The following is an 89,826-nucleotide window of genomic DNA, read 5'->3' as shown; positions in this document are numbered from 1 at the left end:
CAAGGCCCGAAGGTCCCCTGCTTTCTCCCGTAGGACGTATGCGGTATTAGCGTTCCTTTCGAAACGTTGTCCCCCACTAATAGGCAGATTCCTAGGCATTACTCACCCGTCCGCCGCTGAATCAGAGAGCAAGCTCTCTTCATCCGCTCGACTTGCATGTGTTAGGCCTGCCGCCAGCGTTCAATCTGAGCCATGATCAAACTCTTCAGTTCAATACTGCATGGGTTTTGAGAAAACCCTAAACTTGGCTCAGCAATCGCAATCTCTTCTAAAAGAATCACTTCTTAAGAAGAGCACTCAATGATTTCTCGTTGAGCACATTGTGATGCTGATAATCTTACTGACCATCAGTCTTACATTCACAAGCACCCACACGAATTGCTTGATTCAGTTGTTAAAGAGCGTTTCGATCAAGTCTTTCGTCTCAACCGAGGCCGCGCATTCTACAGCAGCCTTGTTACCTGTCAAGCTGTTTTTGAAGAAGTTTTTCTTTCTTCTCAACCGCTTGCGCTTCAGATCAACCTGCGTCTCTCATCAGCGGGAGGCGAATCATACAGCGTTCAACACCGCTGTCAACCACCTCTTTCAACCGCTTCCGATCAACCCGACCGAAGCCGCCAACAGGACTCAACCACCACCCTGTCAGCCCGGCGCATTCTACTCGAATTCGCCATCCGTGCAACCCTTTTATTTAGCTAACCTTTTGATTTACAAGAGGTTTTGCTTGAGGACTGCGCCGGAAGTGGTGCGCATTATAGGGGCCTGAAAACTAACGTCAACCGTTTATTTCAGTTTTATCTGACTTCAGCGAAACGCGCGCAAACGACTTCTTACCCGCCTGGCAAACATGGGTGGCGCCAAGTTTGAACATGAAGGTGCGATCCACCACCTCCCCGTCAACGCGCACACCTCCAGCCCCCAACAGATCGCGGGCCATAGCGGCATTCCTAACGAGAGCAGCCTTATTAAGCACCGAAGAAATCGGCATATCCTGATCGGACACCAACTCAACTTCAGGCAGATCTTCGGGGAGCTCACCATCCCTCATTCTATTACCCGCGGAGCGGTGCGCGGCGGCTGCCGCCTCCTCCCCATGAAAACGCGCGACGATCTCCTCTGCCAATTTGATCTTGATATCACGCGGATTAGCACCTCGGCCGACGTCGGCGCGAAGCTCGCCAATTTCCTCCTCCGACCGGAAGCTAAGAAGCTCGAAATAGCGCCACATAAGAGCATCAGGAATCGATACTAGCTTGCTGTACATTACGCCCGGCAGCTCCTGGATGCCGACATAATTGCCGAGCGACTTGGACATCTTCTTGACGCCATCGAGCCCTTCCAGCAACGGCATAGTCACTACACACTGCGACGCCTGTCCATAAGCGCGCTGCAGCTCTCGCCCCATTAGAAGATTGAATTTCTGATCGGTCCCACCTAGCTCGATGTCGGCGTTCAGTGCCACCGAGTCATAACCCTGGACCAGCGGATAGAGAAACTCATGAATGGCGATTGGCTGATTAGTGGAGTAACGCTTGCTGAAGTCGTCGCGCTCGAGCATGCGCGCCACCGTGTACTGTGAGGCTAGCCGGATGAAGTCGGCAGGCGTCAGCTTGTCCATCCATGACGAATTGAATGCGACCTCAGTTTTGGCCGGATCCAATATCTTGAAAACCTGAGTCTTGTAGGTTTCAGCGTTCTCAAGGACCTGCTCCCGCGTTAGCGGCGGCCGTGTTGCGCTTTTGCCACTTGGGTCACCAATCATTCCAGTGAAATCCCCTATAAGGAAGATCACGTGATGCCCCAGCTCCTGCAGTTGACGCATCTTATTAATGAGCACCGTGTGGCCGAGATGAAGATCGGGAGCGGTAGGGTCGAATCCGGCCTTGACTCGCAAGGGCTCGCCTCGCTCAAGCTTGGCTACAAGCTCCGACTCGACGAGCACCTCATCAGCGCCCCGCTTTATCACCGACAACTGCTCTTCAACCGACTTCATGGCAAGCCTCGTACCATTATCAAAGGGCGACAACCTTACAAGATCGCAAGCCGATTACAAGCCACCTACTTGCACCGGCTGGCAGACTAGCAGTCACAAGGGTTGCCTCCTAAGGCCTTTGCTTATATTTTAGACAGTTATTTCCCGTGCAAAAACATGCCAGAAGCCTAATGATGCCATCCAAATCAAAAGCTCCGAACTACCCCAAGAGCCATCTTCTGGCTGCCAGTGGTGTAGCTGCGCTGCTGAGCCTGGCTCTGCTCGTATTTCCATCACGCGAAGTAGAAGCCAAGAAGACTTTTATTGACCTGAAGCTCGAGTCGTCCTCCGGACAGATATTTAGCGAACCCGACGGCAGCACCCAAAGCTCGGCGGACTCTCCTTTTGTGCACCTCCCAGCGCACGACGCATCCGCGGAGGCCGAGAACCAGGCCCTTCCCGACGAAGCCCACGCCGAGCTGTCAGGTGCCGAAACCGACGCATTGGCAAAGTCGGTCGTAGTCGCCAATGGCGATACCCTATCGACTATTTTCGCGAATGTCGGCCTGCCCTCTTCCGTCATGCATGCGGTGCTGTCGAGCAGCCAGGACGCTAAGCAATTTTCTCGCTTGAAGATCGGTCAAACACTCGACTTTCAGCTAACCGAGAATGGTGAGCTTGCAAGCCTGCGCAGCAAACTCAACAGCCTGGAAACACTGGCACTGGAAAGGACTGACGATGGCTTTGTTTTCAAAAAGGAACAAATCAAGCCGGAGGTCAGCTCCGTTTATGCTCGCGGCGAGATTGATAGCAGTCTGTTCCTGGCGGCCAAACGTGCTGGACTGAGTCACAACCTGACGATGGATCTGGCTAATGTATTTGGTTACGACATCGACTTCGCGCTCGACATTCGCAAGGGCGATAGCTTTGAAGTTATCTATGAAGAGAAGACCGTAGACGGCAAGCCAGTCGGCACTGGCAATATTCTCGCAGCGCGCTTCACTAACCGAGGTAAAACGTATTCTGCGGTTCGCTACACCAGTAAAGATGGGGTTACCAGCTACTACAACGCCGATGGCACCAGCATGCGTAAAGCGTTTATCCGTACGCCAGTCGATTTCGCGAGGATCAGCTCCCGATTTTCAAATGGTCGCAAGCATCCGATTCTGAATAAGATCCGCGCTCATAAAGGAGTTGATTACGCAGCTCCGCACGGCACCCCGATCAAAAGCGCCGGTGACGGCAAGGTGCTGCTCGCAGGCCGCAAAGGAGGCTACGGCAACACAGTAGTCATCCAGCATGGTCAGCGCTACCGCACTCTTTATGCCCACATGCAGGGCTTCGCCAAAGGCGTGCGAAACGGCGCCACCGTCAAGCAGGGCCAGATCATTGGCTATATCGGCACCACCGGCTTATCCACCGGGCCGCATCTGCATTACGAGTTCCAGGTTGATGGTGTCCACGTTGACCCACTAGGACTGAAACTGCCAATGGCCGATCCGATTGCGCAGAACGAAAAGTCGCGCTTCATGCAGCTCAGTCAGCCACTGATGGCTCGCATGGACGATGAGAAAGCCACCATGTTGGCCCTCAATCAGCAATAGCCATGCCGCTCTACTTAGGAGTGATGTCGGGCACCAGTCTAGATGGTCTCGACGTCGCTCTTGTCGAACAAGATTCAAGCACGCGCCTGATTGCCACAAGCTTCCAGGCAATGCCTGCCCAGCTTCGGCACGAACTGCTGATGCTGTGCTCGTCTGGAGATGATGAGCTGGCACGCGCTGCTATCGCAGAGCACCAGTGGGCGACGTTGGCCGCCGATACGATCAATCAGCTCCTTGGCAAGCTGCAGCTATCCCCTCAATCAATACGCGCCATCGGCAGCCACGGGCAAACGGTACGACATGAACCTCAGCTCGGCTTTACCATTCAAATTGGCAACCCTGCGCTACTGGCAGAGCTAACCGGCATTACAGTCGTCAGTGACTTCCGTCGCCGTGATGTTGCTGCCGGCGGGCAGGGCGCGCCACTCGTGCCGGCCTTCCACGAGTCCGTCTTCGCTAAGAGCCAGCGGACTCGAGCAGTTCTCAATGTAGGTGGTTTCAGCAATCTCAGCATCCTATCCGCCGATAACCCTACCCATGGTTTCGACTGCGGCCCCGGCAACGTACTGATGGATGCTTGGATTCAACGCCACAAGAGCCAGGCGTTCGACCGCAATGGAAGCTGGGCTGCCAGCGGCTCCGTGGATGAGCATTTGCTTGCTGCATTGTTCAGTGAAGACTTTTTCGCGACCCAGGGGCCGAAGAGCACCGGACGCGAACTCTTCAATCTAGGCTGGCTAGATATGCACCTTGCCGAACGCCAACACCTGCGCCCGGAGAATGTACAGGCAACCCTGCTCGAACTGACCGCGAGGAGCATTGCCAATTCGCTGATAGCCACCCAACCTCAGACACAAGACCTGCTTGTATGCGGGGGAGGTGCACACAACGCCACCTTGATGCAGCGCCTGCAAGTACTACTTCCCTGCTGCAGCGTCAGCACCACGGACTGCGAGGGGGTGCCGCCAGACTGGGTGGAGGCAATGGCGTTCGCCTGGCTGGCTCACTGCTGTCTGGAGCGCATACCGGCAAACCGTCCGGCGGTGACCGGAGCACGCGGCAGTCGAGTCCTGGGCGCTATCTATCCTGCCTGAGACTTCAAACGAAAACGCCGTGCATTGCACGGCGCTCAAGCTGAGGAAACGTCAGATAGAAAACGACTGACCACAACCGCAAGTGGTAGTGGCATTCGGATTTTTGATCACGAAACGAGAGCCCTCCAATCCCTCTTGATAGTCGACTTCCGCGCCAGCCAAATACTGATAGCTCATCGGGTCGACCACGAGGCTCACACCTTCCCGCTCGATAATCGTATCGTCGTCGGCTACATCCTCATCGAATGTGAAGCCGTACTGGAAACCTGAGCACCCGCCGCCCGTGACGAACACCCGCAACTTCAGGCGCGGATTACCCTCCTCATCGACGAGGCTCTTCACCTTGCTCGCAGCCCCCTGACTGAACTGGATGGCGGTGGGCGTGAAGGATTCGACACTCATTGGGATCTCCTGGCGTGAAACGCCCTACTGCATTGACGGCGCATTATCGGCTTTCCTGACAAAACCGGTCAACTATTCGACCGGTAGCGGTGTACTAGATCGAAACGCCGCTGTTACGGCAACAGCGCGACATTGCCAAGCCCCAATCGCTCGTCGAGGCCAAACAGGATATTCATATTCTGGATCGCCTGCCCAGATGCGCCTTTCACCAGATTGTCGATCACCGACAGCACAACAACCAGGCTTCCACCCTGTGGGCGGTGCACCGCGATGCGACACACATTTGCACCACGTACGCTGCGCGTCTCCGGGTGGCTACCAACCGGCATTACGTCGACAAAGGGCTCATCAGCATAACGCTGCTCATAGAGGCGCTGTAGATCAACTGAAGTGTCAGCGACAGTAGCGTACAACGTGGCATGGATGCCGCGAATCATCGGAGTTAGGTGCGGGACGAAGGTCAGCCCGATGTCACCTTGGGCAGCTCGGCGCAGCCCTTGACTAATTTCCGGCAGATGACGATGCCCCTTGACCGCGTAGGCCATCATGCTTTCGCCGGCCTCAGTGAACAGGGAACCGATCTTCGCCGCGCGCCCGGCGCCGCTGACCCCCGACTTGCAGTCCGCAATCAAGCGTGAGGAATCGGCGAGGCCGTTTTCGAGCAATGGGAGGAAGCCCAGCTGGGTGGCGGTCGGATAGCAGCCTGGAACAGCTATCAAACGAGCCGTCCTGATCTGTTCGCGATTGACCTCCGGTAACCCATAGACCGCCTCCGGAAGCAAATCGGGCGCGCCATGAGCCTGGCCGTACCATTTTGCCCATTCCTCAGCATCCTGCAGGCGGAAATCTGCGGACAGATCAATCACCCGTGTTCCAGCCACCAACAGCTCACCGGCCAGCGCATGGGCTACGCCATGGGGCGTCGCAAAGAACACCACGTCGCAAGCGCCCAGGGTCGCTGCATCCGGAACGCTGAAGGCAAGGTTGTCGTAGTGACCTCGCAGGTTGGGATACATGTCGGTGACCTTCACCCCATCTTCAGAGCGGGAGGTGATCACTGCGACCTCGGCCTGTGGATGCTGAGCAAGCAGGCGCAACAACTCGACGCCCGTATAGCCTGTGCCACCAACGATACCGACCTTGATCATGACGTACCCTCAACTAAAAACTTAAAGCGCGATGATAAGGCTGCTTTGGCCCCGGGCCAACCGGCGGGATGACGGAGCCGACCCCAGCCACTACTATCGACGTATTCGCCCTGCAAGGATTCAAACGATGCTCTACCTCTGGCTCAAAGCACTACACATCATCGCGGTCGTCTGCTGGTTTGCTGGCCTCTTCTATCTCCCCCGCCTGTTCGTCTACCACGCGATGAGTGAAGACCAGCCTAGTCGTGAGCGCTTCAAAGTCATGGAGCGCAAGCTATACCGGGGCATCATGCTCCCATCGATGATTGCAACGCTGGTGTTCGGGCTATGGATGCTCATGCTCAACCCCGGATTGTTCGGCATGGGCGGCTGGCTCCACGCCAAGCTGGCGCTAGTGCTTTTGCTGGTCGGTTACCATCACGTATGTGGCGCGCAGATGAAACGCTTTGCCCGAGACGAAAACACCCGTGGGCACGTATTCTATCGCTGGTTCAATGAGATCCCAGTTATCTTTCTAATAGCCATCGTAATTCTCGTGGTGGTCAAGCCATTCTGAGACCACTGACGCTTACCAGCAGGACCAAGCAGCAATGTGTTATCTAGCTCGGAGTCTTGGGTAAACCTTGTTGTTTCGGCCAAGCAGGCCCTCTAATCTGCAGCCACCATTCAGTCGTGACATGGACGCCACATGCTAGAAGCCCAATTCAAGATCGTCTTCAATGGCGAACTGATGCCCGAAGTGCCACTTGAGGTTGCCAAGTCGAACCTGGCAACGCTGTTCAAGACAGATCTGAACAAGGTCGAGCGCCTGTTCAGCGGCCAGGTGACCACCATCAAGAGCAACCTGAGCAGTGATCAGGCTGATAAATACCTTGGGGCATTGCACCGCGCCGGCGCCAAGGCGACCAAAGAGCCGGAGCGCCTCACACCCGCATTGAGCCTAATGCAGACTGAAGAAGAGCTGGCAGCGAACACTGCTCAATCTACAGCCGCATCCATGGCCTGCCCAAAATGCGGACATACCCAGACCCAATCCAGTGAATGTGCGGCTTGCGGCATCATTATCGAGAAGTACCTGGCTCGTCAGGCACAGGTGCGCGACGGTATCTCGCAAAGCAAAAGCGTCGCGGCCTCGCCGTATGCGCCGCCGTCAGCAAACGTCGGCGAGGCCATGCCACTGTACGGCGAGCTCAAGCCGTTCTCGGTCACAGGCCGAATCGGCCGACTGCGCTATCTCGCCTGGTCGCTGGTCATAATGGTTGCAGCAGCAGGGCTCTTCGGTGTTGCTGCGGTCATCATGGCAGTATCCAGCACTGCGGGCTTGCTCTGCATGGGCCTGATCGGCATCGGCATGCTGGTAGTCAGCGTGCAGATTGGCATCCAACGGCTACATGACTTCGGCTGGTCCGGCTGGCTGATCTTGTTGAATCTGGTCCCATTCCTGGGCAGCCTATTCCCGTTCGTCATGCTACTGATGCCCGGGAGCCGCGAGGTCAACCGCTACGGTTCGCCACCGCCCCCCAACAGCCGTTCAGTAAAAGTGCTTGCTGCACTGTGGTTGGTGCTCATCGTTTCCGGCCTGGTAGCGGCGTTGACCGTCCCAGCACTCGTAGGGCTGGGCAACGGAAACAGCCTTTAATCGCAGCGGGCCGCAGCTCAGTCGGCCTGCACCGTACGACCCTGGGCCCACTCCCGCAGCGCGGCCAGCCGCTCAGCCATGACGACCGACAAAGGCGATGTTGCACGGATGCAGTCGAGCAACATCTGCTGATCGACCTGCCGTTGCCGAGCCTGACCGGCATAGACGGCACTCACCACGACCTGCTCGATCTCGGCACCGGAGAAACCGTCGCAGGCCTCAGCGAGCGCGATCAGACCCAAACTATCAGGCCGCAGCTCGCGGCGAGCGAGATGGATTCGGAAGATATCCGCTCGGGTCGCCAGATCCGGCAGATCAACGAAGAACAGCTCATCGAAGCGCCCCTTTCGCAATAGTTCCGGCGGCAGCCGATCGACCGCATTCGCAGTGGCAACCATGAATACCGGGGCGGTACGCTCCGCCATCCAGGTCAATAGCGTCCCCAGCACTCGCTGACTGACGCCGCCATCCATATCACCCGTCGCCAGACCTTTTTCGATCTCATCCATCCACAGCACGCAGGGAGCCATCTGCTCGGCCAACGTCAGCGCATCACGCAGATTACGCTCTGTCTCGCCAAAGTACTTGTTGTACAAGCAGGCAAAATCCAGCCGCAACAATGGCAAACCCCACAACCCTGCCACCGCCTTGGCAGCGAGGCTCTTGCCTCCCCCTTGAACGCCGACCAGCATCACGCCCCGCGGCAAATCATCACCCTGCCCACTTAGGAAGGCGCCCTGCCGCTCCCCTAGCCAGCGTTTGAAATTAGCCAACCCTCCCACTTCCGCGAAGCGGGCAGTTTCGTATTCGAAACCCAGTACGCCGTCGAGGCCAAGAAGTTGAAACTTGCTGCGATTGAGTTCGGGAAGGTCTTCCTGAGTAATGGCGCCGTCATCACAAATGACATTGCGCGCCAGCGCCCGCGCCTCAGCATGGCTCAGGCCGCGCAGATTTTTCACCACTTGCTGAAGGGTTCGATTATCGGTACGCACCCGTGCACCGCGATTACGTTCGCTCCAGCGGGCTGCCTCCTCACGAACGATGGCAAGCAGCTCCTCCTCAGCCGGAAGCGAAAGGCTGAACCGCGCGGCGTAGCGTTGAACCTCGGGTGGGAGTTTGAGCGCATGCGACACCAGCACGAGGGTTGGTGCTTCAGGCGCCTCGCTCATTGCAATATCCTTGAGCAGCCGCACCAACTTTGGCTCCTCAAGAAACGAGTGAAGATCACAGAAGACATACAAATTTGCACGGGGATCGTGCTTCACCAGCTTCAGCGCCGACTCCGGCATGCAGCTTTCTTCACCGCCCTGCAGGTCACCACCAAAAGACAAATGACGCAGCCCCTCGGTGACGGACCAAACGTAGAAGCCAAGCCCCTGCCGAACGGCAAGGCCGGTCAGCGTCTCGAGCACCCTGCGCTCATCCCATGACTCGACCAGCACCAGCTTGACCCGCGACTCCAGAACCAAACCCAGATCATGTATATCGTTCTTCACATCACCTCCCTGTACAACTCACCCTGGCATAAATGCCCTGATACACTGTGTGGCCGACTCTCTTCTGGAGAACCGTCATGGACTGTCTATTTTGCAAGATCGTGGACGGGGAAATTCCCGCGCGCAAGCTATACGAAGATGATCAGCTTATTGCCTTCCACGACATTGCTGCCCAAGCTCCGGTGCACTTTTTAGTCATTCCAAAAGCACACATAGCCACATTGCATGATCTGAATGACGAGCAGGACAAGGCACTGGCCGGCCACATCCTTCTCACTGCGCAGCGTCTGGCGAAAGAGCAAGGCTGTCAGGACGGTTTCCGCGTGGTGATGAACTGCAACGACCTTGGTGGGCAGACGGTCTATCACATCCATATGCACGTACTCGGTCAGCGCCAAATGCATTGGCCGCCAGGCTGATAGCGAGCGTACCCGACAATGCAGCACATCGCCTTGCCAGCGGTCTCATCTTGTACCGGAGGACACATGCCCAGCCAACGCCACTACTCCCCAGCTGACCGCTTGCTGATGCAAGCCGATGCAGCATTACGGACACTGCTGCCCTTCAGTGGCCAACCGGGTCGGCCGTCGCCGGCACTGCTTAAGAGCGAAACTGAGCTCAGCGAGAGTGACACCCGGCATGTAGCAGGCTTGATGCGCATAAACCACACTGGAGAAGTCTGCGCGCAGGCACTGTATCAAGGGCAAGCGCTGACAGCTCGGCTACCTCAGGTCCGCCAGGCGATGGAGCAGGCAGCAGACGAGGAAATCGATCATCTGGCTTGGTGCGAACAACGCATTCGCCAACTCGGTAGCCATACCAGTGTGCTCAATCCGCTGTTCTATGGGCTGTCATTCGGTATCGGCGCGTCTGCCGGCCTGATCAGCGATCGCATTAGCCTAGGCTTCGTCGCCGCCACAGAGGATCAAGTCTGCAAACATCTTGACGAACATCTGGACCAGATCCCGGCGAGCGATGAAAAGTCGCGCGCCATTCTAGAGCAGATGCGTGAGGATGAAGAGCATCACTCCACCGCCGCCATCGAGGCCGGCGGCCTACGATTCCCTGCGCCGGTGAAGTTCGGCATGAGCCTGGTTTCCAAGGTCATGACCAAGGCAACGTACCGCATCTGATTCTGGCTAAAGGTCAAACAAAAGGGCGCCGGAGCGCCCTCTTTACTTGAAATGGCACCGACTGCTAACCCTAGCGCGGCATGTTTCGGGCATAGAAGATCTCCAGCATCTCGTGACGCAGCCGCTCCTCGACCTGTTTGCGCTGTTCCTGCGATAGATTGCTGGTCGCGTCACCGAACAGGTAGTTCTCCAGCTCGAAATCCTTGAGCAGCATCTTGGTGTGGAACAGGTTCTCCTGATACACGTTCACATCGGTCATCTGATAGGCCGAGCGCGTGTCATCGGACAGGTAATTCTGGATCGAATTGATCTCGTGATCGATAAAGTGTTTCTTTCCTGCGACATCACGCGTGAACCCGCGCACTCGATAATCTACGGTGACGATGTCAGAGTCGAACTGGTGGATTAGATAGTTGAGTGCCTTCAGCGGCGAAATCACACCACAAGTCGAAACATCAATATCAACGCGAAATGTGGCGATGCCATCCACCGGATGAATTTCAGGATAGGTGTGCACCGTGATGTGGCTCTTATCGAGATGCGCAACGATCGTTTCCGGCAATGGGCCCGGTGACTCCTCAATCTGGCTATCGGTAGGGGTCACTGGCTGTTCGGAGATCAGCATCGTCACGCTGGCGCCTTGCGGCTCGTAATCCTGGCGAGCAATGTTCAGAATATTGGCACCAATGATTTCGACAACATCAGTCAGAATCTGCGTCAGCCGCTCAGCATCGTACTCTTCATCAATGTACTGTACGTACGCCTGCTGATCCTCAGAGGTCTCGGCATAACAGATGTCGTAAATGTTGAAGCTCAAGGTCTTGGTCAGGTTATTGAACCCATGGAGCTTGAGTTTGCTTTTCACCATTGGGAAACACTCTTTTGGTGCGGTTTGACCGCGTGATTTGAGCACGCCCGTCACATAGCGAAGCATCTGCGTGGGACGGTAAATCTTTTCGCACCGGCGATTGCGGCTTTGCGTCAAACGAAATAGCCCCGAATAAGTCGGGGCGTATTACGCGGAGTACCCGCGCGTCGACACCAGAAGTGGGGCGACTTCCCGCGGGGACAAAACAGCCCGGAGTGGCGCGCAGTCAGTCGAGCTGCACGATTTCGTATGCATGGGTGATCTCGACACCGGCGCGTACAAGCATGATTGAGGCTGAACAGTACTTTTCTGCCGACAACTCAACTGCACGCTTGACCTGAGCTTCCTTCAGCCCACGCCCCTTAACGACGAAACGCAGATGGATCTTGGTGAATACCTTGGGATCTTCGGAGGCCCGCTCGGCCTCAACGAAGGCTTCGCAACTATCCACAGCCTGCCGCGACTTTTTCAAGATACTCACTACATCGAAGTTGCTACAGCCACCCAGGCCCAACAACAGCATCTCCATTGGCCGTACGCCTAGATTTCGACCACCATTTTCGGGCGGCCCGTCCATTACGACGACATGGCCACTGCCGGACTCGCCGAGAAACATGGCACCGTCGACCCATTGAATGCGCGCTTTCATCGCCAACTCCAATACAGACAAGGCGAATAGCTTAACATGGGCCTCCAAATCGTCAGCGACCATGCACGAGACTAAAGGTGCGTTGACCCACACGTTTCGCCTGTCGCAACTTTGCAACTGCTCCGCCTTGGTCTGTTAAGCTCACGAAAGCTGAATGACAGCCACATATAACAATAATCAGTCTTTATTGAATACTTATCCGGGACCCACAGCATGGTAGCTATCTCTCTTACGCCCAAGATAAAGAATATCGACAAGTTGCTCGCCCACTGCCATAGACGGCGATACACGGCGAAGAGCACGATCATTTACGCAGGCGACCGTTGCGAGTCGCTTTTTTTCATCGTCAAAGGCTCGGTCACCATTCTTATCGAGGATGACGACGGTCGCGAGATGATCATCGCCTATTTGAATGCAGGCGACTTTTTCGGAGAGATGGGGCTTTTCGAGAAAGAAGGAGCGGAAAAGGAACGCAGCGCCTGGGTTCGCGCAAAGACCGAATGCGAAGTTGCCGAACTGAGCTATGCGAAGTTTCGCGAGCTGACCCAGCAGGATCCGGACATCCTCTATGCCCTCGGCAGTCAGATGGCCGAGCGTCTGCGCAACACCACACGCAAGGTCGGCGACCTGGCCTTCCTCGACGTTACCGGCCGTGTCGCGCGTACCTTGCTCGACCTGTGCAAGCAGCCCGACGCCATGACTCATCCGGACGGCATGCAGATCAAGATCACCCGCCAGGAAATCGGCCGTATCGTCGGTTGCTCCCGCGAGATGGTCGGTCGAGTGCTCAAGAGCCTGGAAGCCCAGGGTCTCGTCTATGTCAAAGGCAAGACCATGGTGGTATTCGGCACTCGCTGATCCTTCAGACCGCTACCTGCCAGCGCGCAATGCGCAGGCAGGCGGTCACTCTGGGTCGGCAGCGACAGGGGCCACGCGGCCGCGCGAACGATCGGGGTAGAACAGGCGCTGCAGTTCTACGCCAGGCTGTTCGGCACGCATGAATGCCTCGCCCACTAGGAATGCATACACCTGGTTGATCTCCATCAGCTCGACATCGGCACGATTGAAGATCCCGCTCTCGGTCACCACCAGCCGCTCCTTTGGAACCCGCGGCAGCAGATCCAGCGTGGTTTCCAGATTGACCTCGAAGGTATGCAGGTTGCGGTTGTTGATGCCCACCAGCGGCGTTTCCAGACGCAGCGCACGTTCAAGTTCGGCAGCGTCGTGCACCTCTACCAGCACGTCCAGCCCCTGCTGCTTGGCCACCGCGGCCAGCTCGTGCATACGCACATCGTCCAGTGCCGCGACGATCAGCAGAATGCAGTCGGCGCCAAGCGCTCGCGCTTCGACCACCTGATACGGGTCGATCATGAAATCCTTGCGGATAACCGGCAGCGAGCAAGCCGCCCGCGCCTGCTGCAGATATTCATCGGCGCCCTGAAAGAAATCGATGTCGGTCAACACCGACAGGCAAGCAGCGCCCCCGGTCTCGTAGCTGGCGGCAATTTCGGCGGGCAGGAAGGGATCGCGAATGACCCCTTTGCTCGGCGATGCCTTCTTCACCTCAGCGATAACCGCAGGCTCCTTGCTGCGCACCCGGCGCTCAAGCGCGGCAGCGAAGCCACGCACCGGTTCGGCAGCTGCGGCACGCTGCTCCAGCTCACCCAGCCCGACCTGGCGATTGCGCTGCGCAACCTCCTCGAACTTGCGGGCGATGATCTTCTCCAGAACGGTCGGCACGCTCACTTTTGATTCTCCTGCTTGAATACCGCGGTGAAGGAAACCAGCTCCTCCAGCTTGTCACGCGCCAACCCGGTGCTGAGGGCATCATGCGCCATCTCGACACCCTGCTTCAGGCTGCTCGCCAGATCGGCTGCGTAAAGCGCAGCGCCAGCGTTGAGCACGATCATGTCGGCAGCCTTCTGCCCGTTCTCGCTCTGCCGACGCCCCAGCGCATCACGAATCAAGGTCAGAGAGCCCTGTGCGTCCTCCACATTTAGGCCAATCAAACTCTGGCTCTTGATGCCGAAGTCCTCCGGCTGAATGCTGTACTCACGGATTTCCCCATCCTTCAGCTCGGCGACATGCGTTGGCGCAGCCAGGCTGATTTCATCCAGCCCATCCTGTGCATGTACCACCAGCACATGTTTGCTACCCAGGCGCGACAGCACCTCGGCCATCGGCCGGCACAACGCTTTGCTGAACACGCCAACCACCTGATGGCGTACGCCAGCCGGGTTGGCCATGGGGCCCAGGATGTTGAACAGTGTGCGCAAGCCGAGTTCACGGCGCGGGCCGGCTGCGTATTTCATCGCGCCATGATGGGCGGGGGCGAACATAAAGCCGACGCCGACCGTATCGACGCTGCGCGCGACCTGCTCGGGCGTCAGATCGAGGAATACGCCGGCTGCCTCGAGCAGATCGGCACTGCCGCTCTTGCCGGATACCGCGCGGTTACCGTGCTTGGCGACCTTGCCGCCAGCCGCCGCAACGACGAAGGAAGCCGCGGTGGAGACGTTGAAGATATTCATCCCATCGCCACCGGTGCCACAGGTATCGACCAGCTTGTCGGTGTCGAAGCGCACCGGAGCGGCCAGCTCGCGCATGACCTGCACGGCGCCGACGATCTCGTCGATGGTTTCGCTCTTCATGCGCATGCCCATGAGGAACGCACCGACCTGCGCGTCTGTGCACTGACCGGTCATGATCTGGCGCATCACCGCCTGCATCTCTTCGGTGGTCAGGTCGAGCTGACCGACGATGCGGTTGAGGGCTTCCTTGATATCCATCAGCGCACACCTCCGGTCTGCTTCAGAAAATTCGCGAACAGCTCATGGCCCTGTTCGGTGAGGATCGATTCGGGGTGGAACTGCACGCCCTCGATGTTCAGCGTCTTGTGGCGCAAGCCCATGATTTCGTCGACCGAGCCATCGTCCAGCTGGGTCCAGGCGGTGATATCCAGGCACTCGGGCAATGTCTCGCGCTTGACCACCAGCGAGTGGTATCGGGTGACGGTCAGCGGATTATTGAGCCCGGCGAACACACCCTGGTCATGGTGAAACACCGGGCTGGTCTTGCCGTGCATGGCCTGCCGAGCACGTACCACATCGCCACCGAAGGCCTGACCGATGCTCTGGTGGCCGAGGCAAACGCCGAGAATGGGCAACTTGCCGGCGAAATGACGAATCAGCTCCAGCGACACACCCGCCTCGTTCGGCGTGCACGGGCCGGGCGAGACGACGATGCGCTCCGGATTCAGCGCTTCGATCTCGGCCACGCTCAGTTCGTCGTTGCGCACCACCTTGACGTCGGCACCGAGCTCGCCGAGATATTGCACGACGTTGTAGGTAAAGGAATCGTAGTTATCGAGCATCAACAGCATGATCAGTTCTCCTGCTGGTCGCGTTCGGCCAGGGCCACCGCACGGAACATGGCGCGGCGCTTGTTCAGGGTCTCTTCCCATTCGAGTGCCGGCTGCGAGTCGGCGACGATGCCGGCACCGGCCTGCACGTGCAGCTCGCCGTCCTTGATCACCGCGGTACGAATTGCGATGGCGGTATCCATGTTGCCGTTCCAGGCGAGGTAGCCGACCGCGCCGCCGTAAACGCCACGCTTGACTGGCTCGAGTTCGTCGATGATTTCCATGGCGCGAATCTTCGGTGCACCTGAGAGCGTGCCGGCCGGCAGGATCGCGCGCAGCGCGTCCATCGCCGTCAATGGCGCCTTGAGCTGGCCGGTGACGTTGGAAACGATGTGCATGACATTCGAATAGCGCTCGATGACCATCTTCTCGGTAAGCCGCACCGTGCCGGTCTCGGCGACACGACCGACGTCGTTGCGCCCCAGGTCGATCAGCATCAGGTGTTCGGCAAGCTCCTTGGCATCGCTGAGCAGGTCCTGCTCCAACGCCAGATCAGCTTCTTCGTTGGCACCGCGTGGACGCGTGCCGGCGATGGGGCGGACCGTGACCAGGCCTTCCTCGACCCGCACCAGCACTTCTGGCGACGACCCCACCACGTGGAAGTCACCGAAGTTGAAGAAGTACATGTAGGGCGTCGGGTTGAAGCAACGCAGCGCGCGGTACAGATCGATGGGTGCGGCCTTGAACGGGATCGACATGCGCTGGGAAATCACTACCTGCATGCAGTCGCCGGCGAGGATGTAGTCCTTGATGCGGTTGACCGCCTGCTCGTAATCCTCGCGGCTGAAGCTGGAGCGGAAGGTCGGTTCGGCGCCGTTGCTCTTTTCGAAATCCAGGCCCAGGCGCGGCGTGATCGACTGGCGCAGCTTCGCCCGCAGCGCCTGCAAGCGAGCCTGGCCCGCCTCGTAGGCGTCCGGCTGCGACGGGTCGACCAGCACGATGCAGTGCAGCTTGCCGGCGAGGTTGTCGAATACCACCACGGCGTCGGAAACCATCAGCAAGATATCCGGTGTGCCCAGCGGATCCGGGTTGGGGCAATTGCCAAGTTTGCGCTCGACATAGCGCACGCTGTCGTAGCCGAAATAGCCGACCAGCCCGCCGTTGAAGCGCGGCAGGCCTTCGACCGGCGCGACGCGGTAGCGCTGCTGGAAGGATTCGACGAAGGCCAGCGGGTCCTCGACCTCACAGGCCTCGGTCTCGATGCCATCGGTGGTCACGCTGATGCGGTGATCCCGCACGCGCAGCACGGTGCGGCACGGCAGACCGATGATTGAGTAACGCCCCCACTTCTCGCCGCCCTGAACGGATTCAAGCAGATAGGAGTTCGGCGCATCGGCCAGTTTCAGGTATAGCGACAACGGGGTGTCGAAGTCGGCAAGGGTTTCGAACGACAGGGGGATGCGGTTATGGCCTTCGGCGGCCAAACGCAGGAATTCTTCGCGGGTCATGTCAGCCTCGTGGTCTGAGGAGGGTTCGAACGAACAACGGCAAACGCGCCGGCCTGGCCGGCAGGGAAAGTCAGGCGCGCCAGCGCCAACGGGCCAGGGCCTTGATGACTTTCATCCATTGTCTGCGGGTGAGCACCACGAGCTGATCTCTTCGGTGGGTCAAAAAGAGTCCGGCCACACTAGCGCAGCCCCGGAGCCGAAGCAACCAGCTCACGCAGGTCGTCGAGCACCAAAGCCGGATGCTCATCAGCGATGGGCTCGCCGTGGTTGTAGCCGTAGGTAAGCGCGGCACAGCGTACTGTCGCGGCCTTGGCAGCCCGTACGTCGTTGCGCGAGTCACCAACGAACAGCGATTCGCCGGGCGCAACGCCCGCCTTGTCCATCACCCAGAACAGCGCCGCCGGATCGGGTTTCTGCTGCGGCAAGGTATCGCCGCCGACCAGCCAATCGAAGTAACCGGCCAGCCCCTTTTCCTCCAGCAGCGGTTCGATGAACTGCGCCGGCTTGTTGGTGATGATCGCGAGCTTCACCTCACGCTCGCGCAGCCAGTCCAGACATTCACGAACGCCCGGATAGACAGCGGTCAGCTCGTGGCCGCCAGCGTAGGCCTGCATGAACAGCGCCAGCGCCTCGTCGGCCAACTCGTCGCTTACACCGTCATGGTCCAGCTGCCCGGCCAATGCGCGACGCACCAGCACGCGCGAGCCATTGCCGACCCAGTCGCGTACCCGCTCGATGCCGGAGGGCTCGCGACCGAGCAGCATCAGCATCTTGTCCACTGCGGCGGCCAGGTCCGGTACCGAGTCCATCAGGGTGCCATCCAGATCGAACATCACCAGCCGTGGCAGCGTGCCGTCGAACAGTTGCTCCAGGCGAGTCATGGGCGGGCCAGCGCCAGCTCGGCGCGCATCTGGTCGATCACGGCTTTGTAATCCGGCTGATTGAAGATCGCCGAGCCGGCAACGAAGGTATCGGCGCCCGCCGCAGCGATTTCGCGGATATTCTTCGGATTCACACCGCCGTCGATCTCCAGACGAATCTCGCGACCGCTGGCGTCGATCAGCGCACGCGCTTCGCGCAGCTTGTCCAGTGTGTTGGGAATGAACTTCTGCCCGCCGAAACCAGGGTTGACGCTCATCAGCAGGACCATGTCGACCTTGTCCATCACGTACTTGAGCACGTCCAGCGGCGTGGCCGGGTTGAACACCAGACCGGCCTTGGCGCCGCCGTCCTTGATCAGCTGCAGCGAGCGATCGATGTGCTCGGAGGCTTCCGGGTGGAAGGTGATGTAGCTGGCGCCGGCTTCGAGGAAGTCGCCGATCATGCGATCCACCGGCTTGACCATCAGGTGCACGTCGATGGGCGCGGTCACGCCGTGCTTGCGCAGTGCAGAGCAGACCATCGGGCCGATGGTCAGATTGGGCACGTAGTGGTTGTCCATCACATCGAAATGGACGATGTCGGCGCCGGCGGCCAGCACGTTGTCCACTTCCTCGCCCAGACGGGCGAAGTTGGCGGAAAGAATCGAAGGGGCGATGGCGAACGGCTGCATGACGACCTCGGGTAGCACGGCAAGATGCCGCGCATTGTACCCGAGGGTCAGGGTTGCGGCGCGCCTGACATCCATTGCGGATGCCGGCGAGCCGCTAGGGATCAGGTCAGCTCATCGAAGCACTCGCCGATGATCGCCAGACCACGGTCGAGCAGTTTGTCTTCGGCAGTCAGCGGCACCAACACCCTCAGCACGTTGTAGTAGGTGCCACAGGACAGCAAGATCAGCCCCTTGTCCCGCGCACGGGCAACGATCTGCGACGTAAGGGCGGCAGCCGGTCGCGCATGATCACCGTCTTCGAATAGCTCGATGGCGATCATCGCGCCGAGGCCGCGCACCTCGCCGATCTCCTTGTGCTTGGCCTGGATTGCCTTGAGGCCCGTGGTCAGCCTCTCGGCTACCGCCTTGCAGCGGTCGAGCAGATTCTCTTCCTCGAAGACTTCCAATACCGCCAGGGCGGCTGCGCAAGAAAGAGGATTGCCTGCGTAGGTGCCGCCCAGCCCGCCAGGGGCGATGGCATCCATGATCTCGGCTTTGCCACACACGCCGGCAATCGGGAAACCACCGCCAACAGACTTGGCGAAGGTGGTCAGGTCGGCGACCACGCCCATCTGCTCCATGGCGAAGAAGGTGCCGGTGCGCCCGGCACCGGTCTGCACCTCGTCGGCTATCAGCAGGATGCCGTGTTCGTCACACAGTGCGCGCAGGCGAGCCATGAAGTCCTTCGGTGCGACGTTGAAACCGCCCTCGCCCTGCACCGGCTCGATGATGATCGCCGCGATGTCGCGTGGCTCGGCGTCGTTCTTGAAGATGCGCTCGATGCTGGCGATCGAGTCATCGACGCTGACGCCATGAATCGCGCAGGGATACAGCGCACGGAAGATGCCGCCGGGCATCAGGCCCATGCCCGCCGAATAAGGCGCGACCTTGCCGGTCAGGCCAAGCGTCATCATGGTGCGGCCATGATAGGCGCCGGTGAAGGCGATCACGCCGGCACGGCCGGTGGCGGCGCGGGCGATCTTCACCGCGTTTTCCACGGCCTCGGAGCCGGTGGTGACCAGCAGGGTCTTCTTGGCGAAATCACCCGGCACCCGCGCATTGATCTTCTCGCACAGCTCGACATAGGGCTCGTAGGCCAGCACCTGGAAGCAGGTATGGGTGAGCTTGTGCAGCTGCTCTTCCACCGCCTTGACGATCTTCGGGTGCAGGTGGCCGGTATTCAGCACGGCGATGCCACCGGCGAAATCGATGAACTCGCGGCCTTCGACGTCGACTACGCTGCTGTTCTTGGCGTGGTCGGCAAAGATCGGGTGGATCTGGCCGACGCCACGGGGGACGGCGGCGACACGGCGTTGCATCAGGGATTCATTGGTCTTGCTCATAAGCTCCTCGGTAGCCGCTCATCGTCGGCACGGGTCGGAAAGAACGCCAGGAAACGGGCGCGGCAGCATACGATGATCGACTGCCGCGCCATCCAGAGCGTTCGGATTACAGTAAAACTCCGTGCATTATTTTGCACGCCTGATTTGGGCCGCTTGATCAGATGCCGCCCAGGCACAGGTATTTGATTTCCACGTATTCATCCAGGCCGTACTTCGAGCCTTCACGGCCGAGGCCCGATGCCTTCATCCCGCCGAACGGCGCCACCTCGGTGGAAATCACCCCGGTGTTGATGCCGACCATGCCGTACTCCAGCGCCTCGGCGACACGGAACACCCGGCTCAGGTCGCGGGCGTAGAAATAGGCGGCGAGGCCGAACTCGGTGTCGTTGGCCTGGCGGATCACCTCAGCCTCGTCGCTGAAGCGAAACAGCGGCGCCAGCGGCCCGAAGGTTTCCTCGCGCGCCACAGCCATCTCGGACGTGACACCGCCCACCAGCGTCGGCTCGAAGAAGTTGCCGCCCAGCGCATGCGGTTTGCCTCCGGCCAGCAAAGTAGCTCCCCTGCCCAGCGCGTCCTGCAGATGGCGCTGGACCTTGGCTACGGCCGCGGCATCGATCAGCGGACCAGTGGTGACGCCCTCCTCCGCACCGTTGCCAACCTTCAGCCGCGCCACCGCAACGGAAAGCTTGTCGACGAAGGCGTCGTAGATACCGTCCTGCACGTAGATGCGGTTGGCACAGACGCAGGTCTGCCCGGCGTTGCGATACTTGGAAATCATCGCGCCTTCCACCGCCGCATCCAGATCGGCGTCATCGAAGACGATAAAGGGTGCGTTGCCGCCCAGCTCCAGCGAGAGCTTCTTCAGCGTCGGCGCGCACTGCTGCATCAGCTTGATGCCCACCGCCGTCGATCCGGTGAACGAGAGCTTGCGCACCACCGGGTTTTCACAGAGCTCCCCGCCCACTTCGCGGGACATGGCGGCATCGGCGGTGATCACGCTGAACAGCCCCGCCGGGATGCCCGCACGCTCGGCCAGTGCGGCCAGTGCCAGCGCCGAGAACGGTGTCTGCGGTGCCGGCTTGAGCACCATGGCACAGCCCGCGGCGAGGGCCGGGCCGGCCTTGCGGGTGATCATCGCGCTGGGGAAATTCCACGGCGTGATCGCCGCGGTGACGCCGACCGGCTCCTTCTGCACCAGGATGCGCTTGTCGCCCGCGTGGGCCGGGATCACGTCGCCGTACAGGCGCTTGCCTTCCTCGGCGAACCATTCGAGAAAGGATGCGGCGTAGGCCACTTCGCCGCGTGCCTCGGCCAGCGGCTTGCCCTGTTCGGCGGTCATGATCCGCGCCAGGTCTTCCTGATTCTCCAGCATCAGCTCGTACCAGCGCCGCAGGCGCGCGGCACGCTCCTTCGCAGTCAGCGCGCGCCAGGCCGGCTGGGCTGCCTGCGCGGCTTCGATGGCGCGACGGGTTTCACCACGGCCCATGTTCGGCACGGCGCCGATCAGCTCGCCGGTGGCCGGGTTGAAGATCTCGGTGCGCGCGCCACTGTCGGCCTCGCACCATTCACCATTGAGATAGGCCGTTTGGCGCAACAGATCGGGTTGCCCAAGTTGCAGAGTCATGTGCGTATTCCGTCAGGCAGGTTGTTGAGTGCGCAGCTTCTCGGCGCGGCCACGCAGCCACTCCAGGGTCAGCAGCAGAGCGATGGAGAAGCCGATCAGCAGGGTCGCCGCGGCGGCGATGGTCGGGCTGAGGTTTTCGCGGATGCCGCTGAACATCTGCCGCGGCAGGGTGATCTGCTCGGGGCCGGCGAGGAACAGCGTCACCACCACCTCATCGAACGAGGTGGCGAAGGCGAACAGCGCGCCGGAAATCACCCCCGGCGCGATCAGCGGCAGGGTCACCCGGAAGAACGCCGTCAGCGGCGAGGCACCGAGGCTCGCCGCGGCGCGCACCAGGTTGTAGTTGAAGCCCTGCAGCGTCGCCGACACCGTGATGATCACGAAGGGCACGCCGAGCACCGCGTGCACCAGGATCAGCGACAGGTAGCTGTTGCCCATGCCCAGCGGTGCGAAGAACAGGTAGCTGGCCACACCGATGATCACCACCGGCACCACCATCGGCGAGATCAGTATCGTCATCAGCAGCGCCTTGCCGCGAAATTCCGCGCGGGTCAGGCCGACCGCCGCCAGGGTGCCAAGGACCACGGCGAGCAAGGTCGCCGCCGGGGCGATGAGCATGCTGTTCTTCAGCGAGCGCATCCAGTCCGCCGAGGTGAACAGCGCCTCGTACCAGCGCAGCGAGAAGCCCTGCAGCGGATAGACCAGGAACGAGCCGGAGTTGAACGACAGCGGCACGATCACCAGCACCGGCACGATCAGAAACAGCAGCACCAGCGCGCAGAGGATGCGCAGCGCGTAGTACCAGGCCCGTTCGACGGGTGACATGTAGGGGCTCAGCATGAAAGGTTCTCCTGCCCGGCATGAAGACTCTGAAAAGGCGGCCGCGCCGCGACGTGCGTCATCTCAACCCAGCCGCAGGCGGCTGGCACCGACCAGCCAGCTGTAGATGACGTACAGCAGCATGGTGGCGAGCAGCAGCAGGCCGCCCAGCGCCGTGGCCATGCCCCAGTTGATGGTGGTGTTGGTGTAGAAAGCGACGAAGTAGCTGACCATCTGGTCGTTCGGGCTGCCGAGCAGCGCCGGGGTGATGTAGTAGCCGATGGAGATGATGAAGACCAACAGGCTGCCGGCACCGACACCGGCCAGCGTCTGCGGGAAGTACACCCGCCAGAAGCTGGCGAACGGGTGACAGCCTAGTGACACCGCCGCACGCATATAACTCGGCGAGATGTTCTTCATCACGCTGTAGATCGGCAGGATCATGAACGGCAGCAGGATATGCACCATGGCGATGTACACGCCGGTGCGGTTGAACACCAGCTGCAGCGGCTCTTCGATCAGGCCCATCTTGAGCAGCGCACCGTTGATCAACCCGCCAGACTGCAGCAGCACGATCCACGCCGCCACGCGCACCAGAATCGAGGTCCAGAACGGCAGCAGCACCAGGATCATCAGCAGGTTGCTCTGCCGCGCCGGCAGGTTGGCCAAGAGATAGGCCAGCGGATAGGCCAGCAGCAGGCAGATCACCGTGATCACCAGGCCCATCCAGAAGGTACGGGCAAAGATGTCCAGGTACACTGCCTGATCCGGGGAGACCTTGGCCAGTTCGCCCAGCTCGTCGATGCGGTGATCCAGCGCCGCCAGCAGGTAGTAACCGGTCACCGCACTGTCGTTACGCTGGATGATCTGCCAGAACGCCGGATCGCCCCAGCGCTCGTCGAGCGACTCCAGTGCCTCCTGATACGACGCGGGCGTCTCGCGGAACGGCAGCGCCCGCGCGGTCTTGGTCAGCAGGCTGCGGTAGCCGGCCAGCTCCATGTTCAGCCGCTTGGACAGATCGCCCAGGGTTTGCTCGCGGCGCGCCTGATAGAGGTCCTCGGCCAACGCCTGGTAGGCGGGCTCGGCCGGCAGTCCGCGACCATCCCATGCGGCCAGCGCCGCCAGCGTGCGCGGCAGCGTGTTCACCACCTCGGGGTTCTCGACGCTGCGCCAGAGCAGCGAGGCGATGGGTATCAGGAAGGTCAGCAGCACGAACAGCAGCAGCGGCAGGATCAGCGCCTGCGACTTGAGCTTGTTCACCCGTTCGGCCCGTGCCAGTCGCTGTTTCAGATTGGGCTCGGCGATCTCGTTCGCCGGCAGGGATATTGCTGTGGCCATGAAGACTCCGCGATTCGTTCCGATAGCTGGGACCGGCCCCGCCAATGCGGCGGAGCGCTCAGGTCAGCGTGCTGCCCAGGCGTTGAAGCGCTGTTCGAGTTGCTCGCCGTAGTCGGCCCAGAAGGTCACGTCCATCGCCACCTGGTCGGCGATGTTCTCCGGCGCGGTGGGCATCTGCGCCAGGCGCTTTTCATCCAGCAACGACACGGCCTGGGTGTTCGCCGGGCCGTAGGCGATGTTCTCGGAATAAGCCTTCTGCTGCTGCGGCTCGACGGTGAAGGCGATGAACTTGCGTGCCTGCTCCTGGCTCTTCGCGCCCTTGGGAATAGCCCAGGAGTCGAAGTCATAGATGCCGCCACTCCAGACGATCTGCAGGTTGCTCTCGTTCTGCACGGCGGCGATGCGGCCGTTGTAGGCGCTGCTCATCACCACGTCGCCGGAAGCGAGAAACTGCGGCGGCTGCGCGCCGGCTTCCCACCACTGGATGTTCGGCTTGAGCTGATCGAGCTTTCTGAAGGCGCGGTTCTGTCCGTCCTTGGTCGCCAGCACCTTGTAGACGTCCTTGACCGGGACACCGTCGGCCATTAGTGCGAACTCAAGGGTGTACTTGGCGCCCTTGCGCAGGCCGCGCTTGCCGGGGAATTTCTCGGTATCCCAGAAATCAGCCCAGCTGGCCGGTGCGCTTTTCAGCTTGTCGGCGTTGTAGGCCAGCACGGTCGACCAGACGAAGAAGCCCACGCCGCAGGGCTGGATCGCACCTTCGACGAAATCGTCCGGGTTGCCGACGATTCCCCGGTCAAGCTCCTCGAACAGCCCTTCGTCGCAGCCGCGGGACAGTTCCGGCGACTCCACTTCCACCAGGTTCCACGACACGCTGTTGGTGTCGACCATCGCCTTGACCTTGGCCATTTCGCCGTTGTATTCGCCGGCGACGATGCGGCCGTGACCGGCGGCTTCCCAAGGCTGATAGAAGGCCTTGACTTGGGCCTGCTTGTTGGCGCCGCCAAAGCTCACCGCGGTGAGGCTCTCGGCAGCGGCGTGCCCGGCACAGACGAGTCCGAGCGCCAGCGCGGACAGTTTCAGGTAGTTGCTCATACCAGTTCGCTCCTTGATGCAGTTGTGTAGGTTTTTCCAGGCATAGCCTCAGGCCGCCTGCAGCGGGTCGAGCGCACGAACGTGCTCGACATGCCAGCCGATCGGGACCACGTCGCCGACGCGCAGGGCGCTGTCGAACTCGGCGATCGGCTGTTTGACGAAGAAGTCGTTGACCCCGCAGACCTCGAGGCGGATGCGGATGTGGTCGCCCAGGTAGATGAACTCGGCAACGCGCCCGGTGAAGCGGTTCGGGCAGTTGGCACTGGCGCCGTTAAGCAGCACCCGCTCCGGGCGGATCGACAGGCTGACCGGCGACCCCGTCGCGCCGACGTTGACGGCCAGCGCCTCGACGGTTTCGCCGCGGCCGAGCTTGACCGTGCAGCTATCGCCACGACGGTCGAGCAGATGCGCCGGCAGGCGGTTGTTCTCGCCAAGGAAGTTGGCGACGAAGGTGTTCACCGGCTTTTCGTACAGGGTGCGCGGGTCTTCGATCTGCTGGATCTGGCCCTGATGGAACACCGCCACCCGATCGGACATGGTCAGCGCCTCGCCCTGATCGTGGGTGACGTACACCACGGTGACGCCGAGGCGCTCGTGCAGGTGCTTGATCTCCATCTGCATCTGCTCGCGCAACTGCTTATCCAGTGCGCCCAGGGGTTCGTCCATCAGCACCAGCTGCGGTTCGAACACCAGCGCCCGGGCCAGTGCCACGCGCTGTTGCTGGCCGCCGGAGAGCTGCGCCGGATAGCGGTTGCGAAAGCCCTCCAGCTGGACCATCGCCAGGGCGCGCTTGACCCGCTCCTTGATGTCCGGCTTGGCCATGCCGCGCACGCTGAGCGGAAACGCCAGGTTTTCCGACACGGTCATGTGCGGGAACAGCGCGTAGTTCTGGAACACCATGCCCATGTCGCGCTTGTGCGGCGGCACGTTGTTGATCGCCCGGCCATCGAGGAGTATTTCCCCCGCGGTGGGCGTCTCGAAGCCGGCCAGCATCATCAGGCTGGTGGTTTTGCCCGAGCCGGACGGCCCGAGCAGGGTGAGGAATTCACCGCGGCGGATGTCCAGATTCAGATCCCTGACGATCAGCGACTCACCGTCATAGCTCTTCTGGATGCCGCGAAAGCTCACCAGGATATCGTTCGTCGTTGACTCGACCATGCTGCTGCACCTGCGTAACCGTTGAACCGTTGAACCGTGGCCACAGCGTAGAAGCGCAGCGGCGGCGGAAAAATCGGTACAGCGGAGCGATTGCCCTAGGCGTGCAGGAGAGTCGCGTGTAGGGAACGCCCTACAGACAGGTCCGCGGGAGGGAGTTCAGACCAGCTTGTGCTCCATGGCGTAGCGCACCAGATCAGCCACCGAATGCGCGGCCAGCTTCTGCATCAGGCGGGCCTTGTGGGTGCTGATGGTCTTGCTGCTCAGCGCCAGCTTGCCGGCGATGTCGTTTACCGAATCGCCCTGCACCAGCCGTTCGAACACCGAGTATTCGCGTTCGGACAGCAGCGCATGGGGCGGCCGCGAATCGGTCAGGCCAACCTCGAAGACCATGCGGTCGGCCAGCGCCGGATCGATGTAGCGGCCGCCACCGGCCACCTTGCGCAGGGCGGTGAGCAGCAGCGCCGGCTCGCTGTCCTTGGTCGCGTAGCCGGCTGCGCCGATCTTCAGCGCCCGCGCCGCCATCTGTGCTTCGTCGTGCATCGACAGCACCAGCACCGCCGACGGCTGGGTGAGCGCGCGAATCCGCGGAATCGCCTCGAGGCCGTTGACGCCGGGCATGGAGATGTCGAGCAGCACCACATCGCAACTGATCTGCCGCAGTTGGTCGAGCAACTGCTGGCCGTTGGCAGCCTCGCCGACCACCTGCATGTCACGCGCCATGCCGATCAGCTGCTTGATGCCCTCACGGACGATGGTGTGATCCTCGGCGACCATGACCCTGATCATGACGGCAATGCTCCATTGCTTGCGGCTGATGGAAGCGGCAGCGGGTCCAGTGGAACCCGCGCCGTGATGGTGGCGCCCTCGCCGGGCTGGCTGTCGATTATCAGTTGCCCGCCGAGCATCTGCACCCGCTCGCGCATGCCGACCAGGCCGAACGAACTACCGGCGCCGCGCGCGGCGAGCGGAAAACCGCAACCATCGTCGCTGACGCGCAGGCAGAGCATGTTGCCTTCCAGCAGCAACTGCACACTGACCGTCTGCGCCTGAGCGTGTCGCATCACGTTGGTCAGCGACTCCTGAAGAATGCGGAACAGGCCGATGGCCTTGGCGTTGCCCAGCAGTGGGGGGCATTCCGGCACCTCGACCAGACAGGCCACGCCGCTGCGCTCTTCGAAGCGCCGCGCCTGCCATTCCACGGCCGAGGCAATGCCGGCATCGAGAATCGGCGGGCGCAGCGCGGTGGCGACATCGCGCACCCGCTGGAACAGCTGGGCGATCAGCCGCTTCATGCTTTCCAGCCGCTGCGCCAGGGCCGGATCGAGGTCGGCGAAGCCCAGCTCGCACATCGAGGTCTCGAGCTTGAGTACGGTGAGCACCTGCCCCAGCTCGTCGTGCACCTCGCGGGCGATGTGCGCCTTCTCCTCCTCGCGCACCGTCTCCAGGTGCGCGGCCAGCTCGCGCAATTGCGCGCGCGAGGCATCCAGCTCCAGCTCGATGCGCTTGTTGTCGGTGATATCCCAGACGATGCCGTCCCAGACCTGGCGGCCATCCGGCTGGCCGCGCACGGAGGCGCGGATATCGGCCCAGCGCACCTCGCCATCGCGATTGAGAATGCGCCCCTGCCAGCGCCAGTCCTGGCTTTTCTCCAGTGCCAGCTGCTGACTGGCCCAGTAGCCAGCCTCGTCGTCGGCGTGCACCAGGCTGCGGATGCCCTGCCCCGGCTGCAACAGGCGCTCGGCGGAATAGCCCACCAAACGCTGGCTGGCTTCGCTGATATAGGCGACCCGAACCGGCGCCTGCGGCCCGTCGCGCTCCAGGCGGAACACCAGCCCCGGCACGTTGCCGGCCATGGCCTTGAGACGCGCCTCGCTCTCCTGCAGCTGGGCGCTGGCGCGACGCCGCTCGGTGATGTCGGCAAGGAAGACCACCAGATATTCACGACTGCCGAAGCGCAGAAAGCTGTAGGTGACCGCCGCCGGAAAGCGCTGGCCGTCGGCGCGCAGCCATTCGCATTCGTGCACCTGGCGGTCGTCTTCGCCGGTGCGCGCGGCGCGCCAGCGCGCGAGCCAGGCATCCATGCCCAACGCCGGGTCGAAGGTCTCCAGCGGCTGATCGAGCAACCCCCCGGAGGCATGCCCGAGCAGCACCTCGGCGGCCTGGTTGGCGTAGCGCACGCGGCTGTCCCAGTTGAGCCAGAGGATGCCGACGGTGCTGTGATCGAGACAGAACTGGGTCAGTCGCTGTGCTTCCTCGGCCGCCTCGCGCAGCTCGATGTCGCGGCGGGCGGTCTTCAGCCGACTTTCCAGCAGGCCGTGCTGGCGGCGCTGCCAGGCCAGCATCAGCAGGCAGGCCAGGAGCAGGACGCCGAGCAGCAGGCTGAGACTGCGCCAGTAGCTGACCTCACGGCCCAGGTCGATGCTGCGGGTCTTGAGCCACTGCTCCTGCAACTGACTGAATTCCCGCGCCGGAAATTGCCGCAAGGCCGTATCGAGCACGGCAGCGAGTTCGGGGCTGTCACGCCGCGATGCGATTCGCAGAAGCTGCGGGTTGCCCAGATCACCAACCACCGCCAGCGAGTCGTACTCCACCTGCTGCGACAGCCGCGCGAACACCGGCTCGTCGATCACGGCATAGCTGGCCTTGGCCTCCAGCACCTGACGCAGCGCATCGGTCTGACTGGTCGCGGTCAGCACGGTGATATTGGGATAGTTGCTGGCGAGGAACTCGGTGATCGGTCCCGGCCCGACGGCGGAAACCAGTTCGCTCGGGTGCAGGTACTCCAAATCGATGGCGCGCGGACCGCCACGGTCTCCTACCAGCAAGCGCGGAATGCGCAGGAAGGGATCGCTGTAATGCCACAGACGTAGGCCGGCCGGCGTCTGGCGCAGGCCCGGCGCCACATCGATCAGGCCTTCGCGGGCGGCCTTCTCCAGCGCAGCCTCGTCACTGAAGCGGCGCCATTGCAGGCGCACGCCGAGATCGTCCGCCAGATGCTCCATCAGCTGCACATGAAAGCCTGACAGGCGCCGCTGGCGCTGGTCATACTCGGCATAAGGCGCGCCCATCACCACCCCCACACGCCACTCCGGATGCTGCTCCAGCCAGGCGCGGTTGTCGCCGTCGAGCGTCACGGCATTGGCCGCTAAAGGCAGCACCAGTCCAAGGACAAGAAGGAAACGCAGGGTTAAGGCGAGCATATATTCACGCAATTGATGGGCGTGCCGACACGCTGTTGTAATGCATAACCCCTGCCGGCGCCAGCGTGGTGCCGACCCCCATAGCGGAGACAATCCATGCGTCGCTTGCCTGCCCTAGTGCTTTTGTTCGGCGTCGCGCTTGGCGGCGGCGTGCCGTACATGGCGGCGGCGCAGGAACCGGAGGCGGCTCAGGAAGCACCGACGGACGAGCCAGCAGCAACGCCACGACCATCGCCACAAACTCGTAGCGAGGCGCTGGCCGAAGGGCTGCAACGGCAGCTCGAAGCCGCCGCCCAGCTGCAACTGGGCGACGAGGACAGGTTCCTCGCGCTCTGGCAGCCGGCGAACACACCAAAGGCCCGCGGCGTGCTCGTCATCGTACCAAGCGAAGGCGAAACCGCCGATTGGCCACGCGCAATCGGCCCGCTACGGCGCGGCCTCCCCGAACATGGCTGGCATACCCTGAGCCTGACGCCCACCGATCCGGCGTTGAGCCCAGGCCCGCGCCCGCCAGCGGCAGAAACCCCAACTGCAGAAGAAAAGCCCGAATCGGTGGTAGACGCTGAGCCTGACGCCACCGATGCCCAGCCGGCCGCCGCGCAAACGACTTCGGCGGGCTACTTGCCTGAGCAGACGGCAGGCGCCGACAACGACGAATCAACGCCGCCTACGCAAGACGAGCAGGACATGCCGTCGCCAACTGATGCCGAGCGCATGCTGGCGCGCCTGGATGCTGCCATCGAGCATGCGCGCACGCTGCAGGCACCGATGATCGTTATGGTCGGCCATGGCACCGGTGCCTACTGGGCAAGTCAGTACCTGACGCAGCTTCAGCCCAAGGAAGTCGGCCAGTTGATCGTGATTGATCCGCGCGCACCATCACGGCCCGATCAGCCAATAGAGACTTATATCGCAGCGCTGAAGATCGGCGTCGGTGATTTCTATACCAGCACTCGCCGGCCCGCCCAAGAGCAGGCGCTACAACGGCGCAACGCTGCGCGACGCGCAGATCATCCCGACTACCGCCAGGTGGCGCTGCCCGCAGTCGAGAACGACCGCTTCGGCGCGCAGGAACAACTGGTGCGCCGCGTACGTGGCTGGCTGGACCGCAAGCCAGCACGGTAGGTACACATCAGCGAAAACCACGGCGTTCGCGTATCAGTGCGTAGGCGCTTTGCAGTTCGCGGGTCCGCTCAGTGGCATCGCGAACCTGAGCTGCATTTGCGCCTGCCCCCGCCTGCTTGTCCGGATGGTGCTTGCTCAGCAAACGCCGATAAGCACGCTTGATCAACTGCGGGTCGGTATCCTGATGCACGCCAAGCAGCTGCAATGCCTGTTCGTAGGCACCTCCACGCCCGGCGGGCGCCTCCTTGCGCCGAGTAACGCCTGGATCTAGCGCCGCCACCTCGGCTGCATTCCAACCCAACCACTTGCCCCAGAGCAGCACCAGCTCATGTTCGCGAGCGCCGATTTGCCCCTGCGCGCGCGCCATGCGCCAGCAAGCCTGGATCAAACGACGACTCTCTTCGCGCTGGCCTCGCAGGCGCTGCAAGGTGTCGCGCAGGCCGTCACCGCTGGCCTTGCCACGATTGAACGCAGCGATGGCTTGCCGCTGCGCCACGGCATCGAGCCCCTGTCGGCGCATTTCGTCGCGGGCGGCCTGGATATGGGCAGGGGTCACTCGTCCGCCACTCTTGGCCAGACGGCCCAGCAACAAGAAGAGTAATTCGTTGCCTTGCAGAACGGGCGTGCCGGCCAGGCGCTTACGCAGGCTGGCCCACGAATCGAGCCCCAGACGCCGATCCAGCACCTGACCCAGCAGACCGCCGAGCAATGCCCCCGGAATGCTGGCCAGCAACCAGCCGATCAGCAGCCCCAACAGCGTGATGGGCCAGAACATGTCAGCGTCGCGCCTCCAGTAGTTGCTCGACTTCCGCCAGGCGCTCGTGGGTTCCCACGTCGATCCAGGCCCCGCCAAAGCACTCGCCGGACACCTGCCCATCTGCCATGGCGCCGCGCAGCAAAGGCGCCAGTTTGAACGCACCCGGTTGGCAGCCTTCGAACAGCTCAGGATGCAAGACGGAGATGCCACTGTACGTCAGCGCGTCGCCATTGACCGCAGGCTCCGTGACAGCCGATCCGACAAGGCTGAAATCGCCCTGGGGGTGGTGCGACGGATTGTTCACCAGCACCAGATGCGCGAGCCCCTGAAGCGGTCGTCTCAGCTGGGCAAAATCGTAGTCGGTCCAGATATCGCCGTTGACCACCAGGAACGGCTCATCGCCGAGCAGCCCCAACGCCCGGTGAATCCCGCCGCCGGTTTCCAGAGGTTCGCCCTCTGCCGAATAGCGAATGATCACGCCGAAACGGCTGCCGTCGCCCAGATAGTCTTCGATCTGCTGGCCGAGCCAGGCGTGGTTGATCACCAGTTCCTCGAAACCCGCGGCGGCCAGCGCACGAACGTGGTACTCGATCAGCGGCACGCCGGCGGCGCGAACCAAGGGTTTGGGCGTGTGCAGCGTCAGCGGGCGCAGCCGCTCGCCCTTGCCGGCGGCCAGAATCATCGCCTTCATGCTTGCGACTCCCGCGGCAGTTCAGCCAGCAGCTGCTGCAACTCGTCCAGCTCCGGCCTGCGCATGAGCACGGCCTCGATATAAGCGAAGAAGCGCGGCACGTCGGTCAGATAACGTGGCTTGCCGTCGCGATGGCAGATTCGCGCGAAGATGCCGATCACCTTCAGGTGGCGCTGCAGCCCCATCAGGTCACTGGCACGCAGGAACTCTTCGAGTGACTCGGGCAGCGCGACGCCGGCGGCACGCGCCTTGTGCCAGTAGCCTTCCAGCCAGGCTCGCACCTGCGCTTCGGGCCAGCTGAGAAAGGCATCCTTGAACAACGAGGTGATGTCGTAGCTGACCGGGCCTAGCACCGCGTCCTGGAAATCCAGCACGCCAGGGTTGGGCTCACTGATCATCAGATTGCGCGGCATGTAGTCGCGATGTACCAGCACCCGCGGCTGCGCCAGCGCCGAGTCGATCAGCTGCCGACAGATACGCTCCCAGGCAGCCTGCTGCGCTTCAGTGAACGTATGGCCGAGATGGCGCTGCACGTACCAGTCGGGGAACAGCTGCAGTTCACGGCGCAGCAAGGCTTCATCATAGGCCGGCATCGGCTGTGTCACCGGCTGCAGCTGGAATTTCAGCAAGGCCTCCACAGCATCATCGAATAGCTGCTCGGCATTGCTCTGATCGATGACATCCAGATAAGTCTGACGGCCCAGATCAGGCAGCAGCAGGAAGCCGCGTTCTAGATCAGACGCCAGTATCTGCGGTACATGCACGCCGGCGTCATCCAGCATCTGAGCGACCTTGACGAAAGGCCGGCAGTCTTCCTGTGGCGGCGGTGCATCCATCACGATCAGACTGCGCTTCCCCCCTTGCCAGCGAAAATAACGCCGAAAGCTGGCATCGCTGCTGGCAGCCGTGAGCTCGGCGGCTGGCACATCGCCCCAGCCGCAGCGTGCGAAGAGTTCAGGCAGTTGTTGCTCCAGCCAGGCGCTAAGGTCCAGCAGGCGTTGATCTTGATGCGGCATCCAGGGGGTCTCCACGGCGCTAGCCGATAGGCGGGTCATGCTTTATTATCCTGCATCTTTCTCAGCCCATCGAGAGGCGTGCGGCCCAGCCGGCCGATGGCTCGCCGCAAGCACGGACCAAAAAACAAGATGGCAGTCAAATACCCCGCGTTTCGTAAAAAATTCCCTCTACTGGTTACTGGCGGTCTGCTTGCATTGCAACCGGTAGCTGTACCTTTTGTCTTCGCAGCCGAACAATTCGCCTGCCAGCCCGATGCCTCGGGCGGCTGGAATTGCGCGTCCAATGCGGCCAGCCCGACCCTACCGCCGCGCCCAGTGCACAGCGGCAGTGCCGTAAGCACGGCGAGCACCGAGAAATCGACGACCGCCAGGGCCCAGCAGCAGCCGACAGCCAGCACCAAGCTGGTCACCGAGAGCAAGGGCCGCGCCCTAGCTTCGCGTAGCGCTGATTACAGTCACCTCGACTGGGTTCCGCGCGAGCAGCTAACCCCGGCTCAGCTAGCCGAAACCGGTCCCTATTGCGCCGGTACTTATGTCGAGCCCGACCGGCCCGGCAAGTTCGACACGACGCCGATGAGCGAAGCGCCGACTTATGTGTCGGCCAAGGCAACCCGCTACGAGCAGGAACAGGAGATTGCCACCCTGGCTGGTGAGGTTGTTCTGCGCCAGGGCAGCATCCAGGTCGAAGCAGACGAAGCCAACCTGCACCAGCTGGAGAATCGCGGCGAGCTGACCGGCAATGTCCGTTTCCGCGACCGCGATGCGCTGCTGGTCGGTGACCGCGCAGAGATCTTTCTCGACAGTGGTGAAGCCAAGGTCGAGAACGCCGAGTACGTTGTCCACTCCGGCAAGATTCGTGGCAGCGCGCAATACGCCAAGCGCGAAGAGACTGCGATCATCCGCCTCAAGGATGGGACGTACACGAGCTGTGAGCCGGGCGAGAACACTTGGCACCTTCGCGGTAACAACGTCACGCTGAACCCGGCCACCGGCTTCGGCTCGGCGACCAACGTCACACTGCGGGTCAAGGATATTCCGGTGTTCTACACCCCCTATATCCACTTCCCCATTGATGACCGCCGCCAGTCGGGCTTCCTGGCGCCGAGCATTGGTACCTCCAGCGACAACGGCTTCTCCGTGCAGACGCCATACTATTTCAACCTGGCGCCGAACTTCGACGCCACGCTGTACCCGCACCTGATGACCGACCGCGGCCTGCTGATGGAGGGCGAGTTCCGCTACCTGACGCGCAGCAGCGAAGGTCAGTTCGGCGCTGCGTATCTGGACGACAGCAACGATGATCGCAAACTGCAGTCCGAGTACGAAGACCAGCGCTGGATGTATAGCTGGCAGAACCGTACCGGCCTGGATTCGCGTTGGCTCGCCGAGGTCGACTACACCGATATCAGCGACCCGTACTATTTCCAGGATCTGGATACCAATCTGAGCATCGACCGCCCGGATCATCTTGATCAGCGCGGCACGCTTACTTACCGCGGCGACACCTATACCGCACGCCTGAACGTGCACGCCTATGAGCGCGCCACCGTCGCCGACATCACGCCTTATGAGCGCCTGCCACAGCTGACCCTGGACGGACGTCTGCCGTTCCAGCCGGGCGGCCTGAACTTCGCCTACAAGACTGAATTCGTAAGCTTCCAACGCAGCTTGCGTAACGGCAATTTCATTAACGAGGATGGCAACCCGGAGCAGTGGTACGACGATCGCCTACAGGGCCTGACCCGTACCGAGGGCGAGCGCCTGCATCTGGAGCCCGGTGTCAGCCTGCCGCTTAACTGGTCGTGGGGCTTCCTCAATCCCTCGCTGAAGTACGCCTACACCCAGTACGATCTCGATCTGGATGGACGCGGCCAGAGCACCTTGGCCGACTATGAGTCGTTTGATAGCAGCCAGAACCGCAGCGTCCCGATCCTTAGTGTCGACAGCGGCTTGTACTTCGATCGCGACACGCAGTGGTTCGGCAAGGACTACCGGCAGACCCTTGAGCCGCGCATGTTCTATCTCTACGTACCGGAAGAAGATCAGGACGACATTCCGATTTTCGATACGGGCGAAAGCAGCTTCAGCTATTCCTCGCTGTGGCGCGACAACCGTTTCTCCGGCAAGGATCGCATTGGCGACGCCAATCAGGTCTCGCTCGGCGTAACCAGCCGCTGGGTCGAGCCCAACGGCTTCGAGCGCCAGCGCTTCAGCATCGGCCAGGCGTTCTACTTCGAGGACCGCAAGGTGCAGTTGCGTGGTATCGATTACCGCACACGCTCCAATGCGACCTCGGACGTATCGCCGTATGCGCTGGAGTACATGTACCGCTACAACCGCGACTGGCGCTTCACCTCGACCTTTAACTGGGATCCGGACAGCCACAGCACACGCTCAGGCAGTGCCATGTGGCATTACCAACCGGAAGAAAACCCGGGCAAGATCATTAACCTCGGCTATCGCTATCGCAACGACACCATGCGCTTCGACCAAGCGACCGGCGAGTGGACCTACGGCGGCGATTACGGCACGCCGGACTCGCCGGAGTACATCAAGGACTACTACAAGATCAACCAGCATGACTTCTCCGTCATCTGGCCGGTGGTCCCGCAATGGAGCGTCATCGCCCGCTGGCAGCACGACTACAGCCGCAGCCGCACGCTGGAAGCCTTCGGTGGCTTCGAGTACGACAGCTGCTGCTGGAAGCTGCGCCTGATCAATCGCTATTGGGTCGACTACGACGAGACCAGCCTCAACCCCGACCGCAACGACGAGCCGGACCGCGGGATCTTCCTGCAGATCGTGCTCAAGGGACTCGGCGGCGTAGTCGGCAATGCGACCGAAACTTTCCTCGACGAAGGCATCCAAGGCTACCGTGAACGTGAAGATCAAGCTTTCTGAAGTACTGCGCCCGCTCGCGCTCGGCGCTCTGCTGCTGAGCGGTGCGACTCTAGCGCCTGCGGCCCTCGCTCAGGTACAACCTTTGGACCGCGTGGTGGCAATCGTCGATAACGACGTCATCATGCAGAGCCAGCTGCAGCAGCGGATGCGTGAAGTCCAGCAGACCATCGAAAAACGTGGCGCCGACGCGCCGCCGATGGATGTATTGCAGCAGCAGGTTCTGGAACGCCTCATCACCGAGAACCTGCAGCTGCAGATCGGTGAGCGCTCCGGCATTCGCATCGCCGATGAAGAGCTCAATCAGGCCATGGGCACCATTGCCCAGCGCAACAACATGTCGCTCGATCAGTTTCGGGAAACATTGTCGCGTGATGGCCTGAGCCTGGAGAGCGCCCGCGAGCAGATTCGCCGCGAGATGGTTATCAGCCGCGTGCGTCAGCGCCGTGTGGCCGAACGCATTCAGGTGTCCAACCAGGAAGTGCAGAACTTCCTGGCGTCCGACCTCGGCAAGCTGCAGCTGTCCGAGGAATACCACCTGGCCAATATCCTCATCCCTGTTCCAGAAGCGGCTGATTCGGCAACCATCCAGGCTGCCGAACGTACCGCGATGGAGACCTACCAGCAGCTGCAGCAAGGCGCTGACTTCGCACGCCTCGCCGTGTCTCGCTCTGGCAGCGAGAACGCACTGGAAGGTGGCGACATGGGCTGGCGCAAGGCGGCTCAGCTGCCACCTCCGTTCGATACGGAAGTGCGCGAGCTGTCGGTCGGCGAAGTAACTCAGCCGGTACGCACGCCGCCAGGCTTCATCATGCTCAAGCTGCTGGACAAGCGTGGCGGCGAGACGCAGGTACGGGATGAGGTGCATGTCCGCCACATCCTGATCAAGCCGAGTGCGATCCGTAGCGAAGACGAAGCACGCCTACTGGTACAGCGCCTGCGCGACCGCATCAGTGCAGGCGAAGACTTTGCCCAGCTGGCCAAGAGCTTCTCCGAAGATCCGGGTTCGGCGCTCAACGGTGGCGACCTGAACTGGATCGATCCGGCGTCGCTGGTACCCGAGTTCCGCGAAGTGATGGCCAACACGGCGAGTGGCGAGCTCTCTCCGGTGTTCAAGTCGCCCTACGGCTGGCACATCCTCGAGGTGCTCGGCCGCCGTGCCACCGACGCCAGTGAGCAGTTCCGCGAGCAACAGGCGCTGAGCTTGCTGCGCAACCGCAAGTACGATGAAGAGCTGCAGGCGTGGTTACGCCAGATCCGCGACGAAGCCTACGTCGAGATCAAGCTCTAAGCTGCACGCTGCACCGACAAGCAACAGGAACGCGGGGTGATGGCCGAAGGGTCGCCACCCCATTTTCATTTCAGGCGGTTGAACGCCACACGCCATGCAGAGAGAAGCCTGATGACCGCTCCCCGCCCCTTCGTTCTCACCCCCGGTGAACCGGCCGGCATCGGCCCTGACCTCTGCCTGCTGCTGGCTCGCGAGGCCCAGCCTCAGATCCTGGTAGCCATCGCCAGCCGTTCACTGCTGGCAGAACGCGCCTCGCAACTGGGACTGACGATTGAGCTGCGGGACGTCGGGCCTCATGGCTGGCCAAGCCAACCGGCGCCGGCCAACTGTCTGTACGTCTGGGATACTCCGCTGGATGCACCGGTGATCGCGGGTCAGCTAGATGCGCGCAACGGCCACTACGTACTGGAAACGCTGACGCGAGCCGGGACAGGGTGCCTCGACGGCAGCTTCGCCGGCATGATCACCGCGCCCGTACACAAGGGCGTGATCAACGAGGCCGGCATCCCCTTTTCCGGCCATACGGAGTTTCTCGCCGAGCTGACCCGCACCGAGCAGGTGGTGATGATGCTTGCCACACGCGGCCTGCGTGTCGCGCTGGTGACCACTCACCTGCCGCTCAAGGATGTCGCAGCGGCGATCACCCCGGAGCGTCTGGAGCGGGTTGCGCGGATCCTGCACCACGATCTGGTCAGCAAGTTCGGTATTACCCGTCCGCGCATTCTGGTCTGCGGCCTGAACCCGCATGCCGGCGAAGGTGGCCACCTGGGTCGCGAAGAAATCGAGATCATCGAACCCGTGCTGGTCAGGCTCCGTGACGAAGGCCTCGACCTTACCGGTCCGCTGCCGGCGGATACCCTTTTCACGACAAAACATCTCGAGCACTGCGACGCGGTGCTGGCGATGTACCACGACCAGGGCCTGCCGGTGCTCAAGTACAAGGGCTTCGGTGCTGCCGTCAACGTGACCCTGGGCCTGCCGATCGTTCGCACGTCGGTGGATCACGGCACCGCGCTGGATCTCGCCGGCAGCGGCAGGATCGACACCGGCAGCCTGCAAGTCGCGCTGGAAACGGCCTACCAGATGGTCGGCAGCCAGAGCTAGCCGGCACCGCACGCAGCTTGAACGATCTTCTGGCCGCCCTCGCCTGCTAAAATATGTGTCTTATCCGTTTCTCAGCTTTGAGCTTCAGGCTTCAAGCTGCTCCCTGGAGCCCCGATGTCCGATTATCAGCACCGCGCGCGCAAGCGCTTTGGCCAGAACTTCCTGCACGACGCTGGCGTCATTCACCGCATCCTGCGGGCAATTCATGCCAAGTCGGGTGAGCGACTGGTGGAGATCGGTCCCGGGCAGGGGGCACTCACCGAAGGGCTGCTCGACAGCGGTGCGCATCTGGATGTCGTCGAGCTCGACCTCGACCTGATCCCCATCCTGCAGGGCAAATTCGCCGGGCGCGATAACTTCAATCTGCACCAGGGCGACGCACTGAAGTTCGACTTCGGCCGCCTGAGTGAGGAGCCGAACAGCCTGCGCATCGTCGGCAACCTGCCGTACAACATCTCCACCCCGCTGATCTTTCACCTGCTCGACCACGCGCATCTGATCCGCGACATGCACTTCATGCTGCAGAAGGAAGTGGTTGAGCGCCTTGCGGCTACGCCAGGTGGCGGTGACTGGGGCCGTCTTTCGATCATGGTGCAATATCACTGCCGCGTGGAGCACCTGTTCAACGTCGGGCCGGGCGCGTTCAACCCGGCGCCGAAAGTCGATTCGGCGATCGTTCGCCTGGTGCCACATGAGACACTGCCGCATCCGGCACGCGACCACCGCCAGCTCGAGCGCGTAGTGCGCGAGGCGTTCAACCAGCGTCGCAAGACCTTGCGCAACACCCTCAAAGGCCTGCTGGATGCAGAAGCCATCGCTGCCGCAGACGTGGACGGCAGCCTGCGTCCCGAGCAACTGGACCTGGCCGCCTTCGTTCGCCTTTCCGATCAACTGACAGAGCGCAGCTAGGGCTTCACCCTATCCTGCCTTTCACCAGCGAGCAGACTCATGTCCGACGATAACCGCTACCGCATCGACGTCAGCGTCACGCCTCGCTATCTGGCCGCGCAATCCGAGCCGGAACAAAACCGCTATGCCTTTGCCTACACCGTAACCTTAGAAAACAAAGGCGAGGTTGCAGCGCAGCTGCTTTCGCGGCACTGGATCATCACCGACGGCGACGGCCAAGTGCAGGAAGTCCGCGGTGCCGGCGTCATTGGCGAGCAGCCGCTGATCGCACCTGGCGAACACCATGTCTACACCAGCGGAACGCTGCTGGCGACCTGCGTCGGCAGCATGCAAGGCAGCTATGAAATGTTGGCCGAAGATGGTCACAGTTTCGATGCACTGATTGCACCGTTCCGCCTGGCCGTACCTGGAGCATTGCATTGACGACCTATGCCGTCGGCGACCTGCAAGGTTGCCTCGAACCGCTGACCTGTCTATTGGAGCGCGTCGACTTCAGCCCCTCGCGCGACTGCCTGTGGCTGGCCGGCGATCTGGTCAACCGCGGTCCGCAGTCGCTGGAGGCGCTGCGCTTCGTGCGCGACCTCGAGTCGTCCGCGATCACCGTCCTCGGCAACCATGATCTGCACCTCTTGGCAGTGGCACACAACATCGAGCGCATGCGCAAATCCGATACGCTGCAGGCTATTCTGGATGCGCCAGACCGTGCCGAACTGATCGACTGGCTGCGCCAGCAGAAGCTGATCCATTACGACGCAGCGCGCCACACCGCCATGGTGCATGCCGGCATTCCGCCGCAATGGTCACTGGAAAAAGCGCTCAAACGTGCCACGGAAGTCGAGCAGGCGCTGCAGGACGACGCACTGCTGATGCCGTTCCTCGATGGCATGTATGGCAATCAACCATCGAAATGGAACAAGGAGCTGCACGGCGTACCGCGGCTGCGCCTGATCACCAACTACCTCACCCGCATGCGTTTCTGCAAAGCCGACGGCACCCTCGATCTGGAAGCCAAGGAAGGCGCCGACAGCGCCCCAGCCGGCTATGCACCCTGGTTCAGCCATGCCAACCGCAAGACCCGCAACGTCAAGCTGATCTTCGGCCACTGGGCCGCATTGGAAGGTCAGTGCGACGAGCCAAACGTCTTCGCGCTGGACACCGGCTGCGTTTGGGGCAACGCCATGACCCTGATGAACCTCGACAGCGGCGAAATGCATCGCTGCGAATGTGAACACGGTAAAAACGCATGACAGACTTTAAACGCATCCCGCCGGAACAGGCTCAGACCATGCGCAGCAGCGGCACCGTGATCGTGGATATTCGCGATCCGCACAGCTATGCCAACGGTCACATCAGCGGCTCGCTGCATCTGGATAATCATTCGCTGCCGGACTTCATCGCCTCGGTCGATCTCGACCAGCCATTGATCGTCACCTGCTACCACGGTCACTCCAGCCAGAGCGCGGCAGCCTATCTGGTCAATCAGGGCTTTTCGGACGTCTACAGCCTCGACGGCGGCTTCGAACTCTGGAGGCACACCTATCCAGCCGATGTCGAGCGCGGCGAAGAACAAGCGTAAAAATTTATTTCCTCCCGATTGCCCGCCAACCGCGGGCTAGGCGCTCTGGCCCGCTGAACGGCAGCGCTTAAAATCCCTCCCCCGCCTTGACCTTGCCGAATACGAACTATCCTTGAGTTCAGGCCATCCAAATAAACGAAGCCGGGAAACGGCTGACGGATTTCAGGGTTACGACCATTAGGTGTTCGGGGGAACTCCACTGGCCGCCAATTCGGCCGGGCCCAGAGTGCCTGATGACGCGCCTATTCGTGCATCGATCGAGGTGAAGTCATGAGCATTTTCAGCCACTTCCAACAACGTTTCGAAGCGACCCGCCAGGAGGAATATTCCCTCCAGGAATATCTCGATCTGTGCAAGGCGGATCCAGGCACCTATGCCAGCGCCGCCGAGCGCCTGCTAATGGCGATCGGCGAACCCGAACTGGTCGACACATCCGTTGACTCGCGGCTGTCGCGCATCTTTTCCAACAAGGTGATCCGCCGTTATCCGGCCTTCGAGGATTTCCATGGCATGGAGGAGTGCATCGACCAAATCGTCTCTTACTTCCGTCATGCCGCGCAGGGGTTGGAGGAGAAGAAGCAGATCCTCTATCTCCTCGGCCCGGTGGGCGGTGGTAAGTCGTCGCTTGCCGAGAAGCTCAAGCAGCTGATGGAGCATGTCCCCTTCTACGCGATCAAGGGTTCGCCGGTATTCGAGTCGCCGCTGGGGCTGTTCAATCCAGTGGAAGACGCGCAGATCCTTGAAGAGGATTACGGCATCCCGCGGCGTTATCTGAGCTCGATCATGTCGCCCTGGGCCACCAAACGCCTGCAGGAATTTGGCGGCGATATCTCCAAGTTCCGCGTGGTCAAGCTGTACCCCTCGATTCTCAACCAGATTGCCGTGGCGAAGACCGAGCCGGGCGACGAGAACAATCAGGACATCTCCTCGCTGGTGGGCAAGGTCGATATCCGCAAGCTGGAAGAATTTCCGCAGAACGATGCTGACGCTTACAGCTATTCAGGTGCGCTGTGCCGGGCCAACCAGGGCCTGATGGAGTTCGTCGAGATGTTCAAGGCGCCTATCAAGGTGCTGCACCCGCTGCTGACGGCGACTCAGGAAGGCAATTACAACAGCACCGAAGGCCTGGGAGCGATTCCCTATAACGGTATCCTGCTCGCCCACTCCAACGAGTCGGAGTGGCACAGCTTCCGCAACAACAAGAACAACGAAGCCTTCATCGACCGCATCTATATCGTCAAGGTGCCGTACTGCCTGCGCGTCCGTGACGAGATCAAGATCTACGACAAGCTGCTCACCAACAGTTCGCTGGCCCATGCCCATTGCGCGCCGGACACCTTGAAGATGCTCGCGCAGTTCTCCGTCCTGTCCCGCCTGAAGGAGCCGGAGAACTCCAACATCTACTCGAAGATGCGCGTGTACGACGGCGAAAACCTCAAGGACACCGATCCGAAGGCCAAGTCGATCCAGGAATACCGCGACACTGCCGGCGTCGACGAAGGTATGAACGGTCTCTCCACCCGCTTCGCCTTCAAGATCCTCTCCAAAGTGTTCAACTTCGACCCGCACGAGATCGCCGCCAACCCGGTGCACCTGCTCTACGTGCTGGAGCAGCAGATCGAGCAGGAACAGTTCCCCGCCGAAGTGCGCGAGCGCTACCTGCGCTTTATCAAGGAGTATCTGGCGCCGCGCTACATCGAGTTTATCGGCAAGGAAATCCAGACTGCATACCTCGAGTCCTACAGCGAATACGGGCAGAACATCTTTGACCGCTACGTGCTCTACGCGGACTTCTGGATTCAGGACCAGGAATACCGCGATCCAGAAACCGGCGAGATCCTCAACCGCGTGGCGCTCAACGAGGAGCTGGAGAAGATCGAAAAGCCGGCCGGCATCAGCAACCCGAAGGATTTCCGCAACGAGATCGTCAACTTCGTGCTGCGCGCGCGTGCCAACAACAATGGCAAGAACCCGTCGTGGCTGTCCTACGAGAAGCTGCGCGTGGTGATCGAGAAGAAGATGTTCTCCAACACCGAGGACCTGCTGCCGGTCATCAGTTTCAACGCCAAGGCGAGCAAGGAAGACCAGAAGAAGCACAACGACTTCGTCGTGCGCATGGTCGAGCGTGGCTACACCGAGAAGCAGGTTCGCCTGCTGTCCGAATGGTATCTGCGGGTGCGTAAATCGCAGTAAGCGGCTGGACGCCCGAGGCTGGAGGCATCGCGACTCGCTTCCAGCTTCAGGCATATGGTTTCAGCCTAGCCCGGAGGGCCTATGAGCTACGTGATCGATCGTCGCCTGAATGGCAAGAACAAGAGCACGGTGAACCGTCAACGGTTCCTGCAGCGATATCGTGGGCACATCAAGAAAGCGGTGGAGGAAGCTGTAGGCCGGCGCTCCATCACCGACATGGAACACGGCGAGCAGATCAGCATTCCAGGACGTGATATTGACGAGCCGGTGCTTCACCATGGCCGCGGCGGTCGCCAGACCATCGTCCACCCCGGCAACAAGGAGTTCGTCGCAGGCGAACGCATCCCCAGGCCGCAAGGTGGCGGCGGCGGGCAAGGCGCTGGCCAGGCCAGCAACAGCGGCGACGGCATGGACGACTTCGTATTCCAGATCACCCAGGAGGAATTCCTCGATTTCATGTTCGAGGACCTGGAGCTGCCCAATCTGGTCAAGCGTCACCTGACCGGCACCGATACCTTCAAGACGGTGCGCGCCGGCATCAGCAACGAGGGCAACCCGTCGCGCATCAACATCGTGCGCACGCTGCGCTCGGCCCATGCCCGACGCATCGCGCTGTCCGGCAGCAGCCGGTCCCAGCTGAGAGCGTTGAAGGCAGAGCTGGAGCGCTTGCGTCTGGAGGAACCGAATAACTTCGGCGACATCAAGGCCACGGAAGAGGAGATCGAGCGGCTCACTGCGCGGATCAAGCGCGTGCCGTTTCTCGACACCTTCGACCTGAAGTACAACCTGCTGGTCAAGCATCCCAACCCCAGCTCCAAGGCAGTGATGTTCTGCCTGATGGACGTTTCCGGCTCCATGACCCAGGCCACCAAGGATATCGCCAAGCGCTTCTTCATCCTGCTGTACCTTTTCCTCAAGCGGAACTACGACAAGATCGACGTGGTGTTCATCCGCCACCACACCAGTGCCAAGGAGGTCGACGAGGAGGAGTTCTTCTACTCGCGGGAAACTGGCGGCACCATCGTATCCAGCGCCCTGAAAATGATGCAGGAGATCATGGCCGAGCGTTACCCGGCCAACGAGTGGAACATCTACGCCGCGCAGGCTTCCGACGGCGACAACTGGAACGACGATTCGCCACTGTGCCGCGACATCCTGATCAACCAGATCATGCCGTTCGTGCAGTACTTCACCTACGTCGAAATCACCCCGCGCGAACACCAGGCGCTCTGGTACGAGTACAACCAAGTGGCAGAAGCCTTTTCCGACGCGTTCGCCCAACAGCAGTTGGTCAGCGCCGGAGACATCTACCCAGTGTTCCGCGAGCTTTTCCAGCGGCGCATGACCAGCTGAGGTGTGCAGCATGAAGCGACAGCCCATTTCCACCGGCTCGGAATGGACCTTCGACCTGATTCGGCAGTACGACCGCGAGATCGGCCGCATAGCCGAACGTTACGCGCTGGACACCTATCCGAACCAGATCGAGGTAATTACCGCCGAGCAGATGATGGACGCCTATGCCTCGGTCGGCATGCCGCTCGGTTACCACCACTGGTCCTACGGCAAGCAGTTCCTGCATACCGAAAAGCACTACACGCGCGGCCAGATGGGGCTGGCCTATGAGATCGTCATCAACTCCGACCCCTGCATCGCCTACCTCATGGAAGAAAACACCATGTGCATGCAGGCGCTGGTGATTGCCCACGCCAGTTACGGCCACAACAGCTTCTTCAAGGGCAACTACCTGTTCCGCACCTGGACCGACGCCAGCTCGATCATCGACTACCTGGTGTTCGCCAAGCAGTACATCATGCAGTGCGAGGAACGCCACGGCATCGATGCGGTGGAAGACCTGCTCGACTCCTGCCACGCGCTGATGAACTACGGCGTCGACCGCTACAAGCGCCCCTACCCGATTTCCGCCGAAGAAGAGCGGCGACGGCAGAAGGATCGCGAAGAGCACCTGCAACGACAGATCAACGACCTTTGGCGCACCATTCCCAAAGGCGCAGACAAGGGCGACGAGCTGGCAGACAACCAGCGCTTCCCGGCCGAGCCACAGGAAAACATCCTCTATTTCATCGAGAAACACGCCCCCCTGCTCGAGCCTTGGCAGCGCGAGGTGGTGCGCATCGTGCGCAAGATCGCGCAGTACTTTTATCCGCAGCGCCAGACCCAGGTGATGAACGAAGGCTGGGCGACGTTCTGGCACTACACACTGCTCAATGACCTGTATGACGAGGGCTTGGTCACCGACGGCTTCATGATGGAGTTCCTGCAGTCACACACCAGCGTGATCTACCAGCCGGGCTTCGACAGCCCCTACTACAGCGGCATAAACCCCTACACCCTGGGGTTCGCCATGTACCAGGACATCCGCCGAATCTGCGAACACCCAACTGAGGAGGACAAGCGCTGGTTCCCGGACATTGCCGGCAGCGACTGGCTGACGACCGTCAAATTCGCCATGAACAACTTCAAGGACGAGAGCTTCATCCTGCAGTTCCTCTCACCCAAGGTTATTCGCGACCTGAAGCTGTTCAGCATTCTCGACGACGATCGTAAGGATGAACTGCTGGTCCCGGCTATTCATGATGAAAGCGGCTACCACACCATTCGAGAGCTGCTGGCGGCGCAATACAACCTGGGCAACCGCGAGCCGAACGTGCAAGTCTGGAGCGTCGATCGTCGCGGCGATCGCTCACTGACCCTGCGCCATACCCAGCACGACCGCAAACCGTTGGGCGTTTCGACCGACGAGGTACTCAAGCACCTGCACCGGCTGTGGGGCTTCGACGTGCATCTGCAGTCAATGCAAGACGACAAACTGGTCAATACGCACCACATGCCACCACGGCCCAACAGCGAGGCGGAGGTCGATAACCGTTTTCCCGGCATGAACTTCGCCTGACAGCGGGCCGCAGCGGCCTTCGCACCAACCGTGCTGTAGCCTCAGCGCCGTTATCCTTTATCCTCCGCGCCAACGGAGGTGTGGACATGCAGATCTATAAAGTCGGCGGCGCGGTACGCGACCGCTTGTTGGGGCGCACGGTAAGCGAAGTGGACTGGCTGGTGGTTGGCGCCACGCCGGAAGAAATGCAGGCCCGCGGCTTCCGCCCGGTCGGCGCCGACTTCCCGGTATTCCTGCATCCGCAAACTGGCGAGGAATACGCCCTGGCGCGCACCGAGCGCAAAAGCGGTCGTGGCTATGGTGGCTTCACCTTCCATGCCAGCCCCGACGTCACGCTCGAAGAAGATCTGCAGCGCCGCGATCTCACCATCAATGCCATCGCCGAAGACGACCAGGGCCAGTTGATCGACCCCTACGGCGGGCGGCGCGACCTGCAAGCACGAGTGCTGCGCCACGTCTCACCGGCTTTCGCCGAAGACCCGCTGCGCGTGCTGCGCGTGGCGCGCTTCGCCGCACGCTACGCCGAACTGGGCTTCCGTATCGCCGATGAAACCCTTGAGCTGATGCGCCAACTGGCCCACTCCGGCGAGCTCTGCGCACTGACAGCAGAGCGCAGCTGGAAGGAGATTTCGCGCGCACTGATGGAGCCGCGCCCAGACGTATTCATCCAGGTGCTGCAGGATTGCGACGCGCTGACCGAGCTATTCCCAGAGCTGGGCGCGTCTTTCGTCACAGGGAACGCCGATGCTGAGCACCTGCTCGCCGCCCTGCGCCAATGCGCAACGCATCTACAGCCGTTACCCGTGCGCTGGGCCTGCCTGCTTCTCGGCTGCGAAACGGCGGACGATGGCCAACAGGCACGCCTGAGCGCTATCGATACGCTCAACCAACGCTGCAAAGCTCCAAGGGACTGCCAGGAGCTGGCAATGTTGCTCGGCAGGTATTACCGGGACGCGCTCAATGCCTGGACACTGACAGCCGATGCACTGCTCGACATGCTGCAGCACTTCGACATCTACCGCCGCCCGGAGCGGTTCGAGCAGTTCGTCTGCGCCTGCGCAATGGCGGCCTGGGCGAATGCTCCACGCTCACCATTCCCCCAAGCCGATTACCTGCGAGACGCTGCCATGACCGCCCGCGCGGTGGCGGTCAAACCGCTGCTGGATCAAGGATTCAAAGGCGCCGAACTGGGCGAGGCTCTCGCAGCTGCCCGGCTCGACGCCCTGCGCATCTACTGCCGACAGAACGCGAGATAGGTCGTGGGCTCAGGTGAAACGCGGGGGATGCTCGCCGATCAGCTCGGGCGGCGTGAGATCGGTGCCCCGCCACTGGAACGGCACCGGCCAGAGCTGCTGATCGATGGACGACTGCTCCCAGAGTTCGGCAAAGCACTGCCCAACTGCCGGATGCCGCAGTGCCGGGGCCAATAAGGCCAGCGGCCAGAGCACGAACGCGTTTTTCAGAATCTCCGCGCGCGGCAGCAGCAAGCCATCGAAATTGCCGACCAGATCGGCATACAGCAGCACGTCGATGTCCAGTGGCAACCCCTTGCGGTCAGGGGCGTAGCGGCCGTTATCCGCCTCGATGAACTTGAGCCGGCGGTCCAACTCGGTCAGCGGTAACTCGGTTTGGCCCGCCACCACCAGATTGTAGAAGTTATCACCCTTGTAACCCACCGCCAGGCTCTCGAATACCGGCGAGCAGCGCATGTCTTCCAGCAGCTCAGCCAGCGCATCAAGCCCGGCATGCAGATGATGGTCGCGCTGGGCATTGCTACCCAGGCCAAGTAGCACGGGAGTCAGCGACATCCGCGTTCGATCTCCACACCCAGCGCACGGGCCCGCGCATTCACCCCGGGTTTGGTCACCCGCAGGCGCAGCCAGACGATGCCGAACTCGCTCATCAGCTTTTGCGCCAGGCGCTCGGCAAAGGTTTCGACCAACTCGAAACGCGCTTCTGCGGCAAAGCGATCGATGGCGGCGGCAACCTGGGCGTAATCCAGCGCCTTGTCCAAATCGTCATGCTCGGCGGCCGGACGGATGTCCCAGCCCAGCGTCAGATCCAGATGCAGGCACTGCCTAATGCCCCGCTCCCAATCATAGGCGCCGATTACCGTATCCACTTCCAGGCCTTCGATGAAGACTGTGTCCACGCAACGTTCTCCTACGGCACGACAAGCTCGAAACGCGCCGTTAGACTCAAGGCTCCCTGCCCCGGATGGATTCCATGTTCTGGCTGCTGACATTGCTCGCGTACCTGATCGGCTCGCTGTCATTTGCCATACTGCTCAGCCGCCTGGCCGGGATGCCCGACCCGCGTGCCAGTGGCTCCGGCAATCCCGGCGCCACCAATATGCTTCGTCTGGCAGGCAAGCGTCTGGCGATCTGCACACTGTTCGGCGATCTGCTCAAGGGCTTGCTGCCCGTACTGCTGGCCGCATCGTTGGATATGTCGATCCAACAACAGACCTGGATCGGGCTAGCCGCCGTTTGCGGCCATCTCTACCCGCTGTATTTCCGCTTCCGTGGCGGCAAAGGCGTTGCAACGGCCGCCGGCACCTTGCTCGCGCTCTATCCGCCGGCCGCGCTACTGGCGATCGTTGCCTGGCTAGTCGTTTTCCGACTGACCCGCACCAGCTCACTGGCCGCCCTTATCGCCTTGCCGCTTTGCCTACCTCTACTGGCCTGGCAGCAACCGGGGGCTCTATTGCCGATGAGCCTGCTCGCCCTGCTGATCGTGTGGCGTCATCGCAGCAATGTGCGCGATCTGTTCGCCGGCCGGGAACGGCATTTCTGACCGCGTGAACGCTAATCAGATTGCCGGTAGCGTTTCCATAGACCAACGCGGCTGCACGGTGATCGCCGGACCGTCATGCTGACCGGCTAGCAGGCGCTGACAGCCAGCGTAGGCGATCATCGCGCCATTGTCGGTGCAGAAACGTGGCCGCGCATAGAAGACCTGGCCCTTGAGTTCGGCGAGCATTTTCTCCAGAGACTGACGCAACGACTGATTGGCGCTGACCCCTCCGGCGATGACCAGCGACTTCAGGCCCGTCTGCTTGAGCGCTCGGCGACACTTGATGGTCAGGGTTTCGACCACCGCTTGCTGGAATGCCAGCGCGATATCGCAACGAGTTTGCTCAGACTCGTCACCAGCTGCACGGCATTGCTGCCAGGTGTTTAGGGTGAACGTCTTCAAGCCGCTGAAACTGAAATCCAAACCCGGACGATCAGTCATGGGCCGCGGGAAAACGAAACGCCCCGGCGTGCCCCGCTCGGCCAGGAGAGCAATCTCCGGCCCGCCGGGATAACGCAAACCCATGAGTTTGGCGGTTTTGTCGAAAGCTTCACCGGCGGCATCATCCACCGACTCACCAAGTAGCTGGTATTGGCCAATGCCATCCACACGAACCAATTGCGTATGGCCGCCAGACACCAGCAAAGCGACGAACGGAAATGCCGGCGGCTGCGCCTCGAGCATCGGCGCCAGCAAATGGCCTTCCATATGATGAACGCCTACAGCCGGCACCCCCCAGGCTAACGCCAGCGCCTGGGCGCAGGACGCACCGACCAATAGTGCACCGACCAGGCCGGGGCCGGCCGTGTAGGCTACCGCATCGATCTGGCTAGCCTCGCGCCCAGCCTCGCCCAGCACCTGCCGGATCAACGGCAGCATGCGCTTGACGTGATCGCGGGAGGCCAGCTCAGGCACCACGCCACCATAAACGCGATGCAAATCGATCTGACTGAACAGCGCGTCCGCCAGCAAACCCTGCTCGCTGTCATACAACGCGACGCCGGTTTCATCACATGAAGTTTCCAGCCCTAGCACCAGCATGGGCACGACCCTTTCAAAGAAGCGAATGAAGCCGCGCATATTAATCGCCGGGGCCAGCGACCGACCAGCGCTTTTCGCTCAGGGGGCTTTGCATTCCACGCGGCAAGGCGTTAACATCCGCAACCCTTAAAACCAGCGTGCTCGCGATATTTGCCGAAGCGCGTTGTAACCGGTAAACAAGTGAAGGTACGTCCTGGATGCCCAACGTTAAAGTCAAAGAGAACGAACCATTCGACGTAGCTCTGCGTCGCTTCAAGCGTTCTTGCGAAAAGGCCGGTGTTCTGGCCGAAGTCCGCAGCCGTGAGTTCTACGAGAAGCCCACTGCCGAGCGCAAGCGTAAAGCTGCTGCCGCAGTCAAGCGTCACGCTAAGAAAGTGCAGCGCGAGCAGCGCCGCAGCGTTCGCCTGTACTAATCAAGTACAGCTGACGCCGCATCAAGCCCGGCTTAGGCCGGGCTTTGCATTGCATGCATACTCCGCTTCGCCAGCCGGCGAAAGGCCGGAGTTTTTTCATTTCCGGCCCATGCAATGCGAGCGTAATCTGACACCCCTATGGCCGGTTTGATCCCCCAATCCTTCATCGATGATCTGCTCAACCGCTCCGACATCGTCGAGGTGGTCGGCTCGCGCATCCAGCTGAAAAAGGCTGGTAAGAACTACAGCGCCCTCTGCCCTTTCCACAAGGAAAAGACGCCCTCGTTCAGCGTGAGCCCCGACAAGCAGTTCTACTACTGTTTTGGCTGTGGTGCCGGCGGCAATGCGCTCGGCTTCGTCATGGACCACGACCAGCTGGATTTCCCCCAGGCAGTCGAGGACCTGGCCAAGCGCGCCGGCATGGAAGTCCCCCACGAGGACAGCGGCCGCAAGCACAAGCCACGGCAACCCGTCGACTCGCCGCTCTACCCGCTGCTGGCCGCCGCCGCTGAGTATTATCGCCACGCCCTAAAGAGCCACTCGACCCGCAAGTCGGCAGTGGAGTACCTCAAAGGCCGCGGCTTATCCGGGGTGATCGCGAGGGATTTCGGCCTGGGCTTCGCCCCACCCGGCTGGGACAACCTGATGAAGCATCTCGGCGGCGACGCATTGCAGCAAAAAGCTCTGATCGACGCCGGCCTGCTGATCGAGAACGCCGAGAACGGCAAACGCTACGACCGCTTCCGAGACCGCGTGATGTTCCCTATCCGCGACAGTCGCGGACGGGTGATCGCCTTTGGCGGCCGGGTGCTGGGCGACGACAAGCCAAAGTACCTGAACTCGCCGGAAACCCCAGTCTTTCACAAAGGCCAGGAACTCTACGGCCTTTATGAGGCTCGCCAGGCAAACCGCGATCTCGACGAAATAATGGTGGTCGAGGGCTACATGGATGTAATCGCCCTGGCCCAGCAAGGCTTGCGCAACGCCGTCGCCACCCTCGGCACCGCAACCAGCGAAGAACACCTCAAGCGGTTATTTCGCATAGTGCCGAGCGTACTGTTCTGCTTCGATGGCGACGCGGCCGGACGCAAGGCCGCCTGGCGCGCACTCGAAGCGACGCTGCCAAATCTGCAGGACGGCCGCCGAGCACGCTTTCTGTTTCTGCCAGACGGCGAAGACCCGGACACCCTGGTTCGCGCCGAGGGCACCGACGCATTTCGCGCACGCATCCAGCAGCATTCGCAGCCTCTGGCTGACTACTTTTTCCAGCAACTGAGCGACGAAGCCGATCCGCGCTCACTGGAAGGCAAAGCCCACTTGGCCACGCTTGCAGCGCCGCTTATCGAAAAAATTCCAGGCGCCAACCTGCGCGCATTGATGCGCCAACGCCTCGCTGAGATCACCGGCCTTAACGGCGAGGCACTGCAGCATATGGCGGCTGCGCCGGCCACCGCACCCAGCAGTACGACTGAATACGACGACTCAGCTTATTACGACACGGGTTCGCACCACGCCGAAGCCGACTACTTCCAACCGCCAGAAGCGCCCAAGCCACAACGCGGCGGCAAAAAGGAATGGAAGAAAGACTGGAAAAAATCCGGGCAGCGACCAGACTTCACCCCTCGCGGGCCGCGTACGCCTGCCACCGTCGAGCCGCCGGCTCTGACCACATTACGCACCCTGCTGCACCATCCGGAACTGGCCCAGAAAGTAGAAGATGTCAGCCATTTCGCAGCAGAAGACGACACCTACGCCCAATTGCTGGTAGCACTGCTCGGCGCACTGCAGAAGAATCCCAAGCTGCGCAGCCTGCAGCTGATCGCCCGCTGGCATGGCACGGATCAGGGTCGACTTTTACGTGCACTTGCCGAGAAAGAATGGCTGATCTCTGCCGATAACCTTGAACAGCAGTTTTTCGACACCATTAATAGCCTTGCCGCCAGACAGCGGGAACGGCGCCTCGAAAGCCTGCTACGCAAGGCTCGGCAAGGTGAACTCAGCGCGGAGGAAAAAGATCAGCTGCGTAACCTATTGAGCCGTAACGCAATACCCGCTACACCGACCTCAACTGGCGCCTGAGGTCCTAGCTCGGCTATAATGCTCAGCTTGTTTTCAGCCCGCCAGAACCTTCAGTGGATAGGGTTATATGTCCGGAAAAGCGCAACAGCAATCTCGCCTCAAAGAGTTGATCCAGCGTGGTCGTGAGCAGGGTTACCTGACTTACGCCGAGGTCAACGACCACCTACCGGAGGATATTTCCGATCCGGAACAGGTGGAAGACATCATTCGCATGATCAACGACATGGGCATCAATGTATTCGAGGTTGCCCCGGATGCCGATGCCCTGTTGTTGGCCGAAGCCGATACCGATGAAGCCGCTGCCGAGGAGGCCGCGGCCGCACTCGCTGCGGTCGAAACCGACATCGGTCGCACCACCGACCCTGTGCGCATGTATATGCGTGAAATGGGCACCGTCGAATTGCTGACCCGCGAAGGCGAGATCGAAATCGCCAAACGCATCGAGGAAGGCATTCGTGAGGTGATGAGCGCTATCGCTCACTTCCCCGGCACCGTCGACAGCATCCTCGCAGATTACGAGCGTGTAACGACCGAAGGTGGCCGCCTGTCCGACATCCTCAGTGGTTACATCGACCCTGACGATGATGGTGCCGCAGGTCCTCAGGAAGTCGAACCCGAAGCCCCGAAGGCCCCTGCGAAAGCGGCGACCGACGACAAGGACGACGAGGAAGAGGACGACTCCGACAGTGAAGAGGAAGAAGGCGACGGCGGTCCGGATCCGGAAGTTGCACGCCTGCGTTTCGGCGCAGTTGCAGAACAACTGGAAAAGGCCAACAAGGCGCTGAAAAAACATGGCCGCGCCAGCCAACAGGCGGTCGAGGAACTCGAAGCCCTCGCCATCCTGTTCATGCCGATCAAGCTCGTACCCAAGCAGTACGATGCACTGGTCGAGCGTGTACGCAACGCCCTGAACCAGATCCGTATTCAGGAACGCGCCATCATGCAGCTGTGCGTGCGTGATGCCCGCATGCCGCGCGCCGACTTCCTGCGTCAGTTCCCGAACAACGAGATCAACCTCGACTGGGCTGACCAGCTGGCAAGTGGCAAAGGCAAGTACGCCGAAGCTATCGGCAATCGCAAGGAGGACATTCAACGCTGCCAGCAGAAGCTGATCGAGCTGCAGCAGGAATGCAACCTGGCAATTGCCGACATCAAGGACATCAATCGCCGCATGTCCATTGGTGAGGCCAAGGCCCGCCGGGCGAAGAAAGAGATGGTCGAGGCCAACCTGCGCCTGGTCATCTCCATTGCCAAGAAGTACACCAACCGCGGCCTGCAATTCCTCGATCTGATTCAGGAAGGCAACATCGGCCTGATGAAAGCGGTGGACAAGTTCGAATACCGTCGCGGTTACAAGTTTTCGACCTACGCCACCTGGTGGATTCGCCAGGCGATCACTCGCTCCATTGCCGACCAGGCGCGGACCATCCGTATCCCGGTGCACATGATCGAGACGATCAACAAGCTCAACCGCATCTCCCGTCAGATGCTGCAGGAAATGGGTCGCGAACCCACACCTGAGGAGCTTGGCGAGCGCATGGAAATGCCCGAGGACAAGATCCGTAAGGTACTGAAGATCGCTAAAGAACCGATCTCCATGGAAACGCCAATCGGTGACGACGAAGACTCGCACCTGGGTGATTTCATCGAAGACTCGGCCATGCAATCGCCGATCGACGTAGCCACCGTGGAAAGCCTCAAGGAAGCGACTCGCGAAGTACTATCCGGCCTCACAGCTCGTGAAGCCAAGGTACTGCGCATGCGCTTCGGCATCGACATGAACACCGACCACACCCTCGAGGAAGTCGGCAAACAGTTCGATGTCACCCGTGAACGGATCCGCCAGATAGAAGCCAAGGCGCTGCGCAAGCTGCGCCACCCGACGAGAAGCGAGCACTTGCGCTCCTTCCTCGACGAGTAGGACCAGAACCCCCGGCATGCCGGGGGTTCTTTTTTCTGCAACATCACGCTCAAGCAGTCACCTTCGATTGGCGCAGCCGCTACACGCCGGTATAATCCGCCGGCCTTCTGGGGGCCTATAGCTCAGTTGGTTAGAGCAGAGGACTCATAATCCTTTGGTCCACGGTTCGAGTCCGTGTGGGCCCACCACCTTCAAAGCCGCGCACTGCGCGGCTTTTTCATATCTGCGAGAAAAACAGCTTTACCAGTCCTATAGTCCAAAGGTACAAATTCAGTACAGTGCCGGTACAGCGGTACGCTTTGGGACTAGGAAAAATGGCCACCATCGTCAAAACGGATGCCGGCACTTGGAAGGCTCTGGTGCGCAAAACCGGCTGGCCGACTAACACCAAAACCTTCCGCACCAAGCGCGATGCCGAAGACTGGGCGCGCCGCACCGAAGACGAAATGGTCAGGGGCGTGTACATCCAACGCAGCGGCTCCGAGCGCATGACTTTGGAAATGGCGTTGAAACGCTACCTCAGCGAAATCAGCCCCACCAAGAAGCCGACCACCCAGCGCGCCGAAGCCACCAAAGCCCAACAGCTGATCAGCCACCTGGGCAAATACTCCATGGCCGCCCTCTCCGCTGAAATCATCGCCGGCTACCGCGACACGCGCCTGGCCTCGATCACTAATCGCGGCAAGCCCACCAGCAACAACACCGTGCGCTTGGAGCTAGCCCTGCTCAGCCACCTGTTCACCGTGGCGATTCAGGAGTGGGGCCTGGGTCTCAGCTTCAATCCGGTGCTGAACATCCGCAAACCAAGCCCCGGCGAAGGCCGTGACCGGCGCTTGTCTGCAGAAGAAGAACGCCGCCTGCTGACAGCGGTAAACAATCACAGCAACCCTATGCTTGGCTGGATCGTCCGCATCGCACTGGAAACCGGCATGCGCTCATCAGAGATCACATCCCTGCGCAGGCATCAGGTCGACATGAAAAAGCGCGTGGTGCGCCTTTCCGACACCAAGAACGATACTGCACGCACCGTACCACTCAGCAAATGGGCCACAGAGACCTTCCAGGCGGCGCTGAACAACCCCGTGCGCCCCATTGACTGCGACCTGGTGTTCTTTGGCGAACCGGGTAAGAACGGCAAGCGCGGCCCCTACGCCTTCACCAAGACCTGGGGTTTGCTGAAAACCAAGCTCGGCATGCCCGACCTGCGCTTTCACGATCTGCGCCATGAAGCAGTCAGCCGGCTAGTCGAGGGCGGTCTGTCTGACCAGGAGGTATCAGCCATCAGCGGCCACAAGTCGATGCAGATGCTGAAGCGCTACACACACCTGAGAGCTGAAGATCTTGTAGGGAAGCTGGATAAGCTAATGATGGATCGTTCCGAGCCACCTAAAGCCAGCAAGCAGTAACCGTTGAAGCGCGCCATCTTCACTGCGTCGCCAGCCGGACTCAGAAAGCACCGAGACCACTACAACAATCCAGCCACTGTTACCCCGGCTGAAAATCCGCCGGAGCAACAGCGGCTACGATGATATTTGCGGCTTATTCATCACAAGACGGACAAGTCCATCAACAGTGGCTTTGCTAAGACCTACAGCCCTAGCAGTTTCCGCAACAGAAAACCCTTTATCAACACTTTCAATTATCAGCGCCCGAGTCGAATCCGGAATCTGCGCTTCACCTGTCAATGGATTGAGATAGCTGCCGACCTGGTGATTCTTTACCAGTACCTCCAAGCTTTTCTTTGCTTTTGATATTGCCTGCCGGGAAACACCCAAACGCCGAGCCATTTCCGACTGGCTCAGGCCTTCCTGACGCATCTGCCAAACCTTTTCACGCAACCCCATAGCCGGAGACGCTTTAGGCGCAATTGCATGTAACCGGGAATGAACTTGCTCGTATGCTACTTTCCTACGCTCTTGCACATCCGCAGAGGCTGGCAGCGGTAAATTCAGTGCGAATTCCGAATTGGCCCACCCTTTTAATACTTCCAAGTGATGATGAAACGCGGCTTTGTAGCGTAAGTCCGCATGATATTTAGCTGAGCCCGGTTTATGTATAGAGCAGTAACGGCGACTTAAATTGCCAGCCCTGATTCTCTCAATATCAAAGCGCCCGAGAATTCTCGAAATCTTCGCCTGATCCTGCCGGGATATTTCAGCATCAACCCCAGTCAGCTGCAGCCCATATTTTAGCCTGTGAAGAAACGAAGTAAGACTTATACGATCAGCACAATCGAGACCACAATTTGTAAAAGTCATTTTAATTTCCCTGGCCTCTTGCTCATCAAGCTCCCTGAGACGAATAGACCTCATACTTTCACGCCAACAAAGCTCGCAGTAGGCCATCGTTTGTGGGCGTGTTCGCGCATCTGCCAACGTGTCTAAGTCTAAAAGTGCCTTGGTCGCTTTAGGCCTAAAATGCCTGAATAAACGGAATAGCTCGCGCACCGACTCAAGAACACCACAAAGACTTTCGCCATCAACCGAAGGCCTTCCTGATGAATCCAGTAAACTTCGAATAGCAAACCTTAGGTTGGCATCCCAGCACTCAAGATTCATCAACTGCCATTCAATCTCAGGCATGTTCGCAGGCTTAATCGTTAGCTCGGCTTCCAGCTGTTCTGCGCGCAGATCAGCATAGCCATTCTCTCCGGCAGCCATCCTTGGCTCGGGCCGTATTGCTGGGGGCACTTTTGCCATCTCGGACAGCCGATCACAGGCCAGCAACTCACGAGACCAATCACTCTGGCAGCTCTCAACCGCCCGCTTAAATGCTTTATCAAGGTGGCATCTAACCTTCGGCCAGATCGAAAAACGTCGAGAGGTGAGGCTTGAAGAGGGAGACAGCCCTGCAATCACGGCCTGAAAGCCTAGCCTGAAATCCTCTGGACAACGCGGATCACAGGGGAACAGGGGCAACAGCTCGTTGAAGTAATCGGCGTCAGGCATGTCAACCTAGAAGTTAAAAATACTTAACTTATTCTAGGCGTAGTTATTCGTAATGTTCCACCCACATTACCCATGCGGGGACAGGAACATGACAACTGAAGAACTCATTTTGACCAGCAACGGCGGCTCACCCCTGCTTTCTCTCCCTCAGGTTGCTGAGATCCTTCACCGCAGCCCAGAAGGTTTGCGCATCACTCTCTCGGGAGACAATGACCTCGCACGCAGGCTGAAACCCTGCAGGATAAAAATTGGACGACGCGTCTATTTTCGCGTTACCGGTATCGCCCGCTTTATCGATGAGGCATGAGGTAGGCCTTGTCTACCTTAGCTGCACTTGCGCGACTAGGAGAGTCAATCTCCAACCGGCAGCCACCAGCACCACAAGAGCGCATGGTGCGCATGGAGCGGAACGACTCATGCCTACCAGACTGGCCTGACACGCAACGAGGCGTGCCAAATATCACGCTACGCTCGGCACTTTTCAGTTCAAGCCGTTCAAACAGATACCTTGAACGAGCGGAGATCTTCGCCCAGAGCCCTGCACACATAAGGTACACCGGTCAAAGGCTTAATCAGACAGATCAAGACGCATGGATCACACTCCTGCATCTGGCTCGAAACGGTCACTTGGGCAATCACATAAGGACTAGCGCGTATTCACTGCTTAAGCTGCAAGGCAAGAGCGATACAGGTGCTAATCGCAACAAGCTGTACAAGTGCCTATCCAGACTGAAAGCAACCGCAATTGAGGTAAACGACTCCCGGTACTCATATACCGGTAGCTTGATAGACGCCATTTACCGGGACGAATCCACGCATGAACTGGTAGTGCTACTCAACCCGAAGCTATGCAACCTATTTGGCAAAGAAGGCTTCACACGCATCGACTGGTGCATCCGTCGAGCTCTTACTAACAAGCCACTGGCGCAGTGGTTACATGGGTATTACGCCAGCCATGCAGCGCCATATCCCATATCTGTTCATACGCTGATGCAGCTGGCTGGCAGCAATGACACCACCGCCTCAAGCGCTGAGCAGAATCTACGTCGCGCGCTGGACTCCCTTGTGGTGGCGCACACCAAGCACCGAAAGCCCTTCAGCTATCGAATCCACAACGGAAAAGTGCACATTCAGCAAAGCCCAAGCCGCAGCCAAAGCCGTCACATAGAGAAAAAATCAGGCCCTGCGAAGCCCCCAAAACCATACCGTTGCATTGGCTAGCGAGTACCGTTGCATTGACTAGGTTTTACCGTTGCATTGGCTAGAAAATACCGTTGCATTGGCTATTTTATCCACAGGCAAAATCCTCTGCAGCCCCAGTACTGCAAGGGTTTCAGAAAAATATTGTTCGCGCCTAATCTTCTTTAATCCTATTTAATCATGAGAAACCAGCGCGCCAAGGCGCTGAACAACAGCCCGAGCACCAGGATTTCACAATACCTCTGCGCTCAGTTTCTCGCCTGTTGCGCGCTTGCACATGCACCCTCGATCATCGAGATTGTTGCTTTGCTGTTGCTTTGCTGTTGCTTTGCTGTTGCTTTGCTGTTGCTTTGCTGTTGTCTGTTGTTACTTTTCTGTCTTCTACCTGTTCTTCAGCTGTCTTTTTTCAGTCTTCTGACTGTCTCTTTTTGGTCTTTTCCCTGCACCTTCTGACCACCTAATTGATTTGCATCAAAGCTGAGTGATTTCAGCATTATTTCTGGATGATTCATGCATCATTCCTGCCTAATAAATGCATGATCTGCTTCTTTCTTGCTATCGAATTGCTACTGAGCTGCTATTCAGCTGCTACCTGATTGCTACTTTTGAGCTACCTCTGCCAACGGACAAGCCGTTGGGGATTACACAGACCCTCTTGATAGAGTTCCACTTAAAAACCGAGGTGTTCTGGGGATGTTGGCGGCCCTTAAAACACAGCTTTTTTGCTATACACCATACGCACCTTGCAGGCGCACTCAAGGCATTGATTTTAATAGGTTTTTCGACAAGCAAGCCATTTAAGCTGTATTGCAAGGCGACTACACACCAAGCTGGAGCCCCCATTCTACGAGGGGGTGGCTGTACACGGAGGCGACTACGGAGCGATATGAGACTAGCGGACGCAATACCACTCCGCCTGACGGTGGAAAAACGAGAGCTGTACGAGGCCCAAGCGATGGCAGCAGAGCTACCGCTGAGCACCTACCTACGCAACCGGCTGGAGCGCGAAGACGCCGTCATGGATGAGTTGCAGATGCTCAGGCGAGTAGTCGAGCGGATGAAAGATCAAGCACCAGGAGATTCCCAACACAGAAACGGCCTGCAAGGAATGGATGGGGTACTACTGGAAATGTTGCTGACCTTGCGACAACTGGCAGGCGCTAAAAACGACCTAGCGCAGAAGGAAATCGCACGCCAGGGCTATGAAGTATGGAGCGCAAAGTGAGCGAATTACTTACGTTCAGGCACCAAGCAATGCACTGAGGCTGATAGGCCGCATCACAACGCACAGCACCGCCTCCCCACCATGATTTGCACCGAATGGCGAGCACTCCGTTAGAATCCAAGCCTTTCTCGTAGTCGGAGCAATGCCGTGATGGAACACCTGGACACCTTCCTGGCCCGCTGGCAAAAGGCCGGTGGTACTGAGCGCGCCAACTACCAGTTGTTCCTCACCGAGCTGTGCAGCCTGTTGGGCCTGCCACTGCCGGAGCCGGCTGGCGACGACACCCGCGATAACGCCTACGTGTTCGAGCGCCGCGTGGTCATCAACCAGCCGGATGGCAGCAGCAACAACGGCTTTATCGACCTCTACAAGCGCGGCAGCTTCGTGCTGGAGGCCAAACAAACCGGCAAGACCCTGGACAGCTCCGGCTGGGACAAGGCCATGCTCAAGGCCCACAACCAGGCCGACCAGTACGCCCGTGCCCTGCCCGCCGAAGAAGGTCGCCCGCCGTTCATCTTGGTCGTGGACGTAGGCCGCAACATCGAGCTGTATGCCGAGTTCAGCCGCTCCGGTGCCACCTACACGCCCTACCCGGATGCCCTCAACCATCGCATCCGCCTGGAAGACCTGCGTAAGGAAGACGTTCGCGAACGCTTGCGCGCCGTCTGGCTTGATCCGCTCTCACTCGACCCGTCCCGCCGCTCGGCCCGCGTCACCCGCGAAATCGCCGATCAGCTGGCCAAACTGGCCAAGTCGCTGGAGGCCGATGGCCATCCCCCGCAACTGGTCGCCAGCTTCCTGATGCGCGCCCTGTTCACTATGTTCGCCGAGGATGTGGGCCTGCTCCCCGAGCGCGGTTTTACCGAGCTGCTGCAACGCCTGAAGAACAAGCCGGACACCTTCGCGCCGATGCTCGAACACCTCTGGCAGACCATGAACAGCGGCGGCTTCTCGCCGATCCTGGAAAGCACCCTGCTCAAGTTCAACGGCGGCCTGTTCGCCGAAGCCCAGGCTATTGCTCTCGACCGCGACCAGATGGAGCTGCTGCTCAAGGCCTCCGAGGCCGATTGGCGTTATGTCGAACCGGCCATCTTCGGCACCCTGCTGGAGCGCGCGCTCAACCCCCGCGAGCGCCACAAGCTCGGCGCCCACTACACGCCCCGCGCCTATGTCGAGCGCCTGGTACTGCCCACCGTCATCGAGCCGTTGCGCGCCGAGTGGAAGGAAGTGCAGGTTGCCGCGCTCACCTATGAAGGCCAGGGCAAGCACAAGGAGGCCGTCGCCGAGATCCGCGCTTTTCACCGCCATCTGTGCGACGTGCGCGTACTCGATCCGGCCTGCGGCAGCGGCAACTTCCTTTACGTCACCCTGGAGCACATGAAGCGCCTGGAGGGCGAAGTGCTCAACCTGCTGCACGACTTGGGCGAATCACAGGGCCTTCTGGAACTGGAAGGCGTCACCGTCGACCCGCACCAGTTCCTCGGCCTGGAAATCAACCCACGCGCCGCCCGCATCGCCGAAATGGTGCTGTGGATCGGCTACCTGCAATGGCACTTCCGCACCCACGGCAAGGTCAACCCGCCCGAGCCGGTACTGCGTGACTTCCACAATATCGAACACCGCGATGCACTGATTGCCTATGAAGCCGTGGAGCTGCTGCGCGACGAAAGCGGCAAGCCCATCACCCGCTGGGATGGCATTACCACCAAGACCAGCCCGATTACCGGCGAACAAGTGCCGGATGAATCGGCGCAGGTCGAGCAGTACATCTACCGCAACCCGCGCAAAGCCGAGTGGCCGCAGGCCGACTATATCGTAGGGAATCCGCCGTTTATTGGTAACAAGCGGATGCGGACGGCGCTGGGCGACGGCTATGTCGATGCTGTACGTGGCACTTGGCTGGAGGTGCCGGAGTCTGCGGACTTCGTCATGTACTGGTGGCATATCGCTGCTGAAACGGTGCGTACCAGCCAGGTCAAACGTTTCGGATTCATTACGACGAACTCCATTTCGCAAACATTCAATCGATCCGTAATACAAAACGCTCTAGATAGAGGGATTGGGCTGCGGTTCGTGATACCTGATCACCCATGGGTCGACAGCTCCGATGGAGCGCAAGTGCGGGTTGCAATGAGCGTCGCCGATGCCTCTCAGGATTCGGGTAGGCTTTTGCTTTCAAAGCGTGAATATGCCTCCGATGAAGACGCAGTGGACGTACGTTTTGATGTCGACGATGGGGTGATTTTCGCCGACCTAACTATTGGAGTTGATACGTCAGCACTAATTACTTTGAAAGCAAACACGGGATTAGCGTGTCCGGGAGTCCAGCTCTCTGGGCAGGGCTTTTTAGTCGACGCTAGCGCAATGCATACATTCCAAGTTTCAACGAGCACCAAGCTGATAAAGCGGTACATAACTGGCCGCGACCTGGCTCAAACCATGCGGGTTCAGTACGTTATCGATACCTTTGGCGTTCCGCTTGACGACTTGAAGCAGAATTTCCCAGATGCTTTTCAGTGGCTTTACGACCGAGTAAAACCCGAACGAGACAAGAACCCACGCGAAAAATACCGCCGCGACTGGTGGATTCATGCAGAACCAAGAGGGCGGTTTCGAGGAGCTCTTGCTGGGCTCGCCCGAATCGCGGTGACTTCTCGGACATCTAGGCATAGGGTTTTCCAGTTCCTTGAAGCATCTTTTCTGCCGGAAACGAAGGTGCTGGTCTTGGGGTTTGACGACGCTTTTCAGCTCGGCGTGCTGTCCTCGCGCCTTCATGTTTGTTTCGCAAATCGTGTTGGGGGTTGGTTGGGGGTAGGAAATGACTCGACGTACAACCACTCAGACTGCCTCGAAAAATTTGCCTTCCCATCTGCAAGTCCCGAGCAGCAAAAAACTATCCGAGATCTAGCCGAACGCCTCGACGCCCACCGCAAACGCCAACAGGCCCAGCACCCCGAGCTGACCCTGACCGGCATGTACAACGTGCTGGAAAAGCTGCGTGCCGGCGAGCCGCTGACCGCCAAAGACAAGACCATCCACGAGCAAGGCTTGGTCTCCTTGCTGCGCGAGCTGCACGACGAGCTGGATCGCGCCGTGTTCGCCGCCTATGGCTGGGATGATCTGGCCGCACAACTGGTCGGCAAACCCGGCGCCACTACGCCGCTGCCGGACAAGCCCGAGGCCCAGGCCGAAGCCGAGGAAGAACTGCTGCGCCGCCTGGTAGCCCTCAACGCCGAACGCGCTGCCGAGGAAGCTCGCGGCCTGGTGCGCTGGCTGCGCCCCGAGTACCAAAACCCGAGCGCCGCCGTCGCGCCGGAGCAACGCGAAGCCGAGCTGGACGACACAACGGATTTCGAATCCGCCCCGGCCGCCGCAGCCGCCACCGGCAAACTCACCTGGCCCAAGCAAATGCGCGAACAGGTTGCTGCCGTACGCCACGCACTCAGCCAAAGCCCACTACCCGCCGACGCCCTCGCCGCTCAGTTCAAGCGCTCACCCAAGGTCGCCGTTCAGGCTGTACTGGATGCCCTGGAAGAACTGGGCATGGTGCAGCAGGCAGACAACAGCTATCGCTTGGCAAGCTGAGTTAGATGCGCAACACACCCACATGCATCAGAGCCTTGAGCACAATCGGCTCATAATGTGAGCCGAATAGCGCACCCTATTCGGCTCACTGGGACGTACTAAACCTGGCAAATAGCCCGTAAAGGACAACTCGCGTATGACCACCTTCGACAGCACCAAGTTACCGTTGAAAGACATTCTCAGGGACGTAGTAGAGGGCAAGATTCAGCTACCCGACTTTCAACGCGGCTGGGTGTGGGATGACGAACATGTGCGCAGCTTGCTCGTCAGCTTGGGGCGCTCTTTCCCCGTAGGTGCGGTGATGCTCCTGGAGACAGGTGGCCCGGTTAGGTTTCAGGTACGCCCCGTGGAGAACGTGCCCAAGGACAAGCTAGCCGCACCAGAGCGTTTGATTCTCGATGGCCAACAGCGACTGACCACGCTTACCCAGGTGTTAAAACTTTCTGGCCCGGTGCAAACCCGCACCGAGAAGGGAAAGCCCATTGAGCGCTATTACTACATCCACATCCCGACCGCCCTTGCCGGCACAGACCGCCTCGACGACGCCATCATCGCGGTGGACGCGAGCCGTCAGCAGCGCAGCGATTTTGGCCGTAAGGTCGATCTGGACTTGTCGACGCGCGAGCTTGAGTGTCAGCAGCTGTACTTCCCCTGCAGTGAAATTTTCGAAGCCATGAACTGGCTGCAAGACCTCTATAAATTCAACCCAGACGGGGTACAGGATTTTTTCAATTTCAAGACGGCAGTACTCGACGCCTACAACGAATATCAAATCCCGTTGATCGTACTGAAAAAGGAAACCAGCAAAGAAGCGGTCTGCCTCGTCTTTGAAAAGGTCAATACCGGCGGTGTGCCGCTGTCCGTATTCGAGCTGATCACTGCCAGCTATGCAGCTGATGGCTACAACCTGCGCGACGATTGGTTCGGCAGCGAAGAACGCCAAGTCATCTCACGACAGCAAAAGCTGGCGAAGGAACCACTGCTGTCTGCTGTGGAAAGCACAGACTTTTTACAGACAATCACCCTTCTGCATACCTTGGAAAAACGCCGCGCAGACTTGAATGAGGGTAAAAGCGGCAAGGCCGTTTCACCCGTCAGCGCGAAGCGCGCGTCTGTCCTGGAGCTGCCACTTACTGCCTACCTAGAATGGGCTACGCCGGTAGAACAAGGGTTTATTCGAGCTGCAAAATTCCTGCGCCAGGAATGCCTTACTGCGGTACGGGATCTGCCCTATAGAACCCAACTTCCGCCACTCGCAGCTGTGATGGCGATGATTGGTGATAACGAGCGCTGGCGTGAACCGCGCATCTATCAAAAGCTTGCGCGCTGGTATTGGTGCGGCGTTCTTGGCGAGCTTTATGGCGGCGCAGTTGAGACTCGTATCGCCAATGATGTGGAAGAGCTGCTCAACTGGATTGAGGCTGATGCTGAGCCACCCCGCACGATCAGTGATGCGACGTTCCAGATAGACCGCCTGGCATCACTCAGCTCGCGCCTCAGCGCCGCTTACAAAGGTATCAACGTGCTTGTGCTACGCGAGGGCGCAAAGGATTTCTTCTGGAAGGCCAATATCCGCGACTTGGAAGCAGATGAAGTCGCCCTGGATATTCACCATATTTTCCCGCGTGACTGGTGTGAAAAGCAGGGTATTGCCTCGCGTCTTTATGACTCGATCATCAACAAGACACCTATCTCCTACAAAGCCAATCGCATGATTGGCGGCGCCGCGCCATCACAGTATCTGAGCAAGCTTCAAGCCCACGAACAGGTTCAGCTGGACGACATAGAAATGAATGCGCTTCTGGCGAGTCACTGCATTCCGGTTGAGGCACTGCGCGCCGATGATTTCGCGGCCTTTTACGAGCTCAGGCAAAAAGAACTGTTACTGCTGATCGAGAAGACCATGGGCAAACAGACTGCGGCTGAATAAGTTGGGCTTTGCAGCATAGGATTTTGAGGCGAGCCTAACGTGACACCGACCAGACCGATGCTGCGCATGGGGCGTTTTCAAGAGCTTTTAGGCCACTATTGCCGGTCGCTTAGTTGAGCTGCATTGACAGGTGAGCTGTCCGACCCACAAACTGTCCTTAGTCCATGGACAGTGGACGGAGAGCGACTGCGATGATGAAAGGCCAAGACATAGTGTTAATGCTCAAGCTGGTTAGCTTGGCAAACCAGCACCCCAAGCCCGAGCAAGCGGCCGAGCACTTCTCCATGCGTGCGCTGGGGCAGTCCACCGGCATCAGCAAGTCCGAAGTCAGCAATGCGCTTAACCGCTGCATTGCAGCCGGGCTCGCCAAGCTCGGGCGTAACAACGCACTGCCACAGGTCAACACCCGTGCCCTCAACGAATTTCTCGCCCACGGTTTGAAATACGTGTTCCCGGTACGGCCCGGCCCTATCGTACGAGGCCTGGCCACCGCACATGCCGCACCAGTACTGGCGGGTAAGCTGCTGTCCGGTGGTGAGCACATCTATGTCTGGGAGGATGCACTGGGCAGCGACATGGGCCAAAGCATCGAGCCCTTGTTCAAAAGCGTGCCCAATGCCGTGCGCCAGGATGAAGCGCTGTACGCCATGCTCGCCCTGGTGGACGCCATCCGACTCGGTAATGAGCGCGAGGCCAGCCTGGCCAAAACCCTGCTAACGCAACAACTGCGAGGCGAACCCGATGGCAGCTGAATGGCGCATGCAGGAGCAGATGCTGCAAACCGTGGCCGATGCACTGGGGCCAGACTTACTCCGTGAGGTCGCCTTTGTCGGCGGCTGCACCACCGCGCTGCTGATCACCGATGCCTTCGCCCGCGAGGCTGTACGCTTCACCGAAGATGTCGACGTGATCGTCCACGTGCTTGGTTATGGCAACTGGCAACGCTTGCTGACTGAGCTGCGGCAGCGCGGCTTTCGCGAGTCTCCCGAAGACGACATCATCTGCCGGCTGCGCTTGCCCAACGCACTGATCGGCCGTGATCTGCTGGTCGACTTCATGCCCGACGACGAAGCCATCCTCAACTTCACCAACCGCTGGTACCGCGACGCCCTGCAAACTGCCGCAGACCATGCACTGCCCTCTGGCACGCTGATCCGCGTTGTCACCCCCAGCTACTTTCTAGCGACCAAGCTGGAAGCCTATCGGGGTCGCGGCCACAACGACCCTCTGGGCAGTCGTGATATTGAAGACATCCTGGCGGTGATAGACGGCCGCGATAGCCTGCACGCCGAACTGGCTGAGGCCCAGCTCGCCCTACAACACTACATCGCCAATGCCATCAACGCCCTGCTCGCCCATCGCGACTTCGCCTACGCCGTGCAATCCTCCGCCCGTCAGCAACCGGCACGCGAAGAACTCATTTTTCAGCGCCTGGAAGCCATCGCCGCACTTCCAGCAGCTCAGTAACGAAAACCACCCTATCCATCAGCATGTCTCAATGACTTAGAGCCATTCAGGCGTGAAATGTCCGAGCTATAAGCGCTACTGAATACGTTCGTCCATTTGCGCTTACTTTCGGTACTATCCGGTTAACTCAGGATTACCCAGGGACAGGAAATGGACTTCACCCCTATCATCGCGCAGGTCTGGGGCACGCTGGGCTGGGTTATCCCGCTGATGCTGCTGATCGGCCTGCTCAAGTCGCCTTGGGCCAAGGGCCACATCGGCGAACTCCTGGTGCGGCTGTTTGCCCATTGGCAGCTGGACAAGCAGACCTACCGCCGCCTGCACAATGTCACCCTGAACACGCCAGACGGCACCACGCAGATCGACCACGTATTCCTCTCACCCTACGGCATCTTCGTGCTGGAAACGAAGAACATGAGCGGCTGGATCTTCGGCAGCGAGAAGCAGGCGCAGTGGACGCAGAAGCTCTACAAACGCACCTTCAAATTCCAGAACCCGCTGCGGCAGAACTACAAACACCTCAAAGCCCTGGAAGCCACCCTTGGCGTTAACCCCGAGCACCTGCACTCGGTCATCACCTTTGTCGGCGGCAGCACCTTCAAAACCGAAGTGCCGGCCAACGTCACCCAGGGCATCGGTTTTATCCGCTGTATCAAGTCATTCCAGCAGCCGGTATTTAGCGCGGCCGAAGTCGACGCCATGCTACACACCCTGCAAACCGGCCGCCGCGCCCCCACACTCGCCACCCACCGAGAGCACGTGCAAAACCTCAAGCGCCGGAGCGATCCGACAGCCGAGCGGCAATGCCCGAAATGTGGCAGCGCACTGCTGATTCGTACCGTGAAGTCTGGCCCGAAAGCGGGGCAACAGTTCTGGGGCTGCTCGGCGTTTCCCAAGTGCCGAACGATACAGAGCGTTTGAAATGCATGTGAGAACAGGAAATCGTGGTCTGTCCCCTATTCCCCTAAAACAAAACTATACCCAGAGTCTTAAAGTAAGGTACAGAGATGGCAAAATTCACTCTTAAAAAGCTTTTAATTGATAAACCACAATTTAGAAAGCTAAAAGAGATAGAAATAACATTTTCTGATCGGCTCACACTAATCTGCGGCCACAACGGAATAGGAAAATCAACAATCCTCGCGCTAGTCGCGAATGGCTCCGGCCTCAGAAATCGTAAGCACAAAACATACTTGGGCCGACAATTTCTTGGACACCTAAATGACATTATCCACTTAGACTACAAGACTGAGTTCTCAGATAAAAACGATAGAGAAGAGGAGCTACCCAACCCTTTTCTTGAGTACGACATGAATGGAGCGAAACTAACAAAGCGATGCGCCCTAGCAAAGCGAACAGTTATATCTGCAGCAAAAGAGACAAGGCGTCTAGAAGTCCGCGTAGTACCCCGAAACCACCCAATAGATGACTTTCCAATCCCAGGAACAAATCAGGTAGTCGGAGAGGCTGCAAAAGTTCCTATCCCCACAATTTATCTAGGGATGGCACGAATGCTACCCATAGGTGAAAGTGACCCTGACTCCGTAGAGAACTCACTAGACATAAGCATTGACTGCACAGATGCAGATTTTATAGCCGACTTCGTTCAGAGTGTTATTGGATTTAAGAGCACAGCCGCTAAGAACACTATAACCACGCAAGCAGTTAAGGGCACCAAGAAACTAAACAAACACCCCGAATACTCTCATAGCCCTAGGAGCGTCTCCCTAGGGCAAGATAGCCTCAGCTCAATTGCGACAGCCTTCGCGTCATTTCGCAAGATCAAGCGAGAGCAAGGCACAGAGTATCCTGGTGGTTTGTTAGTAATAGATGAGCTTGATGCCGGCTTCCATCCTCACGCCCAAAAGAAGCTTCTTGAAAAAATTCGCTGGGCCGCAAAAACTCTTGAAGTACAAGTAGTGGCGACCACCCACTCACTTTCCCTTATAGAGGCCGTCCACCCAGACAATAACCCAATAGGTGGAAAAGGCAAATATACCGACAGTATCGTGTACATCATGGACACAGAGAAGCCATATGTTTCGGACGACATCTCTCTCCGTGAAATTCAGCAAGATATGGCACTCATTGCTCCGACGCCTCCTCCAAAACAAAAAAGCAAAGAACTAAAGATCTACCTAGAGGACGCAGAAGCCGACTTCTTTCTTAAGCACCTGCTTAATTTAGGACTAAAGAGAAGCATAAACTCAGAGTGCGGGGCAAAATTAAAGCCTATACCAATCAGCGTAGGGTGCGACAACCTACAGGGACTCCAAAAATTTGACAGCCACTTCAAAAAAGTTCTGATTGTTGTGGATGCCGACGCCACTGTAAAAAAAGGCAAAGGATCTCCAACCAACGTAGTGAAGCTGCCCGGAGGAAAGGTTCAAGGTGAAAAAGGAATGTCACCTGAACGGACAATATATGAATTTGCTAAAGTACTTTCTGAAAACAATGAAAACTATCCAACCTCACGCGCCGCTTTGAGAAAAATGCGAGTGACTACCGACCAGCTAAAAAACCATCTATTTGACACTGACACAAACATAAAAGAGCGTGAGTCAGCAAAGAAATGGATGCGAGCCAAGCTGGGCCATATCTCAAATTGGAAACTAATCCCCCTATGGCTCGAGGAGCACCCTGAGCAGGTTAAAGCTTTTGAAATTGAGCTACGAGCAGCTGCGATTAAAACAGCAAAGCTCCTACATGAGAGACATAGCTAGCCCACTTACCAGCCAACTTCTTACAACTGCTCAAAATCGGAAGTGAGACCATCGGATGACAACAAAAAAGAGCCTTTCAATTAATAGCACCTTACTCGACTCCGAAAATGCCAGGCATGGGGAAAGACATTCTCAAAGCGAAATATATGAATGGATGAGCACTGGCCTAATTGGCGATAAAGTATATAAGCTTGCCACTGAGATCGCTGCCAAAGGACTTAGCCCCTTTGACACTCTAGGCGTCATTCCCTCGAAAGATGGTGACAAAAAACCTTGGATAGTCGTCGAAGGCAATCGCCGTGTTGCGGCGCTAAAATTCCTCAACAACCCAAATCTTTGTCCAAACCCAAAACTGCGCAAACAGTATGAGCAAACAAGAAGCAAAGCGACGGCAAGAATACCGTTGAGAGTAGAATTTGCAATATTTAAGGATTTTCCAGACGCTGCATACTGGATCCAGTTACGACATGGCGGCGAAGCAGGAGGAGCCGGAGTTTCATCTTGGGGTGCAAAAGAATACGACAGTTTTCTAGCCCGCCTCGGTGAGCGAAGCACAAATAGACCTGCGGTAGAAATTCTATCGTATGCCCTTTCGAAAGGGCTTATAAACTCTGATCAGTATGAAAACATCCCCACGACGACTCTATACCGCTTACTAAGCACCCCAGCAGTGCGCGAGCAACTGGGATGCCACATTTCGAAGGGTAAAGTTTATAGAATTGCTGATGAAGATTACTTCAATCGAGCCATCACTGCTGTCTTGGAGCTTATGGCATCAGGAGAGGCATCAGTAACGAAACTTAAAAGCAAAGATCAGCGAAAAGATTTCGTAAAGGATATAAAACAGACTGGGGAGTGGGGCGATTATGAGGCACAGCCCCCTCAGCTTATCTCAGCGGCCTTAGGAGTCCAGTACCTTGACTCTGACAATGAGACTAAAGCCCCCTCCAGTAGCACTAACAGCAATGAAGGTAAGATTGCAAAGCCTCGCTCAGGCACAAGAGAAAGATTATTCACAACTAGAAACCATGAATTAAATATACCCAGCAACGAAATAAAAGTTCATGACATTGTGAGGGAGCTGGCAACCCTCAAGCATTCGGGAGACAAAGGCACTCCTATATCAGTTGCCTTCCTTCTTCGGGCGCTTTTAGAGCTAAGCTCTGACCACTATCTCACTGTTAATCCAGATGCGATTCGACGACTGGAGCCTAATACACCTTTAAGGGAAAAGGTTAAGTGCTCCGCAAAACACATGCATCTAAATGGAAAACTCTCCCAAGTCAGCCTAGACGTAGTCTTGAGACACTGCGCGGAGGATGGAGGAATGCTAACCATAAGTACCTTACAACGATATCTACACTCTACCGCTCATTTCCCTAATGGCGAAACCCTCAACTCCATGTGGAGCGAGTTGAAAGACTACATTATCGAATGTTGGTAGCTTATCGTCTTAGCGTAGGAGGAGCATGCAGCTCAAGGTTTCCATAGAACATCGCTTCCGTCGTCTTTGGCCTGAGCATGTGAGTGGAGTAATGAAGTGAAAATTTCACCCCGTTAGCTTGGGCGTATAGCTGATTAATTTCAACACAGTTGTCGTAAGTCACTAACCAAGGTGTATCTATACCCACCACCTGCTGGGCAATCTTTTGATGATCATCCGGCTGATAGTGATTTCGATAGAGTTGGCTGCCTTTCTCATAATAGGGCGGATCCAGATAAATTAATGAGGATTTATTCAGCTCTAGATCAGGATGAGTCAATAGCTCCATGGCATCCATATTGAAGAGTTGAATCCGTCCCCGAAGACTACCGATTCTGGCAACCCTTTCAGCTAGATTTTCTTTGTTGTAGCGTGCATCTATTAGGTACTTCCCGACTTGTTTCTGGCCGCCAATGACTCCGCCTTTGATAATTCCAGAACGGTTTGTTCGATTCAGGAAGAAGGTAGCGAAACCTAAAGTAGTTCGATCTGCAGTATCCGGCTTGGTAATGATTTCGCGCTGAGCGTGCCAAGTATCCATGTTGACCGGGGTTTCCAGAATCATCTCCTTGAGACGATCTGTATCGTTCAGCACCGCCCACCAGAAGGCATGAACCACTGGATCAAGATCATTGATAGCAATCCTGTCTATGTAATCGTTCACCAGTAGATAGACAGCCGCCCCGGCTCCACCCGCATACGGCTCAACATAGCAGCCCTCTTGCACTCCATTGTGCTTAATCAGGCCAGCCAGCCAAGCTCCTAGTCGACCTTTACCGCCGGGATAGCGTAGAGGGGTTACAAATGAGGGGGCAGAAGACATGAAAGCTCCATTCCATTGGTTTGGTGAGGAATGCTAGAGAAAAAGGCAGGAGATGGCCATCTCTATTCTCGCGGTCTATCCCCAGTAGCACCACCATATTTTTGCTGATCCGATGGCAAGTAGAACCTGACCACTCTAAGGCCAAAAAAGTACACTTGCAGTACAGTGCTCAGCTTCTGAGGTTTTCACAAAATTACGCTTAACCCGCTCTACAACGCTGCTTTCAGCTCACTGTACCTGCGCTAAGCTACGCCCGATTTCACTAGGCTTGCAGCGTTTCTAGGCAACTCATAATCCTTTGGTCCACGGTTCGAGTCCGTGTGGGCCCACCACCTTCAAAGCCGTGCACTGCGCGGCTTTTTTGTGCGCGATGGAAAAGCGGCCTGCCCTCCCCAGCTCAAGCCTGCAGTTAGACAGTGAGCCGAATAGCCGGCATATCGGCTCACCATATGGGCCGAATAACCTCGCTAATCGGCTCACAGACGAGCAGCCCCATGAATGACCCAGGCTGGATCTGGCAGCAGCCAATTGGCCGCACTTCAGTTGGCAGATCGATGCACTCGCCCCGCTGCTGCGCGCCTGCGCTCAGGCTCAGGGGCGCTTGCTCGGCATGCTCGGTGCCATTGGTGGTGATACCGAAGAGTCTGGAGCAAGCCCTTGCCCGTATCGACCGAGTGCTGGCCGAAGCTCGCTTCTGGCAGAAGCACCGCGGCCAGCCCCTCCCATCGAACAAATCAAAGTGCTCAACCGCCTGCTGGATGGCCGCGAACGAGGCTTTGAGGACGGTATCAGCGCCGCTCAATACCAAACCGTGACCAAGGTTTCCAAAGCAACTGCTACCCGTCATTTAAGCGACCTTCTGAAAAAGGGCTGCCTGGTGCGACTGCCTGGCGGTGGGCGCAGTACACGTTATCGCGCGAACACTGACGGAGGAGATACAGGAGTATCTGCTCACTCCTTAATCAACCCGTGAGCACAGCACAGCCAGGCTGGAGATGCACGGGACGACGAACTCAAGGTGCTCTTAAAGTTGAAAGCGCCTTTCGCTGGAAGAGATATTACCGCTCCAGTTTTTTTTCTCTTGGGGAATGGTTGGGCACCTGGTAACCCGTGGCTATCGGCTAGACCAGTTGCTCGAGAAGATCTTTGGTGGCCAGGTACTCACCCGAATCCCATAACGCAGAAGGAAATGCACATGAGATTTAGGTCATTCGCCATTGGCGGATTGGTGATGATGTTGTCCGGCTGTGAAGCTGTGAAGCTGTGAAGCTGTGAAGCTGTGAAGCTGTGATGCTTGGCAGTGTCCTTGCCGGCTGCGCTACCAGACCAGAGCCCCAATTAATGCCCACAGAACTTCCAATCGCCAAAGTAGGGACGCCATATAGCGTTCGGTTTGATGTGGTCGACGCAAGCACCTCTATTAGCAAACTGCTAGTGGCTTCAGCCCACCCCCTGCCTGAAGGCTTAGCGTTGAGCCATGAAACAAGGAAAAAGCATGGCCTCATCCAAGGAACACCGACTAAAACCGGCTCCTATGACGTGCTGGTATACGGGAACACCTTCGGCACCCAATGCGCGGGGCAAGATGTGGAACGGCTTTATAAACTCGAAGTGATGCAGTAGCGGAGGTCGCACAGTGAGGCCGCAGGTTGCGGCCTGATTAGACAGTGAGCCGAATAGGCTCGCTAACCGGCTCACGAATGAAAACGACCATGGATGACACGATATAGATCAATACCCTAGGCATGGTGCGGGGATGCCTGCCGGATACCAACGCTTCGAACAGTGACCTCGACCACATCGAGAGTCACCGATACCGCCCAGAATGCACACCCCATGCACAAGGACGTTCAACCATGGCCAAACCCGCCGCTCGACTTACCGATCTAAATGCCTGTCCAAAAACCGGGCACGGCACCAACGCCACCACCAGCGGCTCTCCTAACGTGTTGATCAATGGGTTGCCCACTCTGAGGGTCGGGGACAGTACGGCCTGTGGCGATGCGGTTGCCGAAGGCATCAGTAGCATCTTGATAAACGGCCAGCCCATCGCCTTTCTGGGCAGCGCTACGGCCCACGGCGGGATCATCATTACAGGCTCCGGCGACGTAGTGGTCGGAACTCAATCGGGCAGTGCACCGTTCACCGCCCCTGAGGTTTTACCAAGGCACAGCGAGCAGTATCAACTGATCGACAGCAATACTGGCCAGCCAGTTAAGGACGCGCTTTATTGCGTGGAGTGTGCCGATGGCCAGCGCTTCGTGGGCTACACCAATGCCTATGGCAATACCGAGCGAGTGTTCACCAAAGACCCCCAGGCCGTGATCGTCCGCTGGGGACGGGATGCAGCCAAACACCTCAGGCAACAGGGCATTAGCTTCTAAGGACAGATGCAATGACAACATTCCACACAGGGACGACGAGCGCGCAACACGCCATACGGCAAATCCCCATCGCCCTGCAAAGAGACTTCATCACCGTAGTCGGCGCATCGCATATGACGATGATGGAGAGGTTAAGGGGCCAAAAAGGCAACAAGATGCGCTTCATCAATCAAGGCATCCGGCAGATCCGACGTTATCCAGAGGCGAGTGCAGACGACACCACCCAGCGCATCTTCCTGATCTTCACCGAAGACTACGAACGCCCTCTACTCGATGCGGTGAAGGACGTGCTCGAGAGCCGCTACAAAGCCAAATATCAGGAGCTCGACTCAATTGCCCACCTCCTCGACTTCATCAACTCACGCATTGCTGAAAAACGAGAGATAAAGCAGCTCGACCTGTTCGCCCATGGCTTGGTAGGGGCCATTGAGTTTGGTTACGAGTTAGCCAAGGCCGACAGCTACCGCATGCGCGACGCCCAAGCCCGGATGCTCGAGCCCGAGGCGTTTGACCTGAGGGGGAAGATCTACTCCTATGCTTGCAGGACCGGCCTCGGCATTGATGCCGATGTGTACGTGAATGAAGGCGAAGACCCGCTCTACGAACAGAGTTTGGCGCAGCTTATAGCCAACGCCACTCAGACCCCGGTCTGGGCATTTCCGCGGCGCAGCAATTATGATCAGACTTATGGCAATACCGATGATCGCGCGAACCTGGAGAGTGCGAGTCGGAGGGTTCAAGCGGACAAACGTGCGATGGATCGCTATGAGCTGCAACTTAGCAGCTATCAAAAGCGCATAGCGGCTCACCGCCTTTCCAGTGAAGACACCAACAACCAGCTGCCCACCGAGACTCCGCCCAGAGAACCTGTGAAATTGGCCACCGCCCAGGATGAGTTACTCGCACGCCACGCAAAAAGCCGTGATGCATACGAGCGAACGATTGGTTACCCGCTCGACGCGGAAGGAGCTGTCCGCCCCGTTCGCGCCGGTGACTCGCCAACTGGTGTACCGGCCGCTTTGCGCGAATACACACCGCTATGAAACCTTTGAACAAGCGGCTGCTATGGAGTATCAGTTTGGCCGCTAGCCTATCGACCGGGCTCTATCTGAATGCCAAGGAGGGCGAAATGCCACGGACAATCAAGATGTATTACGGCGGATTTGAAAACGAAGAAATGTTCAACGCAGACCAATGGTTCGCGACCGGCATGTACAAGCCACGGAACATCGAAGCCGATGGTGGGGCTAGCAATGTCACCATGCTGCGTAGCAAACCGCTGCCTTTTAAAGCGCATCAACATGCGGAGCTGCCGCTAATCGCCAGTAGCGAGTTGCGGGATGAATTTCCTGAGCTGGACAGGTCGGTACTCCTCGACAACCCGCCAGATCTCAGCCATCGCATCCGCTACGCCTACAGCGCATTTGCCGAGCCGAACAAGCCTGAAGACTATTACTACCTCTACCTGGATCTAGCCGGTAGACGTTTTGCAGTCACCTTTTCTCGCGATGCTCAAAGTGGTGAGAACCTCACCGGGAAGGCCGTCAAGGAAATCATTGGCGATTACGCCTCGCAAGCCGAGCACCGTAAAGCCTTCGCCGAAATAGACGAGTTCGAGCGTAAAGCACGCTGATCTTCCAAGTGCCGCGTCAACCTGGCGGCAGCGAGTCTTGAGATGAGAAAACGCCTACGCACCTTGCTCGCTGCCGGTGCGCTACTGCCGCTGGCCGCGTTGGCGGTTTATGCCGCCGTTACCCGAGTAAACCCCAACCCCCAGCATGCCGTCGGCGAGCAGCTTGATGAGCTAAACGGCGTAGCCATTTACTACAACGGCGGGGTCAACACGGTGCAAGGCCGTAACCTGGCTCAGGATGGTTATAACCTAGGCCTTCGCTATCAATGCGTCGAGTTCGTCAAACGCTACTATTTCGAGCGTCACGGCCACCGCATGCCGGACACCTACGGGCATGCCAAAGACTTCTTCGATCCCCGTGTAAGTGATGGCGGCATGAATGCCAGGCGAGCCATGTTGCAGTTCACCAACGGCAGCGCCATGCCGCCGCAAGCGGACGATCTGTTGGTGTTCGCCCCATCACTACTCAACCGCTACGGGCACGTTGCGATCATCGCCAGCGTCGGCAGCGACACACTGGAGATAGCTCAACAAAACCCAGGCCCCTTTGGTAGCTCGAGAGAAAGCCTTGCCCTAGCCCACCGTGACGGCCGCTGGTATCTCGGAAATGACAAGGTGCAAGGCTGGCTCCGGCTGCCTATCGCAGATGGGCAATACCCGACCCTCGATCTAAGCGTCCGGTTTATTCACTAGTCACACTGCGCAGGGTCCGCAGGAGCGATGAAAGACGAACACATGCAAACGATCGACTGCATCCATGAAAACGCGAAGGCCCTCTTCATTCTGGCGCCTGGGTGACAGAGCCTTCATCGCCTATCTGCGCTATCGACTCAAGCCCGAATGGCAAAGCATTGCGCTGGCTCTGGATCAAGAGAAATAAACGTTCGTTCATTTACACTCGCTTTCGGTAAGCTCCGGAAAGTTGCGGAATCAATCGAGGCAGAGAAATGGACTTCACTCCCGTCATCACGCAAGTGTGGGGCACGCTGGGATGGTTTATCCCGCTGATGCTGCTGATCGGCCTGCTCAAGTCGCCTTGGGCCAAGGGTCATATTGGCGAACTCCTGGTGCGGCTGTTCGCCCATTGGCAGTTGGACAAGCAGACCTATCGCCGCCTGCACAATGTCACCCTAAACACGCCAGACGGCACCACGCAGATCGACCACGTATTCCTCTCGCCCTACGGCATCTTCGTGCTGGAAACGAAGAACATGAGCGGCTGGATTTTCGGCAGCGAGAAGCAGGCGCAGTGGACGCAGAAGCTCTACAACCGCACTTTCAAATTCCAGAACCCGCTGCGGCAGAACTACAAACACCTCAAAGCCCTGGAAACCACCCTTGGCGTTAACCCCGAGCACCTACACTCAGTCATCACCTTTGTAGGCGGCAGCATCTTCAAAACCGAGGTGCCGGCCAACGTCACTCAGGGCATCGGCTTTATCCGCTATATCAAGTCATTCCAGCAGCCGGTATTCAGCGCGGCTGAAGTCGACGCCATGCTGTACGCCCTGCAAACCGGCCGCCGCGCGCCAACCCTCGCCACCCACCGCGAGCACGTGCAAAACCTTAAACGCCGTAGCGATCCGACAGCCGAGCGGCAATGCCCGAAATGCGGCAGCGCGTTACTGATACGCACAGTGAAATCAGGCGCAAAAGCGGGGCAGCAGTTTTGGGGATGCTCTGGCTTTCCCCAAGTGTCGCACCATGCAGAGCATCTGAAATGCGGAAAGGTTGAAAATCGTAGCCTCTCTCCAATTTCTCTTATTGCGAAGATAAAACGAATACGAGCCAAATACGGCTCGAAACATGAAGCACTGCAAGACAAGCTAATTCCCACGCCAATGAACAGGCAAGTCACGATAAAGTAAAAAAGCCAACAGTAAAAGGATGGCAAAAATGGAAATTAAAATTAGACATTGTAATAACTTTACATCTGCAAAAATATCCATCGAAGCCGGCAAGCTAAATATAAAATTCGCCCCAAACGGCACGGGAAAAAGCACCATTTCAAAAGCCATTCAGTTCGCCTCGACTAAAAACGACAAGGCGCTAGCCGAGCTATTACCATTTAAATTCCGCAGTGCAAATCCAGACAACATCAAATCTGAAGTTACTGGCATTGAAAACTTCGACAGCATTATGTGCTTTAACGAAGAGTACGTAAGCAAATTCACCTTTCAACCCGACGAACTGGTAAGCAACAGCTTCGATATTTTTATACGCACAGAAGCTTACAAAGAAAAAGAAAGAGATATCCAAGTTCTTACAAGCGCAGTTCAGCAGCAATTTGCAAACAACCCTGATTTAGAAATGCTACTCGCCAACTTTAAAGAGCTAAGCGGCGCATTTAAAGTTACCGCTAACGGCGGCTTAGCCAAAACATCAACTGGGGCCAAAGCACTTTCCAGTGCAAATAAAATTGATCACATACCCCAGGGACTAGAACACTATAAGCCATTTATCCAAAGCCCCAAGAGTGTCACTTGGATTGATTGGCAAGCCAAAGGACACAAAGAGTTTTCTGAACTATCTGATTCATGCCCCTTTTGCACAAGTGACTCTGCAGACAAAAAAGAGCAGATTGCAAAGGTGAGTCAAGAGTACGACAAAAACCTTATAAAAAACCTAGTGAGCATTATCGAAGTAATCAATACGCTAGGGGAATTTTTCTCAGAACCTGCGCGAGAAAAACTTAACGTTATTAAATCCCTTAAAGATGGAATTGAAAAAGAGCACGAAACCTTTATCGTGACAATTAAATCACAGATTGATGATTTGGTGACAAAGCTTGAAAAGCTCAAAAGCCTAACCGGATTCGATTTTAAAGAAGGTGAAGTTGTTGGGCAAAAATTGTTGAGTTACAAAATCGACATTCAGTTTTTTGACACATTAAACTCTGCTAAAACCAACGAAACAATAGCTATAATCAACCATTCAATTGACAGCCTAATAGAGCAGGCCGGCCCACTACAGGGAAAAATAAATCAACAGCGAAAAGAAATGCAAAAACTGATTGAAAAACATCAGACTGACATTAATGAATTCCTTACTTTTGCCGGGTATCGCTATCAGGTAGCAATCATTGGTGAAGGCGTACAATCACAATTAAAATTACGACATATAGATCACTCAAGCAATCTGAGTGGCGGCAGTCAGCACTTGAGTTTTGGTGAGCGCAATGCCTTTTCAATTGTCCTATTTATGTATGAGTGCATTGCCAAAAATCCAAGCCTAATCATACTCGACGACCCTATATCATCATTCGATAAAAACAAAAAATATGCGATCTTAGAGATGCTTTTTAGCCGCAGTGCAAAAGACTGCTTAAATGGCAAGACAGTGCTAATGCTAACCCATGATGTCGAACCGATTATTGATACGCTAAAGTCTGTTCGGATGCGATTTAGCAATAAAGTTTGCGCAGCTTATTTACGACTAAAAAACGGGCAAATCACAGAACAACCAATCTCAGGAAGCGATATAAAAACCTTTATACAGATATGCGAAACCATATTGGGATCAGCGCACGACCCTGTAATTAAACTAATTTATTTGCGGCGCCGTTATGAGGTTTTGGGCTCACTTGAAACTGCATACCAAGTGTTGTCAAATTTATTTAAGAAGCGCGCAGCCCCCGAAGACCATCGAATTCCAAAAACTGATGATGGCTTGAGCGCACCTCTATCGCCCGATGACGTATCGGTAGGAATCGCGGAAATAAAGTCCTACATCCCAGAGCTTCCGGCAGACTATCTATCCTTGATTGCGTTATTCCGTGACGAGGAGCGAGTTAAGACAATGTATCGCCAAAGCACCAATGGTTATGAAAAACTACAACTAACTCGAATATTGTTAGATGTAGACACCATTGACAACTCCGTTATCAGGAAATTTATCAACGAAGCTTACCATATTGAAAATGAGTTCATATTTCAATTAGATCCAGCGCAGTTCGATTTAATTCCTGAATATGTAGTTAGGGAATGCAATAAAATCTTAGGGGAGGCCGCCGAATGAATTTTAGGGCCAGGCTGAAGGGTGAGACTCGATTGCCGCTGAAGACCTGCTATGCAGCCTATGAAAAAGAAAATGCAGACCGACTTTATCGAAAAGAGGACTGATTTATTTCCCCTAGGTGACAGCCGTGGATCGAGAGCGAACAACATGTGACAGCTAACCCTGACCGTTTCGCGGTACAAAAACAGTACGCTGACGGTACAGTGCCCAGCTTTTACAGATTTCGCCAAATTACGCTTAACCCGCTCTACAACGCTACTTTCAGCTCACTGCACCTGCGCTAGGCTACGCCCGACTTCACTGGGCTTGCAGCGTTTCTAGGCAACTCATAGTCCTTTGGTCCACGGTTCGAGTCCGTGTGGGCCCACCACCTTTTAAAGCCGCGCATTGCGCGGCTTTTTCGTATCAGTCGGCACTCTCTGGAGTCGCCCCAAGCGAGCTAGCCAAACGTCTGCATAAACGGTGCAGCACACTGCCTAATCGCCGCGACGACATGCGGCGCCTGCTCGGCCAGCTCAGTTGAGCGTGCAAGTACCCGCTCCAATGCTTGCAACTGCTCGCGGATCACTTCTTCTGGCCGCGCCACGTCACAGACTTGAGCAAACTCCAGCAGCCCTTGGCGCGACGCAAAGAGAGACTTGTTGCCCACAATATCCAGCGCCAGTACGTCCTCTGGAATATAGGCCGTGGTGTTGACGATATCGTAGGCCGGGGCGAGTCGCGCATCGCGCTGGGTCGGGTCGGAATACAGCAGCCCAAAGTTCTTCAAATGGGCGTCGCCGTTTCCGACAATGCAGCTCAGGGCCACGATGGCGAATAGCTGCGCCAGTGAGCCCTGTATCTGCTCGGGCGGGCAGAACAGGCGGATGGCCTTGGCGATGGCCGAATAGCTCTTGCTGTACTTTTGCTCCGCAGCCAGCCCCATCAATGCCGCCATATCCTCGAAACCGATGGGGTTGAGCTGCTTATCCCTGTCGAAGCGGCGCATAACGAACAACTTGGCATTGGCGGAGAGGTAGAACTCCGGCACTGCAATGCCCGCCTCCTTGGCCACGGACATGCAAAGGAACTCGTTGATCGCCAGCCCTGGGAACTCGTCCCGACCGCTCTTGATGATCAGGTCAGAGGTTTTCGAGGTGAAGCGCTGTGGCGCTGAATCCGGATGCTCTGGCACCAGTACCTTCGGCTGCACGCCCGATATGCCGGCACGCAGGATGTAGCGATCCACCAGGCCGGCGAAAATATCTTCTGTACCATCCCAGGCGAGGATTTCTTCGAGTTTTTCTCCGGGGAACTGCTGCCTGCGCAACAGCGCATCGACCTCCGGCGAGCTGACCGCCACCCGCCCGATAGGCGAACTGCTACCAGACAGCGCCAACAGCAACATCGGGTCAACGTTCGCCACCTTGGCCAGGCGGTTGCGCAGCTGCTCCAGGACGTACCCTTCCGGCAGGTTCATCTGGAAAATCGGGTGCAGCTCCCGATGGCGGTATTCGTCCAGGCGCACCGGCATTAGAAGACTGATCGCGGCCTGTGCCTTGGCGTCTTCGTGGTAGCGGAACAGATAGTCTCCGGCGCTGGTAAGAATCTTCCCGCTGTCACCCTCTGGCGTTGCAACCTGCAGCACGGCGGTCATCAATCGAATACTCCGTGGATTTCATCAAGCGTGGGCATGGCTGCAGGCACTACATTTAGCTCAGCGTCGAGGGCTGCCAGCACTCGCGCATAGGCAATCATCCCCACCGAGAGGTCGCCCTTCTCGATGGCGATCACCTTTTGCCGGGTGATGCCGGCCAGTGAAGCGAGCGCGGCCTGAGTCAGCCCGCGATTGAGACGGCGCTGCCGAAGCTGCTCGCCGAGGCGCAGTGTGATGAGGGAGTAGTCCATGTTGTGTATACGCGACAATTCACATGAAATGTAACGTATACCTGACCAGTTGAGAAATCAAAGGTATTTGGCTTGCTCGACTCCAAGAAGCGGCGCTACAACTGCGTTGGCGGTAGGTTTTCAGCACCCCTGCTGATAGTTCTCTACGCTCGCGCCAGGTGGATCGAGTCCGTGTGGGCTCGCCACCATCAAAAGCCCCCGCGATGCGCGGCTTTTCGTCGATCTCCCTGAGGCCGTGACGCTACCTAATGAAGCCTCTGCGCCTGGCCGCTCGGCTACCCGCCATTAATAACCAAAACGCATATAAACATCAGGAAAGGTTTCTGGACTCTCTAAGCTGACGTCTCTATCGTGCGCCGCGGGGTCGTTGTTTCGACTTGCCTACTCGCCATCCTTAAGGACGTTCATGCTTCCAGAATCGCTGCCGCTGTTGTTCGTCTGCGCCTTGTTGATCTGGGTGTTGGTGGCGTTCGTAAGGGAGAGCTGGAGCCCGGATATCGTCGTGGCGATTGCTGTGGCGGTGCTGCTGGCGACGCAGCTGCTGACGCCCGGCGAGGTGCTCGGCGTGCTGTCCAACTCGGCTCCGGTCACCATCGCCTGCATGTTCATCATTTCCGCGGCACTGGAACGTACCGGCTGCATCGATGCGCTGGGCAATTGGCTCGGCAATTTGGTGGGCACCAGCCCTACGCGGGTTCTGTTCGGCCTGACGATCACCGCGCTGGTGATTTCCGCCTGCCTCAACAACACACCGGTGGTAGCGATCCTTACCCCTGTGGCGATTTCGCTGGCCAAGCGCGCCGGCACTACACCCTCCAAGCTGCTGATTCCGCTTTCGTACGCGACCATCCTCGGCGGCACGCTGACCATGATCGGTACCTCGACGAACATCCTCGTTGACGGGGTGGCGCGCAAGGCGGGGCTGGAGCCGTTCGGCATGTTCGAGATCACCGGGGCGGGCTTGATCATGGCTGCCGCGGGCATGGTCTATCTGCTCACCATCGGTAAACACCTGCTGCCGGAGCGCGACACGCTGTCCAAGCTGCTCGGCCCGCGGCTGGATCGCAATTTCATGACCGAGCTGCGCGTGCCGTCGAACTCGCCGGTGATCGGCAAGACCATCGCCGAGGCCAACCTCAACGGCGGCAGCGGCCTGCAGGTGCTGCAGGTGAATCGCGACACCCAGCTGTTCAGCCGCCCGGAGCATGACTTCACCCTGACCGCCGGCGATCTGTTGATGATCCATGGCCAGGTAAAGGACGTGGTGGAGCTGCGCGAAAGCGGCCACCTCACCTTCAACCGTGGCGACGCCTTCGAAACCATCAGCAGTGAAGACGTGATCCTGGCCGAGGCCATCGTTGGCCGCGGCTCGCGCTACAGTCACCGACCGATGCGCGACCTCGACCTGTCCGCGCGCTATGGCATCAGCGTGCTCGCCGTGCACCGCCAGGACGAGAACATTCAGGGCAACTTCGACGACTTCCAGCTGCAGTTCGGCGACGTGATGCTGGTCGAAGGCACGCCGGCGCAGATCAAGCGCTTCGCCGATAACGGTGAGCTGATCAGCCTCAATGCCGTGCAGGAGCGCGCCTTCCGCCGCGACAAGGCGCCAATTGCGATCATCGCCACGCTGGCGGTCATGGTATTGGCAGCCTTCGGCGTGATGCCGATCGAAGGCCTGGCGATCATCGGTGCGGCGTCGGTACTGGCGACCCGCTGCCTGGATGTCGAGGATGCCTATAAAGCGGTGGACTGGAAGATCCTCAGCCTGATCTTCGGCATGCTGGCGATCAGCATAGCCATGGACAAGGTGGGCCTTGTGCAGCTGATCGTGCAGAACGTAACGACGCTGACGCCCTGGGCCGGACCGCTGTTCATGCTGTCTTTCATCTACCTGCTGACCTCGCTGCTCACCGAGATGCTGTCGAACAACGCAGTGGCCGTACTGATCACGCCGATCGCCATCGGTCTGGCCCAGCATATGGGTGTCGATCCCCGGGCGTTCGTGGTCGCGGTAATGTTCGCCGCCAGCGCCAGCTTCGCCACGCCGATCGGTTACCAGACCAACACCTTCGTCTATAACGCCGGCGGTTATCGCTTCACCGACTTTCTCAAGATCGGCATTCCGCTGAACCTGCTGCTGTGGATGGTCGGCACGCTGGTGATCCCGTTGTTCTGGCCGCTTACGCCGCTTTGACGGCAAGGCTTGCCCTGGATCATTGACCGAGTAGGCGTTGGGTTTCATGCTCTCGGCCTTTGCCCCGACCAACAAGAAGAAAGGAGCGCGCATGAAACTGGAAACCCTCGCCATCCACGCTGGCTACAGCCCTGATCCCACCACCCGAGCGGTGGCGGTGCCGATCTACCAGACCACCTCCTATGCCTTCGACGACACCCAGCACGGTGCGGACCTGTTCGATCTGAAGGTACCGGGCAACATCTATACGCGCATCATGAACCCCACCACCGACGTGCTCGAGCAGCGTGTCGCAGCGCTGGAAGGCGGTGTGGCGGCACTGGCCGTTGCCTCGGGAATGGCAGCGATCACCTACGCCATCCAGACCATCGCCGAAGTGGGCGACAACATCGTCTCGGTGGCCAAGCTATACGGCGGCACTTACAACCTGTTCGCCCATACCCTGCCGCGCCAGGGCATCGAAGTGCGCTTCGCCGCCCATGACGATATTGCCGCGCTGGAGGCGCTGATCGACAAGCGCACCAAGGCGGTGTTCTGCGAATCGATCGGCAACCCTGCCGGCAACATCATCGATCTCGCCGCGCTGGCCGAAGCCGCGCACCGCCATGGCGTGCCGCTGATCGTCGACAACACCGTTGCCACACCGATGCTCTGCCGGCCGTTCGAGCATGGCGCGGACATCGTCGTGCATTCGTTGACCAAGTACATGGGCGGTCACGGCACCAGCATCGGCGGCATCGTGGTCGACTCGGGCAAGTTTCCCTGGGCACAGCACAAGGAGCGCTTCGCCCTGCTGAACACGCCGGATGTGTCCTACCACGGCGTCACCTATACCGAGGCCTTCGGCCCGGCCGCCTTCATCGGTCGCTGCCGCGTGGTGCCGCTGCGCAACATGGGCGCGGCGATCTCGCCGTTCAATTCATTTCTGATCCTGCAGGGGCTGGAAACCCTGGCGCTGCGCATGGAGCGCCATTGCGAGAATGCACTGAAGGTCGCCGAGTACCTGCAGGCTCATCCGCAAGTGGCCTGGGTGAAATTCGCCGGGCTGCCGGATCACCCCGAACATGAGCTGGCGCGCCGCTACATGAACGGCACCCCGGCATCGATCCTCTGCTTCGGCATCGAAGGTGGCATGGAGGCCGGCGCGCGCTTTATCGATGCGCTCAAACTAGTGGTGCGCCTGGTCAACATCGGCGACGCCAAATCCCTGGCCTGCCATCCGGCGAGCACCACGCACCGCCAGCTGAATGCCGAGGAGCTTGCCCGAGCCGGTGTTTCCCAGGATCTGATCCGGCTATCCATTGGTATTGAGCACATCGACGACATCCTCGCCGATCTGGCCCAGGCGCTTAGCGCCTCGAAGGGCTAAGACCGCACAACGGCACGCTGCGGCTTGATATCCCGCAGCGAGGCTCCACATTAACGGCATACCGCTGTGGAGCCTCGCCATGACCGAATCACTGATCGTCCCCTGCGCGCACTGCGCCAGCCTCAACCGCATTCCTGCCGACCGACTACAGGACGCGCCGCGCTGCGGTCGTTGCAAGGCCGAGGCTCTGACGAGTGCACCGTTCGACCTGCAACAGAGCCAGTTCGCCAACCAGATCAAGGGCGACCTGCCGCTGCTGGTGGATGTCTGGGCCAGCTGGTGCGGCCCCTGCCGCAGCTTCGCACCGACCTTCGCCCAGGCAGCCAGCCAGCTCCAAGGCCGCTGCCGCCTGGCCAAGCTCGACAGCGAAGCCAATGCACAGCTGTCGACGCAACTCGGCATCCGCTCCATCCCCAGCCTGATCCTCTTTCGTGAAGGCCGCGAGATCGCTCGGCAGAGCGGCGCAATGCCGTTGCCACAGCTGATGGCGTGGCTAGCGCAGCAGGGCGTGCGGTAGCCGTTGCCTGACAACGGATTTGCGACCTAGTTCCACAACTCTCGCGACCTCCTATCCGGATCTGTATCGCAATGTTTGCCTAGTGTTCATCGCACTTGGATAATGCCCGCTCTTCTCAAGCGGCACTTCCAATGCAAGCAATACACGGACGTCAGTGCGCATGCCACGCGGGTTCGCGAGTGGCCGTGCCGGCATGAACGCAATACGCTTCGACATCGACCAATGGCAGGCCTGGGCTCCGGGCCGTACCTGCCACGCCGACTGGTTGCGTTGGACGCAAGCCGACGATTGGCGGAGCGATCCCGAAGCTCAGCCGGACGTGGCCTTTCTCCCGGCGATGCAACGCCGCCGCTTGAGCCGTCTGGCGCGGATGGTCTTTGCCGTCGCCACTCCGCTGGCTGAGAACCAGCCCCCAATGCCCCTGGTATATGCCTCTCGACATGGCGAAACCACGCGCAACTTCGCCCTGCTCAGCGACTTAGCGAATGAACAACCGCTTTCGCCTACTCAGTTCAGCCTGTCCGTACACAACGCCATCGTCGGCCTCTGGTCTATCCTGCAGGGCGACCCCAGCGAGATGACGGCGCTGGCGGCCGAGGGCGATGGGCTCGAACATGCCGTACTGGAATCCGCCCTACTACTGAACGAAGGCGCGCCGGCCGTGCTGCTGGTAATTGCCGAGGAGCTACCTCCTGAGGCCTATCGGCCCTGGATCGAAGATGGTTGCATTCCTTATGCCTTGGCGCTGCGCCTGACCGCTGGCGATAGCTGGCAACTGCAACTGCAAGCCGCCGATGAAACCGCGCCGCAAAAGCCGCAACCCCACGCGCTGGAGTTGATCAGGTCCCTGCTCAGCGACCACGCCCAATTCACGCATCAATGGAAGACGCGCAAATGGAACTGGCAGCGGACTCGCTGAAGCGGCCCAACGTGCCGTGGTTGTGGCGACTCGTCGCCACCGGCCTGTCGTTCGCCCTGTTCGGCGTCGGCGCCCTTTGTCTACGCCTGATCATATTTCCGCTGCTTTCGCTGCTTCCGGGCGATGCCACTGCGCATCGTCGCCGTGCGCGAAAGACAGTCAGTCAGCTGTTCTGGCTGTTCGTACAGTTCATGTATCGCAGTGGCGTGCTGACCTATGAGGTTGAAGGCGCAGAGCGGCTGGGGCGCCCCGGCCAGTTGATCATCGCCAACCACCCGTCGCTGATCGACGTGGTGGTGCTGATCGCGCTGATTCGCGACGCCAACTGCGTGGTCAAGCAGAGTTTGTGGGACAACCCCTTTACCCGCGCGCCCATTCGCGCGGCGCAGTACATCAGTAATAACGGCAGCGCCGAGATGCTAGACGAAGCGGCCGAAGCGCTGCAGCAAGGCCAGACGCTGATCATCTTCCCCGAAGGCACCCGCACCACTCCCGGCCAGCCGCCACAATTCCACCGGGGTGCCGCCGCCATCGCCATGCGCGGAGCACAGTTGGTGACGCCCGTGGTGATCAGCGTGACGCCTACTACCCTGACTAAAGCCGAACCCTGGTATCGCATTCCTTCTAAGCGCTTCCACTTTCATCTGCGTGTGGGCGATGACATCGACCCACGACAATTCGCCGCCCTGGGCGCAGCACCTATCGCCTCGCGACGCCTAAACGACCATCTGCACCGACACTTCATAAAGGAGCTCGCATTCGATGAGCCAACTCAAGCTTGAAATCAAGCAACTGATCATCGACGCCTTGGGTCTGGAAGACCTCGGCCCGGACGACATCATTGCCGACCAACCTTTGTTCGGCGAAGGTCTTGGCCTGGATTCGGTGGATGCACTGGAGCTGGGCCTGGCTATCCAGAAGCGCTTCGGCATCAAGATAGACGCCGACGCCAAGGACACCCGCAAGCACTTCGCCAACGTCGACAGCCTGGCAGCCTTCGTCAGCGCCAACCGTGCCACCGCCTGAGGAGTATCTCCCGTGAACAGCCGTAACGAGATTTTCCAGACCCTGCGCGATGCCCTGGTCGAACTGTTCGAGCTCGAGCCAGAGCGCGTCACCCTCGAAGCCAACCTCTACCAGGATCTGGAAATCGACAGTATCGACGCCGTTGACCTGATCGATCACATCAAGCGCCAGACCGGCAAGAAGATTGCCGCCGAAGAATTCAAAGCTGTGCGCACCGTAGGCGACGTGGTCGAGGCGGTTTACCGCCTGACCAGCACGGAAACAGCCTGACAAACGCCGCAGCGTCACGGTTGAGTGACTTGCAGCGTACCCAAGGCATTTTCCGGACTCTCTGATGCTCACACGTTTTTCCAGAATCCCGACCGGCATGGCCCGGATGGCGGGCTTCGCGCTTCTCCTTGCCGGGCTGGCGTATCCCTTTGCCGTCTATTTCGGCATCGGGCACCTCTCACCGCGTGTTTTTGCCGCGCTGCTCGGGGCGCTGTGGTTCGCCCGCCTGCTGAGCAGCGGCCGGTCCGCAAGCCGCTGGACGGCTGGCGTTGCGCTGCTGTTCTGCCTGCTGCTGGCGCTGCTCGACAACGCCGTCCTGCTGCGCTGGTATCCGGTGCTGATCAATGCCGCCATGCTCGTGCTGTTCGCCGGGAGCCTGCTCAGCGGCATGCCCGTAATCGAGCGGCTGGCACGGTTGCAGGAACCCGACCTGCCGACAGCCGGAGTGCACTATACGCGGCAGGTGACCAAGGTCTGGGTGGGCTTCTTCATCGTCAACGGCACTATCGCCGCCGCTCTGACGCTGTGGGCGCCGTTGGCCTGGTGGACCCTGTACAACGGTCTGATCGCCTATCTGTTGATGGGATTGCTGTTCGCTGGCGAATGGCTGATACGTCAACGGGTCAGGAGCCGAACATGAACTGGATTGCAATGTGCGAGCTGCTGATGCCTACCGCATCGCGCCCGATAACCAGCAACCCTGAAATGGGCCTCGGCCAGCTGCAGCAAGAGGCGCTCCAACTAGCCGGCGGATTGCAACAGCGCGGCGTGCGAACCCTCGCCGTGCACCTGGAGGACGCCGGACAGCTGGCTATCGCCCTGCTTGGCGCCTGGCGCGCCGGGGTGCGCGTACTATTGCCTGCCGATCTGCAGCCTGCCAGCCGAGCACGGCTGAGCCCGCTGGCGGAGCTCTGGCTGACCGATCAAGCTGACGACCCATGCCTGGCGGAGCTCCTGGCTGAACCCCTCGCCGCCGCCGAGCTCGATCCCGATCTGCTAGGCCTTACGCTGTGCACCTCCGGCTCCAGCGGCGAGCCTAAGCTGATCGACAAACGCCTGCATCAGCTCGCCAGCGAAGTGCAGGCACTCGAAGCGCTGTGGGGCGCCGAGCTTGGCGATGCCTGTGTAATCGGCAGCGTCGCCACGCAGCACATCTATGGACTGCTGTTCCGCGTGCTCTGGCCGCTGTGCTCCGGTCGTCCGGCGCTGCGCCGGGCTCTGCCTTTTGCCGAGGACATGCAACTGGCCAGTCGCGCCCAACCGGCGTTCTGCTGGGTCGCGAGCCCGGCGCTGCTCAAGCGCATGGGTGACAACCTCGACTGGCCGGCGCTGCGTCAGGTGCGCCGAGTATTCTCCTCCGGCGGCCCGCTCCCTGTCGAAGCCGCGCAACGCCTGCAGGAGCGCCTTGGCCAGTGGCCAACCGAAATCTACGGCAGCTCGGAAACCGGCGGCATTGCCTTGCGCCAAGGTGGCGAGCTGTGGCAGCCGCTACCGGGCGTCGACCTGGGCCAGAACGATCAGGGTGCGCTGCGCGTAACGTCGCCATGGTTGCCGCGCGGCCATGTGGAGCAAACCGCCGATGGCGTAAAGCTGCAACCCGATGGCCGCTTCGTCCTGCGCGGCCGACTGGATCGCATCGTCAAGCTGGAGGAAAAGCGTATCTCTCTGCCCATGCTGGAAGGCGCACTGGGCGAGCACCCATGGGTTGGCGAAGCGCGCCTGGGCGTCATTCAGGACAACCGGGCCTACCTCGGCGCACTGGTGGCGCTCAGCGAAGCCGGCCTTTTCGCCCTGCGCAATCAGGGGCGTCGTACCGTTACTCAGACGCTGCGTCGGCATCTTGCTTCACACTGCGAAGCATTGGCGCTGCCGCGACGTTGGCGACTGGTGCGTGAACTGCCGAGCAACGCTCAAGGCAAGCTGCCGCAGGCCGAGCTGGACGCCCTGCTGCAGGCACCGCGGCCTCGGCAACCGGAACGCCTGCAACTGCAGTGGCAGGACCATCATTGGCAGATCGAACTCGGCGTGCCATTGGACCTGGCCCACTTCAGCGGCCATTTTCCGCGCACGCCGGTACTCCCCGGCGTCGTCCAGATCGAGTGGGCGATAAACCTGGCACGCGAACTGATCGACGATCTGCCGCCGCGCTTCGGCGGCATGGAAGTGCTGAAATTCCAACAACTCGCCCGCCCTGGCGACCGACTGCAGCTGAGCCTGCGATTCGATCACGAGCGCGGCAAGCTGTACTTCACCTACCACAACGACGGCAAACCCTGCTCGTCCGGACGCATCCTGCTGGGAGCACAGCAATGACCACCTTGAACGAGTTGCCTCCCGTGACGGTTGCGGCGACCACAGCAGCAACAGTGGTTGCCCCTTCCCCGCAGCCGGAGGATGACTGGTTCAAGCCCTGCGCACTGATTCCGGTGTACAACCACGAACGCAGCCTACCTGCCGTTG

At 59.1% G+C, this 89,826-nt stretch carries 81 protein-coding genes, 1 tRNA gene, 1 rRNA gene and 3 pseudogenes (1 of these 86 cut by a window edge); 55 read left to right on the top strand and 31 right to left on the bottom strand.

Going from position 1 to position 89,826, the window contains the following annotated elements; genetic code table 11:
* Together AAEZ08_RS11855 and tyrS are read right to left on the bottom strand one after the other, a co-directional pair.
* A 16S ribosomal RNA gene (locus tag AAEZ08_RS11855) occupies nt 1-212 on the bottom strand; the annotation flags it as partial.
* Between the two features lie 563 nt (nt 213-775).
* Nucleotides 776-1,993, bottom strand: coding sequence for a tyrosine--tRNA ligase (gene tyrS, locus AAEZ08_RS11850; protein WP_181067619.1), 1,218 nt, complete (start codon nt 1,991-1,993; stop codon nt 776-778).
* A 170-nt stretch (nt 1,994-2,163) separates the two neighbouring features.
* On the opposite strand from tyrS, the gene AAEZ08_RS11845 reads away from it, so the two are divergent.
* Nucleotides 2,164-3,576: a peptidoglycan DD-metalloendopeptidase family protein gene (locus AAEZ08_RS11845; protein ID WP_500124338.1), complete on the top strand. Its 1,413-nt coding sequence runs from the start codon at nt 2,164-2,166 to the stop codon at nt 3,574-3,576.
* Nucleotides 3,577-3,578: 2 nt separating this feature from the next.
* A complete protein-coding gene (locus AAEZ08_RS11840; RefSeq protein WP_500124337.1) occupies nt 3,579-4,670 on the top strand; it encodes an anhydro-N-acetylmuramic acid kinase in 1,092 nt (363 codons plus the stop codon).
* Between the two features lie 51 nt (nt 4,671-4,721).
* Here AAEZ08_RS11840 and erpA read toward each other — a convergent pair whose 3' ends face one another.
* Together erpA and argC are read right to left on the bottom strand one after the other, a co-directional pair.
* Nucleotides 4,722-5,072, bottom strand: a complete 351-nt coding sequence (gene erpA / locus AAEZ08_RS11835; protein ID WP_003285497.1) for an iron-sulfur cluster insertion protein ErpA — start codon at nt 5,070-5,072, stop codon at nt 4,722-4,724.
* A gap of 113 nt (nt 5,073-5,185) precedes the next feature.
* A complete protein-coding gene (gene argC / locus AAEZ08_RS11830; RefSeq protein ID WP_058063710.1) occupies nt 5,186-6,220 on the bottom strand; it encodes an N-acetyl-gamma-glutamyl-phosphate reductase in 1,035 nt (344 codons plus the stop codon).
* Nucleotides 6,221-6,347: 127 nt separating this feature from the next.
* On the opposite strand from argC, the gene hemJ reads away from it, so the two are divergent.
* The gene (gene hemJ, locus AAEZ08_RS11825; protein WP_181067621.1) at nt 6,348-6,776 is read left to right on the top strand and encodes a protoporphyrinogen oxidase HemJ; all 429 of its coding nucleotides are present in this window, start codon (nt 6,348-6,350) and stop codon (nt 6,774-6,776) included.
* A gap of 132 nt (nt 6,777-6,908) precedes the next feature.
* Nucleotides 6,909-7,859 carry a DUF805 domain-containing protein gene (locus AAEZ08_RS11820; protein WP_058063708.1) on the top strand — a complete coding sequence of 317 codons (951 nt, stop codon included), beginning with the start codon at nt 6,909-6,911 and terminating at the stop codon, nt 7,857-7,859.
* 17 nt (nt 7,860-7,876) lie between these two features.
* Here AAEZ08_RS11820 and AAEZ08_RS11815 read toward each other — a convergent pair whose 3' ends face one another.
* The gene (locus AAEZ08_RS11815) at nt 7,877-9,355 is read right to left on the bottom strand and encodes an AAA family ATPase (protein ID WP_427703501.1); all 1,479 of its coding nucleotides are present in this window, start codon (nt 9,353-9,355) and stop codon (nt 7,877-7,879) included.
* A 77-nt stretch (nt 9,356-9,432) separates the two neighbouring features.
* On the opposite strand from AAEZ08_RS11815, the gene AAEZ08_RS11810 reads away from it, so the two are divergent.
* Both AAEZ08_RS11810 and coq7 read left to right on the top strand, forming a co-directional pair.
* Nucleotides 9,433-9,774 (top strand): histidine triad nucleotide-binding protein, encoded by a 342-nt coding sequence (locus tag AAEZ08_RS11810; RefSeq protein WP_003285504.1) that lies wholly within the window; start codon nt 9,433-9,435, stop codon nt 9,772-9,774.
* Nucleotides 9,775-9,840: 66 nt separating this feature from the next.
* A complete protein-coding gene (gene coq7, locus AAEZ08_RS11805; RefSeq protein ID WP_003285505.1) occupies nt 9,841-10,488 on the top strand; it encodes a 2-polyprenyl-3-methyl-6-methoxy-1,4-benzoquinone monooxygenase in 648 nt (215 codons plus the stop codon).
* Between the two features lie 70 nt (nt 10,489-10,558).
* Here coq7 and speD read toward each other — a convergent pair whose 3' ends face one another.
* A complete protein-coding gene (gene speD / locus AAEZ08_RS11800; protein ID WP_036992177.1) occupies nt 10,559-11,353 on the bottom strand; it encodes an adenosylmethionine decarboxylase in 795 nt (264 codons plus the stop codon).
* 229 nt (nt 11,354-11,582) lie between these two features.
* Nucleotides 11,583-12,005 (bottom strand): OsmC family protein, encoded by a 423-nt coding sequence (locus AAEZ08_RS11795; RefSeq protein ID WP_003285508.1) that lies wholly within the window; start codon nt 12,003-12,005, stop codon nt 11,583-11,585.
* A gap of 213 nt (nt 12,006-12,218) precedes the next feature.
* On the opposite strand from AAEZ08_RS11795, the gene crp reads away from it, so the two are divergent.
* Entirely contained in the window at nt 12,219-12,863 is a 645-nt protein-coding gene (crp, locus tag AAEZ08_RS11790; protein ID WP_014821656.1) for a cAMP-activated global transcriptional regulator CRP, read from the top strand.
* Nucleotides 12,864-12,908: 45 nt separating this feature from the next.
* Here the strand turns inward: crp and trpC are convergent, their stop codons facing one another.
* From trpC to AAEZ08_RS11720, 14 genes are all read right to left on the bottom strand, one after another.
* Nucleotides 12,909-13,751: an indole-3-glycerol phosphate synthase TrpC gene (gene trpC / locus AAEZ08_RS11785; RefSeq protein WP_500124336.1), complete on the bottom strand. Its 843-nt coding sequence runs from the start codon at nt 13,749-13,751 to the stop codon at nt 12,909-12,911.
* On the bottom strand, nt 13,748-14,794 hold the full coding sequence (gene trpD, locus AAEZ08_RS11780; RefSeq protein WP_226688201.1) for an anthranilate phosphoribosyltransferase: 1,047 nt from the start codon (nt 14,792-14,794) through the stop codon (nt 13,748-13,750). The genes trpC and trpD overlap by 4 nt, the downstream gene beginning before the upstream one ends.
* Nucleotides 14,794-15,387 (bottom strand): aminodeoxychorismate/anthranilate synthase component II, encoded by a 594-nt coding sequence (locus AAEZ08_RS11775; RefSeq protein ID WP_500124335.1) that lies wholly within the window; start codon nt 15,385-15,387, stop codon nt 14,794-14,796. The genes trpD and AAEZ08_RS11775 overlap by 1 nt, the downstream gene beginning before the upstream one ends.
* Before the next feature lie 2 nt (nt 15,388-15,389).
* Nucleotides 15,390-16,874 (bottom strand): anthranilate synthase component I, encoded by a 1,485-nt coding sequence (gene trpE / locus AAEZ08_RS11770; RefSeq protein ID WP_278400254.1) that lies wholly within the window; start codon nt 16,872-16,874, stop codon nt 15,390-15,392.
* 179 nt (nt 16,875-17,053) lie between these two features.
* Nucleotides 17,054-17,755, bottom strand: coding sequence for a phosphoglycolate phosphatase (locus AAEZ08_RS11765; RefSeq protein ID WP_500124334.1), 702 nt, complete (start codon nt 17,753-17,755; stop codon nt 17,054-17,056).
* On the bottom strand, nt 17,752-18,426 hold the full coding sequence (gene rpe, locus AAEZ08_RS11760) for a ribulose-phosphate 3-epimerase (protein WP_015278319.1): 675 nt from the start codon (nt 18,424-18,426) through the stop codon (nt 17,752-17,754). Before rpe ends, AAEZ08_RS11765 begins: the two co-directional genes overlap by 4 nt.
* A 101-nt stretch (nt 18,427-18,527) precedes the next feature.
* Nucleotides 18,528-19,808 carry a 4-aminobutyrate--2-oxoglutarate transaminase gene (gene gabT, locus AAEZ08_RS11755; protein ID WP_500124333.1) on the bottom strand — a complete coding sequence of 427 codons (1,281 nt, stop codon included), beginning with the start codon at nt 19,806-19,808 and terminating at the stop codon, nt 18,528-18,530.
* A 157-nt stretch (nt 19,809-19,965) separates the two neighbouring features.
* Nucleotides 19,966-21,432, bottom strand: a complete 1,467-nt coding sequence (gabD, locus tag AAEZ08_RS11750) for an NADP-dependent succinate-semialdehyde dehydrogenase (RefSeq protein WP_500124332.1) — start codon at nt 21,430-21,432, stop codon at nt 19,966-19,968.
* 12 nt (nt 21,433-21,444) lie between these two features.
* Complete coding sequence (locus AAEZ08_RS11745; RefSeq protein WP_500124331.1) at nt 21,445-22,272, bottom strand: ABC transporter permease; 828 nt, start codon at nt 22,270-22,272, stop codon at nt 21,445-21,447.
* A gap of 63 nt (nt 22,273-22,335) precedes the next feature.
* Nucleotides 22,336-23,589 (bottom strand): ABC transporter permease, encoded by a 1,254-nt coding sequence (locus tag AAEZ08_RS11740; RefSeq protein WP_500124330.1) that lies wholly within the window; start codon nt 23,587-23,589, stop codon nt 22,336-22,338.
* A gap of 63 nt (nt 23,590-23,652) precedes the next feature.
* A complete protein-coding gene (locus AAEZ08_RS11735) occupies nt 23,653-24,684 on the bottom strand; it encodes an ABC transporter substrate-binding protein (RefSeq protein WP_500124329.1) in 1,032 nt (343 codons plus the stop codon).
* A gap of 48 nt (nt 24,685-24,732) precedes the next feature.
* A complete protein-coding gene (locus tag AAEZ08_RS11730; RefSeq protein WP_500124328.1) occupies nt 24,733-25,842 on the bottom strand; it encodes an ABC transporter ATP-binding protein in 1,110 nt (369 codons plus the stop codon).
* Nucleotides 25,843-25,998: 156 nt separating this feature from the next.
* Nucleotides 25,999-26,628, bottom strand: a complete 630-nt coding sequence (locus AAEZ08_RS11725) for a response regulator (protein WP_500124327.1) — start codon at nt 26,626-26,628, stop codon at nt 25,999-26,001.
* Complete coding sequence (locus AAEZ08_RS11720; RefSeq protein WP_500124325.1) at nt 26,625-29,042, bottom strand: PAS domain-containing sensor histidine kinase; 2,418 nt, start codon at nt 29,040-29,042, stop codon at nt 26,625-26,627. The genes AAEZ08_RS11725 and AAEZ08_RS11720 overlap by 4 nt, the downstream gene beginning before the upstream one ends.
* 96 nt (nt 29,043-29,138) lie before the next feature.
* Between AAEZ08_RS11720 and AAEZ08_RS11715 the strand changes: the two genes are divergently transcribed.
* A complete protein-coding gene (locus AAEZ08_RS11715; RefSeq protein ID WP_500124324.1) occupies nt 29,139-30,167 on the top strand; it encodes an alpha/beta hydrolase family protein in 1,029 nt (342 codons plus the stop codon).
* A 7-nt stretch (nt 30,168-30,174) separates the two neighbouring features.
* Here the strand turns inward: AAEZ08_RS11715 and AAEZ08_RS11710 are convergent, their stop codons facing one another.
* The 3 genes from AAEZ08_RS11710 to AAEZ08_RS11700 are packed head-to-tail and all read right to left on the bottom strand — an operon-like array spanning nt 30,175 to nt 32,631.
* A complete protein-coding gene (locus AAEZ08_RS11710) occupies nt 30,175-30,942 on the bottom strand; it encodes a TerB family tellurite resistance protein (protein WP_500124323.1) in 768 nt (255 codons plus the stop codon).
* 1 nt (nt 30,943) lies between these two features.
* The gene (gene murU / locus AAEZ08_RS11705; RefSeq protein WP_058063693.1) at nt 30,944-31,615 is read right to left on the bottom strand and encodes an N-acetylmuramate alpha-1-phosphate uridylyltransferase MurU; all 672 of its coding nucleotides are present in this window, start codon (nt 31,613-31,615) and stop codon (nt 30,944-30,946) included.
* On the bottom strand, nt 31,612-32,631 hold the full coding sequence (locus AAEZ08_RS11700; RefSeq protein ID WP_500124347.1) for an aminoglycoside phosphotransferase family protein: 1,020 nt from the start codon (nt 32,629-32,631) through the stop codon (nt 31,612-31,614). Before AAEZ08_RS11700 ends, murU begins: the two co-directional genes overlap by 4 nt.
* Before the next feature lie 129 nt (nt 32,632-32,760).
* Here AAEZ08_RS11700 and AAEZ08_RS11695 point away from each other — a divergent pair, with 129 nt between their 5' ends.
* From AAEZ08_RS11695 to AAEZ08_RS11645, 11 genes are all read left to right on the top strand, one after another.
* Nucleotides 32,761-35,532, top strand: a complete 2,772-nt coding sequence (locus tag AAEZ08_RS11695; protein WP_500124322.1) for an LPS-assembly protein LptD — start codon at nt 32,761-32,763, stop codon at nt 35,530-35,532.
* Nucleotides 35,513-36,820, top strand: a complete 1,308-nt coding sequence (locus tag AAEZ08_RS11690) for a peptidylprolyl isomerase (protein WP_500124321.1) — start codon at nt 35,513-35,515, stop codon at nt 36,818-36,820. Before AAEZ08_RS11695 ends, AAEZ08_RS11690 begins: the two co-directional genes overlap by 20 nt.
* A gap of 111 nt (nt 36,821-36,931) precedes the next feature.
* Nucleotides 36,932-37,924, top strand: coding sequence for a 4-hydroxythreonine-4-phosphate dehydrogenase PdxA (gene pdxA, locus AAEZ08_RS11685; RefSeq protein WP_500124320.1), 993 nt, complete (start codon nt 36,932-36,934; stop codon nt 37,922-37,924).
* Between the two features lie 114 nt (nt 37,925-38,038).
* Entirely contained in the window at nt 38,039-38,833 is a 795-nt protein-coding gene (gene rsmA / locus AAEZ08_RS11680) for a 16S rRNA (adenine(1518)-N(6)/adenine(1519)-N(6))-dimethyltransferase RsmA (protein ID WP_500124319.1), read from the top strand.
* 39 nt (nt 38,834-38,872) lie between these two features.
* On the top strand, nt 38,873-39,256 hold the full coding sequence (gene apaG / locus AAEZ08_RS11675; RefSeq protein WP_500124318.1) for a Co2+/Mg2+ efflux facilitator ApaG/CorD: 384 nt from the start codon (nt 38,873-38,875) through the stop codon (nt 39,254-39,256).
* A complete protein-coding gene (locus tag AAEZ08_RS11670) occupies nt 39,253-40,080 on the top strand; it encodes a symmetrical bis(5'-nucleosyl)-tetraphosphatase (RefSeq protein ID WP_482695343.1) in 828 nt (275 codons plus the stop codon). The genes apaG and AAEZ08_RS11670 overlap by 4 nt, the downstream gene beginning before the upstream one ends.
* Entirely contained in the window at nt 40,077-40,409 is a 333-nt protein-coding gene (gene glpE, locus AAEZ08_RS11665; protein ID WP_003283520.1) for a thiosulfate sulfurtransferase GlpE, read from the top strand. Before AAEZ08_RS11670 ends, glpE begins: the two co-directional genes overlap by 4 nt.
* Nucleotides 40,410-40,679: 270 nt before the next feature.
* Entirely contained in the window at nt 40,680-42,602 is a 1,923-nt protein-coding gene (locus AAEZ08_RS11660; protein ID WP_003283519.1) for a PrkA family serine protein kinase, read from the top strand.
* Nucleotides 42,603-42,683: 81 nt separating this feature from the next.
* Nucleotides 42,684-43,955, top strand: a complete 1,272-nt coding sequence (locus AAEZ08_RS11655) for a YeaH/YhbH family protein (protein ID WP_003283518.1) — start codon at nt 42,684-42,686, stop codon at nt 43,953-43,955.
* Nucleotides 43,956-43,965: 10 nt separating this feature from the next.
* On the top strand, nt 43,966-45,513 hold the full coding sequence (locus tag AAEZ08_RS11650; RefSeq protein ID WP_427703512.1) for a SpoVR family protein: 1,548 nt from the start codon (nt 43,966-43,968) through the stop codon (nt 45,511-45,513).
* A gap of 86 nt (nt 45,514-45,599) precedes the next feature.
* Nucleotides 45,600-46,769, top strand: coding sequence for a multifunctional CCA addition/repair protein (locus AAEZ08_RS11645; RefSeq protein WP_500124316.1), 1,170 nt, complete (start codon nt 45,600-45,602; stop codon nt 46,767-46,769).
* A gap of 9 nt (nt 46,770-46,778) precedes the next feature.
* On the opposite strand, the gene folK is transcribed toward AAEZ08_RS11645, so the two are convergent.
* Entirely contained in the window at nt 46,779-47,321 is a 543-nt protein-coding gene (gene folK / locus AAEZ08_RS11640; protein ID WP_500124315.1) for a 2-amino-4-hydroxy-6-hydroxymethyldihydropteridine diphosphokinase, read from the bottom strand.
* The gene (gene folB / locus AAEZ08_RS11635) at nt 47,312-47,665 is read right to left on the bottom strand and encodes a dihydroneopterin aldolase (protein WP_003283513.1); all 354 of its coding nucleotides are present in this window, start codon (nt 47,663-47,665) and stop codon (nt 47,312-47,314) included. The genes folK and folB overlap by 10 nt, the downstream gene beginning before the upstream one ends.
* Nucleotides 47,666-47,739: 74 nt before the next feature.
* On the opposite strand from folB, the gene plsY reads away from it, so the two are divergent.
* Nucleotides 47,740-48,309 carry a glycerol-3-phosphate 1-O-acyltransferase PlsY gene (plsY, locus tag AAEZ08_RS11630; protein ID WP_500124314.1) on the top strand — a complete coding sequence of 190 codons (570 nt, stop codon included), beginning with the start codon at nt 47,740-47,742 and terminating at the stop codon, nt 48,307-48,309.
* A 15-nt stretch (nt 48,310-48,324) separates the two neighbouring features.
* On the opposite strand, the gene tsaD is transcribed toward plsY, so the two are convergent.
* Nucleotides 48,325-49,350: a tRNA (adenosine(37)-N6)-threonylcarbamoyltransferase complex transferase subunit TsaD gene (gene tsaD, locus AAEZ08_RS11625; RefSeq protein ID WP_003283509.1), complete on the bottom strand. Its 1,026-nt coding sequence runs from the start codon at nt 49,348-49,350 to the stop codon at nt 48,325-48,327.
* A gap of 197 nt (nt 49,351-49,547) precedes the next feature.
* Here tsaD and rpsU point away from each other — a divergent pair, with 197 nt between their 5' ends.
* From rpsU to AAEZ08_RS11600, 5 genes are all read left to right on the top strand, one after another.
* Nucleotides 49,548-49,763 (top strand): 30S ribosomal protein S21, encoded by a 216-nt coding sequence (rpsU, locus tag AAEZ08_RS11620; protein WP_003283508.1) that lies wholly within the window; start codon nt 49,548-49,550, stop codon nt 49,761-49,763.
* A gap of 138 nt (nt 49,764-49,901) precedes the next feature.
* A complete protein-coding gene (gene dnaG, locus AAEZ08_RS11615; RefSeq protein WP_500124313.1) occupies nt 49,902-51,842 on the top strand; it encodes a DNA primase in 1,941 nt (646 codons plus the stop codon).
* A 67-nt stretch (nt 51,843-51,909) separates the two neighbouring features.
* Nucleotides 51,910-53,763 (top strand): RNA polymerase sigma factor RpoD, encoded by a 1,854-nt coding sequence (gene rpoD, locus AAEZ08_RS11610; RefSeq protein WP_003283505.1) that lies wholly within the window; start codon nt 51,910-51,912, stop codon nt 53,761-53,763.
* 111 nt (nt 53,764-53,874) lie between these two features.
* Nucleotides 53,875-53,951, top strand: a tRNA-Ile gene (locus AAEZ08_RS11605).
* Nucleotides 53,952-54,077: 126 nt separating this feature from the next.
* Nucleotides 54,078-55,169 carry a tyrosine-type recombinase/integrase gene (locus AAEZ08_RS11600; RefSeq protein ID WP_474473228.1) on the top strand — a complete coding sequence of 364 codons (1,092 nt, stop codon included), beginning with the start codon at nt 54,078-54,080 and terminating at the stop codon, nt 55,167-55,169.
* A 114-nt stretch (nt 55,170-55,283) separates the two neighbouring features.
* Here the strand turns inward: AAEZ08_RS11600 and AAEZ08_RS11595 are convergent, their stop codons facing one another.
* The gene (locus AAEZ08_RS11595; protein WP_278620713.1) at nt 55,284-56,711 is read right to left on the bottom strand and encodes a helix-turn-helix transcriptional regulator; all 1,428 of its coding nucleotides are present in this window, start codon (nt 56,709-56,711) and stop codon (nt 55,284-55,286) included.
* Nucleotides 56,712-56,799: 88 nt separating this feature from the next.
* Here AAEZ08_RS11595 and AAEZ08_RS11590 point away from each other — a divergent pair, with 88 nt between their 5' ends.
* The 10 genes from AAEZ08_RS11590 to AAEZ08_RS11545 all read left to right on the top strand — a co-directional run bounded on the left by AAEZ08_RS11590 (nt 56,800) and on the right by AAEZ08_RS11545 (nt 70,285).
* Nucleotides 56,800-57,018, top strand: a complete 219-nt coding sequence (locus AAEZ08_RS11590) for a DNA-binding protein (protein WP_278620712.1) — start codon at nt 56,800-56,802, stop codon at nt 57,016-57,018.
* 83 nt (nt 57,019-57,101) lie between these two features.
* Nucleotides 57,102-57,932, top strand: coding sequence for a plasmid replication initiator TrfA (gene trfA / locus AAEZ08_RS11585; RefSeq protein ID WP_394355892.1), 831 nt, complete (start codon nt 57,102-57,104; stop codon nt 57,930-57,932).
* An 865-nt stretch (nt 57,933-58,797) separates the two neighbouring features.
* On the top strand, nt 58,798-59,136 hold the full coding sequence (locus AAEZ08_RS11580) for a hypothetical protein (protein WP_278621080.1): 339 nt from the start codon (nt 58,798-58,800) through the stop codon (nt 59,134-59,136).
* A gap of 150 nt (nt 59,137-59,286) precedes the next feature.
* Nucleotides 59,287-62,721 carry a class I SAM-dependent DNA methyltransferase gene (locus AAEZ08_RS11575; RefSeq protein ID WP_500124346.1) on the top strand — a complete coding sequence of 1,145 codons (3,435 nt, stop codon included), beginning with the start codon at nt 59,287-59,289 and terminating at the stop codon, nt 62,719-62,721.
* Between the two features lie 136 nt (nt 62,722-62,857).
* Nucleotides 62,858-64,651 carry a GmrSD restriction endonuclease domain-containing protein gene (locus AAEZ08_RS11570; protein WP_500124312.1) on the top strand — a complete coding sequence of 598 codons (1,794 nt, stop codon included), beginning with the start codon at nt 62,858-62,860 and terminating at the stop codon, nt 64,649-64,651.
* A gap of 218 nt (nt 64,652-64,869) precedes the next feature.
* Entirely contained in the window at nt 64,870-65,403 is a 534-nt protein-coding gene (locus tag AAEZ08_RS11565) for a MarR family transcriptional regulator (RefSeq protein ID WP_341460794.1), read from the top strand.
* The gene (locus AAEZ08_RS11560; protein WP_278618419.1) at nt 65,393-66,118 is read left to right on the top strand and encodes a nucleotidyl transferase AbiEii/AbiGii toxin family protein; all 726 of its coding nucleotides are present in this window, start codon (nt 65,393-65,395) and stop codon (nt 66,116-66,118) included. The genes AAEZ08_RS11565 and AAEZ08_RS11560 overlap by 11 nt, the downstream gene beginning before the upstream one ends.
* A gap of 150 nt (nt 66,119-66,268) precedes the next feature.
* Complete coding sequence (locus tag AAEZ08_RS11555; protein ID WP_278618420.1) at nt 66,269-67,039, top strand: nuclease-related domain-containing protein; 771 nt, start codon at nt 66,269-66,271, stop codon at nt 67,037-67,039.
* A gap of 86 nt (nt 67,040-67,125) precedes the next feature.
* Nucleotides 67,126-68,841 carry an AAA family ATPase gene (locus tag AAEZ08_RS11550; RefSeq protein WP_436538531.1) on the top strand — a complete coding sequence of 572 codons (1,716 nt, stop codon included), beginning with the start codon at nt 67,126-67,128 and terminating at the stop codon, nt 68,839-68,841.
* Nucleotides 68,842-68,896: 55 nt separating this feature from the next.
* Nucleotides 68,897-70,285: a hypothetical protein gene (locus AAEZ08_RS11545; RefSeq protein ID WP_374416414.1), complete on the top strand. Its 1,389-nt coding sequence runs from the start codon at nt 68,897-68,899 to the stop codon at nt 70,283-70,285.
* A gap of 1 nt (nt 70,286) precedes the next feature.
* On the opposite strand, the gene AAEZ08_RS11540 is transcribed toward AAEZ08_RS11545, so the two are convergent.
* On the bottom strand, nt 70,287-71,147 hold the full coding sequence (locus tag AAEZ08_RS11540) for a DNA adenine methylase (RefSeq protein WP_374416416.1): 861 nt from the start codon (nt 71,145-71,147) through the stop codon (nt 70,287-70,289).
* 508 nt (nt 71,148-71,655) lie between these two features.
* Between AAEZ08_RS11540 and AAEZ08_RS11535 the strand changes: the two are divergent.
* The 10 genes and pseudogenes from AAEZ08_RS11535 to AAEZ08_RS11490 all read left to right on the top strand — a co-directional run.
* Nucleotides 71,656-71,733 (top strand): annotated as a pseudogene (locus AAEZ08_RS11535) (hypothetical protein); the annotation flags it as partial.
* Nucleotides 71,734-71,785: 52 nt separating this feature from the next.
* Nucleotides 71,786-72,120: pseudogene (locus AAEZ08_RS11530) on the top strand (hypothetical protein); the annotation flags it as partial.
* A 368-nt stretch (nt 72,121-72,488) separates the two neighbouring features.
* Nucleotides 72,489-72,770: a putative Ig domain-containing protein gene (locus tag AAEZ08_RS11525; RefSeq protein ID WP_419581677.1), complete on the top strand. Its 282-nt coding sequence runs from the start codon at nt 72,489-72,491 to the stop codon at nt 72,768-72,770.
* A gap of 122 nt (nt 72,771-72,892) precedes the next feature.
* Nucleotides 72,893-73,531 (top strand): PAAR domain-containing protein, encoded by a 639-nt coding sequence (locus AAEZ08_RS11520; RefSeq protein WP_181066259.1) that lies wholly within the window; start codon nt 72,893-72,895, stop codon nt 73,529-73,531.
* Between the two features lie 11 nt (nt 73,532-73,542).
* Nucleotides 73,543-74,574, top strand: a complete 1,032-nt coding sequence (locus AAEZ08_RS11515; protein WP_181066260.1) for a hypothetical protein — start codon at nt 73,543-73,545, stop codon at nt 74,572-74,574.
* 86 nt (nt 74,575-74,660) lie between these two features.
* Nucleotides 74,661-75,164, top strand: coding sequence for a hypothetical protein (locus AAEZ08_RS11510; protein ID WP_181066261.1), 504 nt, complete (start codon nt 74,661-74,663; stop codon nt 75,162-75,164).
* A 42-nt stretch (nt 75,165-75,206) separates the two neighbouring features.
* Complete coding sequence (locus tag AAEZ08_RS11505; protein WP_219856828.1) at nt 75,207-75,857, top strand: CHAP domain-containing protein; 651 nt, start codon at nt 75,207-75,209, stop codon at nt 75,855-75,857.
* Between the two features lie 64 nt (nt 75,858-75,921).
* Complete coding sequence (locus tag AAEZ08_RS11500) at nt 75,922-76,044, top strand: hypothetical protein (RefSeq protein WP_258189103.1); 123 nt, start codon at nt 75,922-75,924, stop codon at nt 76,042-76,044.
* A gap of 67 nt (nt 76,045-76,111) precedes the next feature.
* A pseudogene (locus tag AAEZ08_RS11495) lies at nt 76,112-76,883 on the top strand (nuclease-related domain-containing protein).
* A gap of 177 nt (nt 76,884-77,060) precedes the next feature.
* Nucleotides 77,061-79,181, top strand: a complete 2,121-nt coding sequence (locus AAEZ08_RS11490) for an AAA family ATPase (RefSeq protein WP_181066262.1) — start codon at nt 77,061-77,063, stop codon at nt 79,179-79,181.
* A gap of 439 nt (nt 79,182-79,620) precedes the next feature.
* Here AAEZ08_RS11490 and AAEZ08_RS11485 read toward each other — a convergent pair whose 3' ends face one another.
* On the bottom strand, nt 79,621-80,817 hold the full coding sequence (locus AAEZ08_RS11485) for a type II toxin-antitoxin system HipA family toxin (RefSeq protein WP_181066263.1): 1,197 nt from the start codon (nt 80,815-80,817) through the stop codon (nt 79,621-79,623).
* The gene (locus AAEZ08_RS11480) at nt 80,817-81,068 is read right to left on the bottom strand and encodes a helix-turn-helix transcriptional regulator (RefSeq protein WP_102820714.1); all 252 of its coding nucleotides are present in this window, start codon (nt 81,066-81,068) and stop codon (nt 80,817-80,819) included. The genes AAEZ08_RS11485 and AAEZ08_RS11480 overlap by 1 nt, the downstream gene beginning before the upstream one ends.
* Nucleotides 81,069-81,474: 406 nt before the next feature.
* Between AAEZ08_RS11480 and AAEZ08_RS11475 the strand changes: the two genes are divergently transcribed.
* The 10 genes from AAEZ08_RS11475 to AAEZ08_RS11430 all read left to right on the top strand — a co-directional run.
* Nucleotides 81,475-83,265 (top strand): SLC13 family permease, encoded by a 1,791-nt coding sequence (locus AAEZ08_RS11475; RefSeq protein ID WP_003283504.1) that lies wholly within the window; start codon nt 81,475-81,477, stop codon nt 83,263-83,265.
* 91 nt (nt 83,266-83,356) lie between these two features.
* Nucleotides 83,357-84,634, top strand: coding sequence for a bifunctional O-acetylhomoserine aminocarboxypropyltransferase/cysteine synthase (locus AAEZ08_RS11470; RefSeq protein WP_500124311.1), 1,278 nt, complete (start codon nt 83,357-83,359; stop codon nt 84,632-84,634).
* 79 nt (nt 84,635-84,713) lie between these two features.
* Nucleotides 84,714-85,151, top strand: coding sequence for a thioredoxin TrxC (gene trxC / locus AAEZ08_RS11465; protein WP_500124310.1), 438 nt, complete (start codon nt 84,714-84,716; stop codon nt 85,149-85,151).
* Between the two features lie 193 nt (nt 85,152-85,344).
* Nucleotides 85,345-86,070 (top strand): beta-ketoacyl synthase chain length factor, encoded by a 726-nt coding sequence (locus AAEZ08_RS11460; protein WP_500124309.1) that lies wholly within the window; start codon nt 85,345-85,347, stop codon nt 86,068-86,070.
* Nucleotides 86,046-86,852, top strand: coding sequence for a lysophospholipid acyltransferase family protein (locus AAEZ08_RS11455; protein ID WP_482695332.1), 807 nt, complete (start codon nt 86,046-86,048; stop codon nt 86,850-86,852). The genes AAEZ08_RS11460 and AAEZ08_RS11455 overlap by 25 nt, the downstream gene beginning before the upstream one ends.
* Entirely contained in the window at nt 86,833-87,096 is a 264-nt protein-coding gene (locus AAEZ08_RS11450) for a phosphopantetheine-binding protein (RefSeq protein ID WP_102826210.1), read from the top strand. The genes AAEZ08_RS11455 and AAEZ08_RS11450 overlap by 20 nt, the downstream gene beginning before the upstream one ends.
* 12 nt (nt 87,097-87,108) lie before the next feature.
* Nucleotides 87,109-87,366 carry an acyl carrier protein gene (locus tag AAEZ08_RS11445; RefSeq protein ID WP_482695330.1) on the top strand — a complete coding sequence of 86 codons (258 nt, stop codon included), beginning with the start codon at nt 87,109-87,111 and terminating at the stop codon, nt 87,364-87,366.
* A 64-nt stretch (nt 87,367-87,430) separates the two neighbouring features.
* Nucleotides 87,431-88,006 carry a COG4648 family protein gene (locus tag AAEZ08_RS11440; protein ID WP_500124308.1) on the top strand — a complete coding sequence of 192 codons (576 nt, stop codon included), beginning with the start codon at nt 87,431-87,433 and terminating at the stop codon, nt 88,004-88,006.
* Entirely contained in the window at nt 88,003-89,679 is a 1,677-nt protein-coding gene (locus AAEZ08_RS11435; protein WP_500124307.1) for an ApeI family dehydratase, read from the top strand. The genes AAEZ08_RS11440 and AAEZ08_RS11435 overlap by 4 nt, the downstream gene beginning before the upstream one ends.
* Nucleotides 89,676-89,826, top strand: the 5' portion of a protein-coding gene (locus AAEZ08_RS11430; protein ID WP_500124305.1) for a glycosyltransferase family 2 protein. Its footprint extends 674 nt past the window's final position; 151 of the gene's 825 nt are visible here — the first part of the coding sequence; its start codon is at nt 89,676-89,678; its stop codon lies off the right edge, out of view. Before AAEZ08_RS11435 ends, AAEZ08_RS11430 begins: the two co-directional genes overlap by 4 nt.

It is taken from the genome of Pseudomonas sp. E45-MNA-CIBAN-0222 (assembly GCF_040310405.1).
GTDB classification, from domain to species: Bacteria; Pseudomonadota; Gammaproteobacteria; order Pseudomonadales; family Pseudomonadaceae; genus Stutzerimonas; species Stutzerimonas stutzeri_AC.
Note: the sequence above shows the minus strand (reverse complement) of the source record. Positions and strands in the feature narration are given on the sequence as shown.

Bases quoted from the DNA above. Each gene is read 5' to 3' on its own strand.
- AAEZ08_RS11555 (WP_278618420.1), top strand. From the start codon at position 66,269: ATGGACTTCACCCCTATCATCGCGCAGGTCTGGGGCACGCTGGGCTGG.
- rsmA (WP_500124319.1), top strand. From the start codon at position 38,039: ATGTCCGATTATCAGCACCGCGCGCGCAAGCGCTTTGGCCAGAACTTC.
- AAEZ08_RS11740 (WP_500124330.1), bottom strand. From the start codon at position 23,589: ATGGCCACAGCAATATCCCTGCCGGCGAACGAGATCGCCGAGCCCAAT.
- AAEZ08_RS11590 (WP_278620712.1), top strand. From the start codon at position 56,800: ATGACAACTGAAGAACTCATTTTGACCAGCAACGGCGGCTCACCCCTG.
- AAEZ08_RS11475 (WP_003283504.1), top strand. From the start codon at position 81,475: ATGCTTCCAGAATCGCTGCCGCTGTTGTTCGTCTGCGCCTTGTTGATC.
- AAEZ08_RS11700 (WP_500124347.1), bottom strand. From the start codon at position 32,631: ATGCCGCATCAAGATCAACGCCTGCTGGACCTTAGCGCCTGGCTGGAG.
- tsaD (WP_003283509.1), bottom strand. From the start codon at position 49,350: ATGCTGGTGCTAGGGCTGGAAACTTCATGTGATGAAACCGGCGTCGCG.
- pdxA (WP_500124320.1), top strand. From the start codon at position 36,932: ATGACCGCTCCCCGCCCCTTCGTTCTCACCCCCGGTGAACCGGCCGGC.
- murU (WP_058063693.1), bottom strand. From the start codon at position 31,615: ATGAAGGCGATGATTCTGGCCGCCGGCAAGGGCGAGCGGCTGCGCCCG.
- trxC (WP_500124310.1), top strand. From the start codon at position 84,714: ATGACCGAATCACTGATCGTCCCCTGCGCGCACTGCGCCAGCCTCAAC.
- AAEZ08_RS11440 (WP_500124308.1), top strand. From the start codon at position 87,431: ATGCTCACACGTTTTTCCAGAATCCCGACCGGCATGGCCCGGATGGCG.
- AAEZ08_RS11650 (WP_427703512.1), top strand. From the start codon at position 43,966: ATGAAGCGACAGCCCATTTCCACCGGCTCGGAATGGACCTTCGACCTG.
- AAEZ08_RS11645 (WP_500124316.1), top strand. From the start codon at position 45,600: ATGCAGATCTATAAAGTCGGCGGCGCGGTACGCGACCGCTTGTTGGGG.
- AAEZ08_RS11480 (WP_102820714.1), bottom strand. From the start codon at position 81,068: ATGGACTACTCCCTCATCACACTGCGCCTCGGCGAGCAGCTTCGGCAG.
- AAEZ08_RS11840 (WP_500124337.1), top strand. From the start codon at position 3,579: ATGCCGCTCTACTTAGGAGTGATGTCGGGCACCAGTCTAGATGGTCTC.
- AAEZ08_RS11715 (WP_500124324.1), top strand. From the start codon at position 29,139: ATGCGTCGCTTGCCTGCCCTAGTGCTTTTGTTCGGCGTCGCGCTTGGC.
- AAEZ08_RS11655 (WP_003283518.1), top strand. From the start codon at position 42,684: ATGAGCTACGTGATCGATCGTCGCCTGAATGGCAAGAACAAGAGCACG.
- AAEZ08_RS11725 (WP_500124327.1), bottom strand. From the start codon at position 26,628: ATGATCAGGGTCATGGTCGCCGAGGATCACACCATCGTCCGTGAGGGC.
- hemJ (WP_181067621.1), top strand. From the start codon at position 6,348: ATGCTCTACCTCTGGCTCAAAGCACTACACATCATCGCGGTCGTCTGC.
- AAEZ08_RS11730 (WP_500124328.1), bottom strand. From the start codon at position 25,842: ATGGTCGAGTCAACGACGAACGATATCCTGGTGAGCTTTCGCGGCATC.
- AAEZ08_RS11580 (WP_278621080.1), top strand. From the start codon at position 58,798: ATGAGACTAGCGGACGCAATACCACTCCGCCTGACGGTGGAAAAACGA.
- AAEZ08_RS11565 (WP_341460794.1), top strand. From the start codon at position 64,870: ATGCTCAAGCTGGTTAGCTTGGCAAACCAGCACCCCAAGCCCGAGCAA.
- AAEZ08_RS11455 (WP_482695332.1), top strand. From the start codon at position 86,046: ATGGAACTGGCAGCGGACTCGCTGAAGCGGCCCAACGTGCCGTGGTTG.
- coq7 (WP_003285505.1), top strand. From the start codon at position 9,841: ATGCCCAGCCAACGCCACTACTCCCCAGCTGACCGCTTGCTGATGCAA.
- erpA (WP_003285497.1), bottom strand. From the start codon at position 5,072: ATGAGTGTCGAATCCTTCACGCCCACCGCCATCCAGTTCAGTCAGGGG.
- AAEZ08_RS11570 (WP_500124312.1), top strand. From the start codon at position 62,858: ATGACCACCTTCGACAGCACCAAGTTACCGTTGAAAGACATTCTCAGG.
- AAEZ08_RS11525 (WP_419581677.1), top strand. From the start codon at position 72,489: ATGCCCACAGAACTTCCAATCGCCAAAGTAGGGACGCCATATAGCGTT.
- AAEZ08_RS11735 (WP_500124329.1), bottom strand. From the start codon at position 24,684: ATGAGCAACTACCTGAAACTGTCCGCGCTGGCGCTCGGACTCGTCTGT.
- crp (WP_014821656.1), top strand. From the start codon at position 12,219: ATGGTAGCTATCTCTCTTACGCCCAAGATAAAGAATATCGACAAGTTG.
- gabT (WP_500124333.1), bottom strand. From the start codon at position 19,808: ATGAGCAAGACCAATGAATCCCTGATGCAACGCCGTGTCGCCGCCGTC.
- trpD (WP_226688201.1), bottom strand. From the start codon at position 14,794: ATGGATATCAAGGAAGCCCTCAACCGCATCGTCGGTCAGCTCGACCTG.
- AAEZ08_RS11720 (WP_500124325.1), bottom strand. From the start codon at position 29,042: ATGCTCGCCTTAACCCTGCGTTTCCTTCTTGTCCTTGGACTGGTGCTG.
- AAEZ08_RS11490 (WP_181066262.1), top strand. From the start codon at position 77,061: ATGGAAATTAAAATTAGACATTGTAATAACTTTACATCTGCAAAAATA.
- rpe (WP_015278319.1), bottom strand. From the start codon at position 18,426: ATGCAGCCGTTCGCCATCGCCCCTTCGATTCTTTCCGCCAACTTCGCC.
- AAEZ08_RS11765 (WP_500124334.1), bottom strand. From the start codon at position 17,755: ATGACTCGCCTGGAGCAACTGTTCGACGGCACGCTGCCACGGCTGGTG.
- dnaG (WP_500124313.1), top strand. From the start codon at position 49,902: ATGGCCGGTTTGATCCCCCAATCCTTCATCGATGATCTGCTCAACCGC.
- argC (WP_058063710.1), bottom strand. From the start codon at position 6,220: ATGATCAAGGTCGGTATCGTTGGTGGCACAGGCTATACGGGCGTCGAG.
- AAEZ08_RS11695 (WP_500124322.1), top strand. From the start codon at position 32,761: ATGGCAGTCAAATACCCCGCGTTTCGTAAAAAATTCCCTCTACTGGTT.
- trfA (WP_394355892.1), top strand. From the start codon at position 57,102: ATGGTGCGCATGGAGCGGAACGACTCATGCCTACCAGACTGGCCTGAC.
- AAEZ08_RS11775 (WP_500124335.1), bottom strand. From the start codon at position 15,387: ATGCTGTTGATGCTCGATAACTACGATTCCTTTACCTACAACGTCGTG.
- AAEZ08_RS11520 (WP_181066259.1), top strand. From the start codon at position 72,893: ATGGTGCGGGGATGCCTGCCGGATACCAACGCTTCGAACAGTGACCTC.
- AAEZ08_RS11435 (WP_500124307.1), top strand. From the start codon at position 88,003: ATGAACTGGATTGCAATGTGCGAGCTGCTGATGCCTACCGCATCGCGC.
- AAEZ08_RS11460 (WP_500124309.1), top strand. From the start codon at position 85,345: ATGAACGCAATACGCTTCGACATCGACCAATGGCAGGCCTGGGCTCCG.
- AAEZ08_RS11485 (WP_181066263.1), bottom strand. From the start codon at position 80,817: ATGACCGCCGTGCTGCAGGTTGCAACGCCAGAGGGTGACAGCGGGAAG.
- AAEZ08_RS11660 (WP_003283519.1), top strand. From the start codon at position 40,680: ATGAGCATTTTCAGCCACTTCCAACAACGTTTCGAAGCGACCCGCCAG.
- glpE (WP_003283520.1), top strand. From the start codon at position 40,077: ATGACAGACTTTAAACGCATCCCGCCGGAACAGGCTCAGACCATGCGC.
- AAEZ08_RS11505 (WP_219856828.1), top strand. From the start codon at position 75,207: ATGAGAAAACGCCTACGCACCTTGCTCGCTGCCGGTGCGCTACTGCCG.
- AAEZ08_RS11845 (WP_500124338.1), top strand. From the start codon at position 2,164: ATGATGCCATCCAAATCAAAAGCTCCGAACTACCCCAAGAGCCATCTT.
- AAEZ08_RS11560 (WP_278618419.1), top strand. From the start codon at position 65,393: ATGGCAGCTGAATGGCGCATGCAGGAGCAGATGCTGCAAACCGTGGCC.
- AAEZ08_RS11820 (WP_058063708.1), top strand. From the start codon at position 6,909: ATGCTAGAAGCCCAATTCAAGATCGTCTTCAATGGCGAACTGATGCCC.
- folK (WP_500124315.1), bottom strand. From the start codon at position 47,321: ATGTCGCTGACTCCCGTGCTACTTGGCCTGGGTAGCAATGCCCAGCGC.
- AAEZ08_RS11745 (WP_500124331.1), bottom strand. From the start codon at position 22,272: ATGCTGAGCCCCTACATGTCACCCGTCGAACGGGCCTGGTACTACGCG.
- rpoD (WP_003283505.1), top strand. From the start codon at position 51,910: ATGTCCGGAAAAGCGCAACAGCAATCTCGCCTCAAAGAGTTGATCCAG.
- AAEZ08_RS11500 (WP_258189103.1), top strand. From the start codon at position 75,922: ATGAAAACGCGAAGGCCCTCTTCATTCTGGCGCCTGGGTGACAGAGCC.
- AAEZ08_RS11810 (WP_003285504.1), top strand. From the start codon at position 9,433: ATGGACTGTCTATTTTGCAAGATCGTGGACGGGGAAATTCCCGCGCGC.
- AAEZ08_RS11595 (WP_278620713.1), bottom strand. From the start codon at position 56,711: ATGCCTGACGCCGATTACTTCAACGAGCTGTTGCCCCTGTTCCCCTGT.
- tyrS (WP_181067619.1), bottom strand. From the start codon at position 1,993: ATGAAGTCGGTTGAAGAGCAGTTGTCGGTGATAAAGCGGGGCGCTGAT.
- plsY (WP_500124314.1), top strand. From the start codon at position 47,740: ATGTTCTGGCTGCTGACATTGCTCGCGTACCTGATCGGCTCGCTGTCA.
- apaG (WP_500124318.1), top strand. From the start codon at position 38,873: ATGTCCGACGATAACCGCTACCGCATCGACGTCAGCGTCACGCCTCGC.
- AAEZ08_RS11510 (WP_181066261.1), top strand. From the start codon at position 74,661: ATGCCACGGACAATCAAGATGTATTACGGCGGATTTGAAAACGAAGAA.
- AAEZ08_RS11515 (WP_181066260.1), top strand. From the start codon at position 73,543: ATGACAACATTCCACACAGGGACGACGAGCGCGCAACACGCCATACGG.
- AAEZ08_RS11450 (WP_102826210.1), top strand. From the start codon at position 86,833: ATGAGCCAACTCAAGCTTGAAATCAAGCAACTGATCATCGACGCCTTG.
- gabD (WP_500124332.1), bottom strand. From the start codon at position 21,432: ATGACTCTGCAACTTGGGCAACCCGATCTGTTGCGCCAAACGGCCTAT.
- AAEZ08_RS11540 (WP_374416416.1), bottom strand. From the start codon at position 71,147: ATGTCTTCTGCCCCCTCATTTGTAACCCCTCTACGCTATCCCGGCGGT.
- AAEZ08_RS11600 (WP_474473228.1), top strand. From the start codon at position 54,078: ATGGCCACCATCGTCAAAACGGATGCCGGCACTTGGAAGGCTCTGGTG.
- AAEZ08_RS11710 (WP_500124323.1), bottom strand. From the start codon at position 30,942: ATGTTCTGGCCCATCACGCTGTTGGGGCTGCTGATCGGCTGGTTGCTG.
- rpsU (WP_003283508.1), top strand. From the start codon at position 49,548: ATGCCCAACGTTAAAGTCAAAGAGAACGAACCATTCGACGTAGCTCTG.
- trpE (WP_278400254.1), bottom strand. From the start codon at position 16,874: ATGACCCGCGAAGAATTCCTGCGTTTGGCCGCCGAAGGCCATAACCGC.
- AAEZ08_RS11795 (WP_003285508.1), bottom strand. From the start codon at position 12,005: ATGAAAGCGCGCATTCAATGGGTCGACGGTGCCATGTTTCTCGGCGAG.
- AAEZ08_RS11545 (WP_374416414.1), top strand. From the start codon at position 68,897: ATGACAACAAAAAAGAGCCTTTCAATTAATAGCACCTTACTCGACTCC.
- AAEZ08_RS11470 (WP_500124311.1), top strand. From the start codon at position 83,357: ATGAAACTGGAAACCCTCGCCATCCACGCTGGCTACAGCCCTGATCCC.
- AAEZ08_RS11575 (WP_500124346.1), top strand. From the start codon at position 59,287: ATGGAACACCTGGACACCTTCCTGGCCCGCTGGCAAAAGGCCGGTGGT.
- AAEZ08_RS11550 (WP_436538531.1), top strand. From the start codon at position 67,126: ATGGCAAAATTCACTCTTAAAAAGCTTTTAATTGATAAACCACAATTT.